Here is a 115,343-nt window from a genome sequence, read left to right as displayed (position 1 = left end):
TCAAGAGAAGTCGGGACAGCGGTAAAATCCGGTAAAACCACACCGTTTTACCGCCAGAGAGCCAGGCACTCCAGTAGAGACGCACGGGCATTCAGGGTTACACTTGCCACATAACTAACCTGTACCCGAGACACCTGATTTGACCGAACTTGTCCGAATTGCACCCGGCGCACTGACCATCGGCCGGCCCCTGCCCTGGAACGTCTACGATGCAGACGGCAACGTCCTTCTGCGCCAGGGCTATGTAATTCAGACCAATTCCCAGCTGGAGCAACTGTTCGAGCGGGGCCGGTTCAAGCCCCGCAAGATCGAACGCCCCCAGGAAGAAGTCGTCGAGGACAACCGGGAGCGCAATCCGTTTGCCGACTACCCGGATCTGCTCCACTCCCTTGAGGCAACTCTGAACGCCATTACCGAATCGGATCCGGCAGCGCAGAAACGCCTGTTGGGACTGGCCCGGATGATCGAGCGTACCTGCACCGAATCCCCGGAAGCCAGCCTGGCGCTGGTCCACCTATACTCCATCGGGCCAGTGATCCACGAGCAGATTCTGTTTTACGCCATTCTGTGTCAGTTCATCGGTCGACAGTTCGGACTGGAAGACAAGCGGGTGGCCGTGCTCACCGCCGCCGCCCTGACTGCCAACCTGGCCCTGGTACCGATTGCCGATAAGCTGAATGCGTCGAATACCGTCCTGAACGATGAGCAGCGGGGGGTGATTCGCAAACACCCGGAACGCAGCATTCAGGCCCTCAAGGCGGCAGGTATCGACAACAAGCTGCTGTTGACCATCATTGCCCAGCATCACGAGCAGGCCGATGGCACCGGTTATCCAAAAGGGCTCAGTGGCACGGAAATACGGCCGGAAGCGGAAATTCTGGCCCTGGCAGAACGCTATGTGGCCATGATCACCAAACGAGCCTACCGACAGCGCATGAACGTGGCCAACGCCCGGAAGCTGATTGCCAATCTGGCCGACGGCAAATTCCGCCCAGCCATACCCAAGGCGTTGCTGCAGGTTCTGGGGGAGTACCCTCCCGGCATTCTGGTACGTCTGGAAAACAATGAGGTAGGCGTGGTTACCCGCCGGCCGGTAAGGGCCCGGGGGCCCTTCGTGAAGGCCATTTTCGGTCCCCGCGGCAACCGCTATACCGGCACCTTCGAGCGGGACACCAGCGAGCCGGACTTCGGCATCCAGTCTCTCGAAGAGCCGGAAATCATGCCCTCCATGGACTTCAGCCTGGTCTGGGGTTTCCGCTCGTAATCCTCTTACAGGCCCAGCGCTTTGGCGTGGTGGTCCAGATGATCATCAATGAACGAGGCAATGAAGAAATAGCTGTGGTCATAGCCCCGATGCATGCGCAAATTGATGTGATGATGAAACTTCTCACAGGCATCCGCCAACACATCCGGGTTCAGTTGGCTATCCAGAAACTCATCCGCAGTTCCCTGATCCACCAATAGCGGCAGGCGCTCCCGGGCAGTCGGAATCAGGAGTGTGGCATCCCATTCTTCCCAACTGCGGGTATTGTCACCGAGATACCCTTTGAACGCTTTCTGGCCCCAGGGGCATTCGGTGGGGTTGGCAATGGGGGCAAATGCCGACACCGACGCATAGCGGCCCGGATTCTTCAGGGCACAGATCAGGGCACCGTGGCCACCCATGGAATGGCCGCTGACCGAGCGCTTATCGGTGACCGGCAATTCGTTCTCGACCAACTGTGGCAGCTCTTTTACCACGTAGTCGTACATCCGGTAATGGGGCGCCCAGGGCTGCTGGGTAGCGTTGATGTAAAAGCCGGCCCCTGTCCCGAAATCGTAGCTTTCATCTTCGCCCGGCAGGTTCAGGCCACGGGGGCTGGTATCCGGACACACAATGGCCATGCCCAGCTTGGCGGCCCGCTTCTGGGCGCCGGCTTTCTGCATGAAGTTCTGGTCTGTACAGGTCAGCCCTGACAGCCAGTAGAGGACCGGCACCTTTTTCGGGTTGGAGCCCACGGCCACTGGCGGCAAATACACCGCAAATTCCATGTCGCATTCGAGGGTAGCGGAGGTGTGCCGGTAACGGCGGTGCTCTCCTTCGAAACTGACGTTCGTGGATAGGAGTTCCATAATGTCCTCGATCTTTGAAAAGGATGTGGATCAGTCTTCGGCGCTGGCGTACTTTGGCAGTTCCAGCCCGCAACCGGTCCGCGCCAGCTCTGCAAGAATGGCAGTACGTGTGACTATACCAATCAGTTTGCCGTGGTCCACCACCGGATACACCTTGGGCTTGCCAGCTCCCAGATTCTGGGCGAGATCCACAACGGACATTTCGGGCGAAATGGTCACCGGCTTCCGGAACATGACATCATCCACGATCGGGTCGCCCTCGCAGTGATAGTTGCTCACCAGCAGGGCGTGAATGCAATCCTGCTCGGAAATGAACCCGAGCACGTGTCGGTGCTCATCAACAACCGGCAGGCCGGTCACGTGATTGTGAAGCAGTGTCTTCACTACCTTGGTGAGCTGGGTGCCACAACGGATTGGCTCAATGTGGTTCCACATGACATCAGACACTTTGAGTGAACGCATGGGCAGAATCCCTCCCCTTGTTGGATGGTCGCCTTTGCTATGAGCATAGGCAATCACACCCGAATCCACCACTTTTCCCGCGCTATCGGTTTACACAGAACAATATCTGACTAAACTCAATCGGTTATACCCAACCCGGGTCAAAAACTTAAACCAATCCATGGCATACAAAGGGAGATCCCATGGAAGCTATTTCTGAATTCGTAGGTCAGATAAACGGACTGGTCTGGGGCCCACCCATGCTGGTGCTGATACTTGGTGTCGGGCTGTTCCTCAGCCTCGGCCTCAAGCTGATGCCGGTGCTGAAGCTGGGCGCCGGCTTCCGGCTTATGTGGAAAGGCCGCAGTGCCGCCGGTGCTGAATCCGAAGGTGAGATTCCACCCTTCCAGGCCTTGATGACGGCGCTGTCCGCCACTGTTGGCACCGGCAACATCGCCGGCGTTGCCACCGCGGTGTTCCTCGGGGGCCCTGGCGCCCTGTTCTGGATGTGGCTCACGGCCCTGGTGGGTATGGCCACCAAGTACTCCGAAGCAGTCCTGGCAGTACGTTACCGGGAAGTGGATGAGCGCGGCGCTCACGTCGGTGGCCCCATGTACTACATCCGCAACGGACTGGGCAGCAAGTGGACCTGGCTCGGGGTCCTGTTTGCCATATTCGCTGCTATTGCCGGTTTCGGTATCGGTAATACCGTTCAGGCCAACTCGGTGGCTGATGTCATGGAAACCAATTTCGGTCTGCCCCACTGGGTAACCGGCCTGATCCTTATGGTTCTGGTGGGCATGGTCCTGATCGGCGGTATCCGCCGGATCGGCCACGTGGCCAGCGCACTGGTGCCCTTGATGGCGGTGTCCTACCTGATCGCAGGGCTTGTAGTGCTCGCCATCAACGCAACCGATATTCCTGCAGCCTTTGCCCTGGTGTTCAAGCACGCGTTCAGTCCCATCGCCGCGGAAGGCGGCTTTGCCGGCGCCGCTGTCTGGGCCGCAATCCGCTTCGGGGTGGCCCGGGGCATCTTCTCCAACGAGGCCGGTCTGGGCTCTGCCCCCATCGCACATGCGGCCGCGCAAACCCGGAACCCGATCAACCAGGGCATGGTTGCGATGCTCGGCACCTTCATCGATACCATCATCATCTGCACCATCACCGGGCTGGTGATTATCACCTCCGGGACCTGGACCTCCGGGGAATCCGGTGCGGCCCTGACGTCCATGGCCTTCCAGGAGGCACTGCCCGGCGTTGGCAACTATCTTGTAGCCATTGCCCTGGCCGTTTTTGCGTTCACAACCATTCTGGGCTGGTCGTTCTATGGTGAGCGCTGTGTCGAGTTCCTGTTTGGCGTAAAAGCCATCGTGCCGTACCGGATTGCGTGGATACTCGCCATCCCCGTGGGCGCCACCCTGAACCTGGGCTTTGTCTGGCTGGTGGCAGATACCCTCAATGCCATGATGGCGCTGCCGAACCTGATCGCTCTGCTGCTGCTCAGCCCGGTGGTGTTCAAGCTCACCCGAGAGCACTTCGAGAAAGAAAAATCGCTGGGGGTCTGACCCCCTTGTAATTGCTTCATCCGGCACAAAGGTTTGTCGTATACACTCAAAACACAGCCCGCGATTTTCGGGCCGGAACAGCAAACGAAATTGTCACAACCATGATCAAAGGAGAGTAAACATGACTTTACGTCTTGGAGACACCGCCCCTGATTTTGAACAGGACTCCAGTGAAGGGAAAATTTCGTTTTACGACTGGCTGGGCGACAGCTGGGGTGTCCTGTTTTCGCACCCGGCGGATTTCACCCCGGTCTGCACCACCGAACTGGGCCTGACTGCCAAGCTGAAGGATGAATTCGCCAAGCGCAGCGTCAAGGCCATCGCCCTGAGCGTCGATCCGGTCGACTCCCACCAGGAGTGGATCAAGGACATCAACGAAACCCAGGGTTGCTCGGTGAACTTCCCGATCATCGCCGACCATGATCGCAAGGTGTCCCAGCTGTACGACATGATTCACCCGAATGCCGACAGCAGCCTCACCGTGCGCTCTCTGTTCGTGATTGATCCGAACAAGAAAGTTCGGTTGATCATCACCTACCCGGCCAGCACCGGCCGCAACTTCAACGAAGTTCTGCGAGTGATCGACTCACTGCAACTGACCGACGAGCACAAGGTTGCCACACCGGGCAACTGGGAGCGCGGCGGTGACGTGGTCATCGTTCCGTCCCTGCAGGATGAGGATGAGATCAAGCAGCGCTTCCCGAAAGGCTACAAGGCCGTGAAATCCTACCTGCGAATGACACCGGACCCGAAAGCCAACTGGAGCGGTGACTGATCACCAGCCTCTGAGCCAAATAAAAAAGGCCGGGCAGCATAGGCTGTCCGGCCTTTTTTGTGAAATTGGGGTCAGATGAACGCGTTCATCTGACCCCGATACTTCAATGATCAGAAGGCGGGAACCACCGCACCCTCATACTTTTCCATGATGAAGTCACGAACCGCATCAGACTTCAGCGCCTCGGCCAGCTTCTGCATGGCTTCGCTGTCCTTGTTGTCCGGGCGGGCAACGAGAATGTTCACGTAGGGTGACTCGGAGCCCTCGATCACCAGCGCGTCTTCAGACGGGTTCAAACCGGCTTCCAGCGCATAGTTGGTGTTGATCAGCGCCAGGTCCACCTGGTTCAGGATGCGGGGCAGGGTGGCTGCTTCCAGTTCCTTGAAATCCAGGTCTTTCGGGTTATCGGCAATATCACGGGGTGTTGCGGTGATTTTGCTTTCGTCCTTCAGGGTGATCAGACCGGCTTTCTGCAGCAACAGCAGTGCACGGCCACCGTTGGTGGGGTCGTTCGGAATGGCAACGACGGCACCTTCTTTCAGCTCGTCCAGCGAATCGATCTTGCTGGAGTAGGCGCCAAACGGTTCAACGTGAACGCCGGTTACGGTTACCAGGTTGGTACCACGGCCGTCGTTGAACTCGTCCAGGTACGGTTGGTGCTGGAAGAAGTTGGCGTCCATCCGCTTCTGGTCCACCTGGATGTTCGGCTGGACATAATCAGTGAATACCTTCACGTCCAGCTCCACGCCCTGCTCCGCCAGCTGAGGCTTCACGAATTCCAGGATCTCTGCGTGGGGAACCGGTGTGGCTGCTACGGAGAGCTCTTCGGCAGCGACTGCGCCGGAGAAAGTGGCTGCTGCAGCCACTGCTGCGAGTGTTTTCTTCAGATTCATAGATCGATACTCCTGTTTGGACATCTTGAACGAATGAATTCGGGTTGGGAGTACGGCCTGCGGTCGGTCGGAACCCCCTTCCGAAAAACGCCCGTGAATACGTCCCTGTAGGGCTCGGTCGCGCCATCCCTGGCGCTCCACGTTTTCGGAAGGGGGTTCCGACCGCCCACCGGCCTATATCCAGCTTTTCTACTTTCTGCTGAAGTACAGAACCAGACGGTCGCCGACCATCTGTAAGACTTGGACAAAAATAACCAGTAGCGCGACTGTAATGACCATCACGTCGGTCTGGAATCGCTGATAGCCAAAGCGGATGGCCAGGTCGCCGAGGCCCCCGCCACCAATAACGCCGGACATGGCCGCGTAAGAAACCAGAGTAATCGCGGTAACCGTGATACCGGCGATGATGCCGGGAAGCGCTTCCGGTAACAGAGCACCGAAGATGATCTGTTTAACGCTGGCGCCCATGGCCTGGGTCGCTTCGATGATGCCCCGGTCCACTTCCCTGAGGGAGGTTTCGACCAGTCTTGCAAAGAACGGCGCACCGCCAGCCACCAGCGGCGGGATTGCACCGGCAACGCCCAGGGATGTGCCGATGAGCATTACGGTGAACGGGATCATGACGATCAGCAGGATGATGAACGGTACGGAACGGAGCACATTCACTACGAACGACAGCACCGCATAAGCCACCGGCTGTTCCAGCAGCTGGCGTTTGCCGAAGAGGAACAGCAGGACACCAATTGGCAGACCGATGAGCACACTGAACAGCAAAGACATACCCACCATCACCAGGGTGTCCCAGCTGGCCCAGCCAATTTCGGTCCAGTCTACATTGCTTAACAGGGCTTCCATCAGCGCAGCACCTCCACGTGAACGTCGGCGGCTTTCAGGGCCTGCATGGCGACATCGAGATCACCGCCCACCAGTGACAGGGTCAGCTGGCCATAGGGCGTATCCTTGATATGGTCGATACGGCCGGAGAGGATGCTGAAATCCACGCCGGATTCACGGGCGACGCTCCCCAGCAAAGGCTTGTAGGTGGATTCGCCTTTGAACGTCAGGCGCAGGATCCGACCGTCGGCTTTGCTCAGGTCTTCCTGAAGCTCCTCACGATCAATGCTTTCGCTCTCGAACACAAAGTCCCGGGTGGTCGGATGCTTCGGGTGCAGGAACACCTCGCTGACCGGACCCATTTCCACTACCTCACCGGCGTCCATTACCGCGACTCGGTCGCAGACACGGCGCACCACGTCCATTTCATGGGTGATCAGGACGATGGTCAGGCCCAGTTCGCGGTTGATGTCCGCCAGCAGCTTCAGCACCGACTGGGTGGTTTGCGGGTCCAGGGCACTGGTAGCCTCGTCGCAGAGCAGGATCGTAGGCCTGCAAGCCAGGGCACGGGCAATGCCTACCCGCTGTTTCTGACCCCCAGAAAGCTGAGACGGATACTTGTTGGCGTGATCGGTGAGGCCGACACGGGCCAGCAGTTCCTCAACCCGGTCCCGGATTTCGGTTTTCGAGTAGATACCCGCCAGTTTCATGGGAAACGCGATGTTGTCGGCCACGGTTTTCGACGACAGCAAATTGAAGTGCTGGAAGATCATTCCGACTTTACGGCGGAAAGCGCGAAGTTCGGCGGCATCGTAGTCGGTGATGTTTTCATCGTCGATCAGAATGCGGCCGCCGGTGGGTGGTTCCAGCAGGTTGATCAGACGTACCAGCGTCGATTTACCCGCGCCGGAATGGCCAACGATGCCGAATACCTCACCGGTTTCAATGGTCATATTGGTGGGATGCAGCGCGGGGATCGCCCGGCCGCCCACCTGATACGACTTCTGTACCTGGTCAAATACAATCACGGTCAGCGCCTTGTGGGTGCAGCGTTAAAACCGGCGATTATAGCCCATACCGCCGCCAAACCCGAATTCCGGAATGATTCTCAGTGTGGGTAGATATCCCTATCCCTACGCGACACAAACAGTTACCTGACACCGTACACCGCCCTGAACTAAACTTGGATGTCAGAAGAACCTTACATTTCCCAGAGGCGCGCTGCCCAGAGATCCACAAACGTGACCAACGAAAAACAACCAACGCCCTCACGGATGAACTCCACCCAGGCATGGGTAACCTATCTCAGCAAAGTCGAGCTGCCGGTACTGGCCAATACTCTGCGACGCATCAATGAGCTGACCGACAGCCAGAACAGCACGGTCAACGAGCTGGCCAACGTGATTCTCAACGATGCCCAGCTCACCTCACAGGTGCTGCGGCTGTCCAATACCGTGTTCTATAACCAGACGCGGACCCAGGTCAGCACAGTAAGCCGCGCGATCACCCTGATCGGCTTCGATGCGGTGAAATCCATGGCGATTTCCTCGCTGATTGTCGACACCTTGCTGAAACGCAACGACCGTCCTCATCTGTTGCGCTGCCTGGCCCGGGCGATTCACGCTGCGGTCCAGGCCCGGTGTCTGATGCCGAAACGCAACGAGACCGCGCTTGAAGAGGTGTTTATCGGGGCGCTGCTGATGAACATCGGCGAGCTGGCCTTCTGGTCCTGTGAAACTGAACAGGCCACGGAGCTGGAAGAGCGCCTGCGGCTTGAAGAGCCACCGGTTGAAGCCCAGAAGGCCGTGCTGCACTCAACCTTTACCGAAATTACCCGGGGTCTGGTGGATGCCTGGTCACTCGGGCCCTTCATCCGGGATGTTGTATCACCAGGGAAGGCCAACTCCATGGCCTCCAGCCTGGTACGTAATTCCGTGGAAATGGCACGACTGTCTGAAAAGGGCTGGAGTGGCCCGGACATGGACAAGGTACTGGAGCGTCTGGGCAAGGACATTGGCGAAAGCCCGGCGGTGGTCCGTGATCAGCTGAAAGTGAACGCCTCAGAAGCCACCCGGGTTGCCGTTTCCCTGGGCATTCCCCAGGTTACCGCCATGATGCCAGGCGCCGAGGGCAGCGCCGGTGACTCCGCCGTCAGGGCGCCTGCCATGGATCCCGAACTGCAGCTGGAAATCCTGCGCGAATTGAGCCACTGCCTGGCAGAAAAACCGGACATCAACGAAGTGTGTCAGTTGGTGATCGAAGGAATCCACAGGGCCATCGGCATGCAAAGGGTGGCGCTGCTGATGGGGGACCGGGCGGGTAACGAACTGGTGCCACGAAAGCTCGGTGGCCGCGGCACCGACGCCTGGCGACAGAGCTTCGTGATCCGTAAGGATGGCACCGGGCCACTGGGTTCGCTTCTGCCCCATGCCCATTGCAGTATCTACGAGCCCAAACCAAACGCCGAAGGCGTACCCTATGATCGATGGCTCGGCAAGGTACCGGCGCTGATTGGACCAATAAAGGCAAATGGCCGGCTGATTGGCCTGTTCTATGCGGATAATGCGGCTGACGCCTATGTGCCCTCCAGGGAACAGCTGTCCGCGTTCGGGCATTTCATCCAGAACGCACAGCTTTGCCTGACGTTGTTATCCACACACTGACAGCCGGAGCGCATTGGTTCCGGCTGTCAGTTACGTCCTAGTGAAGGGCTCGCATCTGCCGAGGATAGAGCGCTGCGCTGACTTCCGGTTCTTCAAGCAGGTCGGCCAACTCACGGTCTACGGTGGTCTCCTCACCTTCTTCCGGCAGAGGCTCGAACAGGGTGCTCAGCCAGGAGGCGACGGAGGGCGCTTCGTCTCGCTTGTAATCGGTGGACAGCGCCTTGATCCGGCGGAAGCCGATGATGCGCTGGTGTTTGGGATCCCGAATCTGCTCGAACCCCCTCCAGTACACATGATCTCGGGTGTGCAACTGCACGAACAGGGTATCGATGGGGCCATCTGAATCGTCAGTACCTTCGGCTTCGTCCGCAACAGTCTCCGGGGCAGCCTCGGCTTCGATCTCTGGCTTCTTGTGACGGATAGTCGTCCAGGCCGGGTAGAGCACGGCCACGGCATCCGCTTCAACATGCTCGCGGGCGGCGCGGAGGATTAAACCCCAGCGGGCCTTGTCGGCATCGGTTTCAAGAGAATTGATGGGCAAGTCGTAGCTTTGTTCGCTGGACAGGACGATGGCCATCATCGGGGCGTCTAATTCCCCCATGGCCTCGGCCTGTGCTACTGATACCAGTTCGTCGATTGCCATCGGTTGGTTCATAATACGCTCGCCTCCTCGATGCCATCAGGGTCGTTCAGGAAGAAGGGGTCTTCCTGCCTAACAGCATAGCCTGTTCCGGCTACAAAGATAAACGTGGAGTTTTACCAGCCGGATCACAACCCCGGACGACTCAGAACGCGTCCTCAAGCTTTTCGTAGTTGCTGAACCAGGGATTGGCCTCTTCCAGTTGCGCAGCCAACTGCAGCAACGTGGCCTCGGCGCCATGAGGCGCCCCGAACTGGACACCGACCGGCAAACCATTGGCGGTCCAGTGCATGGGCACAGACATGGCCGGCGTTCCGGTGAGATTGGCCAGTTGGGTAAACGGCGTCCTCGCCAGGCTTTCGAGCGCCATCTGATCCACCTGACCGGAGCGATGCACCAGCTTGCCGGCCTTGAGCTTCAGCATCAGGCGGGCGGCGAATTTGATGTGGGCGGGTGTTTCCAGCTCCCCGATGGCTGCGGGCAACTGGCCGGTCGTGGGGGTGAGGTAAAGATCGTAGCTTCCGAAGAAGGCGCCCAATGCCCTGGCGAACTCGTTCCATTGCTGGCGACGGCGCACATAGTCGGACAACGGCATGGTTTCACCCAGCATCCCGATCAACCGGGTATCGAGCTCGAAATCACTGTCCGTGGCACCGAACTGCTCTTTCGCCTTCGCCATCAGGGCGGACACTTCGCCGAAATACAGCCCCAGATAACACCGGGCCAGTGCCATGCCATCGAACTCCGGCGCAGCGTATTCAACCTGGTGCCCGAGGTTTTCAAGGACCCGGGCGGTTTCCTCTACGGCAGCAACACACTCCGGCGCCACCTCCGTGTTGTAGGGTGAAGACGTAAACACACCAATCCGCAGAGTACCCGGCGACCGTTGCATGAGCTCGGCGTAGGCCGCCGGCGGGGCAGGAATCACAAACGGATCGCCCGGTGCGGGGCCACTGAGTACATCCAGCATCGCCGCACTGTCTCTGACCGTTCGGCTGACCACATGATCGGTGGAAGCGCCCGTCCAGGCCTCACCCATGAAAGGACCTGAGGAGATGCGACCGCGGGACGGCTTCAGGCCAAACAAACCGTTATAGGCCGCGGGAATCCGGATAGACCCGCCGCCGTCATTGGCGCCAGCCATGGGCACAATCCCGGCTGCCACCGCTGCACCGGACCCACCACTGGAGCCGCCCGGGGTAAGCTGTGTATTCCAGGGGTTGCGCGTTGGCCCCCAGAGTTCCGATTCGGTGACCGCTTTCAGGCCAAACTCGGGAGTCGCGGTTCGCCCCAGGAAAACCAGGCCGCCGTCCCGGGCCCGACGGACAAATTCCGAATCCTGGGGCGCCACATTCTTTGTCATGCCCCGGCTGCCATACGTACAGGGGTGCCCCGCCTGTTCCTGGGCAAGGTCCTTGAGCAACAGAGGAACGCCAGCAAAAACCGCCTGTTCCGGAAAGCGCTGGGCGGGTGCCTCAGAGAACTGGGGATAGCAGATCGCGTTGAGGGTGCCGTTGACACGAGTTGCCCTTTCCACAGCGGCCTCGCACACTTCCCTTGAGGTGACTTCGCCCCGGCGGACAAGATCAGCGAGTGCAGTGGCATCGTAACGAAGGTATTCGGATTGTTTCATGGCAGGTTCCATTTGTTATTCTGTTCTCAGGAAGGTCACGGGTATAACGTCTATGGTCAGATTTCTCAAGAGCTTACGCCAGCTTGCCGTGATTTTCATCCTGGCAGCATCGTTTGCAGTGACGGCCCAGGAGGCTCAGACAGCCACCGATGAAGACAACGACTGGACCCGCATCGTCCGGACGTCACCCTATTGGGTCAGTCAGGGCGTGTTTGAAAACATTCTCACCATAAGACGTTGGGTGCTTAAGGAATCCGGCTACTGTTCCAGTGCCGATCGCCACATCCTTTTCGACATGCGTGGCCAGTTTCTCGCCTGGATCAACGACGGTGAGGACCGCGAGGCTACCCAGAACCGTCTGAACGAAACCCGACAGTCCCTGCACGAGAAAGGCCGGGTTGAAGACTGGGTTGCCGGAGGCTCCGGCCAGACCGGCTATCCGTTCGCGCTATCCTGCGACCAGCCGCACGTGAACGTTGATGAGGCGGTTGCCCGCTATCTTGGCACCTTGCCCGCGGACCGGATCTGGGGCGCCTGGGATGACCTTTCATTTGCCACAAGCGGAGCTCCAGGGAGCCTTCACGATGCGCTGATGTATGTTTACGGTCACCGAAGTAGCCAGAACCGCCTGACTCTGCCCACGGCCCTGCCGCGGTATCTGGCGGGCCAGATCCTGATTGAGAGCGGCGCCCAGGCCCGGGCCCATTCCCGGGCAAATGCCAAGGGAATCCTGCAGCTGTCACCCTCCGCACTGTCCGACTGCGAGATTGCCCCGGGTAATTTCTGGCACCGGCTGGCGCAGATAGACTGTGCCCTGCGTTTGATGAACCAGAACGCCCGCAATCTGGCCCCGGTTTTCCAACAACGTTTTGGCCATCTGCCCGAGGCAAAAAGGGACCGACTGTTCACCCTGCTTCTGGTTCAGGCGTATCATGGCGGCGCCGGACGGGTTCAGGCGTTACTGGACGATCCGGTTCTGGCACAGCCAGCGGAATACTTTGCCGCCAAACACGAACGCTTCAGCGCTGGCGACATTGCCTTTGGCCTGATTTTCCACAATCTGGGCCGGGAACGCCTTGGTCTCGCCTCACTCTACTATGTTGCCGATGTCCAGCTGGCAACCGAGGCCCTGTGCCGCACGGCGAAACTGACCGCAACGGAATTCTGTGAATGGAAGTACTCAACCAACTGATACCCGACAGCCTGAGCCTTCCTGTTGCCGTTTTCCTGCTTGCCAGCTCCACCATTACTTCATTGATCACCGCCAGCCTCGGCGCCGGCGGAGGTGTTCTGCTGCTTGTTCTGATGGCCAGCTGGATGCCGCCGGCAGCCATTATCCCGGTTCATGGCATGATCCAGCTGGGCTCCAATGTTGGTCGGGCAGCACTGACCTGGCGGCATATCGACTGGCGGGTGATCGCGGCGTTCCTGCCCGGGGTCATTGCAGGCGCTGCATTGGGAGCCTGGTTGCTGGTGAATCTCCCGACCCACATCTGGCAACTGACCATCGCCCTGTTCGTTCTTTACCTTTGCTGGGGACCGGCGCTACCAAAGGGCGCATTCGGTGCCCCGGGTGTGTTTCTGGCGTCAGCGCTCACCAGTTTTGTCAGCCTGTTCGTGGGCGCCACCGGGCCGCTGGTCGCCGCGTTTATCAAGCAGATTCACACCGACCGGTTCAAGACCGTCGCCACCTTCGCCACCGCCATGACATTGCAGCACGCACCCAAGGCGCTGGTATTCGGAGCGGCGGGCTTCATGTTCTTCGAGTGGTTGCCGTTTATTCTTGCCATGATTGGTTGTGGCTTTGCCGGCACCTGGCTCGGACTCCATGTGCTCAGAACCCTGAGCAACCGGAAGTTCACACTGATCTTCAACATCGTGCTGACCGCGCTCGCGATCCGCCTGCTATGGCAGGCCAGTCTTTCAGCCGGCTGGTGGTGACGGTACCACGACAACCCTGTTACGACCCCGGGACTTGGCGATATAGCTACCCTCATCCGCCCGGGCCATAACCTCTCTGGGGCCGCTGTCTTCCGGTGTCAGTTCTGTCAGGCCGATACTCGTGGTTACACCGAATAACCGGCCGTCATGTTCAATACGAAGAGCCTCGACATCGGCGCGGATCCGTTCCGCCAATGCCTCGGCCCTGGCCATGCCGCAAGCAGGCAGAATAATGCCAAACTCATCCCCTCCGAGCCTGGCCACGGTATCGGACTGGCGAACCGATTCCTTGAACAATTCTGCCAGCCGTTTGAGCAGATCGTCACCAAGCAGGTGACCGCCCTCATCGTTTACCGGTTTGAAGTAGTCGAGATCAATGAGCATCAGTACCGACCGGACTTCCTGGCGATCGGCCTCTCCCAGACACCGGACCAGCGAGGCATTGAAAGCCCGTCGGTTCAGCAACTGCGTCAGACTGTCGTGGGTTGCTTCCCAGGACAGCCGTTCTTGCTGTCGGCGGCGGTCGCTGTCATCCCGCAGCACAAATACCAGGCGTTCATCCTCACGCCCCTGACGAATGTGGAGCATGGTGAGGTCGATGGGAAACGACACGCCAAGCGAGTTCCGCAGGGTCACATAGACGCTGTCCAGATCGTCTCCGGACAGGAACTCCTGATGCGTGATCTCCCGTTCTTCGGTCTCAATGGTGACCAGTTGGAAAAAGTTCCTGAGGACACATTCGCCTTCGGTTCCCAGCAATCGACAGGCGGCGTCGTTGGCGTAACGGATAACACCCTCGACATCTACCATGAGCACCCCTTCCTGGAGCACGCCGAGAATGGTCTCCGCTCGCTGTTGTTCCGCCCTCAACGCTTCTTCCACTTCCAGCTCATGGGAAATATCCCGAACCACCGTAATGGTACCCAGAGCCTTCTCCGGCGTCTGGATTGCCGCTGTCATGACATCGCCCCAGATAACCTGCTCCGGTGCCGGGGGTTCCAGCCTTAACCGGCCCCGGAAAATACTCTGGTTTCGAATCGCCTGTTTCCAGCCGGCAATTGCACTGGGCCGGTCCACCTTGAGCACGCGATTTGCCAGATAAGTGTGGGTAAGCTCTTCCGCCGGCCGCCCGACGATGGCTTCAAAGGCCGGGTTGGCAAATTCAATTCGACCCAGAACGTCGGTCTGAACAATGCCAATGGGCGCGCTGTGAGTGAGGGAACGGAAAAACGCCTCCCGCTCTGCCAGCGACACCAGAACCTCGTCGCGCTCGTCCATAACCGTATTGAAAATCTCGGCAACCTTTCGGATTTCCTGACCGCCGGACACATCCACCGGGTCCGAACGCATACCCAGATGGCGTTCGCGAATCTGGCCTCCAAGCGTCTTCAGCGGCGCCATCAGACGCCGGAAGCGCCAGAGTGCCAGGGGAGCAATCAACAGAATTACCAGCAACAGAATCCAGACAAAGGCATCAACCGTCCGGGTGATCGGTGCCAAAGCTTCGCGAGCCGGCCAGGCGGCGGAGACAAACCAGGGCACCTGGGTCAGTTGCTGCACCGACATGATGGTCTGTTCTCCCGCACCGTTGCGGGTCTCCACGGTGCCTTCAAACCCCTCCATGGCGTCCCGCAACACCGGGTTGGCCACCCGTACCGGCGCCATGGCCTCTTCATCCCGTTGATTGACAATCACGAAACCGCTTCGTGTGGAAACCCCGAGATAGCCGGTGGTGCCAATCCGGACATTGATGAACTGATCAAGAAAATTATTTCCGTCGAGGGCGATCGCACCGCCGATTACGCCAATGAACCGTCGGCGATGATCAAAGATTGGCGCAGCGACCATGATCGCCGGCTTGTCCTGGTAGTTCGAAATATAGGGTTCGCTGATCACCGGGGTAAGCGTGGAGGAAACCTGCCGAAAGTACTCACGCTCGCTGACATCCAGCCCCGCTTGCTTATAGTCCTCAGGGTACTCGGCAACAACCCGGCCATTTTCATCAATGAGGTAGACCGCATCGAACAGATGCTGCAGGGCCGTTTGCCGCCGAATCAGTAACCGGGCCCGCACATCCAGAACGTGACGAGACATGGTGAGGCTCTGAGCCACGTGATTCAGGGTTTCAAGCCGGAGCGCCAGCTTGTCGTCAAGCTCCCCGGCAATCAGGGTAGCGATGGTTTCCACCTGGTTGCGGGCCTGTTGTTCCAGCTCGGAACGGCTCAACAGGAAACCGGCAATCGTCACCAGCAACGCCGAGACGATGATCACGCCGACCACAAGGGCAACCGCCCGATTCACCAGGCTGCCAAACCATCGCTTGATCAGCACGACATCCTCACTCCCGGGCGGGTTCGACGACCAGTAATGACCAAACCTCCAATCCCACGCTCTGTTTTCGGTTCTTATTTCTGGCTTAAGTCTAACAGAGGGCGATTTAATGTCAGATTACACACTTGCAAATCTAATGATAATCGCTATCATTTAGATCCAATTTTCTTGTTTGAGAGCGTCACATGACGGACATCGCCTCGCCTCTGAGTACCGGCCCGGTCGCCCAGATCATCGAGATGGGCGGGCCAGTGATGGTAGTCCTTCTGGCACTTGCCGTGTTCGGCGTAGTTACCTTCGTCTACCTTATGCTGCTGGGCACACTATACGCACCTCGCCTGCCAGGCAGACTTAAAAAAACCGTAATGGCCTGGCAACAGCAGCCAGGCTCCATCTCCCCATCCGAGGTTCGTGCTCAGGCAGGGCGTTGGGGAAGGCTGAACCCGTTGCTTCATCTGGTCACGAATACCATTGAGGCGTTGCAGAACCGCCAGGATGACCGGCAGATCCGCGAGACTGCAGCGCGGGATGCCCAGCACGCGCTGGAGCCTTTCGAAGCACCCCTGAAGATTATTGAAGTCATTGCTGCTCTGGCACCACTGCTCGGCCTGCTCGGCACAGTGCTGGGCATGATGGAAGCCTTCAGTGCCATGGCGGCCAGCGAGGGGCGCGCCAACGCAACCCAGCTCAGCGGTGGTATCTACGAGGCACTGACAACGACCGCAGCCGGTCTTGTGGTCGCCATACCTTTCGCCGCCCTGGCGGCCTGGGTGGAGTTCCGCCTTCGCCGCATCCACAAAACCATCAACAGCACGCTGGTTTCGATTCTGAACGTCACGCCTGAGACTGGTACCGAGACGCCTGCCGCAACCTCTGAACCGGAAGGAGACTTGCAAAGGAATCAGGTAGCCGAACTGGAGGAGGACACCAAACACAGCTACGCAACAGGCCGAGGCCAGCGATTCGCCCATGCAACTGGTTGAGCCGCGACCGAATCGCCCTATCCCGATCCGCATCACGCCCCTGATTGATGTGGTCTTCATTCTGCTGGTGTTCTTTATGCTCACCAGCCGGCTGTTGCCCGTGGACTACCTCGAGCTGGCCAACAACTCCACCAGTGGAAGCCCGGTGACGGGCGACCCCTTACCGGAATTGACGGTGACCGCCAGCGGCCAGGTTCAATGGCAAGAGCAGACCCTGACACTGGACCAACTCCTGCCGGAACTGGCACAGGCCGGCATCCGTGAGGTCAACCTTGCCACTACCCCAGATACCAGCCTTGGCGCGTTCACGCTGGCCCTCAGCAAATTAACCGGCAATGGTATAGAAGCGCACTGGAAACGGGCAGACGACAAAACACCATGACCGATCTGGTTCCACCACCGTCTACCTCTGGCAAGACCCTCATGGAGCGTGTGGAAGACGCGCTACTGCCGTTGATCAACCTGGTGTTCCTGCTGTTGATGTTTTTTATCGTCGCCGGCCAGCTTGCCGATGACCCCCTGCCCGAGCTGCCTGCCGCAGCACAGGCCAGGGACCAACAATCTCCTCACGCCGATCTGATCGTGAACGCCGAGGGCGACTGGCGAGTGGCGGGAGAGATTCTCGAGGAGGATTCACTGCTCTCACACCTGCCCGAACCCACCGACAAGCAGCCCCTCAGGATCGGGGCGGACGAAACCATAACCATGGCAGACCTTGAAACCCTTCTCCGGCTTCTTGAGGAGGGCGGCTATGAAGACGTCCTGCTACTGACGGAGCCCGGGGCATGAATCCGCAACACCGGTTTGCACGGTTCACCCTTCTGGTTATGGCTGTTGCGATTACCGTCACCGCCCTTGTGGTGGCGGCCCCTGAAGAGACGGTGAAACTGAACACGCTGGGCGAATCCGCAATCAATACAGCCCCGGCCGTACGCATCAAACTTGCAGGCGAACCCACGCCAGAGCCTGAGGCTGCGCCGAAGCCCGAACCACAACCGACGCCAGAGCCAGAGCCAGAGCCAGAGCCAGAGCCAGAGCCAGAGCCAGAGCCAGAGCCAGAGCCAGAGCCAGAGCCAGAGCCAGAGCCAGAGCCAGAGCCAGAGAGTATGGCGGATGCCCCCAAGGAGACGTCAACCCCCGTTGAGCCGGAAGTCAGTCAGCCTGAAACAGAGTCCGATGCCCCATCCGGACAACCGGAAACCGCAGAGAACAACGAAGCGGAATCCCAGGCCACGGTTCCGCTGCAGAACGCCGGTGAGCGCTCGGAAGTCGACACCTATCTGAGCCAGCTCAGCCGCCACCTTGCCCGATTTTATGAATACCCGAGACGGGCCAGGCGGCTCGGCCAGGAGGGCACACCCGTTGTTGTGTTTGAGTTTCGTCGGGACGGATCCCTGGTTGCCCATAGTCTGAGGACCAGCTCTGGCCACCAGCTGCTGGACGACTCCGCCCTTGCTATGCTGGAACAGGCCGCACCACTGCCACCGGTACCCGAAGAGATTTCCGGCCAGCGGTTCAACTACGCACTGCCGGTTCGGTTCAGACTTCGCTGAAAATCCCGCAGCAACTGCGCCAGGGTGCAGCAAAGCGTCCCTGGTGCGCACTGTTGAAGTGCAGAATAGTGGGCAACCGGATCATCGATCGCTTACCCCACCAAAACCTGAAAGCCCCATCACGCTGAAATATCTAGGATTTTATCAAAGCCAGGCACTCTGGCACGGTCTCTGCACCTGCCGGTATTAACAGAACCAGTGTGGGTTCTGTTCACATTGACAGATTCATTCAGACGACGGCGTCTACTTGCACCTGCTCTCAGCAGGGCCGCAGGTAACGCCGTTTTTTTTGGCCGTTCCAAAATCCGGCCACCCGATAGAAGTCAGAGGAAAACACTATGTCTTACATCGTGCCTTCGGAATTCGTGACCAAAATGGTCGACGCGGGCGAATCCAAGATCTACATGTCAACCCGGGATACCCTAATCCGGGCCTTCATGGCCGGCGCCATTCTTGCACTGGCTGCGGTTTTCGCAATTACCGTGGCGGTGCAGACTGGCAGCCTGCTGGTAGGTGCCATTCTGTTTCCGGTGGGTTTCTGCATGCTCTACCTCATGGGCTTTGATCTGCTGACCGGGGTATTCATGCTGACACCGTTGGCTTTGCTGGATAAGCGTCCGGGCGTCACCCCGAGAGGAATCCTGCGGAACTGGGGCTGGGTGTTCCTGGGTAATTTCGGAGGCGCTCTCACGGTCGCCGTCATAATGGCGTTCGTGTTCACCTATGGCTTCAACACCGACCCCGGTGCCGTTGGTGACAAGATTGCCAGTGTTGGCAAGGAACGAACTCTCGGTTATGCCGAGTATGGCGCCGCAGGCTGGATGACGATTTTCCTGCGGGGCATGCTGTGTAACTGGATGGTGTCCATGGGCGTGGTTGGCGCCATGATTTCAACCACGGTCCCTGGCAAGGTTCTGGCCATGTGGATGCCGATCATGCTGTTCTTTTTCATGGGCTTCGAGCACTCCATCGTGAACATGTTCCTGTTCCCCTTTGCGATCATGATGGGCGGTGAGTTCTCGATCATGGATTACTTCATCTGGAATGAGATTCCGACCGTTCTGGGCAATCTGGTAGGGGGACTTTCCTTTACCGGCCTCACCCTCTATGCGACCCACGTGCGCACCGCCCCCAAGCGCAAGATTGCAGCAGCCTACAGCGACGCTGCCCTGGCACGAACCAACTAAGCCGGGTCTTCCTGCAACTCCGGCTGCCGCACCCGCCGGAGTTGCTTTTTCCTTTTCGGAAACTCTGCCTCTCCATGACCAGACCCCTTTCCATCACCGCTGGCCAGTATTCTGACGCTGGCAAAAAGCCCGTAAACCAGGACTTCCACGGTTTATTGGTGCCGACGGGCCATCAGCTGGTTACCAAGGGCATCGCCGTTGCCATCGCCGACGGCATCAGTTCCAGCAATGTCAGTCAGATTGCCAGCGAGTCCGCCGTTGCGAGCTTTCTCAGCGACTACTTTTCCACCCCGGAAAGCTGGTCGGTCAAACAGTCCGCCCAGCGTGTGCTCCGGGCAACCAACGCCTGGCTCCACGCCCAGACCCGGCAAAGCCAATACCGCTATGACCGCGACCGTGGGTATGTCTGTACCCTGAGTGTGATGGTGCTCAGGTCCGCCACCGCGCATCTGTTTCACATTGGCGATGCCCGTATTTACCGGGTTCACCACGACCAGCTGGAACAGCTCAGCACCGATCACCGGCTCTGGCTCTCCCGGGAAGACAGCTGCCTGACCCGCGCCATGGGCATCGGACATCAACTGGACATCGACTATCAAAGCCTGGCGGTACAGCCCGGCGACATCTTCCTCCTGACCACCGATGGCATCCATGAGCATCTGGACGAGCGAACCATGGCCCGCATCGTTCGGGAATCCGGGGATGACCTGAACGCCGCCGCCCGCCAGCTGGCTGGCGCCGCCCTCGAGCGAGGCAGCAGTGACAATCTGACCGCCCAGATCATCCGGGTCGATTCAGTTCCCTCCATTCGGGATAACAGCGAGCTGTTTCAGGAGCTCGCCGAACTACCGTTTGCGCCGGAACTGCAGCCGGGGCAACGCCTGGATGGCTACCGGATTCTGAGACAGATTCACGCCAGCAGCAGAAGCCACGCGTACCTGGCCGTGGATGAGGAAACCGAATCCCGGGTGGTACTGAAGATGCCCTCACTGGAACAGCGGCACGATCCGATCTACCTGGAACAGTTTTCCACTGAGCAGTGGATTGCCCGGCGAATCAACAGCGACCATGTTGTCAGGCCGTTCCGACCAGACAGGAACCCCAGCTTCCTCTACCAGGCCACAGAGTTTGTGGAAGGCTGTACCTTGCAGCAATGGATGCTGGACAACCCGGCGCCGGCACTCGAAACCGTGCGAAATCTCGTCGAGCAGATCGATAAAGGCTTGCGGGCCTTTCACCGGCTTGAAATGGTGCACCAGGATCTGAAACCGGAAAACGTGCTGGTGGGACCTCATGGTACCGTCACGCTGATTGATTTCGGTGCCACCCGGGTCGCCGGCCTGGAGGACTATGACAACAGCGAGCAAACCCTTCCCAGGGGAGCGGCGCTTTACAGTGCCCCGGAGACCTTTCTCGGCGAGCCGGGCAGCTGGTTATCGGACCAGTTCTCCCTGGGCGTGATCACCTACCAGCTGCTCACTGGCCAGCTACCCTATGGTCCGGAAGTGCCAAAAATCCACAGCCGTAATCAGCTTCGAAACCTTAAATATCAACCTGCCCGACAGTTCCGGGAGAATCTGCCTGGCTGGGTCGACGATGCCATCGAAAAAGCGGTTCATCCCCAGGCCCACAGACGCTATCCGGCGCTCTCGGAATACCTGTACAGCCTGCGACACCCTCCCGTCGACTGGCACAAGCGTCATCGGCCGCCATTATTGGAGCGTAATCCCGTGGCCTTCTGGCAGGGTGTTTCCGGGTTATTGCTCCTCGCATTACTGGCCGCCCTCGGCCTGCGCTGAAGCAGGCATTACCCGAGCAAGTTTTTGCCCCGCCAGCAAACCTTCGCCCGGCGTTCGGGCGCAGGATTGCCTGGCCAGATCCAAACGTTACCGCAAGAACCTATAAGCCACTGTTTTACATGATATTAACTATTCTGGCACAAGCTTTGTAATGAGAGTCGGCGTCCAGGGAACACCCCGGGGACACTATTCATTCACAAGTCATGGAGCAGACTATGCCAACTCCTTGTTATATCAGCATCGAAGGCCAGACCCAGGGCAACATCACTGCCGGCGCATTCACTTCCGATTCCGTCGGTAACATCTACGTGGAAGGCCACGAAGACGAAGTGCTGGTTCAGGAATTCAGCCACGTCGTTACCGTACCGACCGACCCCCAGTCCGGTCAGCCTTCCGGCCAGCGCGTGCACAAGCCGTTCAAGTTCACCTCCGCCCTGAACAAGGCCACCCCGCTGATGTACAACGCCCTGGCCTCCGGCGAGATGCTGCCCAAGGTCGAGCTGAAGTGGTACCGCACCTCTGTTGAGGGCAAGCAGGAGCACTTCTTCTCCACCATCCTCGAAGATGCCACCATCATCGACATCAACTGCAACATGCCCCACTGCCAGGACGCCGGCAACGCCGACTTCACCCAGCTGGTCACCGTTTCCCTGTCCTACCGCAAGGTAACCTGGGAGCACGCCGTTGCCGGTACCTCCGGCGCTGACGACTGGCGTTCGCCGATCGAGGCGTAATTCCACTGTCAACTATGGAGAGGGAGCGGCGCTCGCCCTCCCTTTCCGAACTATCAAAAGGAGCTTGATAGTGAGTATCATAAACCTGACCGAAGAAGAGGTTGCTTCGGTGCAAGCAATCGTTACGGCCTTTTACGGTGAACGGTTCGCAAACCGTTATCATTCGGGGAGCATAACCTCTGAGACACTGGAGCTTATGGCACAGCTCATTACCGGAACCGAAGTTTGCAGTAAATGGATTGACGCTGTTCCAAACCCCAAGGACCTTCTGACTCCAACAAATGGTATTCGCAAGTGGGCAATTCGTGTAATCAGAGCTGCTGGCGACCCATTTCTACGTGGTAACATTGAGATCAATTACACCTGCAAGGTTACTCGCGGGCTACAGTATAGAAGCCTGTTAGAAGCTTCATTACGATAAACATGGACGTATCAATACAATGAGATTCGCCGTATCAATTATTTTTGCACTGATCCTGAGCGGGTGCGCCTCTACATCGTCAGTCCAGTTTTCACCGAGCCAGCATTACGCTATATCAGTCCAGTCAAACTTGTTCGATGCTGTCCGCATCGTTAAAAATGACATAACGCTATTTAACGACGGAAAAGCGCTCGGTTTCATTCGCATAGAACCAATTCCTTCTGACGCCCCGTCGACATCTGAGTTAATTAATACCCTCAGGTCGGCGTCAGATTCTGAATCCGTCGAAACTGAAGCACTTGAGCTATATCCCGGTTTTAAAGGGTTTTCAGCTAAGGTTCGTGGTTATCAGACGGGCTATCTCATAAATGAAAAAAACCCGAGTTCCATGCTTATCTTCAGCTTTCCAGAGGGTTATTTTGAGAGTGTGGCGAAGACAATTTCGTCTGGTATCTGAATCGTTCTCGAGATAACTCAGGGTATCAGCTTTGAAACTTCCAATAACGACGGCCATCATTCGCGGAATCTTTCTGGTCAGCCTGGTCTCAGGTTGCGCCTCTCTCGATCAACAACCCATCGAGTTTCGCACTTCCAGTGACATAGTGTTCAAACTCAATAGCAGACAGTATGACACTGTCGATATCCAACATTTTGAAACACAGCTTTGGCGCGACTCGGTATTGGTGGTCTCTGTAATGTCGATGGAAACCAACGCAGCTTTCTCAACTGCAGTAGAAGAGGTCAGACAGGGTTTTAAGGAAGCACAGAAATCCTTTGGTGACGTGATAGAACTGAATGTTGGTAAAGGAATCTAGGGGTTCTCTGCGTCCGTCGACGGCTACACCACTGCATTTATCGCCACGTCGAACCACCCGTCATCATGGGTTACGATTAGCACCGCTGATGACGTTTTCTACGAAGTCTTATCCACATTAGCGGTTCACTAGAGGCACCAATAATATTTGCCGTTAGTGGACACCACTGGCATTGTCCTGATTGAGCGGCTTATTGGCGGCCTCTGCCTGCAAACGTTCAACCAGCCAGACCTTGATGATGGATTGACGGGTAACGCCAATACGCGCGGCCTCACGGTCCAGAGACTCCACGACCCAGGCCGGAAAATCTACGTTGATTCGCTTTTGCTCCTGATTCACACGCCGGGCGGAAGACAGATCAAGATCCTCCAAAATGTCTTCCCGGCCCTCGTCAAATTTCTTGTCAAAATCTTTAGCTTTCATAAAGCTCTACCTCTTTCTTGCGGGAACGCCTGACCGAGATCAAGCGAATACGCCCTTTCCGGTAGGTGACAACTGCCGACCAGTGCTTGCCACCGATCTTGCCAATTAGTAAATATCGGGGCTCATCCGTGGAATCTGCCCTTATTTCCATCAGGTACGGGTCTTGCCACAACTGCTGGGCCGCCACGAAATCAATGCCATGCTTTTCCAGATTGGCTTTGCTCTTGGTTCCATCAAATTCAAAGACATCCATGAGTATAAACTATTCTTTTTTTACTCATTCGACAAGGGATCACCGCCAGGTCTTCGCTAGACTTTTCCCAGAGATCGATGATCAGTACCGCTGCATAATATTGCCGAGCCGAACCATAGCAAACCGCAAATTCGAACGTTAAGCTTGTCAGGTCTGACGCATCCATGAAGTTGACCAGGTACCCAAGTTTGCAGCAAACGCTCCTACCAACCCAGACCGCCATCAGCCTCGGCGAGCTCATGTGCGCCGTCACCCGGGACTGGCTCTGGCAACCGGCGGAGCCGTGGGTCCGGGAACGCAATCCGGGCAGCGTCCTGCATTGCCGGGTTGGGTCTGGCCAGGCCACCTACCACCGTTACGATTCTCGCGACCGGCAACATCTGATCACCTACGGTGCCCGCATGATTGCCGCCAAGCACCAGCCGGAGACGGCGAGCGGCTGGCTGTCGGGCCGGGAGATCCGGAAACGGGGGTACTTTGGAGGGGAGCTGAGCACTCTGAATCTGTTGGCACACACCTGCTGCCATGAATTTGCCCATCTCCTGCAGCAAAGTGCCGGACAGCGGTACCGGGGTTCTGTGCACAACCGCCATTTCTACACCATTCTGGATGAGTTACACGAGAGCGGGGCGGCGCAAGCGACCCGTAAGGCCCTGGCAGATGAGGCCCGGGAACAGGGCCTGGCGCTACCGGATACGCCCTTCGAGCCTGTAGACACAAGGCAACAGATGGCCCACTGGCAGGTGGGCGATACCGTGCGTTTCGGTGCAGGCCGGCGGGAGCTGCACGGGCAGATCATCCGGGTCAATCGCAAGACCTGCACCGTGGATGGTATCGGCCCGTCGAAAGGGGTGCGCTACCGGGTTCCTGTGCAGATGCTGAGCCGGCTTGGTCAGCGCTAGTGACTTTGCTTACCTGAGTACATCTGCCATCGAAATAAGTGACCGGGCAACCTCTGGGAGTTTCCTGCCCTGATCCATCGCCAACTTCCGGAGCAAGCGGTGGGCTTCGTCGTTACTGATTTTTCGATGCTCCATCAGCAGGAGCACCGCTTTTTCCTGGGTTTTCCGGTCTTCCAATGCTTCCTTCGCACTCCGGAGTTCGTCAGTCATCTGCTGCAAGCGGCGAGTCTGCTCCTGCACCAGCTCAAAGATTGAACGGCCGAACTGCTGCCCCATCCCTTCACTTGAAAACGCCTCGCCCGTTGAGCCTTCGCTTCCGGAATTGCACAAAACCAGCAGGGGTTGATTGGCGGCCCCACCGGCATCAAGCGATGCAATCAATGTCTCCTGATGGGCCAATGACTCTTTGGCAGCGGCAAAGCGCTCGATACACCGGGTGTGAAAGCAGCCTTCGACAGAATCCTCAACCTGTTTCAGAGCATCGATACGCTCGGTCATCAGCCTGAACCACTGATCGGCAAGCTCTGGATCCAGATCTTTATAACGCCCGACAGACGATGCCAGACCTCTCATTCGTTCGATGTCACCCTCGCGATCGTGAGCGCGGGTCTCTTGCCAGAGCGACAATGAATCAGCATCTGCAAAACTGGCAAACACCTCGAAACAGCGTTCCTGCGCCTCAATAAGGTGCGCCATGCGCTGCGAAAGGGCACGATCAAACGCGCCGCTCGAAAAGCCTGCGGAGCCCACGGCCCGTTCCTGTCCGCACAATTCCTTGCCATTCATCAGGTGAACCATCGCCACCAGCAATCCGGCAATCGTGGGGTCTGCGGCGGTGTCGGCGGCTTCGAATACAACGGCTATCAGATTGTGAATCAGACTGCTGTAGTCCTCAGTCGCCGATTCCGCAGTAATTTTCCGTGCCACAACGCACCGCCTCAGCTCGCCAAGGCCATCGAGGCTATGAAGGGCGCTGGCAATCTGGTTTAGCAAACGGCTACTGACCGGGTGACCCGTCAGCTCTTCGTGAATCTCTGCCAGCGCATGCTCAAAGGATTTTTTGAGCCGGTCGGATTCCTCGGCCAGCGACTGTCTTTCTTCCTGAAATTTCTGTCCCGAAGAACCGAGAAACACGTTAGACGCGCCGCGTTCCCTTTGCAGACCATGCACCAGACTGCTAATGCATTGAACAAGCCTGCCCATCTGCAAAAAATACTGGAGGCTCATCAGCTCGCAGGTCTTCGACGCAATCAGATAGTCGCCTGCACCGGGAATTTCCGGAGCGGTATTGCGCTTGGTATTCATCACTACACTCCCGGGCGCTCTCACCCTTACCCCCGCCGGGGGATTATCTGCAATTCGCAGAGACAGTGGAGCAATTACCGCGCCATACGAAACAGGCGCCAAAGCCGTGCAGTCTGCCCTGCGACAGGGCAGTTTTTCGGCCCGAAACCGCCCCGAAAACTTATCAAAACTCCCAACTTGTTGTTTTTACTGTATTTAAAAAACTGGCATGAAGATAGCAACACTTTCAGCAAGGACGAACGTCCCGGCCACGGATCAGGCCGGACCATCAGATCATTGTTGTTGGCATTGGCGCCGGACCATCGATTTCCCTCCCTCGGGAATAGATGCTCCGGCTTTTTTTGTTGTGTGGGAGGCAGAACCGGAATGAGCAAGAAAACCCTGATCGTGATTGGCAACGGCATGGTCGGCCATCACTTCCTGGAACAATTCTGCGCCAGCCCGGCCGCTGCCGATTTCGAGATCATCGTGTTCGGCGAGGAAAAACAGCTGGCCTATGACCGGGTCCACCTGTCCGAGTATTTCGGCGGCTCCAGCCATGCGGATCTCGCCATGGGCACGCTGGAGTGGTACAGCGAGCAGGGCATTCAACTGCACCTGAACGAACAGGTAACCGGCATCAACCGGGAACATCGCACCCTGGAAACGCCCCGTGGCAGCTACCGGTACGACGAACTGGTGCTGGCCACCGGCTCCTATCCGTTCGTACCACCGATCAAGGGCAATGATCGCCCGCACTGCCTGGTTTACCGGACCCTGGATGACCTGGATGCCATTCGCGCCAGCTCGGAAGGTGCCCGCACAGGCGTGGTGGTAGGCGGCGGTCTGCTGGGTCTTGAAGCGGCCAATGCGCTCAAGAGCCTGGGACTGGAAGCCCACGTGGTGGAATTTGCCCCCCGACTGATGCCGGTTCAGCTGGATGCCGATGGCGGCGCCCTGCTGCGCCACAAGATCGAGGAGCTGGGCGTTCAGGTGCACACCGAGAAGGCGACCACAGCGATTACCGAGGGCGAGGATGCCCGTCTGCGCATGAGTTTCAGCGACCAATCCTTCCTCGAGACAGATCTGATCGTCTTCTCAGCCGGTATCCGCCCCCAGGACGCCCTGGCCCGGGCCAGTGGACTGGAGATCGGCGAGCGCGGCGGCATCGTGATCGATAACCACTGCACCACGTCGGACCCCCATGTGCACGCCATTGGCGAGTGCGCGCTCTGGGAACAGAAAATTTTCGGTCTGGTGGCACCCGGCTACACCATGGCCCGCACTTTATCTGCGGCCCTGAACGGTGATCAAGAGACTGCCTTTACCGGGGCCGACATGAGCACCAAGCTCAAACTGCTGGGCGTGGACGTGGGTTCCATCGGTGACGCCCACGCCCAGACCCCGGGCGCTCGCAACATCCGCTTCAACGATGAGCAGGCCGGCCACTATCGCCGCATGGTGATCAGTGAAGACGGCAAGACACTGCTGGGCGCCATTCTGGTAGGTGACAACAGCCACTATGACACCCTTTTACAATACGCCCTCAACGGCATCACTCTGCCGGAGAATCCGGAAACCCTGATCCTGCCGGAAAGCCAGGGCGGGGCGCCGGCCCTGGGCCCCGATGCCCTGCCGGAAACCGCCTCCATCTGCTCCTGCCACAACGTGACCAAGGGGGATATCTGTGGCGCCATCGATGCCGGCTGTTCCGACCTCGGCAGCGTCAAGGCCGAAACCAAGGCCAGCACCGGCTGTGGCGGCTGCACAGCCCTGCTCAAGAACGTGGTGGACAGCGAGCTGGAAAAGCGCGGTGTGGAAGTCAGCAAGGATCTGTGCGAGCACTTCCCGTACAGCCGCCAGGAACTATTCCATATCGTGAAGGTGAACGGCATCCGCACCTTCCGGACCCTGATCAGTCAGCACGGCAAGGGTCATGGCTGCGACATCTGCAAACCGGCGGTGGCCTCGATCCTGGCCACCTGCTGGAACGAGCACATCCTGGCCACGGATCACGTGCCGCTGCAGGACACCAACGACACTTTCATGGCCAACATGCAGAAGAACGGCACCTACTCCATCGTGCCGCGCATCCCCGGTGGCGAGATCACCCCGGACAAACTGATTACGCTGGGTGAGGTGGCCAAGGAATACGATCTCTACACCAAGATCACCGGCGGCCAGCGAGTGGATCTGTTCGGCGCCACCCTGAGCCAGTTACCGGAGATCTGGGAAAAGCTGATCGCCGCCGGCTTCGAGACCGGCCACGCCTACGGCAAATCCCTGCGCACCGTGAAATCCTGCGTCGGCAATACCTGGTGCCGTTACGGTGTGCAGGACAGCGTGGGCATGGCGATTCGCCTGGAAGACCGCTACAAGGGTCTGCGGGCGCCTCACAAAGTGAAGATGGCGGTCTCGGGCTGCACCCGGGAATGTGCCGAAGCCCAGAGCAAGGACTTTGGTGTGATCGCCACGGAGAACGGCTGGAACCTGTATGTCTGCGGCAACGGCGGCATGCGGCCACGCCACGCCGATCTGTTTGCCACGGATCTGTCTGATGAAGAACTGATCCGCACCATTGACCGGGTGGTGATGTTTTACGTGCGCACCGCCGACCGGCTACAGCGCACCAGTGTCTGGATGGAAAACCTGGAAGGCGGCCTGGAGTACCTGAAGCAGGTGGTGCTGGAGGACAGTCTGGGAATCGGCGCAGAACTGGAGGAGCACATGGAGGGGATCGTCGGCACCTACCAGTGCGAGTGGAAGACGGCTGTCGAGGATCCGGAGAAGCGGAAGCGCTTCCGGGAGTTTGTGAATGCGCCTTCGCAACGCGATCCGGTTCAGGAGTGGACGGTTGAGCGGGGGCAGCGGCGGCCTGTTTTGGAGTCTGCGTAGACTTTAGGTTCTGGTGAAGAGCAAGGCGCCATGGGGGTGCTTTTCTTCTGGGAAAAACAACTCGCTTCGCTCAGACATCTTTTTCCCGCCAGAAAAGCACCCCCATACCACCTCGCGCACCAGGCTTCCGTGGTATCGCTTGTAACGCATAGTTGAAATAAACGCAGAAGGAATAGGAGAAACACGATGAAACCACGCACACGTTGGGAAGCCGTCTGTACCGTAGAAGATCTGGTACCGGAATCGGGCATTGCGGTATGGACCGAAGAAGGACCGGTGGCGGTGTTTTATCTGCCGCATCGGCTGCCGGCGTTGTTTGCCATCAGTCACACAGATCCGTTCAGCGGCTCGAATGTGCTGGCCCGGGGGATTACCGGGGATTTGAAGGGTGAGCCGGTGGTGGCGTCGCCGTTGTACAAGCAGCATTTCAGTCTGCGCACCGGCGTTTGTCTGGAAGACGATATCGTACGGGTCAAAACCTATCCGGTGCTGCTGGATGGCAATCAGATCCGACTTGAAGTCCGGGCCAATCAGCGAGAGTCAATCGCTGCCTGAAGCCGGCAAGAGCCGGCGCGTGGTATGGGAGGTCTTTGTGCAGGGGAAAAGATGTCTGAGCGAAGCGAGTTGCTTTTCCCCGGAACAAAGGCCTCCCATGGCGTGTGACGGCGATACTCCCAGCTCAGACCTCCCCAGTACGGCGCAACCGCCAACGCTCCCGCCAGCCAAGAACAAAGATGGTCAGTGACGGCAAGAAGGTCACCGTCACGATGGCTGCCCCCAGCAGGCCGAAGAGGACGATGGCTCCGACACCGCGATAAAGCTCGGTACCTTCGCCCGGCAGGAACACCAGGGGCGAGAGACCGCAAATGGTGGTCAGCGTGGTCATGGCAATGGGTCGCAGGCGGGTCTGGACGGCGCCGGTGACGGCTTGCACCACGGTAACGCCCTTCTGACGCAGGTTCTGCCGGGCCTGATCCACCACCAGGATCGGGTTGTTCACCACCGTTCCCATCAGGATCAGGAAGCCCAGCATGGTGATCATGTCAAAGGGCTGTGTCAGGGGCTGGAGGCCGATCATGGGCAGCAGGCCACCCACCAGGTTCATCAGGGCCAGGCCCACGATGCCGCCAGCAACGCCCAGGGGGATCGCAGTCATAATCAGCAACGGGAATCCCCAGTGGGCGAATATGGCCACCAGCAGCAGGTAGACAATCGCGATGGCAATGATGAAATTACCAGTCAGTGCGTCCCGCGTGGCATTCAGCTGGTCGCTGGCGCCGGAGATGTCCACGTTGACATTGGCCGGCAAGTCACCGCTGTCACGCATGGACTGCAGTAATTCCGTGCGCACCCGCTCAACTCCGGCTTCCAGAGGCACGTCGGCCGGGGGTATCACGTTCAGGGTCACGGTGCGGCGGCCATCGACGCGGCGTACGGTGCTGGTATCCACGGTCTCCTCGATGGTGGCCAGGCTCGACAGGGGCAACGTGGCCCCCTGGGGCGTATGCACCATGACATCCGGCAGATCATCCAGGGCCGGGTTACGGCCTTCACTGCCATAGACGTAGATATCGATCTTCTCGTCATCCAGGAAGAAATCGTCAACATAGCTGCCCTCGGTAAGCGAAGCCACGGTAAAACCAATCCCCTCGGCGCCCAGGCCAAGTTCGGCAGCACGATCCCAGTCGGGCATGATCTGGATCAGCGGTTGCGCCAGGGATAGCGTGGAAGGCTGGCTCTGAATGCGGGGATTGTCGAAGATTTCCTCGGCCCGCCGGTAAGCGGCATTGGCAGCACGGTACACCGAGACCAGGTCCGGACCGGAGACATCCAGGTTGATGCTGCGGGTGCCGCCATCATTGCTGGAAATAATGGACCCCTTCGCGGCAAAGGCGCGCATGCCCGGGAACTGCTCATAGAAACGGGTAATCTCATCCATCAAGGCTTCAATATGCCGCGGGTTCAGTGTTTCCGCGATGATCCGCACCCGGGTCGGGGTTACCTGCATGTTGAGATAGGCCATGGGCGGCACGCTGGTTTCGCCGGCGGCGTAGGCCTCACCATCAGCGTTGACGTGGGGCAGGAAGTGGTCTTCGACCTGGCGGGCAATGGCTTCCATTTCAGACAGGTTATAACCGGGCGGCGCCGACATGGCGGCAAAGGTCTTGGGTTCCTCGCCCTCGGGCAGGTACTCCGCGGGCGGGGTCAGCACGAGGATCACCCAGAGGCTGAAGCCAACGGTCGCAGCCATGACCAGAACCCTGCGCACCGTGCCGTTTACAAGCCACTTTACCGCGGCCATGACAGCTCCACTCCAGCGTCCGGAAGTTTCATTACCATACTGATCGGTTTTCACGCCCCGCCGGCCGAAATCCAGCCGCGCACAGAGCGTGGGAATAATGGTGGTTGCCACCAGCATTGACGCCAGAATGGCAGCGGAGATCGCTATCGCCACATCCGAGTACAACTGACCGGCTTCTTCCTCGATAAACAGGATCGGCAGGAAAACCAGGATGGTTGTGGTGGTTGACGCCAACACGGCAGGCCAGACTTCGCGAACACCCTTGAGGGCGGATTCAAATCGGTCCAGCCCCAGCCGCCGGTGTCGCTCGATGTTTTCCAGCACCACGATACTGTTATCCACCGTCATGCCGATGGCAAAGGCAATACCGGCCAGGGAAATCACGTTGATGGTGCGGCCGGTGATCAGTAAGCCGATAAACGCCGCTATCGCGCACAGCGGAATGCCCACCACGCCGGCAAACGTCGCCCGGCCAGACCTCAGAAACAGAAACATCACCAGAGTTGCGAAGGCAGCACCAATCCCCAGGTTGGTCCAGACATTGGCCACGGAGGCTTCCACGTAGCGAGCATCATCCGCCGTGAGGCCCAGGCTCATGCCCGCAGGCTCCAGCACTTCCCGGTTGATAGCCGCCACTTCCCCCATCATGGCGTGCTTGATATCAATCACGTTGGAACCGCTTTCCCGGCGGACCTGAAGTCCGATCACCCGCTGGCCGTTGATGATGGACAGTTCACGTATCCGGGAGTGGCCCTGCTGCACCTGAGCCACTTCACCCAGCCGCACCACACTGTCCCCCTGCCTGCGAACCACCAGCTGCTCCAGGGATTCAACATCGTCAAAGCGCCCCACAGTACGCAGAAGATAGCGGCGCTTTCCCGAATCGATCTCGCCACCGGAAATATCCTGGTTGCGGGCCACGATGGCATCGCGCAGATCCACCAGACTCAGGCCACGCTGGGCCAGGGCCGCTTCGTCGACAATGATCTGCATCTGCCGGTCGGCGCCGCCGCCGACAGTTACCTCGGAGACTCCGGGCACACTCTCCATCCTGGGTCGCACGCGATCTTCAATGAAATCGCGCATCAGCTCGATATCCAGCTCCCGGGGGTTCCCCTCGAGGGTGGCTATCCGGAAGTACATGAATGCATTCGACGAAAATGACGCGGCAACAATCCTCGGCTCGTCCACGTTGCGGGGATAGTCGGAAACCTGACTCAGGGCGTTGTTGATCTGGATAAGGGTCTCGGTAATATCCACGCCGAACGGAAACTCCAGCTCGATTTCCGCCGAGCCACTGGAGGCGGTAGCGGTCATCCGGCTGAGATTCGGGACATTGCGCAGGAAACGTTCCTGCTCAATCAGGATCTCTTTCTCAATGTCCTGGGGCGTGGCGCCAGGCCAGCTGGTTTCGACCGTGACAGTGCGCACCTCCAGGTCCGGAATCATCTGGACCGGAATCCGGAGCGCGGCGGCCGCACCCAGAATGGCAACAATCAGGGCAATAACGGTCACCAGGGTGCCGTGGCGGATAATACCGGCGAACATCAGCGGCTCTCCCGTTCGGCAACCTGCACGCTGATACCCTCGCTAAGGGATTCATTGCCACGGACCACGACCCGCTGGTCTGATTCGAGACCGCTGGTCACTTGTACCCGGCCCTCGAAGCTTGTACCCAGGCGCACCCGTTTCTCCCGCACAGTCCAGGTATCTTCATCCTCCGGCTCAGCGATCCATACCGTGGTCCGCCCCTCGGGATAGCGATTGATGGCATCCCGTGAAACAGTCAGCCCGCGTTCGCCGGTGGTTACCCGCAAGACCGCCTGGGTCGCCATGCCCGGAAGCAGCTTTACGGAGTCAGGCTTTACGGCTCGAAGGAGAAAGGTTCGGGACTGGGGATCGTTGATCGGCACCAGGACATCGATAACCGCTCTGCTCCGATCCTCTCCGTTCTGGATCAGCAGCTGGCTGTTATCGTCGATGCGTTTGAAGAAGGTTTGAGGTACCTGGAAGTCCAGGCGCAGATTATCGGTATCCACCAGTGTCAGCAGCTGGTCACCCGGGGTTACCCATTCCCCGAGATCCCTCGAGCGCTGGCTGACCACGCCGTCGAAGGGTGCTGCCACACGGTGGCGCCCGGCCCGAACGTCAACCTGTCGACGGACCGCCTCCAGGCGAGCAAGGGTAGCCTCGCGGGCGGCAACTTCACTTTCCCGGGCACTCACCTCCGTGGCCGCAATGTTACGCCCTGCGCCGACGGACCGGGCCTCGCGCAGCCGGCGCTCGGCTTCCTCCAGACGACTGCGCGCCTCTTCCGCCTCAGCCCGGGCGGAGGCCAACTCCCAGGTCACCATTTCATCGTCCAGTTTCACCAGCACATCGCCCTGCGAGACACGATCTCCGGTTTCCACACGAACCTCGTCCAGCAGTCCTGCAACGGAAACGGATATGCCGGATACTCGAAGAGCGTTCACGGTGCCGTTCAGGGTCACTTCCTGGACGATATCTTCCGAAGACACGGTTTCCAGCTGGACACTTGGCAAGTCCTGGGCAGCGATAAACGGCGGAAACAGACTGCCCACAAGTAATAAAGCACCTTGCAGGCTCCTCATGAGGGTAGCCACATCCTTTTCTCCAAAAATCGTTCGATGGATGCAATTGCTAACGTTAGTTTATGGCTTACGACGAAAAACCCTGTCCGGACCTTGCGGGCCGTTTGGCCCGGCCGGTAAAAGGAATCCGCATAGGGGCCAATCCCGTTGCCATTTATCTGCGCTACTATTGTCACAGTACCGACAACAAGGACGCCCTGTGAAACCCCTCAGCCCTACGGATCAGCTTTTTCTCTGGCTAGAAAAGCGGCAGCAGCCCATGCACGTTGGCGGGCTTCAGCTGTTCTCCTTCCCGGACGACGCACCGGATGATTACGTGGCCCGGCTGGCCGATCGGCTCAGGCAGTACACGAAGGTGACTCCTCCATTTAATCAGCGCCTGGATTACCGTTTCGGCCAGCCGGTCTGGGTGGAAGACGAGCACCTGGATCTGGAGCACCATTTCCGGTTCGAAGCACTGCCGACCCCGGGACGGGTCAGGGAATTGTTGTCGTTTGTCTCGGCGGAACACTCCCACCTGATGGACCGGGAGCGACCGCTGTGGGAGTTTCATCTGATTGAGGGATTGGGCGAGCGGCAGTTTGCGGTGTATATCAAGGTGCACCATGCACTGGTGGACGGTGTATCGGCCATGCGGATGGTCACCCAGATGCTGTGCCAGGATACCGGCGAGCGGGACATGCCGCCGATCTGGGCCATGCCACCCCGCCCATCCCGTGAAAAGGATGATGGCGGCCCCTCCCTGTGGCGAATTGTCGGCCATCTGCTGGGGGAATCCGGCAAGCAACTGGGCACGGTGCCCACCGTGGCCCGGGAACTGCTGAGAACCATCAACGACGCCCGCAAAGACCCGGCTTACTCTTCCATTTTCCACGCGCCCCGCAGCATCCTGAACCAGAAGATCACCGGTTCCCGGCGCTTCGCCGCGCAATCCTACTGCCTGAGCCGGATAAAGGGTGTGTGCAAGGCCTATGGAACCACGGTCAATGATGTGGTGATGGCCATGTGCGCCACGGCGCTGCGCAGCTACCTGATGAACCTGGACGCCCTGCCGGAAAAGCCGCTGATCGCCATGGTGCCAGTGTCCCTACGCAAGGATGACAGTTCCGGCGGCAATCAGGTCGGCGTTATCCTCGCCTCGCTGCATACCGATGTCACCAGTCCGGTGACCCGGCTGATGCAGATCCACGAGGATGTGAAAGCCGCCAAGGACCGCTATGCCCACATGTCCCCGGAAGAAATCATCAACTACACCGCCCTGACCCTGGCGCCGGCTGCGTTCAATCTGCTCACCGGCATGGCACCAAAATGGCAGACCTTCAACGTGGTGATTTCGAACGTCCCCGGACCGCGAGAGACTTGCTACTGGAACGGTGCCACGATGGACGGCATGTACCCGGTCTCCATCGCCATGGACCGCCTGGCCCTGAACATGACCCTGACCAGCTACGGCGACCAGGTGGAATTCGGCCTCATCGGTTGCCGCCGCACGCTACCCAGCCTGCAGCGAATGCTCGACTATCTGGAAGAGGCCCTGATCGAACTGGAAACCGCCGCCGGCCTCTAAACCTCACACGAGCCAGCTTTTCCGTTCTGCTTGTTACGGTACATGGCTGCGTCAGCGAGCGAGAACAGGCGTTCCAGATCCCGGGTATCGTCCGGATACAGGGCTATCCCTATGCTCAACCCGACACGGACATCAGTGCCACAACTCAATGGAATCGGCGAATCACCAATTCTGGCGAGATGTGTTTCAATGCGGTCGAGATCGTCCTGGCCATGGATCCCTTCCAGCAGAAGAACAAACTCGTCACCACCGATTCGGGCGACGGTATCCGAGCCTCTGGGGACCGCTCCCAACCGGTTACCAATCGCAATCAGCACTTCATCACCGGCTACATGACCAAAGGTATCGTTGATCTGTTTGAACTTGTTGAGATCCACGACCACCAGGGCAAAACTCTCCCCCGAACGCCGGGCCCGAGCCTTGGCGCCCATGATCCTATCCTGCAATAGCTTCCGGTTCGCCAGGCCGGTGAGCGTATCGTGATTGGCCTGCTTCTCCAGCAAATGCTGGCTTTCCCGCAACTGAAGGTTGACCGCCTCCAACTCCCGCGTGCGTTCGGCGACCCGGCTTTCCAGCTGTCGTTCGTTTTCCTTAACAACCTCCAGTACTTTCTGTCGGCTCCGCAACGCCTGCTTCTGGGCACGCACCCGGGCCCTTTGCAATTCGTTGATCCGGTCCGCCAGGGCCAGGGACAGCAGCAACATCTCCATGGCCGAACCAATCAGCATTGCATTGGTGGTAAAGCTGTTCGAGGGCAGTATGCCCACGTTGTGAAGGGTGATAACCAGGACACCCAGGAGGAAGCACACCCAGGCCAGTACGAAGAACCGGGCTCCGGGCTCCCCTCGCAACAGACTGACCGCACCAAGGAAAAGAGCCCCGGCTACCAGAACCATGGAAATGAGGTTTACTGAAATCGCCGCCAGATGATAGGAACCCAGAATCGCAGTCAGGAAGGTGACGCCGTAAGCGATGCTGAGGCCAGGCATGAGCCATCCAAGTTTCAGCCGAGCCGGCGTGCCGGCGAGGAACCTGTGTACGAACAATGCCCCAAAGACGCCGGCGGCGGCGACTCCGGCGGTTGGCGACAGGTGGACCAACCAGGGCGTTTCAGGCCAAAGGAACTGCCCCGTCAGGCCTGACAAGCCAGCTTGCCCCACGCCCAGGCAGGCTATAAATCCCACATACGTCAGATAGAGTGGGTCACGCAGGGAAAAGAACAGGAACAGGTTGTATACCAGTAGCGCAACGAGAACACCGTAGTAAAGACTTAAAGCTGAGTATGTCTGCTGGTCACTTGCCCACAAGCTGTCTTCCTGCCACAGGGTCACCGGCACTGTGAGTGTGCCGGCGGAACGAACACTCAGGAACAGCTGATAATGGCGGTCGGGAGACAGGCGGGCGGGAAACACGTGGTTTCGGTGGCGGACGGGTTTTTCATGAAACGGTTCGCGGTCACCCGAGCGAAAATGAGCCAACTGTTCGCCATCTTCCAGCAGATAGAAGTCCACATAATCGAGCGAGGCGTGTGCCACCTCAAAAAACCATCGCTCTGAAATTTCAGCCTTCGTCGAGAACTCCAGGGCAAGCCATATCTGATCGGAGGTCAGGCCAAAATTGGTGCGGGAGGGATCAACTGTGGCCGGCTGTTCAAATGCACCGGCTTGGTAAAGCCTGACAGCATCGGTAAAAGGTAGGTCCGATGTCTCATCGCGGTATACCGACATCCACCCCGACAGGGTGTAGGCAGTCTCTTCTCCAACCACAACGGGCGCCAAGGCCGAAGAAGCCAAACTCTGCGGCAGCCACAGTGACAAAAGTATCGCCACCTGACAGAAGGAAAAAACAGACTTCAGCACACGATCTCCGGGAACCTCAACGCAGATGCCCATTGTCCAACGAAAACTTTCCGTTTAAAACGAAAGTCCCGGAAAATGGAGCGCCACTTGATTAACGTCAAGCCCCCGAAGCAGAACTCCTGGTTTAGGTGAACCGGCGTTCCTCGTTCCGGATGGAAATCTGGTTGTTCAGGGTCCAGAAGTCATACAGCACACCGATCAGGAACAGGCCGCCGGTGAACAGGTAGATGATTCCGGTAATCCACTTGCCCATGTACATCCGGTGAATACCGAAAATCCCCAGGAAGGTCAGCAGGATCCAGCCGATGTTGTAGCTGACCTCACCTTCCCGGAACCGAAGGTCCGCCTCCCGGTCCATGGCCGGAATCAGGAACAGGTCAATAATCCAGCCGATAAACAGCAGCCCCAGGGTAAAGAACCAGATGGTGCCGGTAACGGGTTTGCCGTAGTAAAACCGGTGCGAACCCAGGAATCCGAAGATCCATAGCAGGTAGCCGATCAGTTTGCTGTGGGTGTTTGGGCGATCTGTCATGGTTTCTGGGTCCTGTTTTCGGTCTCGTCGGTGGATTCTACTTTGGTTCCCAGCCGGGATGGTTTGGGGGCTGGCCGGGGGGACGGATTATTTTCCCTTGGGAAAAACAACTCGCTTCGCTCAGACATCTTTTTCCTGGCGGGAAAATAATCCGCCCCCCCGTCCGTCAAACTATTGTGGCATAGGAAATAAAAACAAATTAAAACACTTAAATGAATTTCCCGGACGGGCCTCACCTTTGTTCACAGGGCGTGGGGTGGGGCATAAATTTTCAGGGGAAAAAGATGTCTGAGCGAAGCGAGTTGCTTTTTACCCTGAAAATTTATGCCCTGCCCTGCGACCACGCTCCAAACCAGGAGGCCCCAAAAATCAGGGACCAACCTCCGGAGCCGGATCCGGCCCACCCTCGCGAAACTCGCTGGCCGACTTGCCGGTCCACTTCCGGAACGCCCGGCTAAAGTTGGACAGGTCGGCATAGCCCAGCTCGTAGGCAATCTCGCTGACTGATTGGTTGGTATACCGGAGCAACTGGATCGCCCGGTCTTTCAACACCGATTCGACAATTTCCCGATAGCTGGTATCCCGGTCCGCCAGCCGGCGCTTGAGTGTTCGGGACGAGACGCAGAATCGTTCCGCCATGGCTTCCAGTGACGGCAGCGGACCCGGCATCATCCGAAGCATATTGCGAATGGCCATGACGATGTCACCCTGTTCCTTCAGGGCCTTCTGCAGCTCGAACTCGCACTGGTCGCGAGCCATTCGGGAGGCTTCCGCATCGGCCAGGCGCATGCGCACGTTCAAAAGCTCCCGGGGGAACACCATCATTTCGTCGGGCTGGCCGTATTCGAATCGCACAGGAAGCTGATCAGCAAACGGCCGGTACCAGGGTGGCTCGGGCGCGCTGAGGCGAACCGTGACACCCGGCAGCTTGCCGTCCTCCAGGGCGAAGCCGCGCTTTGCGGCATCGTCACGATCCAGCAGTTGCTCGGTCAGCAGAATCAGGGTGGCGCTGACGGTCTCGGCCAGAAACGGATAGAGGCCGGGCACTTCGAATTCGGTGCAGAGTTTTACCAGCACCTGATCATCGGCCTCGGACTGGCTCATACCCAGAAACGGCACCCGCAGATGGAGGTATCGGCGTACGGAATCAAGGGCATCGGCGAAGGTGGGGCTGGTAAGTGCCGCGAAACCCAGGGTGCCATGGATCGTCAGCCGTAGCTCCCGGGCCAGCACAAAGCTCAGACCGTCCTTGCCAGCGAGGTTCAGGGCCCGTTGGGCCATGATGATGGCATCGGTGACAAACACCCGGCTGTCGTTGGACTTGAGATCGTCCGGGGCGACATCCAGGCCTTCATAGAGCAACCGGTCGTTATAGCCCAGTTGACGGACGGTCTCGGCCAGAACCCGCAGATAAGCGCCCGGCACCAGGAACAATCCCAGCATCTGCCGTTCTCTATCCGAACCGGTTGCGCTCATTGGCATTCCTTATTATTGAATTGGCTGAAGCACGTCATTGGACTTTACCAGATGCCTTACACCGCGACAGTGGGGCCCGGCGCACCCTGGTCGCTGTCAGCATAGCCAATCATTTTCCGGGCGGTGTCCCAACCTGATCGACGGCCGTCCTCTTTGCGCATTCCTGCCGGACATTGACTGCCCCACACTGGAGCCATGACATCAGCCAGAGTGAGGAGTACACACATGCTGAGCAGCAAAACCGCAGAAAAGAAGACGGCTCCGGTTACCAGGGCCTCCAACACACCCGACAACGTCACCATCACAGCCCAGCGCATGGGGTTTGAGTTCGGTGAGCAGGTACCCCGTTACTGGGTCGACAACAGCTACACCATCAGTCACATCATGAACGGGCTTTCGGTACTGTTTCCCCAGGGCGAGCAGTTCTTCGTTGATTCGGTAAGAGCGTTCCGGGACAAGATCTCCGATCCCAAACTGAAAGAGGAGATACGCGGGTTCATCGGCCAGGAGGCCATGCATTCCCTGGAGCACATCGCCATGAACCAACACGTTCGCGACCAGGGCATGCCGGTGGAAGAGCTGGAAAAACACCTGGAAGTCGTTCTGGGCATCGCCAAGAAGCTGCCCAAGCGCCACCAGTTGGCCATTACCTGTGCGCTGGAGCACCTTACCGCGATGATGGCCGACATGCTGCTGGAGCGCGACGATGTGCGCCAGGACATGGATGAATCCATGCGTCCGCTGTGGGTCTGGCATGCGATTGAAGAAACCGAGCACAAGGCGGTTGCCTACGATGTGTTCCAGGCTGCCGGCGGGACCTACGCCGAAAGGGCCTTTTATCTCATGTTCAGCACCGCCGCCCTGGGTGTGATGAGCACCTATTTTACCAGCCGGATGATGCTGAACGACCGCAAGAACTTCTCTCTGAAAGACACCGCCACCGGTCTCTGGCGCCTGTGGGGCATAAACGGGACCTTCTCAAGCCTGATTCCCACATGGCTGGAGTACTTCAAACCCGGCTTCCACCCCTGGGATCACGACAACAGCGACCTGATCGCCCGTTTCAAGGAAGAGATCCAGTCACACATTGCACCGCAGTATCAGAAGGGTAATCGCCGCACCCTTCAGTAATCCCGGAAGCAACTCAACTCCCCACCCTGAAGGGAAGCGGGTGGGGAGGTCTTTGTGGAGGGAAAATGATGTCTGAGCGCAGCGAGTTGCCTTTTCCCGGAAGAAAGACCTCCCCACCCGATTCCACACTCCCGGGTCACGCATTCGGCTCAGCGACGCCAGAGCGAATAACCTCTCCCTTCCGCCAAAGCCGCCATTCACCCGGCTGGTAAACATCCCACTTTTCATCGGTGGTCAGAGGTTCAGTAACGATCACGCTGACGATATCGTTGGGCGTAGTCTCCGATTCAAAGTCCACCGTCACGTCCGCGTCTTTCAGACGAGCGGGACCAAACGGAGCCCGTCGGGTAATGCTGGCCATTTTGGTGGTGCAATAGGTAAACAGCCAGTCGCCGTTGCTGAGCAGGAGGTTGAACACGCCCTGGCTGGCGTAAGCCATCGACAGGCGCACCAGTCGGTCAATGATATGGTCGGTGGAAGTGCTTCGGTCACAATGGCTGCGCAAGTGGTTGAGGATGTCGCAGAACAGGGCTTCGCTGTCGGTGGTGCCGACCGGCTCATAGAATCCCGGAGTCGAACGGAAGCCGGAGAGCTGGCCGTTGTGGGCGAAGACCCAGTAACGGCCCCAGAGCTCACGCATGAACGGATGGGTGTTGGCCAGGCAGATGTCGCCAACGTTGGCCTGGCGAATGTGGCAGATGGCCACTTCACTCTTGATCGGGTGAGTCTGGACCACTTCAGCAATGCGGGAATTGGCGCTGGCGTCGGCATCATGGAAGGCCCGGACGCCTTTACCCTCGTAAAATGCGACACCCCAACCGTCTTTATGGGGGCCGGTTTCTCCGCCCCGCCGGGTCAGCCCGGTGAAGCTGAAACACAGGTCGGTGGGTGTATTGGCGCTCATGGCCAGCAGTTCACACATGGGCTACTTCAATCTTGCAGGAGAATGATAGCCCCAAGAATACCGGAATCAGCCCGCTTCGACAGTCAGAATCTCAAGCTGACGGGGGTTATGACCGGCGCCGACCACACGATTCCGCCCTGCTCGCTTGCCCCTGTAAAGCCATCGATCTGCAACCCGGAACAGACTCTCGGCTTCGCGACCATGGTCTGGCCACTGGGCAATCCCGAAGGACGCAGTCACCCGAATGCGGGCGTCGCCATAAGGCAGTTCGCGCTCAGAGATTCGCTGGCGCAGCTCGTCCATCAGGACAAACGCATCTGCCGGCTTCACATCCCTCAGAATCAGGCCGAACTCCTCGCCACCGAGGCGGCCGACAAAGTCCGTGCTTCTCAGGCGCTCGGTCAGGCATCGGCTGATGTTCTTGAGCACGTAGTCGCCGGCCTCATGGCCCAGGGTGTCGTTGACAACCTTGAAATGGTCAATATCCATTACCACCAGCGCAAATCCGGAACCACTGCGGTCACACTCGGCGATCGTACGGTTCAGGGTACCCTGGAAGTTGCTGCGGTTGGCGAGGCCGGTCAGCGCGTCCGTCTGGGCCATATCCACCAGACGCTGTTCGGCCTCTTCACGGCGCACCTCGTACAGGTGGATGAAGGCCAGCATCAGCCCGCCGCACAAGACCATGTTAAGCAGATCGATCATGGCGTGGGGATTGCCCACATGGCCAAGGTGGATGTAATAGATCACGCCGCCGGCCAGCATGAAGGGCGCGCTGAGAACCATGCCTTCGTGCTTGCCCAGCAGCAAATAGGCCAGTACCGGCATCATCAACACCCAGACAAACGCGGCCACCGAGGCTTCCGGCAACAGCATGATCACGAGGAAGAAGGCGAACAGTGTTACCAGATAGGCGTAGATCCAACGCTGCAGGTAGGGTGTGGATTTCAGGCGCCAGACGCCGAAATAGAGCAACGCACTGGCACAAAGCTCCCCGACACCCACCCAGAGATGATCATTGAGAATCTGCAGGCACGCGAAAACCACCAGCGCCGAGCCGGTAACCAGAAAAAGCAGCCGCATCAGTGAGCGGCGATGACTGTCGCGCAGACCCGAGCGGCTCTGTTCCAGAGTGGCCCCCAGGTCGGAATGGTGAGGCGTATTCATGCTGACTCTTCCTTGGATCAGCTTCCGAGTATAGCCACGAAAAACTGTTTGTAAAATGTACAGCAGACTCCGGCAATCACCGGAGTCCACAACAGACACAATTATTTATCAGATATACAGGTTCTTCCGGGAGAATCGCTCTACCAGAGGTTGGTATGCGGAGCCCAGCAGGCGGTTGATTACATCGATACCCCAGGCATCCGGGCCAACCAGAATGCGGGATTCATTCCTCAGAATACCTTTTACAATCGTCTCAGCCGCCTTCTCTGGCGTGGTCATGGCCAGCTTGTCGAAGCCCTTGCGCTGGGCATCGGCGTTCTCGGACTTGCCCATGCGCGCCGCATTGGCAATGTTGGTCCGAATGCCTCCCGGATGCACACAACTCACTGCCACCGGCTGGTTCTCCAGTTTCATTTCCTGGCGCAGTGCTTCGGTGAATCCGCGAACCGCGAACTTGGCGGCGTTATAAGCGCTTTGTTTGGGCACGCCGATCAGGCCAAATACGCTGGAGACGTTCACCACGTGACCATCGCCCGAGGCAATCAGGTGGGGCAGGAAGGCCCGGGTACCATGGGCAACACCCCAGAAATCAATATCCATGACCCATTTGAAGTCCTCGTCGGTCATCTCGCGTACCGTAGCCGAAAGCGCAACGCCGGCATTGTTGATGACCAGATTGACCTGACCAAAGTCTTTCACAACTTGCTCTGCATGGGCAAAGATGGCATCGCGATCCGAGACATCCAGCCGATAGGTCTTCAGATCAGCGCCTTTCAGCGCTTCTGCGGTTTCCGCGAGGCCTGCCTCGTTGACATCCGACAGCGCCAGCCTGCAGCCCCGGTCCGCCAGGGATCTGGCGAGCGCACGACCGATACCCGAGCCGGCACCGGTAACAACGGCAACTTTGTTCTTGAGATTTTTCATGGTCACAGACCTCTTGTTGTGTGCTCTGGCAATTAAAGCAGATACTCTAACAGCTGCCTGCACGCGGGATATGGCTTTAGTGAACCAGGCCACAAGGCATTCCGGCCACTCTCTGACTCAGCACCCGGTTTCCGGTACAATCCACCACCGTCAGCCGGCGGGTAACATAGGCCGGCCCACCGTCCCCCGACCCTGTGGATTTTCTGTATGGAATGGAGTCTCACACATTTCTGGCTGATTCTGGCTCTGGTGCTGAGCCTGACGGAACTGGCCTCTGGTGTCCTGTTGCTTCTGGCCCTGGGCATTGCCGCCGCTTTGACCGCCCTGCTGGCTTTTCTGGGCGTTTCCTTTGAGTGGCAGCTCGCCGGCATGGGCATTTTCTCCGGCATCCTGGTGCCTGTCGCCATTCGCTGGATCAGGCCTCGCTTCTCACCCAGGGGCGTGGCGTATGGAACCACGGGCACGGGGGTAGAGCAGGGCCGGCGTTACCAGACCCTGAAGCGGGATTTCGATGGTGCTACCGGCATCAAGGTCAATGGTGATTTCTATCGCCTGCGAGTCGCGGATACCGGGGAAACCGATCTTCCGGAAGGAACCAGCGTCATTTTCAGACATTTCGACGGCACAACTGCCGTTGTTCAGACGATCACACACAAGGAGCAGTAAGCATGGATCCGTACATTTCACCCGGGCTGATTATCAGCCTGATCGTTGTCGTTATCGGTATTTTCATCATTGCCAAGGGCCTGGTGATTGTTCGCCAGTCGGAGGTCATGGTTATTGAGCGTCTGGGCTCTTTCAACCGCATCCTCGAGAGTGGGGTGAACATCATCATTCCCTTTATCGAGCGGCCACGGCCGATCACCATGATTCGCTACGTTCGCATGGGCGAGGATTATCACCCGGTGATGAGTGACGAGGTCCGGATTGACCGCCGGGAAACCGTCATGGACTTCCCGGGACAGCCGGTCGTGACCACGGATAACGTCACCGTGAAGATCAACGGCGCCCTGTATTACCAGATTATTGATCCCCGCCGTGCCGTTTACGAAGTCGCCAACATGAGCCAGGCGGTGGAAGTTCTTGCCAAGACGACGCTGCGTTCGGTGGTGGGCAAAATGGAACTGGACAAGCTGTTTGAATCCCGCAGCGAGGTGAATAACGCCATCCAGGCCGAGATGGAAGAAGCCGCATCCAAGTGGGGGGTTAAACTCACCCGGGTCGAGGTCCAGGACATCAGCATGCCTGAAGAAGTGGAAGAGGCCATGCGACTACAGATGGCCGCAGAGCGGAAACGTCGGGCCACGGTTACCGAAGCCGAAGGTGAAAAGTCCGCAGCCATCGCGATGGCCCAGGGCCAGCGCGAGTCTTCAATTCTGAATGCCCAGGGCGATAAGGAATCCGCCATTCTCCGGGCCCAGGGCGAGCAGGAGTCCATCCGGTTGGTACTCAGCGCCATGGGTGACTCCGAGGAGAACAAACAGACGGTTATTGGCTACCTGCTGGGCCAGAGTTACATCAAGGTCCTGCCGAATATGGCGAAGGACGGGGAACGAGTGTTCGTGCCCTATGAATCCTCAGCGCTGCTGGGTTCCATGGGCATGTTCCGTGAGCTGGCAGGCAGCCCCGAGGACGCTGTTCGGCAGCATTTGCAGCGTGATGGTCTGCGTGGCGGGCTCGTTGGCTCTGCAGGTAACAGTTAAGCCCTGACGGCTTTCACCCCAGCAAATTGTCCAGGGGTTGCTCGTAGCTGGGGGCAAACACCTTCAGGAAGTAGGCAACCTCTGGCAGTCCGTCTGCGTCCAGTCGCTGGCGGATCTGTCGGGCGGCCGGCTCGAATTCCTTGTTGCCGGCCCGGATCTCCGCCTGGCACTTCAGCCACGCCGATAACCGGTCGGCGGCCTTGATCAGTTCCCTGTCTTCTGCCGGCAACCGGGATTCGCGAACGTAGGGTGAAAAATCGTCACGCAGATCCTCCGGCAACAACGCCAGCAGTTCGGCCTCTGCCTTGTGCTCGATATCTCCGAAAGCTTCCCTCATAACGCGGGAATGGTATTTCACCGGCGTGGGCATATCACCGGTAATCACTTCCGTCGCATCGTGATAAAGCGCTGCCGCCGCAATTCGGTCGGCATTCACCTGGCCACCAAAATGCCGGTTGCGGATGATGGCAAGCGCATGGGCGAGGGTCGCCACCTCCCAGGAATGGGTCGCCACATTTTCCTCAATGGCATTTCGCATCAGCCCCCAACGTTTGATCCAGCGCAGGCGGGAGACGTAGGCGAAAAAATGGCTGGCAACGTTACCCATCACACACACCTGTTTTGCATAAGTTCATAATGTTTTGCTTCAGATGCACAAAATGCCCGTGCTATTCTGAACGCGTATTCAATTGTTACATACCGGGGAACAACGTGCCCTCTCAAGCGCACATTCGAAACTTACTGGCCGCGCTTCTGGTTTATATTATGCTGGCAGCGGCCCCGGTTTTTGCAAATGAAACCGAAATTACCGTGGGTGTCTATCACTTCCCACCCATCGCGAGCATCGGGGCCGATGGCAAAGCAGAAGGCCTCCTTGGGGATCTGTTGCGGGAAATTGAGCAGACTCATCCCGGGGTTTCCTTCCGCGTTTTTCATACCTCACCCAAACGCCGCTACCTGGATTTCGATGCCGGCCTCTACGACGTCATCTTCTTCGAGAGTTCGGACTGGGGCTGGGCAGACAAGGAAGTGGACATCACCCGGCCCATCCTGGCGGATGAAGAACTCTACGTTGCCCTCCGGAAGCCGGGGCGGGATTCCTCGTTCTTCGATGACCTGAAAAACCGCTCCATCGTCGCGATATCCGGGTACCACTACGGTTTCACAGGTTACGAAACCGACAATTCCGTGCTGGAGCGGACATTCGACATCGAGTTTTCGGACAGCCACACTCGCAACATAAAGCTGATCAAGGCAGACCGGCCGTCGGTCGCTGAAGTCGCCATCGTCAGCTATTCGTACCTCCAGAGGCATCTGCACAGGCATCCGGAGGACTGGGATAAGCTGTTGATCTCCGATGAACCGGATCAGCGCTATCAGCTCAGTATCGTCGCCCGACAAGGCGGAGCCGCAAGCGCCAGCGAGATGCTGAGCTTACTGGCACCACTGGTGGAAAACGGCCAATACCGGCGCCTTGTTGAAGAATGGGGGCTGACGTTGCCTGCCGGCTTTCTGACCGGTTTCGAGGCGCCCTGAGTTCAGCGAACATCCAGATTGAACGCAACGATCACATTGCCTTCGCTACCTACATCGGCATTGCGGGCCGGATCAAGCAGGAAGAGCTGGTCAGCCGGGACTTCATGGGTTTGCCGCAGCACATTGCGAAGGGTCACACCCCGCGAGGATGCCAGCTTGCTCAGGGCCTCCGACGCCAGTGAGCGCTCACCGGCAAGATATTCTTCCCGGGCCGCCTGCCAGGCCTCCTCTGACAGCTCCTGCTGACCGCCGGCGGTCAGCTCGTCACGTAGCAGGGCCAGACCATCAGCCTGAGGATCCACGTTACCCCGGATATTCAGCAGCAGGTTGGGACGTTCCAGCAGCGCGTCCGCCAGGGCCGCCAACTTCTCCGCCTCGCCGTCAGCAAGCTCAATACTGCCCGGGACGAAGCTCACTTTGCCGAGCTCCTCGCCGCTCAGACCAGCCAGTTCCGCAATCGAGCCCAGCATACTGAACGGGGACGCCGCCGCTTTCGCCAGAAGGTTCACAAACGCCCGCATTACCACCTTGCCGACACTGAAGTCCGGATCGGAAAGATCACCGCTGATAGGCAGGTCCACTTCAATCACGCCCTTTCGGTCCCGCAGCAGGGCAAGACCCAGCTTGATCGGCGCGCTGACAGCCAGTTCGCTGGGCACCGAGGAGCCCAGCTCAAGGCGATCCATTACCACCACATTGGAGGCGTCGATTCTGGTGCCGGCAATTTCGTAGTCGAGATTCAGGTTGAGCTTGCCACTGTCCACACCGTAGCCCAGATAACGGCCAAAATAGGGCGAGAGCGCGGGCAGGGAGAGATCCTTCATCGTCAGCCGCAGATCGCTGACATCTTCAGTGCCGAGCGTACCAATGGTGCCTTCAAAATCCATATCCGCGACGCCACCCACACGCCCCCGGATGGACACCTTGCCCTCTTGCGGCGAAATGTTACTGAGCCCCGTAACGCTGCCGTTCAGCTCATCGAACGAAGTCGTGAAGGCCGGCTCAAGGGTCCGGTCCGTGTAGGCCAGTTCGCCATTTTCAAGCATCAACTGGCCGATCCGGAAAATGAACTGCGGTTCGGAATCCTCCGCTTCGCTGGCATCGGAAGCCGGTTCCCTCTGGTCACCTGAGTCAGAGTTTCTGGCGATCCGTTCTACGTTATGAATATTGTCCTGACTGCGGACGAGATTTATCACCGGCTGCGACAGGGTCACCGTACCGATTTCAAGGCGGGCAGGGTGGACGTTGTATTCGATGGGCGCCAGCCGCAAGGTTTGCCAGGACACCAGCGGGTCGGAGCTGCCCGGCAATTGCAGGTCCAGTCCAGCAACCTCCGCGGTACCACTGAACGTACCGGTAAGAGGGTCCTGCTGACCATCAAGATCAAGATTGCCATCCACCCCCAGGGTACCGTTGGCGATCGCAAGATTGGCGCCTTCCTGAAGGTAGGGCTCGAACGCTGCCAGAGCAACACCGCTGCCGGAAATGGCGGCCTCCAGCGTAAAAGGCGCGGGCGTGACCTGGCCATTAACCGACAACTGCCCACCGCTGGCCAGGGCCCCCTGGATCTTGTAGTTCACCGGCTCCTCTAGCTCATCGCTGATTCGCCCGGTTGTAACCGAGAGCTGCGCCAGATCGATTTCAGCCGCGGTTTCAGGCTGGTTGTCCTGCCAGAGGATCCGACCCCCGGAAAGGCTCACACCCGCCACCGACCAACGGAACGGCTGCGCACCGGAGGCAGGCTCGTTGCTGCCGCCAGGGGCATCCTCACTGGAAGCCAGTGGTGCCAGCCAGTCAAGCTCGCCGGTCGCGCTTCGCGCCACCGTCAGATCCAGGCCTTCGAGGGATACCTCGCCAACACGGACTTCCCGCCGAAGCAGGTCAAAGCCTATGGCATCCACAGCCAGCATGCCATTGCTCAGGCTGACCTGTTCACTTTCTTTATCCAGGGCGACGGCAAGGTTCTCAAGATTCAACTTGCCATTGGTCGTTTCCAGGTAGAGAGGCTCACCGGCCTGGATATCGTAGTCTGAACGCAGGGTAACGCTGCCACCACGCAGATCGTAGGGGAAAAACGGCTTCAGGAAGTGGGCCAGGGTCTCATGGTCTACCGATGACACCCGGAAGGACCCGTTGGAGTAGAAAGGAGCGACACTCAGGTCACCCTGCCATTCGATGGTCTGGCTACCCAGGGCCGCCAGCAGCGAATAGTCGCTGTCCTGTCCCTCACGGCGCCAGGTTGCGAGGTCATTCAGCGTCAGATCCAGCGGTGTGATCCGGAACTCGGCCATGTCCTGTTGGGTAAAGTCCCGAAACAGCATTTCGCCGCCGTTGAGCTCAATCTGCCCGAAATAGAGCCTCGGAGGCCCGGACGAGTCACTGGTTTGTTGTGTTTCCTGCTCTGACTGGGCCGGCTCCGGGTTCGCCCTCTGCCAGTCCTGCGCATAATTGACGCTGTAATCCTCCAGCAGGTCCACCCGGATATAAGGCTCGTCCAGCCGAATCGCCTCAAAGCCGGCAATGCCACGAACCAGCTGGAAAAAATTCATATCCACGAAAAATCTGTCGAAACCGACCACCGGTTCGCCGTCGACGTCTGTCGCCGAGAGGTCCAGCGCCTCGACAGTCAGTGTGAAGGGATTGGTTCGGATATCGCCGATTTCAGCCTGCCAGCCCATGCGCTGATCCAACTGCTCCGGCACCAGCCGCTCCAGCCACCAGGGAAGAAGCAGGAACCCTGCCAGGGTGTACAGAATCAGAAGTGCCAGAAATCCGATCAACAGATTCCTGGGCATATGACTGCGTTTACGGCTCTGGGCCACGGACATCTCCTTATAAACGGCGGATTCCCGGGGCAATCTTGCCCACCTGCCTGTTCACAAGGATAGTCGGCCTGGTGCCGGTTTGTCAGCTTCAGCTGTGTCGGTTATGGCCTGGTAACACCAGTTCCGGTCCTGGGGCCATGTTCCTGAAATGGCCGATTTCATTGAGATCTCTCGGTACCATGGCTGCCAGTACCAGCTTACGGGTTGAATTACCCGTTACCGGGTACGTGGACTGACCAGCGCGCCAGGTAACCGGCATTGCCGACGTGCCGATCCGCTGATCAATCTGCCGCAGCCGCTTGTACATGAAGGCGTGCTGACTATCCTCGGGATCCGGTACCAGGGCGAAGAAGGCGCTGGCCGAATACCGGGCCAGAAACGTCTGGTCGGACATCTGATCCCGAAGCGCCGCGCTGATTTCCCTGATCACCGCATTCAACGATTCATCGCCCATGCCGGTAGAAAGCTCGCGAAAATTCGCGATATCCAGGTAAATCAGGGCAAACGGGTTACCGCCTGCATTGTCCCGGGCAAGGATATCGAGCAACCGTTGTTCCAGAGCTGAACGGTTCGGCAGCCCCGTGACAGCATCGGTGAACGCGAGCTCCGCCACACGCTTGTCCTCTTCCTCCTTGAATGAAGCAAGCTCTCGCTGATGTTTGACGTCCACGACGGTCACAACCAACGCAACAGCAAGCAGGGCAATACAGAAAACGGCAAGGGGAATGCCCATCCACTCGCCTCGCAAACCGTTGTCTGCAGCAGGCACGGCTCCTTCGGGGAAGATCATCGCCATCATGCCGGTATAGTGCATGCCACAGATCGCCCCGGCCATCACGAGGGCCGCGACGAATTGAATAGCCAGGGATCCGGGTCCGTTCATATGCTGCAGTTTGCGGCACAGGGCAAGTGCGGCTCCGGATGCGACCACGGCAATCGCGACTGAACCGATCAGAAACCCGATATTGAATGTCGGTGGCGCGGACATGCGCATGGCGTACATGCCAAGGTAGTGCATAACCACAATACCACCTGCCATCGAGAGCGTAGCCCCGCCAAACAACAGCATACCCAACCGATTGCGACCAATGATGTGCAGTGCAACGCCAGAGGCAAGGACCGCCGCAAACCAGGATATGGCTGTCATGAGGACATCAAACGTCATTGCAACGTCCATGGGCATCGCCCGCATACCCACAAAATGCATGGTCCAGACACCGGTCCCCATCAAAAGAGCGCCGGAAGCCAGCCAACGACGCCGCGCACCACCATTGGCATTCGCCAACCTGGCACCGAAATATAACGCCGCATAGGCCGCCAGCACAGCGACCAGAAAGGAAGAAATTACCAGGGGCAGATCGTACTCTGACATCATTCTACTCGAGCCTTTTATCGGTGAGAGTGCGCGCAGACCAGCTCTGCCGGTCACAGACGGCTGGCCTCCGGAAGCGTCCGAATAAATACGAGCTGAACGTGAACCGGGTCTCACTCTATTGTTGGATTTATGTAAACGGGTTGGACATAAGCAGCGCTGACACCCGGGTCTGAACCCGATATGCTTCGCAGTCGTAGTTATCCCGTGTCAGTTACACGTGAGCGAGAGGATGGTTTATGGACATTGGCGACATGCGCCGTGATTTCGAGAGTGAAGGTCTGGATCGAGACGCACTGGACAGCAGTCCGGTGAGGCAGTTCCAGATCTGGTTTGAAGATGCCCGGGAGGCAGGCATTCTCGAACCCAACGCCATGTCGCTTGCAACAACGGGGCAGGATGGCATGCCGGACCTGCGCACGGTGCTGTTGAAGTACTTCGACGAGCACGGCTTCGTGTTTTACACCAATTACGGCAGCCGAAAGGCCCGGGAAATGGATGAAAACCCGCAGGCGGCCCTTCTGTTTCCCTGGATCGGACTCAATCGACAGGTCCGGATTCAGGGCGCTGTTGAGAAAGTGAGCAAGTCGGAGTCACTGCGCTACTTTGCCTCTCGGCCGAGGGGTAGCCAGATCGGTGCCTGGGTCTCCGAGCAGAGCAAAGCCATTACATCCCGGGGATTGCTTGAGCAGAAGGTGGCTGAGATCAAGCGCAAATTCAGTGATGGTGAGGTGCCCCTGCCCAGTTTCTGGGGTGGCTACCGGGTGGTCCCCGAGCGCATTGAATTCTGGCAGGGCCGTCCGAGCCGGCTTCACGACCGCTTCGAATATGTAAGGGAAGGCGATGGCTGGCTCATCCAACGACTCCAGCCCTGATGCCCGCCCATCGGTCTGGCTTTGCCACCAGACGGATGGGCCCGGGATCGTCCTCCCGGACTGGCTGACAGACTATGAACGTCAGACGGTGAGCAAATTCAGTGGCCCCCGTGAACGGGAGTACCTGTCCAGTCGCTGGCTGATTCGCCAGGCCATCGGCAAATCGGCCTTGGTTCCACCAGACATTTGCTACCCAGTGGCAGGCCGCCCCAATGCATCCGGCATGCCCGAAGGCTGGCGGCTGTCCCTCAGCCACAGCCAGGGTCTGTCGGCCTGCGCCACTCGCGCAAACTCACCTGTTGGGCTGGATCTCGAGCCCTGTCAGCGCCACCCGCAATGGCAGAAAGTGGCGAAGCGCTGGTTCTCCCCCGTCGAACAGGAATGGCTGTTCCGGGAGGACGACTCCAACACGTTCCTCAAAGTCTGGACCCTCAAAGAAGCCTGGCTGAAAGCAACCGGTCGGGGCATAGCCGGCAACCTGCAGACACTGGAGGTACGGAAGAATTTCGAGATCTACGGCGACCAGCCGGAACGAGACTGGCAGGCCACCTGCTGCTACATTGAAGGGTATCTGGTGACGGTGGTCTTTCGGGGAAACCGGCCAGCCTGGCCCGACATTACATTACTCGAGCCGCCTCCACTGGATTTTTCCCTGGTGGACGCCGAGCCTCTGGAGGCCTCCTGGGAACCGCTTTTTCAACGCACTATCCGTCCAAAGAACCCGTAGTTCAAACCGGACAGAAATAACAGAGGCCGATGCATGGATAACCCTGAACGCTGCCCCTGGTGTGGCGACGATCCACTTTACGTGCACTATCACGATACCGTTTGGGGCCGCCCCGAATACAACAGCCTCGCGCTGTTCGAAAAGCTCTGTCTGGACGGCCAGCAGGCCGGTCTGAGCTGGATAACCATACTGCGAAAACAGGAGAGCTACCGGGCCGCCTACGACCACTTCGATCCGGAAAAGATCGTGCATTACGATGATGCCCGGATCGAGCAACTGCTTGCCGACCCGGGCATCATCCGCAACCGCCTGAAGGTACAGTCCATCATCAAGAACGCGCGGGGCTATCTGGAATTGCGGGAGAAGGGCATTGGTTTCAGCGACTTTCTCTGGTCCTTTGTCGAAAACCAGCCAATTCAGAACCGCTGGCGCTCCTTATCCGAGGTTCCCACCGCCACGGCGGAATCCGAGGCCATGTCAAAAGCCCTGAAGCGCTCGGGCTTTACCTTTGTAGGCCCGACCATCGTCTACGCCTTTATGCAGGCGACCGGTATGGTGAACGATCACCTTGTGCAATGCCCGCAACACCGGGAATGCTATTTACTGGACCAATGATCTCAATAGACGCAGAGGTCGTAAGTTCTGGAGTGTTTCAAACCCCGGAGCTCCACTGTGCGAATCACCCTCGACCAACTCAGAAGCCTGCAGAGTCCTGTCATTGATCTGCTTGAAATTCTGTCCCTTGAAGGCCAACACTACATGGCCCGTCTGAGCATGGACGGTCAACCGCTTCTGCTATCTGAAAAAAACGGCACCACCAGCCTGTTTCGGAGTGCCTGGCAGATTCAGGACACCCTTGCCTCTTTCAACATCCGGGAAACCCAGATTGTGCACCCCTCGGCCTATCATGAAATGGTCGGCATGGAACCCGCAGAGATAGAACCGATGCGAATCAGGGTGCAGAGGCAAAAAACGTGATTGCAGTAGCAAGACTCGCCATCCTCGTTGGCATCGCCGGGCTGATCCCTTTTATCGGCATCCTGGCAGGGCTATTTTTCATGCCCCCATACAGCATTGCCCTGCTCGGGTACTTCTATCTGTACAGCGCCGGCATACTGGCATTCATGGCCGGGGTTTACTGGCCCATTGCCATGCAACTGGACAACTGCTGCTACCCGTTGTCGCCCCTGGTCACCATGCTGCTCAGCCAGGTATTTTTTGTCGCTGCCGGTATTGGTCTCCTGCTGCCCGTAACCGGACAGATCCTGCTCTATACCAGCGCCTATCTGGCCCTTTACCTGGTAGATGCGCGTTGGATGAGGGTGTACTGGCCGGCCTGGTATTTGCGGCTTCGACTTCTTCTTACCTCGGTGGTACTGGTCTGCCAACTGACGGCCGCCACATGGTTTTTCCTTCTGCACGCGGCTCACTGATACTTTCCGGGAGTGTGCGGCGGAGCCTGGTCGCTGGTCAGGCTCCGAACGCATCTTCGGGGGTTTCAAAGCGGCTCTGCAACTTCCTCAATGCCGTTTTCTCGATTTGCCGCACCCGTTCACGACTGATACCGAGATCGTCGGAAATAACCTGCAAAGTCTCTGGTTCTGGTAAACCAAGTCCATAACGACGCGACAGAATATACTTCTCTCGATCACTGAGTTCGCTGAGCATCGACCTCAGGGTCCGCCGGCGATCCCTGTCCGACATCGGGTGGTCCGGCGCCATCTGATCGCCTGCATCAAGGCTGTCGCCAAGTGTGACTGAACCATCTTCCACCAGCGGTACATCGGTGGACAGTTCTCTGCTCGCCAGTGCCCTGAGTTCGCCAATCCTGGAAGGGCTCGCCTCCATCTCGCGGGCGAGCTCGGACTGCGAGGGCGTGCGACCGAGACTCTGATGCATCCTCAGGGACACCTTGTGCAGCTGACGGATCTCGTCCACCACATTCTCCGGCGTGTGAACCAGACGTGTCCCGCGCTGAAGACAGCGCTTCACTTCCTCGCTGATCCACCAGTAGGCATAAGTTGAAAACCGGAAACCCTTGGTGGGATCGAAACGCTCTACAGCCTTGATCAAGCCGACGTTGGCATCCTGAATCAGGTCCGACATGGGAATACCGTGCTGGCCGTAACGACGGGCAATGTGCACCGCCAGCCGCAGGTTGCTCTGGATCAGCTTGCGACGACAGGCGGTGGCCAGATGGAAAGCCCGGCGACATCGAGAGGAAAACGCACAAGCGTCTCCAAGGCTGCCAATCACTTCCCGGAATGTCTGCGGAGTCTCCTCCGGCAATGCCAGTTCGGTACTGATGATTCGGTAGCAACGCGTGAGTTTGCGGGAGAGGCGGCGTTCGGCCTCATCTGTCAGCAGTTCATACCGGGACGCATCCCTGAAGTACAGCCCGACCAGGGAATCCCTTTCACCATCGTTGGGCGTTGTCGGAGACGGTCCCAGCCTTTCGGTCGTTTGCATGGCTAAGGTACCGGTCAGAATTTACATGAAATAGTACGACGTGCTGAAGCTGATGGATTTACCGGGGGAGGGTCCGTAAAAACCCACAGGCGACACGAGCGGTCGGCCTGTGGGCATTACTTGCGAGGCTGCAGCGACTCAGGCTGCGACAATGGCGTACTCGTGATTGTGGGGCTCGATCAGAACGCCGTGCAGAGCAACGATCGCCTTCTCGTAGTCGTCTTCGTCCACCACAAACTGGATATCTACCTGGCGCATGCACTGGTGCAGGGCCAGAACGCTGATCTCTTCATCGGCCAACGCCTTTACGGAGCGAGCCAGAATGCCCGGCACCTTCATATCGCTGCCGATGGCGGACACCACTGCCACCTTCCGGGTATTGATCTCGGCGTTGGGGAACTCTTCCTTCAGTGCCTTGACCACCCGCTTGACGTGCTTCAGTGTACTGCCCACATAATGAGTGATGGTATTGGCGTTGGTGTCCTTCGACATGAAGCGCACCTTGAAACGGCTCAGAACGTCCAGAATGCGACGGTCGGATCCCGGCTCGCCCTGCATGTCCTGATCGAACACTTCAACGGCAAAGACACCCTTGGCACCGGCAATGATCTCCACCTGAGGCTTCTCACTGACATAGTCTCCGGTGATCAGGGTCCCCGTATGTTCCGGCTCGAAGGTGTTCATCACCCGCAATGGGATTTCGTTCTGGCGCAGGCCCTTACCGGCACGGGGATGGATCGCCTCCATACCGAGGTTGGCCAACTGGTCCGCCACGTCGTAATTGGTGCGCCCCAGGGGTACCACCTTGTCGGCACCCACGATGTTGGGATCTGCAGAGCTCAGGTGGTATTCCTTGTGGATAATCGCTTCCCGAGCCTCGGTGATCACCGCTACCCGGCTGAAGGTCATCTCGCTGTAGCCCCGGTCGAAGGTGCGCATCAGGCCTTCCTTGCACTGGGCGTACCCCGTCACGATGGGCAATTCCCGGCTCAGATCCACCGCATCAAAGGCCTGCTTGAGCTTTTCGTCCAGCGGTAGCAGTTCGTTATCACGCCAGCCGGTCAGATCCACAAAGCGGGCATTGATGCCTTCCTGCTGAAGCTTCAGGGCGGTGTTGAAGGCGCTGTGGGCCTCACCGATACCGGCCAGCATTTCACGTACGGTCAACAGATGTTCTTCCAGCTGGAACTGGCCATAGGAACACAGCCGCTGCAGATCGATCAGGCAGCCCCGCACGCCTTCAACACGGTCGGTAATGAACTGGTCCGCCTGCTGCTTGAGCATCGGATCTTCGAACAGTTCACCGTTGATGTCGGTCAGGAACTTGACCAACTTGGTGAGATCATCACCCCAGGCCCAGTCCGACTCGGCGTCTGCGAACAGGGCATACACGCCCGGCTCACCGGTCTTCTTGTGCTCCAGCAGTTCGTTGGTCACTCCGCCATAGGCGGACACCACGTAAATACGCTGGTAAAGGTCGTCCTTGCTGCGATTTCCGATAATGATGTTATCGCGGACGGCCTCGTAGTTACTCATCGACGTACCGCCGATTTTTTCAACGGTATGTTGTTGGCTGGTCATAGTTTTGCCTTTGCTATCCTGCAGCATGAATGTCCGGAGGTGCGGGCGTCTTACGACGCCTCGCTGAGCCCTTCCTGCATGATTTCGTCCACACTTTTCGCCAGCAGGGCAGCCCCTTTCTTCAGGTCTTCCTCACTGGTCGTCAGCGGCATCAGGCACTTGATAACTTCATCGTTCGGACCACTGGTCTCGATGATCAGGCCGTGCTCGAACGCACGTTTGGTAATCGGGCCTGTGATATCCGCGTGGGTTGCTTCAATACCACGCATCAAACCGCGCCCCTTCATTTTGAACTGACCGGGGTACTTGTCGCAAATCGCCTGCAGGGCATCGCCCAACACCCTGGTCTTGGCCTTCACTTCGTTGGCAAACGCGTCGTCTTTCCAGTAGGTCTCCACCGCGGTGCGCGCGGTGATAAACGCCATGTTATTACCACGGAAGGTACCGTTGTGCTCGCCCGGATCCCACACATCCAGTTCCGGCTTGAACAGCACCAGCGCCATCGGCAGACCATAACCGCTGAGGGACTTGGAAACGGTCACGATATCGGGTTTGATACCGGCGAATTCAAAGCTGAAGAACTCGCCGGTGCGGCCATTACCCGCCTGGATATCATCCAGAATCAGCAGGATGTCGTGCTTCTTGCACAGCTCGGACAGTCCTTTCAGCCATTCCGCACGGCAGGCGTTCAGGCCACCTTCGCCCTGAACCGCTTCCACAATCACCGCCGCCGGCAACTCAAAGCCGGAAGAGCCGTCACTGAGCAGTTTGTCCATGATTGCCAGAGTGTCGACATCATCGCCCAGGTAGCCGTCGTAGAACATGAAATCGACGTTACCCAACGGCGTGCCAACACCGCCCCGGTGGTGCTTGTTACCGGTGGTGGCAACGGCACCCATGGTGACGCCGTGGAAACCGTTGGTGAACGAGATAATGCCACTGCGGCCTTTCACCTTGCGGGCCAGCTTCAGGGCCGCTTCTACACAGTTGGTGCCGGTGGGGCCGGTGAACTGCATTTTGTAGTCCAGGCCACGGGGATCCAGAATGTGCTTCTTGTAGGCTTCGATGAAATCGTGCTTGGCCGTGGTAAACATGTCCAGGCCCTGGCTTACGCCATCGGCTTCAATATACTCAATCAGTGCTTTTTTCAGGATGTCGTTGTTGTGGCCGTAGTTCAGGGACCCGGCGCCAGCGAGAAAATCCAGGTATTCCTTGCCATCTTCAGTGTAGAGGTGCGCGTTCTTGGCGCGGTTGAAGATAACCGGAAACGCACGGCTGTATACACGTACTTCGGATTCGGTCGACTTGAAAATTTCCATCGTCTTGCCTCTTAGCATGTCAGGTTCGAGGTAGATGCGCGGTGGCTTATCAAAAAATGCGGGTGCGGTCGCGATAGGCCTACCGTGCGTTGATTAAAGCCTTGTGACAGACCTACCTCAGTGGTCCGCCGGCTAATTCAAATCACAGCTTTACAGTCGTTCACAGCCCCGCAATTACATGACAGGGCCGATCCTGGACCGCGGCTCTCAGACTGGCTTCGTGAAAGGCCCGATGCGCAGCAGAAACTCGGAATCATGCTGCCCGCCGAAATGGGTCTCTTTCTCGAAATGCTCGTGGTAGGTGAGCTCGGCTCCCATATCACGGGCGAATGAACGGAACAGCGCCCATGAGGCTTCGTTGTCTTCGGTGATGGTCGTCTCCATGTGGGTGACGTTCTTGCATGCATCACGGCCAACGATTTCTTTCAGCATCCGCTTGGCGAGGCCCTGTCCACGACCTTTTTCGTGAACCGCCACCTGCCAGACAAACACGGTTTCGGGCTGTTGGGGAGGGATGTATCCGGAGATAAAGCCGACCAGATCGCCTTCCTTCTCCGCCGCCACGCCGGTTTCGGCAAAGTGGCTGCACTGCAACAGGTTGCAGTAAATCGAGTTGGGGTCCAGCGGCGGGCACTCTGCCACCAGCTGGTGGAGCCTGAAGCCATCATCCTTCACGGGTGTGCGAAGCGTGATGGCGGTGGTATTCGATCCTTCTGATGTCATAGCGTGATCAGTTCGTGGCAAAAAGTTAGTGTTGAATTATATAGACCACAAAATATATTTCAAGTACAGCTCAAACCCGTCTACGGCGAGGCCCCAGCTCTCTCTTTCAGAATAGACCGGATTGAAGCATTCGCCAGTGACAAAATGGTTAAATGAGTGAAGGGAAAATCACATCGTCCGCACTCAGTGAGGTGCCAGACAGAATCCGGTTCCGATAGGAAACAGCTGCGGGCGAGCCGGCCGGCCATAACCGGTCAAACTCCGGCAGCCAGGCTTCCAGTGGGAAAGATACGGGCATCAGAGAGACATGCAGGCCCTGGCGCTGAATTCCGGCAACAGGCTCAATGACGGGGCTGGAGAGGCCGATTCGGGTAATCAGCCCGCGCGGGTCCGATTGCAGGTTGCCCATCCCCGCAGAACCGTTGTTAACCACCACCCGACTCTGCTCACCCACCAGACCCGACCAGAGTACCGGCAGGCAGGTGTGGGTGCAGGCAATCACGTCCGCCCCCGATGCCAGAAACCATTCCGAGAGCTTGCTATCGTTACCCGCAGTAAACGCTTCATGGGCCAACCCCCAGCCCGCCAGGGACTCTGGATCCCCATGCACCACCAAAACCTTTAGGCCTCCAAAGATCAAGCATCGGTATCGGGGCAGTAAAGACAGTCGGCGCTGGATATCCGGGTGTTCTGAGGCAAAAGCCTGCAGTCGCTCCATGATCCGGTTCGACCGCTCCACTACCCCCTGATCGACAAAATCCGGGTAGGCGCATCCGCAGCCAGCTCCGGCACTGGGGTTCGCCAGTTCGTAGTCCACATTCCCCAGACTGACGGTATGGTCCAGAACCCGGTTATTTATGCTCCGGAACAGACTGTCGCTGGCGTTGAACCAGTTGAAGTCGCCATTGAACACCAGTTTTACCCGGTGCCCCTGAGTCTCCTCAGTCAGCGCCATCTGTTCGATTTCATCCAGCGCCCAGGGATTCCCATAAAGCCCGCCGATGATGTACAGCACATCCTCCGAGACTGGGCGTGGCTCCTGGCACAGGGACTCTGCAGAGTATCGGTACGCCAGCGGACAACTACGGCCTTCGGTCATGGCTTCAGGCCTCACCGGCAGCCAGCGAGCGCCCGGCCAGACGCCGGAGCAGCAACGGCGCAAAGAAACCGGCCGTGCAGATCAGGAAGCCGTAGGCGTTCACACCCAGCAACATGGCGTATTGGCCATCACCAATAGCCCAGCTGGACGGAATCAACCCAACTGCCAGCAAAACCCCGAGCCCCAGGCCGGTCCAGAAACTCAGATGGAAACTCCAGGGCGACCACCTGGTAAACCCATAGAACAGGAACACCGGCGCCAGCCCCATCACCATGGTGCCGGAGATGGTAGTGGCCTTGAGGATATCGGTACCGGCAAACATGGGCAGGTTGCCCAGAAACGCGAAAATGATCATCACAATCGCACCCACTCGCATGCTCGGCAGTTTGTCAGACGCGCGCTTTGCGAGCCGAGGCAGATCCACCGCCAATGACTTCGCTAAAGAGGTAAATGTGGAATCGAGGGTGGAACCGGCCGATGTCATCATCACCACGCTCATGAAGAACAACGCCGCCAGCCCCAGGGACTGACCAACTGCCGCAGGCGCATTACCCATGGCCTCGATACCGTTAAGCCGGGCGTGGACACCGACCAGACTGAAGATAAACACCGCCACAAAGCCCAACAGCCCGGCGACCACAAAGCTCTTGAGCATGGTCTTTTCTTTGTTCACAAAGCCCCGGTCGGTCAGCACCGGATCGTGGAACGGATAGCTGAACAGCTGCAGCAAAGCCACCAGCAAGAGATCAAAGCCGGCATTGAGCCGGAACTCGCCATTGGTCAGCAGGGCGCTGGTGTCGTTGGCAGGAATAATCAGGAGCAGCACCGCCCCCACGAAGAACACGAACACGAACGCCTGAATCACATCTGTGAAGATGGACGACCGCAGCCCGCCCTTCAGGCTGTAGGCCAGAGTAAACACCGTAAACAGCATCGCCGCCGCGTAATACTCCCACTCACCGGGCAGCCCGAAATAACCGCCCACCACCGCGGTATTACTCCAGACCTCGTTATAAAGCCGGATCAGAATCGCCGCCGCAAACGCCAGACTCGCCAACCGACCAAACCTCGAGGTCAGAAAATCCTGCAGACTCTTGGCCCCGGTCTGTGTTCGGATCAGGTATATGACATACCCCGCCACCGGAATCGACAGCCAGTAACTGGCATAGGCCAGACCGCCCACCACACCATAAGCCGCACCCAGGTTCGCCGCATTGGTCACTGACTTGGCAAAGATCCAACTGATAAAAATACTCGCCGTCAGCGACCACTGGCCCACCGGGTTACCCTGGTCATCGGCGCCCTTATAGAACGAATTCGCGTTCTTGCTCCTGGGCGACAGCCAGTACATCACCACGCCGTAGACCAGCAGGAATCCCCAGAACAGGGAGGCCTCTGTGAAGTTCATGTTCTCGTACCTTTGTTCTTTGTTTCTTTATTCCGGGACTGTCCCGGTGTTTTCTGGCTTGGGCGCTTGTCGGGGCAAGCCGGTAGGGGGGTCAAAAAAACGCCCGTGAACCCATCCATGGGGGGCTTGGTCGCGCCGTCCCTGGCGCTCCACATTTTTTGACCCCCCTACCGGCCTGCCCCTTGTCCAACCTGAGTTTTGGCTTCCCCGGCGAAGGAGTTAGCCATCAGCTATCCCCCTGGCTCGCTTTATCACTTTTCTGATTCTGTATTTCTTTCCCACTCAGCAACCGAATAGCAGAACCGTACCCGCGGTCTGGGTGGTGAGGATAATTTATCCGCCGGAAAAAGATGTCTGAGCGAAGCGAGTTGTTTTTCCAAGGAGAAATTATCCTCACCTCCCAGGCCGCCAACTCCCAGCTATCAGTCCTGCAATCGACAATGCCCAAGCCTAGGCAGGCGCCGAACAACTGGCCCCAAAGCGGTAACAGGAAAAACACCGGTGATGCCGCAACATAATGCGCTCATCCATGCTCTCGGCCAGCGTACCGCCGAGGTCATACTGCGGATCATCATCCACCAGCGTGCAGGCATACACCCGGACCTGGTCGCCCTTCTTCACCAGCATCCGCGTATAGGTGCACATGAAGTGAGACCGCGCCTCCTTCGTCGGATACTTCTCCATACACGTTTCAGTGATCTCCGGACTGCCGTCTTCCGAGCCGGGGGTACCCAGATCCGGAAACGCAGTAAACGCCAGGTTCTCCGGAATATTCCATTCCCGGAAGATGTCACGGAAAGCCGCCTCGACATTCGCAGGGATTTCCTCCGGATCGGTCTGGCGGGCAATGGACACCTTGAAGCCCTGTTCGATCAGCCAGTGGATACCCTCCAGAGCCTGCTCGAAGCTGCCGTCACCGCGATCCTTGTCGTGCCGGGCTCTATCGGGGAAATCCAGGCTGACCCGGAAGTGGATCGGGTAGGGGTTGTCCAGCAATGGCAGCACCTGGTGCCGGCGTTTGAGCAGCGGCTCGGTGGCGTTGGTGAGCACGAAGCAGGGCCGGTGCTGGCTGGCGTAATCTAGGATATTGACGAAATCGCGGATCACGAAGGGCTCACCACCGGTGAACGAAAACTGCTCCACGCCCATGTCGATGGCTTCGTGGATAAACGGTTTTACATCACTAAGCTTCATGCCCGGAATGCGGCCATCACCGGGATGGGAACCTTCCAGGCAGAAGGGGCAAGCCAGATTGCAGGCGGTGCCGGTGTGGATCCACAGTTCTTTCAGCTTGTCAGCGTCGATGTAGCCCCGGGGGTCACCGTTGCGGGTATGGGTCCAGCTGTCGCGGGCCCGGGGTTCCAGGACTTCCACGGCAGGAATACGTGTACTGCGGACCGGTCTGGTTTCAGTCAGGGGCATGGATGCTCCTCGGTTGATCAAAACTTGGAGCCACAGACAGGGGCGAGGCTGTTTTGTTACAGCCATCGCCCGATTTTTTTCAGCCTGTGGTCACTTCTTTCTGTTTTAGCGGCTGGTTTGCACCCTTGCCACGGCGCCAGCCATGGAGCTTCTCCAGCAGCTTCAGGATACCTTCGGGCGCATGGGCCCGTTTCCATTCACCGGCGGCGTATTTGGCCGATTCGTTCCAGGTCGGGTACGGATGAATGGTGCCCAGGATCTTGTTCAGGCCCAGACCATGCTTCATGGCCAGGGTGAACTCGGCGAGGATTTCCCCGGCGTGACTGCCAACAACAACAGCGCCCAGAATCTTGTCCTTGCCCGGCGGGGTCAGCACCTTGATAAAGCCATGATCCTCACTCTCGGCAATGGCCCGGTCCAGGTCATCCAGGCCGTAGCGGGTGACCTCGTAGGCCACGCCCTGCGCTTTCGCCTCGGCTTCACTGAGCCCCACCCGCGCCACTTCCGGGGAGGTAAAGGTCACCCACGGCATCACCCGGTAGTCCACCCTGAATCGCTTGAACTGGCCGAACAGGCCGTTTACCGCTGCGTACCAGGCCTGGTGCGCAGCCGCGTGGGTGAACTGGTATGGGCCCGCCACATCACCGCAGGCAAATACGTTCGGATAACGCAGGCTCATATCCTCTTCCACCGGCACGGTTCCGTTCGGCAGGGTATCCACGCCAATCCGGTCCAGGTTCAGGCCGGCGGTATTCGCCCGGCGACCGACAGCAACTACCACTTCGTCGAAAGGTATGCGAACCCGCTCACCGTCGTGCTCACAGTAGGCAACTTTCTCACCTTCTTCGATACGGAACTCCACCGCAGAATGTTTCAGCCGGACATCCACACCGTCTGCCTGGAACTGTTTCAGAATCAGTTCGGAGACATCCTCATCTTCCTTGGCGAGCAGGCGTTCGCCCATTTCCACCTGGGTCACTTTACTACCCAGACGGGCGAAGGCGTGGGCCAGCTCTGAGCCAATCGGGCCGCCGCCCAGCACCAGCAGGCGTTCCGGCTGCTCCTGCAGATCCCAGAGATTATCGGAAGTTAACGGCTGCATGTCTTTCAGGCCGGGAATCGGTGGAACCGCCGGTTTGCCGCCGGTGGCAACAATGATGCTGCGGGCGGTCAGGCGTTCGGTGCGGCCATCATTGTGCCGGACCTCCAGCTCCCAGGGCGAGACGAAGCTGGCTTCGCCGGCAATGCAGTCCACACCCAACTTGCGGTAACGCTCCGGGGAATCGTGGGGCTCCACTTTCGCGATAACATCCCTGACCCGGTTCATGATGTTCTTGAATGAGCCTTTAACGGGCACCGATTCCAGTCCGTAACGGTTGGCATGACGCATAGTGTCCACTGCCTTGGCACTGCGGATCAGGGCCTTGGAAGGGACGCAGCCGGTATTCAGGCAGTCGCCACCCATCTTGTGCTTTTCAATCAGCGCCACTTTGGCTTTCACTGCTGCGGCAATGTAGGCGGAGACCAGACCGGCAGAGCCACCGCCGATGACCAGCAGGTTGTAATCAAAGTGCTCTGGCTTCTGCCAGCCGGCATACACTTTGCGGCGGCGAATAAAGCCGACCACGAACTTGGCAATCAACGGGAACAGACCCAACAGGGCAAAGGACAGAAGCAGATCGGCGGAGACGATGTCGCCGGTAGACTGGATCTGGCCCAGCTGGGTACCGGCGTTCACATAAACAAAGGTGCCGGGCAGCATGGCAATCCAACTCACCAGGGCATAGGTGCGCAGCTTCATGGCCGTCAAGCCCATGGCCAGGTTGATCAGGAAGAAGGGGAACACCGGTACCAGGCGCAGGGTTGCAAGGTAGAAAGCACCGTCTTTTTCAATGCCCCGGTCCATTTTGGCCACCGTCTCCCCGTACCGCCTGCGCAGAGTATCCCGCATCAGGAACCGGGCCACGAGGAACGCCAGGGATGCGCCGATCGTTGAGGCAATGGAGACGGCTGCCAGACCATAAAGATTGCCGAAAAAGGCACCACCGGCCAGCGTCATGATGGTAGCGCCCGGCAGCGAAAGCGCCGTCACCACGACATAAATCGCGGCATAGCCACCCACCGCCAGGACCAGATTCTGGTCAATCCATTGCCCGATGGACGCTTGATGGGACTGCAGGTTTTCCAGGGTGAGAAGTTTATGGCCGTCGAAACCGAGGAAAGCTCCCACGATGGCGGCAATAATCAGAATGAGTAAAAGCTTGTTGCGATTCATATCCATGCCTGTGTGTAGTGTATAAACCAATACGCTGTTATAGCCAAGACACGATCACCTGCTGGATGTTACATCGCTCCTGAACTAAAATTCTTGAACAATTGCTACAGAATACCGGAACTTTTATCGATTCCGAAACACAATACAGAGACAGCCAGCCAATCGAGACTGACAAGGGACGGAAACCCCATGAACAGTGCGGTACAACCGGAATCTGAAGCATCACTGATCGAAGAGCTCAAACGGGGCGATCCAGTCGCCTATCAGAAGGCAGTGCGCGAGTACTCGCCCGGCATGCTGGCTGTTGCCCGATTTTACCTTGACCACTCAAGCGCCGAAGAGATCGTCCAGGACTGCTGGGTGACGGTGATTGATGCTGTCCAGAAGTTCGAGGGCCGCTCTGGTCTAAAGACCTGGCTGCACCGCATTGTCGCCAATCGCTGCAAGAACCGGCTTCGTACGGCCAACCGGGAAGTGGCAACGGATTTCTCCGAGACCCTGGAGCCAGAACTGGCTAACCGCTTCAATTCTACAGGACGCTGGAATCTGCCACCCAAGCTGCAATTCCATGAGTCCGCGGACACCCTGATGGAAAATGGCGCCCTCAGCGATTGCCTGGACAAGCACCTCTCTGCGCTGCCGGAAACCCAGCGTTCTGCCCTGATGCTTTACGTAGCTCACCAGCATAAATCCGATGACGTCTGTAACATTCTGGATGTCAGCGCCTCTAACCTTCGTGTACTTTTACACCGTGCGAGGCAAAAGATCTTTCTCATGGTGGAGACTTTCCAGGAGACGGGCGAATGCTGATGTGCAAGGATCTGGCCGTCATTGCCAGTGATTACATTGATGGCGAACTGCCTGTTCTCCAGAACATGTCAGTCAGGATGCACCTGATGATGTGCAGGCACTGCCGGACGTTCATCGGAAACCTTCGCGCGAGCACCAACCTCTTGCAAGCGCATTCCTCCGGGCAGCCAGACGAAGAGCTTATCCGCAAGATTGACGAACGCGTGGCCAGGGCGCTAAAAGAAAGGCCCCGCAACCCTACGAAACGAGATCCTTAGTGACATTCCGAACTTCACCAACGTTCAGCCAACGGTCCAGATCAGCGAAGTGATCGAATAATCCTCAAACTCGGACTGATACGCCGAACATCAAGGATTTCCTATGGCCGCTAACATCCCGCAAGATAGAAGAGCCGCCATCACCGCTGCCCTGGCAGGCGGCTGGGTCGCCGACGCCGCAAGCCTGGGTCTGCACTGGCTCTATAGCAGCGAACGCATCGCGGAGGTCGGTGGCCAGACACCCGAGTTCCTGCCTCCACGGGCCGACTACTACACCAGGGGATTTGGCTATTTTGCCCATGAGGGCAAACAGGTTGGTGATGTGAGTCACTACGGCGCCGCAACCGGTGTGCTCACGGATAGTCTGTTGGCCAACAACGGCAGTCTGAACATCCGCGACTACCAGCGGCGGTTCCGTTCTTTTTTTGGACCCGGCGGACGCTGGCAGGGCTTCATAGATAACCCGACGCGGATCACACTTGAGAATTTCAATGCGATCGAGCGCAGGGCGGTCGAAGAAGCACAATCCAGCATGCCGGATGGTCTTACCGACAAGCAGAAGCGGGTGCTGGTACAAAAGGTGATGCCCTACACCCGCCGGCTGAGTGGCGACCAACTGGCCCAACCGGTACGCGAGGCCATCAGCCTCACCTATAAAGAAGCGGAAGTTCAGGATGCCGGTGTCCACCTGGCAGAAACCATTGACCGCCATATGGTGCGGGAAAGCGGCGCCGACGACATGCAGCTGCCGGCGGTGTCCAAACTGCCGCCACTGGTGGCCTCCCATTACGGAACCAGCAACCTCCTGGAAGTCGTGGAATCGGCGGTGCGGGTAACCAACCACAACGACGATGCCGTCGCCTGGGCGAAGTGCGCAGCGGTACTTCTGGACAGGCTATTCAGGGGCGAGAGTCTTGCTAGTGCAATGAATGAGGCCATTACCGAAGCACCGGATCAGGAGTCCCTCAAGCGCGCCCTGGAAGCCTCGAAGCTGAGCGGCGTTGCTGCCGGTGACACTTTTGGCCGCACCTGCTACCTGCAGGAAGCCATGCCGGTCAGCTTCCACATTCTGAACACCGCCCGGAGCTACACCGAAGCCATTCGCGCCAACATTCATTGTGGCGGTGACTCTTGCGGCCGCGCCTGGATCATTGGGCCCGCCATGGCAGCTATGCACGGCGTTGGCGGTGAGACCGGTATTCCCCTGAGCTGGCTGGCCCGGGTAACCGATGCCGCGACTGTCTATCGGGATATTGAATCCCTTTTGAGCGCCTGAGCATTCGAAACAGCAATCAAACCCGCTCATCCAGCTGCAGCCATCGGGAGAGCCGTGAGTGCGGGCGCCGCTTCAGGTACAGGGGCAATGTACTCATCACCAACAATACCGTGGCGGCAGCCACAACGGTCAGAATGGGATTCAGCTCGAAGGTATGGCCCAGGCCTGCAAACACAAAGGTCATGGGCAGCATGCCCAGGGCAGTGGCCAGGGCGTAACGCCACAGATGGATGGCCGTCACGCCAGCGGCATAGCTGATCAGGGCAAACGAGAACAGGGGAATGAGCCGGGTCAGGAAAACCGCAATGAACAGGAAGCGCTGCGAACCGCGAGCCGAGAATATCGGGTTATTTTCAAGCTTCTGCTGAACGGCATCTCGCCCCAGCACCCGCGCGAGATAGAACGCAATCAAAGAACCGGCCAGGGCTCCAATCACCGCGATCATGGTTCCGTTGAACATGCCGTACACCAGGCCGGAAGCGGCACTGATCGGTAAAGTGGGTATCGGCCCAACCACGACGGCCAGAATCATCAGGAGCATCAGTAATACCGGTCCAAGTGCACCCTGGCTGGAAAACCAGTCGGACAACACCGACGGCGCAAAGCTGGCAGGCATGCCCAGTTGCCGCAGCAACAGCCAGATCGCCGCCATCAGCAGCGCGACAGTGGCCAGGAAGGAGAGACGGAAAACCAACTGCGAACGGGTCATGTGGCTATTCTACGCGCTATCCCCGAAACAGTAAGTATTGCCGGTGCCCGAGGAAAACCAAAAGGGCCGAATGCCATACCGGCATTCGGCCCCTGGAACCGCACTAAGTCAAGGCTGATTTCTGATCAGTGCCAAGGGATGGCAATCAACGCCAGCCTGCCCGATCAAAGATTTTGACCGCTTCCGGGTTGTTGGTTCCCAGCACGTTGACATTGATGTCATCAATATTCAGGTTACCCCAGGAATCCAGTACCGGGTTTTTCAGTACACCCTCTACCGCCGGGAACTCGTGGTTGCTTTCAGCGAAAATCTGCTGAGCGGTGTCGGAGGCCAGGAATTCCAGGAACCGGACAGCGTTGTCTTTGTTGGGCGCCGTTGCGACCACACCGGCACCACCGATATTGGCGTGAACACCCCGACCGTCCTGGTTCGGGAAGATAATGCCAACGTCACGCGCCACATCACGGTCCGCAACATCGTCGGAGTTCAGCAGGCGGGCATAGTAGTAATGGTTGCCAACGGCCAGGTTACATTCGCCGGCGGCGACTGCGCGAATCTGGTCGGTATCGCCACCCTGGGGATCACGGGCCATGTTGTCGACAACACCCTGGGCCCACTCTTGTGCACCGTCTTCGCCGTGGTACTCAACCAGGCTGGCCAGCAGCGACTGGTTGTAGATGTTGCTGGAAGAGCGGATGCAGATCTCGCCCTTGAACTCGGGCTTTGCCAGATCTTCGTACTGACTGATCCGGGACGGATCGAAATCAGAGCGATCGTAGTAAATTACGCGCAGACGCTGGCTGAAGCCGAACCAGTGCCCTTCCGGATGGCGCAGAGAATCCGGCAAACGGCTATTCAGCGTTTCCGAGTCCACCGGCTGGAAAATGCCCTCCTGGTCCGCACGCCAGAGATTGCCCGCATCGACCGTGATCAAAATATCTGCCGGGCTGGCGACACCCTCACGCTTGATCCGCTGGATCAATGCGTCGGACTTGCCTTCGATCAGGTTCACTTTGATGCCGGTTTCCTCTGTGAAAGCGTTGTAAATGGCCTGATCGGAATCGTAGTGCCGTGCGGAGTACAGGTTCACTTCACTCGCAGATACACTGGTCGCGGCCAGGGTTGTTGCCAGTATAGAAGCCGCCAATTTCACTTTGTGAGATACCACGGGATCAATCTCCTTGGTTGTTGAGCGTTATTAATGGTGATAACGATTTGTATTTACCAGTGATTAGAACCAACCTTGGTGAATAAGTCAATAAATAGGAATCAGTCGCTTTTACGTATTCAATACACAATCAGACGCAACAAGATTACAATCGGAATTCCACTGGAGTTTGTACCGGAAGGTTGGATCGGCAAAATGAGCATTTATCAGCAAAGCCCCGCCTACAATGACCAACTCGAGAACGGTCTGTCAGGCCCCTCTCTCATGCTTGACCGTGTGCATTGCCAATTCCACGGCGATAGCGTTGTCAGGGACATCAACCTGCACCTGGAGGCCGGTGAGGTAGTGTGCCTGCTTGGACCTTCGGGCTGTGGCAAAACGACCCTGCTACGCATCGCAGCTGGGCTTCAGACGCCTTCCAGTGGCAAGGTATTTCTGGGCCGATCGCTGGTCTCGGCACCCGGTGGCGTCCAGGTGCCCCCGGAAAAACGCAACGTCGGCCTGGCATTCCAGGAGTCTGCGCTTTTCCCACACCTGACCGTGCTCGAAAATGTCTGTTTTGGCATCAGTGCTCTGCCCAAAAAGCAGAAACAATCGAGGGCACTGGATCTGTTGGAACGCCTGGGCATGGCCGACTCCGCCGATGTCTACCCACACACCCTGTCAGGTGGTCAGCAGCAACGGGTAGCCCTTGCCAGAGCCCTCGCCCCATCACCAAGGGTCATGTTGCTGGATGAGCCTTTTTCCAGTCTTGACGCGCGTCTGCGTGATCAAATCCGCGACGACACACTGCATGTGCTCAAGGAGCTGAACACGGCGACTTTGCTGGTCACTCATGATCCCGAGGAAGCCATGTTCATGGCGGATCGCATCGCCTTGATGCGAAAAGGTGAGATTGTGCAGACAGGCACCCCCACAGACCTCTATTGCAACCCTGCCGAGCCATTCGTGGTCAACTTTTTCGGTCAGGTGAACGAACACCAGGGCATCGTGCATGGTGGCCTGGTAGCAACACCACTCGGCCGGCTGGACGCCTCACGATTCAGCGAAGGCAGTACTGTAAGGGTTCTGATACGCCCTGAGGCCGTCAAAGTGACGTTGCTGGAAGGCAAAGCGGGGGACGATCGCACCAGCCATGTTCTGATGTCGCGCCTGCTGGGACCCACCAGCCTGTTGCACATTTGCGCCCACGGACCGGATGGTCAGGAGATGCATCTGCATGCCAAGGTGCCAGGGGTGTTCCTGCCAGAGGAAGGCCAGGCGGTGTCGCTTGAACTGGATATGTCCCAGGTCTTCCTGTTCGAGGCGTAAACCGGAAATTAACCGCGATCGCTCCCCGGACGGGAGCGGCGCATCGCCAGGCTGAGAATGACCACCGGAATGATGCCCACCACAACAATGGCCAGAGAGGACATGGCGGATTCCGCCAATCGTTCGTCGGAAGCCAGACTGTAGGCGCGGACCGCCAGCGTATCAAAGTTGAACGGCCTGAGTATGATGGTGGCCGGTAACTCCTTCATGACATCCACGAACACCAGAATACCAGCCGCCAACAGACTGCTACGCATGATGGGCGTGTGCACCTTGCGCAGGGTGCCACCGGCCGTTTGTCCAAGGGTTCGGGCCGCTGCATCCATCGAAGGCGTTACTTTCCCCAGGCTCGCCTCAACGGTGTTGAACGACACCGCCAGAAAACGCACGGTGTAGGCATAGATCAGGACAAAGGCACTGCCACTGAGCACCAATCCCACCATGAAACCAAAGTTGTCCCGAAGAAAAAGGTTTAGCTGCTGGTCCAGCCAGGCCAGGGGGATCATGATGCCCACCGCAATAACCGAACCCGGGATGGCATAACCCATGGCCGCGACCCGGTTCGCACCCCTCACCCAGGAGCTGGGATTCAGGCGCGCGCCATAACTCAGCATCACGGCAAGAACAACGGCAACCAGCGCCGCGCCCGACGCAAGGATGAGGCTATTGAACGCAAATTCCAGAAAACGGGTACCGAAAAGCGCATCTCCGGTCGTAATCGCCATCTCCAGAAGAATCAGGGCAGGAACAATGAAACCGATAAGAATGGGCAGGAAACAGACCGCAAAGGCCAGCGCAGACTGCCCTGAATTGAGCGAATACTCCGGCAAGGCCTGGTAGCGCGCCGAACTATGGTATTGCTTGCCGCCACGGGACACTCTTTCCAGAACCACAACCAGAACCACGAACACAAGCAGACAAGCCGCCAGCTGGGCCGCCGCGACCGGCTCCCCCAGACCAAACCAGGTTCGGTAAATACCGGTGGTAAAGGTATCCACACCAAAGAACTGGACAGCGCCAAACTCGTTCAGTGTTTCCATCAATACCAGCGAGACTCCGCCGATGATCGCCGGTCGGGATAGCGGCAGGGCAATGCGCTTGAACATCCGCCACGGCCCCAGGCCAAGGGTACGCCCGACGTCCAGTGCGCTGACCGACTGCTCCATGAAAGACGCACGGGCAAGCAGGTAAACATAGGGGTAGAGCACCATGGTTATCAGCAGGGACGCGCCACCCAGTGACCGCACATCCGGGAAGTAGTAGTCGCCATACTGCCAGCCGAACCAGTCACGCAGAGTGCTCTGCAAGGGCCCCGCGAACTGCAGGAAATCCGTGTAGGCATAGGCAATCACATAGGTTGGTACTGCAAGAGGCAACAAAAGCGCCCACTCGAACAGGCGTCTGCCGGGAAACCGGCACATCACCACCAGCCAGGCGCAGGCAGTGCCGATCAAGGTGGTACCGACAGCCACCGAAAGGCTCAGGACCACGGTGTTGCTCAGATATCTTCCAAGCACTGTGCTGACCAGATGTTGCCAGACATCACCGGAGGGAAAAAACACGTGAGCAAGGATGACCAGAACCGGCAAGGCCACCAGCAACGCGATCAGGAAGGTGCTGGCAGCCCAGGCGCTGGGCCAACGTGCACGATAACGGCCCGGAGCCACTTCGTCACTGGACGCGGGCAACCCGTTTGTCTGTGGTGTGGTGTGTTCAGCCATAAAGCCTATACAGGGCGGGTGGGGGACCGAAGTATAAGGGATACGTCAGCGTAATGAAAAATGGTCATCAGGAAACTACGGACCTGATCCCACCAATTCTGCACCTGTAAGCAAAAAATGGGGCAAGGCACTTGCCCGTAACGAGCTCGCGTCAGTTAACTGGCCAACCGGTTAACCTGCTCCACGAACGCGGTTGGCAGGGTATCGATCACCGGCCGGGCATCCCCGCATACATCCGGATTCGGAGTGTCCGGCTCTTTTGCCAGCACCACCGGAGACTCCGACCAGTGCAGCAGCTCCAGCCTGCCGTTCTCCTGCTCCACCAGGGCCGTACAGTGCTCCACCCAGTCGCCGTCGTTGCAGTAAAGCCCGTCTTCGCTGCGCAGGAAACCGGCGGAGTGTATGTGGCCACAGATAAAGCCGTCGTAGTTGCCCTTTTCGGCAACGGTCAGGGCTGCCAGCTCGAACCGGCGAATGAAGGTGCGGGCTTTGCCAATGCGGCTTTTCACCCAGGCTGCCAGCGACCAGTAAGGCTTGCCCTTGAGCCGACGCCAGGCGTTGAACCAGCGGTTCAGGCGCAGCAGGAGCCCGTGGGCACGATCCCCCACCAGAAGCATCAGGGGGCTGCAACGCACCACCTGATCGAACTGGTCACCATGACAGACCATGAACCGACGACCGTCAGCCGTGGTGTGCACGGCCTTGTATTGAAGCTCAATGCCGGCAATGGTCTGGCCGCAGAACCGGCGCAGGAAATCGTCGTGGTTACCGGGCACGTAGATCACCCGGGTTCCGCTGGCCGCCAGCTCGATCAGTTTGTGAATAACGGCCTGATGGGAATCCGGGAAGTGCACCCGTCGCTGCATCGCGATCAGGTCGATGATGTCACCCACCAGATAGAGGGTTTCGCAGCGGACATGGCCCAGGAAGTCCAGCAGATACTCCGCCTGGCAGTCTGCCGTGCCCAGGTGTACATCGGAAATGAAAACGCTCCGGTAGTTCCGCATGTCGTCTCCCGTCTCTCAACCAGTCCGGATGCTGACACCTTGGCAAGACCGGGTGACGGGGAAATGACAAGGAGGAGACAGTTCTGTGACTTTCACGGGGGGAGTCGCTGGGAAGGAAGTCGGGGCGATCCGGTAACCCGCGGGTTACCGGTACATCGCTGGCTGGTGTACGTTATCCGTCAACGCAGGTCCGGATTCAGGGTATAGGTACCCGTGACACGAGCACTGGCCAACACGTGGCCTGCCATGGCCTCGCGAACGTCGTTGCCGTCAAACTCGCCATCAAGGGCGAGCGTATCCACGTCCAGGGCGTGCACCTCGAAGTGGTAGTGATGGATGATCTCATCGTTCCAGGGCGGACAGGGGCCGTCGTATCCGGCGTAGGTGCCGTTCATGTCGGGATTGCCTGCCAGGAACTGGGTGTAGTTGTTCACGCCACGGATACCGATGGGACCGGGACCCGGCTCCTTGCCCTTGGGAATCACGCCATCGCTGTCCTCGCCTTCCGGGATCCGGCTGGTCCCGGCTGGTACATCCACCAGCAGCCAGTGGAAGAAATCGACCCGTGGAATGTCCTTTGAAACGGTCTTGCCTTCCTGGTTCACGTCGTCTGCGACGCTGGGGACGTCCGGATCGAACATCATCACCACAAAGCTCTTGGTGCCCTCGGGCGCCTCGTCCCAGACAACTTCGGGGTTCCGGTTGGGACCGAAGCTCATATGGTCCTCTTCGCTGTAGACCCCGAATGCGAATTTCTCGGGAATCGGCTGGCCTTCGTCTATGCCTTGAACCTGTAGTTTCACGGCGTTGCCTCCTGTCGTTTTGGCCTTTGGCTCATTGACTGTGTCTGGGACAGTCTCATTCTGTGATAATACGTTTTTAACACAAAACCGATTGAACTGACCACGGAGCCCCGATGAGCCAACAGAAGCCCGGCAAGCCACAACAGCCCGCGAACCGGAAAGACGAGGATGCGGTTGCCTTCGCCCAGGGTATTTTCGAACTGGCCCGCAACGGCGGTGCCGGGCCTCTCAGCGTGATGCTTGATGCCGGCGTCCCGGTGAACATGCGCACCAGCGAGGGCGAGACCCTGCTGATCCTGGCCAGCAAACACGGCCACGCTGAAACGGTACGTCTGTTGCTCGAAAAAGGCGCCGATCGCGACGCTCAGGACAGCAACGGCAATACCGCATTGTCGCTGGCAAAAACCGACAGCGTACGGCGCCTGTTCGACGAACACAGCCGGTAAGCCGGCATGTTCAACAAGGGCGAGATTATTCATCACACCCGGGATGCCCTGGGCAGCATCCTGGTGGTCGACTACCGCAAGCACCGGGTGCTCACCTTCAATTCGGTGTTCGAACAGAGCAAGATCGACCGACGCCACCCCTACCTGCCAGTGCACGAGTACAACCGGGCCATGATGCTGCCGGCGGTGTTTGCCAACCCCCGCCACGTCACCATTCTGGGCCTGGGCGGCGGCGTCATGGCCGGCGCATTTCACCATCTCTATCCCGAATGCCGGATACACGCGGTCGAACTCCGTCAGGCGGTACTGGACACGGCAAGAGAGTTTTTCGACCTTCCGGACAGTGAGCGCCTGGAGGTCACCGTTGCCGATGCCCGGGATGCCCTGGAAAAGCTGCCGGAGGCGAGCACGGACATGATCCTGGCCGACCTGTATAACGCAGACCGGATGAGCCCTGCCCAGGCCCAGAAGCAGTTCGTGGATGAATGCGCGCGGGTGTTGACCAATGACGGCTGGCTTGTGCTGAACTACCACAGAACCCCGGATGTCGAAGGGCCCTACTTCCGTCGGCTCAAGCGGCACTTTGCGGTGCTTCTGGGTTTCCGGAGCAAGAGCAACAACACCGTGGTTTACGCCAGCAAACAGCACTTCCAGTCTGTTCACCCCAAAGACCCGGTGTTGGCGGAACTGGAGAACCGGCTACCAATAGACTGGCGTCGTTTGATGGCGAAAGTCAGCCGGATGGAGTGACGTCGCTCACACCCATTTTTCTCCGGGGCCCTGATAGTCCCGAAAAGCCCGGTGAAGTGTCTCGGGCTGGTCGGTCTGGATCATCATGTCGATGTATTGTTGCTGCAAAAACCCGGCACGCTCCATGTTCTCCGCCATCGCCAGCAACGGGTCAAAAAACCCGTTGACGTTGTAAATGGCACAGGGCTTCTGGTGCAGCCCCAATTGGCCCCAGGTCCAGGCCTCGAACAGCTCTTCCAGGGTGCCAATGCCACCCGGCAACGCGACAAAACCATCGGCCAGATCGGCCATCAGGGCCTTGCGCTCGTGCATGTTCTTGACCACATGCAATTCGGTCAGGCCTGAATGGGCCAGCTCACGGTCCCGAAGATGCTCGGGTATGACCCCATGGACTCGGCCGCCTGCAGCCAGGACCGCATCGGCCACAACACCCATCAGGCCAACGTGGCCACCGCCGAACACCAGCTCGATGCCATGGCGACCGAAGTAATCACCCAGCTCCCGGGCCTTGTCCGCGTAGAGCGGATCGTTGCCTGACCGGGAGCCGCAATAGACCGCGACTTTCATTCACCGTCCCCGATCTTGTCCTGGGTCCGGGTCTCGAAATCGCTGGCGTCGTGACGCTCGTGCAGCTGGCTGCTCGGCTCTCCCCAGGCCCGGTTGACCATCCGGCCACGCCTGACCGCCGGGCGCTGGGCAATCTCGTCGGCCCAGCGAATGACGTTAGTGTAGGTGTGGGCTTCAAGGAATTCGGCCGCGTCGTAAACCTTGTTTTTCACCAGGGCGCCGTACCAGGGCCAGATGGCCATATCGGCAATGGTGTATTCGTCGCCGGCGATGTATCGGTTGTTCGCCAACTGGCGGTCGAGCACATCCAGCTGGCGCTTGACCTCCATGGTGTACCGGTTGATCGGGTACTCATAGTATTCCGGCGCGTAGGCGTAGAAATGGCCGAAGCCGCCACCCAGCATGGGCGCACTGCCCATCTGCCAGAACAACCAGTTCATGGTCTCGGCCCGCCCTGCTGTGTCCCTGGGCAGGAAAGCCCCGAATTTTTCCGCCAGGTAGAGCAGGATGGAGCCAGACTCGAACAGCCGGATGGGTGGATTCACGCTGTGGTCCATCATGGCCGGAATCTTGGAGTTCGGGTTCACCTCCACAAAGCCGCTACCAAACTGGTCGCCCTCGGTAATCTGGACGAGCCAGGCGTCGTACTCGGCTTCTTTAATACCCAGCTCCAGCAGCTCCTCCAGCATCACCGTTACCTTTACGCCATTGGGCGTCGCCAGCGAGTAAAGCTGCAGAGGATGCTTGCCGACCGGCAGCGCTTTGTCATGGGTCGGACCAGCGATCGGGCGGTTGATACTGGCAAATCGACCCCCGCTTTCGGAGTCCCATTTCCAGACTTTGGGTGGTGTGTAGGTAGCGTCGGTCATGGCATTTCTCCTCACAAAGTAGCAGTCAGCTGGCTCCGAGGTCGCATTGAGCCCGGGGCCGAAAACTCTAGCATGGAAGATCAAACAAAAAGAACCACAGGAGTACCCCATGGCAGGGCGCATTGTGCTCCTTCTTGCCTGTCTGTTTTTAATGCCCCAGGTTCAGGCCGAGCTGTCAGACAGCAAGCGGGCGCTGATCCAGGAGTTATTCCCGTCGGCAACGGTCATTGAAGACAGGTTGCCGGATTTCCCCGTGTATCCGGTGTATCAGCTTCAGGAGCTGCTCGGCTATGCCTACGAATCCATAGATCACAGCCGCCTTCAGGGCTTTGCCGGCAAGCCGATCAATATGCTTATTGGCCTGGATACCAAAGGCCGTTTCACCGGGGTCAAGGTATTGAACCACCATGAACCGGTATTTCTGCATGGCCTGGGCGAGGCCCCCCTTTTCGAATTCGTAGATCAATACGAAAGCCGATCGCTTCGCGAGCAAATCATTGTCAGCACCTCTAATTCCAGCCGTTCCGGTAAAACCAGTGACGGCAACGTGGTTCACTTTGACGGCGTCAGCAAGGCGACCGTCTCGGTGCTCATCATTAACGACACCGTGTTGTCCTCGGCCCTGAAAGTGGCGCGCAAAAAGCTCGAGGGTTTCGGCCAGAGTGCTCCGACCCGGGCCAAACCGGATTTCTACGAGCCACTTTCCTGGCAACAGCTGGTGGATCGTGGCTATATCGGACACTGGCGGATCGACACTGAATCCATCGAGGCTGAGCTGGGCCGTCCTCTGTCCGACTACCCGATGGACATTGAGCCGGCGGGGGACGAACCATTCACCGAGCTGTTCTTCGCCTATATCAACTCGCCCATGGTGGGGCGCAACCTGCTGGGAGACGACGGCTACCAACGCCTGATGCAACGATTTGACGACGGCGCACAGGTGCTTGCCGTGATGTCCCGGGGCACATTTCCCCATGTATCCGGCGAATTCGTGCCTGGCAGCTCCCCCGACCGGATTGGCCTGTCCCAAAACAGCCTGGCGGTGGAAATGCGGGACCTGAACCTGCTGGATCAGAATCTCGATTTCCGGGCCGCCGGCATCCCTTCGTTCGAAGCTCGCAACCTGTTTCGGGTGGGTGGCAACGCAGGCTTCAATCCCGGTGCCGAGGCCAGTCTCAGACTCAACGTCGAGCTGGCCCGCAACCACCTGATGGTGGACCGGACATCCCTGGATATTCCGGTTCAATTCAACGAAGCGCTGTTTGAAACCGTCGAGGTTACGCCCAACCCGGAGGACACCCGTCAACCGGTCTGGATCGGGCTCTGGAAAGAACGCTGGTGGCAGATTTCCCTGCTGCTTCTCGGCCTGACCGTTCTGACCGTGTTTTTCGCCCGTCAGAAAACCCTGAGCCGCAATCCGAAGCTGGTGCACCGGTTCCGTTGGGGGTTCCTGTTTTTCACCCTGTTCTTCATCGGCTTCTACGCCCAGGGCCAGCTTTCAGTCGTTAACATCTACACCCTGTTCCTGGCGATCTGGGACGGCTTCTCCCTCAATGTCTTTCTGCTGGACCCGATCATCTTCATACTCTGGGTCTATACCTTCGTGACCCTGTTTATCTGGGGCCGGGGCCTGTTCTGTGGCTGGCTCTGCCCATTCGGTGCCCTGCAGGAAATGGCCGCCTGGCTTGGCGAGAAACTGAAATTCCGCCAGATCAAGGTGCCCGAGCACTGGCACCGGCGTCTGATCCTGCTCAAATACCCCATACTGGTCGGCCTGGTGGGCACGGCGTTCTACTCTCTGACCATTGCCGAGAAGCTGGCGGAAGTGGAGCCTTTCAAAACCAGTATTACCCTGTTCTTCGTTCGCTCCTGGCCCTTCTTAGTCTATGCCGTGGGCCTGCTGGTCATCGGCATGTTCATCCACAAGTTCTATTGCCGCTATGTGTGTCCATTAGGCGCAGGCCTTGCGGTGCTGGGCCGGTTCCGGCTGTTCAGCTGGCTGGACAGGGTCGAGCTCTGCGGCAACCCCTGCCAGCACTGCAAAAACGAATGCGGCATCAATGCCATTCGCAAGGATGGACGGATTGACTACGACGAGTGCATTCAGTGCCTGGAGTGCGTCGTTATTCTCGAAGATGACAGCCAGTGCGTCGACAAACGGCTCAAGAACAAAAAACGCTCAAGGCAAGCAAACATACTGGCAACGGATGCGGGCTGAACCGCACTCGTTGCCAGCAGGATCTGAGATTATTGCTTTTTCTGCCACTCAAACTTCTTGAACGGCTCATCAACCGGTGTTTCAGCAATGTGGTTGATGTAGTTGCTCAGGGTTTTCTGGGACAGCACCAGAATTACCTCCAGCACCTGACGGTGTTTGTAGCCCGCCTTGTAGAAGGCGTCCAGGTCCTCTTTGCTGACATTGCCATCTTTGCGCATCACGGCGAGGGTGAAGGTCCGTAGTGCCTCCAGCTTGTCGCTTGGCAGTGGGGCTTCGTCCCGCAGCGCATCAATAATGTCGTCCGAGACTTCCATCATCTTGGCAATCCCGGTATGCGCCGGAACACAGTAGTGGCAGGCGTTTTCCACGTTGATCGTCTGCCAGACCACGGTTTTCTCGTCATTGTCGAAACTGCTGTCCAGCACCAGCTGGTGCAACTTCTGATACGCCTCAAGTACTCCCGGCGCTTCGGCCATCACGGCGTGAAGGCCAGGAATCATGCCAAAGCCCTTGAGGGAATTCTCAAGCAGGGGCTTGGATTTTTCCGGGGCGGATTCGACATCATGCATTGGAAAGTCAGTCATCACGATCTCCTTTTTGAACGATTGCTCAATTACGACCTCAGGCTAACTGTTATTGAGTGGGCATTCAAGTTATAATTGAGCAGTCATTCAAATCACAGCAATGGTGAATCGTTGGTATGGCCAGACACGCACGCTATGACAGAAAAACCGCGCTCGAGAAAGCCGTGGGTCTGTTTTGGGAGAAGGGATATCACGGTAGCTCCATGAAGCAGATCGAGCAGGCCCTGGACATGCGCCCGGGCAGTATCTACGCCACCTTCGGCAGCAAGGATGGTCTGTTTTCAGAAGCACTGGCCGCCTACGCTGAACAGGGAGGCCGGGAGCTGGCCGTACACCTCAAGAATTTTGACTCTATTGTTGAAGGTCTCCAGGACTATCTCCGCAGCATCGCCTGCAGTTGCGGGGACGAACACGCAGCGCCCTCCCGGGCCTGTATGATTGTGAAAACGCTGCTCGAATCCAGCAATACCCACCCGGCCCTGGCCGCCCAGGCCAACAGTATCCTCGCGGCCATCGAGCACTCCATCGCGGAACTGCTGGAGCAAGCCAGGGCAAGGGGCGAACTGGTTCAGTCAGCAGACAGCCGGCGGCTTGCCCGGCTTCTTCAAGCCCAGATCATGGGGCTGAGATCGATGGGTGAGCGCAATCTGGATCCCGAAGCCATGCAGGACCTCGGTGACGACATGGCAGCGATACTGGACCGCTATCGCACCCAACACTAAGCCTGGCATCTGTTCAGCAGCCCCGGCAATCCTCGAACCGGGGCTTGTGGTAGCAGTACGTCAGTAGAATTGTGCCCGTATAGGCCTCCGCGTTACCATAAACACCACCCAGTCAGCCCCGCCTTCCCATGGTTTCCAGTGAGGACAGCCAAGCGTTCTTGCCAGAGAGCGCTTGGCTCTCTTCACTTACAGGTCTGATTGTTATGGACAACCTTCATCATATTGTTGTGGTTGGCGGTGGCGCCGGCGGTCTCGAACTCGTTACCAGTCTTGGCAACAAACTGGGAAAAAAGAAAAAAGCCAGGATCACCCTGGTCGACGCCGGCCTGACCCACGTCTGGAAGCCCCTCCTGCACGAAGTGGCCTCCGGCTCCCTGGATGCCAGCGCCAATGAGATTAACTACCGCGCCCACGCCCGGAAGCATCATTACGAGTTCCAGCTCGGGAAAATGAGCGGCCTGGACCGAGGAAACAAGCAACTGGTGATCGCTGCGTTTCACGATGAAGAAGGCAACGAGGTCGTACCCGAACGCCGCATCAGCTACGACACCCTGGTCATCGCCGTTGGCAGCACCGCCAATGATTTCGGAACACCCGGTGCCCAGGAGAACTGCCTGTTTCTGGATAGCCTCAAGCAGGCACGGAAATTTCACAACCTCATGCTCAATGCCTTCCTGAGAAAGAATCACGAAGCCTTGCAGGGGGCAGAACACACCCTGAACATCAGCATTATCGGGGCAGGCGCCACCGGCGTGGAACTGGCAGCCGAACTCAGGCTCGCCTCCCGGGAACTGCCGGTTTACGGCATGAATCATCTGCAGCCTTCGGATGTGTCAATCAGTGTCATTGAAGCGGCCGACCGCATCCTCCCTGCATTGCCCGGGCGCCTCTCGGCCGCAGCCACCCGTGAACTGGAGCATCAAAGGGTCAAGGTCCTGACCGGCCAACCCGTCAGCGAAGTCCGCCCCAACAGTGTGATCATGCAGGACGGTACCGAACTGCCTTCGGAGATGACCATCTGGGCAGCGGGCATCAAGGCACCCGCCTTCCTCGCGGAGCTGGACGGGCTGGAGGTCAACAAGGGCAATCAGTTGGCGGTGGAGCAGACCCTGCAAACCACCCAGGATGCCGACATCTATGCCTTCGGCGATTGCGCTGCCTGCCCTCAACCGGATTCCGACCGTCCAGTGCCTCCCCGGGCCCAGGCGGCCCATCAACAGGCGGATACGTTGTTCAAAACATTGTGCAACCGCCTGGAGGGCCGCGAAGCTGTTCCCTTCGTCTACAACGACCACGGCTCTCTGATCAACTTCAGCCGCTATACCACCGTGGGCAATCTCATGGGCAACCTGTCGGGGCGAAGCATGTACATCGAAGGCAAGGTGGCGAGGTTATTCTACGTCTCTCTCTACCGCATGCATCAGGTGGCACTGCATGGCTTCCTGCGCACGGGCATTATCTGGCTGATGGACAAAATCACCCGTGCCATGCATCCGCGTCTCAAACTACACTAGATGGAAAGCCGGTCGGCGAGGCAATGGAGCGGGTGAAGGGAATCGAACCCTCGTATGCAGCTTGGGAAGCTGCCGTTCTACCATTGAACTACACCCGCATGCATGATCACTGCGAGAGCAATATAAGCGCTCTGCCCGCCCCGGGGCAAGCGTTCTGTCTGGAGCGTAAATGGACCCCACTCTGACTCTGATTGGCGCCCTGATGCTGGTCATCAGTATCGTGCTCAGCCCGCTTTCCAGTCGGGTGGGCATGCCAGTGCTGCTGATCTTCCTGGTGGTTGGCATGATGATGGGGGAGGACGGCCCGGGTGGTATCCAGTTCGACGATTTCGAGCTGGCCTTCGTAATCGCTAATCTGGCACTGGGTGTGATTCTGCTGGACGGTGGCATGCGCACCCGTGCGGAAACCTTCCGCGTGGGCCTGAAACCTGCTCTGATACTGGCCACCGTTGGCGTCGCGATGACCGCAGCAGGTTCTGCGGTTGTGGCCTGGTGGGTGTTTGACCTCCACTGGCTCACGGCACTGCTGATTGGCGCCATCATTTCCTCCACCGATGCCGCCGCCGTGTTTTCCCTGCTTCAGGGTCGCGGTCTACACCTGAACGAGCGGGTCAGCGCGACGCTGGAAATCGAATCCGGTAGCAACGATCCCATGGCGATCTTCCTGACCCTGATGTTGGTCACGCTGATTGGGAACGACAGCGACCACGCCGGTTGGGCCGCTCTGACCATGCTGATGAAACAGTTCGGAATTGGCGCTGTGGCCGGCATCATTGGCGGCTTTGCCCTGGTGGAGCTTGCCAATCGTATTCGCCTGACGCCTTCCCTGTATCCATTGCTGGTGGCTGCTGCGGGTATCTCGGTGTTTTCCGCCACCAACGCCCTCGGGGGCAGCGGCTTTCTGGCCATTTATCTCACCGGTGTGGTGATCGGCAACCGTCATGTCCGGATGATGCCGATGATCCTGCAGGTCCACGATGGCCTGGCCTGGCTCGCCCAGCTTTGCCTGTTCCTGATGCTGGGCCTGCTGGTTACCCCGTCAGACCTGATTCCGCTGGCCGGCGGGGGTCTGGTGCTGGCCCTGGCACTGATTTTCATTATCCGCCCGCTTACGGTCATGCTCACCCTCTGGCCGTTCGCCTTTAACCGTCGCGAGCTTGGCTTTATCAGCTGGGTAGGTCTGCGGGGCGCTGTTCCCATCGTCCTTGCCCTGTTCCCCATCATTGCGGATCTCCCGGAAGCGCAGCTGGTGTTTCACGCCGCCTTCTTTATCGTGCTGGTCTCGCTTCTGGTCCAGGGCACCACCATGGCCCCCCTCGCCCGAAAACTGAGATTGGAGGTTCCAGCCGGAGAAGACCCTTACCGCCGGCTACCCCTGGATGCCCCGGCTGCGGGCGACCACGAATTGATGCTCTTTCCCCTGCGTGGTGAAATCTGGGAGACGCCCCGGCGTCTCGGCCAGTTACGTTTTCCGGAAAACACCGCTGTGGCCGGAGTGTTCCGCAACCGGGTCTGCCTGCAACCGAAAGCGGATCTGGAAGTGTCCAGTGGTGATATGGTGGCAATGTTCGCAACGCCCGGGGTATTGCCGGAACTCGGCAAGGCCCTCAGCGGCAGGCACGCGCCCAAATATCTTGCCGAGCGGGCGTTCTTTGGTGACTTCGTACTGAACGGCGACGCCCTGCTGGGCGATGTTGAACAGGTCTACGGTATCGAATTTGACGACCTGCCCCCGGAACTGTCTTTGGCCGAGTGCTTTGCCAGGCGGACCAAAGGCCATCCGGTTGTTGGCGATGTAGTTACCCTCGGACCGGTCACGCTGGTTGCCCGGGCGACCAGTGCCGACAAGGTGACCAAGGTGGGTCTGAAGATGGACAGTTCACAAAATAACTGACCAGCAAACCAGATAACCAAAAAAGTTAACAAAACCCCTTAACAGATGGCTTGCGGGCTATGGTATAAAACGCCTGTACAAAGATTAATCATTGGTAAGTTAAGAACATGAGCCTTTTCCGCGCCATTTTGTCGATCATCGCCCTGTTCTCCCTGGCACTCGCTCCGGGCGCCTTCGCCACTGAGCTGCTGGCCAAAGCAGACACCCGGATGCCGGCTGCCGCCATGTATGAACCTGCGGATATTGATAGCGTCAGCAAGGTGGTCGTCCGCAAGGCAGAGCGCCGGCTGTATCTGATGGACGGCGAGGAGGTGGTTCGCAGCTACCGCATTTCCCTGGGCGACAACCCGGTAGGTCACAAGTTGTACGAGGGTGACCAACGCACCCCTGAAGGCGACTACACGCTGGACTGGCGCAATGCCGAAAGCGATTTCTACAAATCCATCCACATTTCCTACCCCAGCGAGCGGGACCGTGAGCTGGCGTCGGCCTGGGGTCTGGATCCCGGTGGCAGCATCATGATTCACGGCCTTCCCAATGGCGCCGGCGATCTGGCCTTCGCTTACGTCGGCCTGGATTGGACCGAAGGCTGCATTGCCGTAACGAACGAAGAGATGGACGAAATCTGGCAACTGGTTTCAAACGGAACCCCTATCAGCATTCGCCCCTGAAAAGCCCGAGCGCAGCATTAATTTGTTGTTATATGCTTAGGAAATTTACCTATCCGCAGTTAACATTCTTGCATACAGTGTTTTACACTGTTTGACGACTCCGGTAGTCAATGCCTGGTACGCCTATCGAGCGCAGGTTGACAGGAAGTCGTCTATACTGACTTTCGGATCACAGGAAATAACTCGACCAATAAGGGGATTTACAATGCGTAAACTGACGATCGCCGGGATTGCTCTGGCCACTGCTCTGACTGCAGGTTGTGCCACTACTGATCAGGGCGCCATCGACGAAGCGAATGCAACCGCCAGCTCCGCTGAGCGCACCGCTGACAATGCACTGAACACCGCTAACAGCGCTGCCAGCTCTGCCCGCACTGCCCAGCAGACTGCGGAAGAAGCTCTGGCCGCTGCCAAGGCAGCCCAGAAAGCTGCTGACGAAGCAAACGAGCGTGCCAAGCGTATGCTCGAGCGTGCCAGCCAGAAGTAAGGCTGATACGTAACAGAAAAGGCCGGCAATGCCGGCCTTTTTTTATGCCTCGGGTTCGGGTTTGTCCGGATCGGGCTTATCAGGCGTAAAGGGTTTGTTTTCCTTCAGGAACGTGGTCATCAGCTCCATTGGCAGCGGGAATACGATGGTGGATGAGTTGGTGTTGCTCATATCCGCCAAAGTCTGCAGGTAACGCAATTGCATGGAGCCGGAGTTGGTGGACATGACATCCGCCGCTTCCACCAGCTTCTTCGACGCCTGCAGTTCGCCCTCGGCGTGGATAACCTTGGCCCGACGTTCGCGCTCGGCCTCCGCCTGACGGGCAATAGCGCGAATCATGGACTCATTGAGATCCACGTGCTTGATCTCCACGTTCGCCACCTTGATGCCCCATTCCTCGGTCTGGGCATCAATGATTTCCTGAATATCGGAATTGAGCTTGTCCCGCTCCGACAGCATTTCGTCAAGATCATGTTTACCCAGCACCGACCTTAGCGTGGTCTGAGCCAGTTGGCTGGTTGCAGAATTGTAGTCCTCCACCCGGATAATCGCTCGTTCTGGATCCACCACACGGAAGTAGAGTACGGCATTCACCCGCACCGTCACGTTGTCGCGGGAGATCACGTCCTGGCTGGGGACGTCCAGGGTGATCACCCGCAGGTCAACCCGGACGATCTGCTGGATGCCGGGAATAACAATGATCAGACCCGGGCCTTTAACCCCCTGAAAACGACCGAGAAAGAACACCACGCCACGCTCATATTCCGGCAGGATCTTGATGGCCGAACCAAGAATCAGCAGTAACACCACCGTGGGTGCCAGATAGGGAATCAGATCACCAATCATACGGCCTCCTTGTATTGCCGTTGCTTTGTCTGCCCGGTCAGCCGTTGTCCGGAATGACCCTGACAGTTACTGTTAAACCTTCTATTGCCGTCACTTGAACCCGGTCGCCCTCGTTGACGGGCTCTTCACTGATCGCATTCCAACGCTCACCACTGAGCCGGACATGGCCGCGATAGTGGCCATGCTCTTCCGAGAATTCATCCAGCGCCTCGCCCTCCTCATGGGTGAGCTGCTCGGTCCCACTGACTGGGGGCCGTCGTCTCAGACCGATAAAACGGGTCACTGTCCACAGGATAAACCCGGCAGCCACGACGGCGGTGCCTCCGATCGTTGGCAGGGAAATATCCCGGTGACTGCCATCCATCAGGATGACGGACCCGGTGACAAAAGCGACAATGCCGCCAACCCCCAAAATCCCGAAACTGGGTACAAAGGCCTCCCCCACGATGAACGCCAACCCGAGGATGATCAATGCCAGACCGGCGTAATTTACCGACAGAACCTGAAAGGCGAAGAGTGCGAGAATCAGGCAGATAGCGCCGATCACGCCCGGCACCACCGCACCGGGGTTGGCGAGTTCGAAGATGATGCCGTAGAAGCCGATAATCATCAGGAAATAGGCGACGTTCGGATCGGTAATCACTGACAGCAGGCGGGTCCGCCAGTCAGGCTGGGATCTGACGACTTCCAGGTTGGCGGTTTTGAGGGTCATGTCACCCGAAGCCATGCGCACCGTTCGGCCATCCAACTGCTGGAGCAGATCCCGGATATTGGGTGACACCACGTCGACGACGTTCTTTTCAAGCGCCTCATCGGCCCCAAGATTCACCGCTTCCCGGACTGCTTCCTCCGCCCAGTCGGCGTTCCGGCCGTGGCGCTCCGCCAGGCCCCGAATGTAGCTGACGGCGTCTTCCAGAACCTTGCGCTCCATGGCGGTTCCACCGCGACGTTTGCTGTCATCATCGCTGGCTTGCTGTTCGGCGTCCGATCCTTCCTCAGTCTGTGGCTCACCGGAGGCCGGATCGCTCTCCGGTTCCGGGCTGCCTGGCAGACCGCCCATCTGAACCGGCGTCGCTGAACCCAGGTTTGTCGCCGGGGCCATGGCGGCAATGTGACTACCGTAAAGAATGAAAGTGCCGGCGCTGGCCGCCCGGGCGCCCTGGGGTGAAACATAGGTAGCGACAGGTACTTCGGAAGCAAGAATCGTTTTGATGATACCCCGCATGGAATCCATCAGGCCGCCCGGGGTGTCCATTTCAATGATCACCAGGCCAGCGCCCTCAGACTCTGCCCTGCGAATGCCGCGGGTGACGTAGTCCATGGTTGCAGGGCCAATGGCACCTTCAACGGTAAGAACCAGAGCGGTCTCTGAGGACTTCTGCTGGGCAAAGACCTGATGGGCCAGAGAACCCAGGGCAAGCACCACGCCAGTCAGCAGCACCAGGGCCCAAAGCCGAAGACGGGCGGGATTCTGTGATCGCATGGGATGGTGTGCCTGCATAACGCCTCCCCGGATCCGGAATTAATTCGGTTAAATAGCAATACGATGACACTCTGACCGCGGTTCTGTCTCACCCGGGACAGTGCTCATGCGCAGACTACTGTGTCAGAAGTATAGCCGCTGCTCCGGCTCGCTCGCCGATTCCGACGATTTCTCCTCGACACTCTTGTCTGCGGCCACCCGAGTCAGCCGCTCTCCAATCATGGTTGGCATGCCGTCAGCCTGGTCGACCGCCAGCTCAATGGCACCGCGTTTGACCTCAACACCCGGATGCCGGGAGCGGAAGGCCTCGACTTCGGCGAATACCTGCTGCCACAGTCGCTCGCGATCCTCGCTGGAATAGTCCTCATGGGGTCGATGCACCTCAAGCCAGACCTCACCGTCCGAGAAGCCGATCTTGACGGCATCATGCACCACCTGTACCGGCGTGCCTTTTTCAACCTGGTAGACAAACCGGGAGATGTCCTCGTTATACATTCGGAAGCAACCATGGCTGACCGGCATGCCGACACCAAACTTCTTGTTGGTTCCGTGGATCAGGTAGCCTTTCTCACTCAGCATCAGGGCGTGGGTGCCAAGCGGATTGCCTGGGCCGGGCGGAATCATGCGGGGCAGGTACTCACCGGACGCCTCGTACTCCGCCCGAATGCTTGCCGGTGGATACCACGCCGGGGATTCCAGTGGCATGGTGACTTCTGCATCGGTCAGCGGGGAGGGGTTCTCTGCGGTACCGACCCCAACGGGGTAAACCTGCACACCCTCATCGGTAAAGTAGTACAGGCGATACTCCGCCAGGTTGATGACGATACCCTCACGCCGGGAGTCGGGCAGCACATACTGACGCGGCAGCGTAATGGTAGTGCCTTCCCCGGGTAGCCACGGATCCACTCCGGGGTTGGCCTTCACCAGCTCCAGATAGCCCATGGCCAGACGGTTGCCGATACCCGCAAAGGTGTCCTCGTAGCGGGTTTCGAAAACACCGAGCTCGCCGGCCAGGTCACCCCGGATCGGGAACGTCGGCACACGAGGGCTTTTGTCCTGCTTTGCCGGGGTGTCCGGATTGCTGGCAGCAGCCACAGGCTCCGCCACGGCAGGGGTCAGAAACACCAGAACCTGTGCCAGAGAAAACACCGCTAAGAATCTGAACCACATAGAAAACATTCCGAAAGCATCAGACAACCGGATACAGTGACAGCAAGTATCCTCAGGAGTTCATATAAGTCGCCCACACTGTGACGACGGCAAGCGCCACAAAGAGAACGCTCGCACCAATCCGTGCCGTGGCAAGGGGCAACCTTTCCATCAGCCACCGCCCTGCCATGATAACCGGTATATTCGCCAGCAGCATCCCCACTGTCGTGCCCAGAATCACCCAAAAGGTCTCCGTATAGCGGGCAGCGAGAACAACGGTTGCAACCTGAGTCTTGTCACCGATTTCCGCAAGGAAAAACATGATGGTGGTGGCCATGAAGGCGCCCATTCCCAGAAATTTCGAATCGTCGCTGTCATCCTTGTCCGGCACCAACAACCACAGCGCAATCGCGATGAAACTCAAGGCCAGAATCCACGGTAGCCAGGCTTCAGGAATATACGAAGCCACCCAGGCACCAAACCAGGCGGACAGAGCGTGATTGAGAACCGTAGCGACAAAAATGCCGAGGATAATGGGCAGGCGGGTGGCGTACCGGGCAACGAGGAAAAGCGATAACAGCTGGGTCTTGTCACCAATTTCCGCTATGGCGACGGCGACCGTTGAAGCGAGGAATGCGTCCATGAAAAACTCCAGGGCGGATAACCAGACATGAGGCAGCCCACCTTCCGCCCTATGGAGGTGAAACCGCCTCAGGTCTTGCCAGTTTCACCGGTGTCGCGGTGAGACATGGTAGCCATGGGGATTTGGCCCCAAGTATGTTGACTACCATCCGACCGGCAGTTCCGGTGCGGAGGCTACTCCCCTGAAGAGTTGCAGGCATATTAATGAATTCGGAACAGGGCCGCAACCAGGCGAGAGGCTAGACCCGCATCTTCCATACCGGAATTGCGGCGACCGCCACGAATGCCGCCACCAGCCACCAGGCCGAATGAAACGCGTTGATCGTTGGCATGCCCGCACTGTGCTCACCGAACTCGATGGTCAGCGCCACAAGGTTGACACCAAAAGCACCGCCAAGCTGGCGCATGAAATTCAGGGTGCTTGAGCCGGCTCCCAACTCCTGCGCGTCCAGTGGATTCAACGCGCCCGTCGAAAGGGCAGGAAGCATGAAGCCTATTCCGATACGCCCGAAAACGGTCCACAGGGCCAGCCAGCCAAAGGCCAGGTTGAGGTCCGACACGGCAAACAGCACCGCTGACAGAGCAAAGACGGCAATGCCAAAAAGAACCAGGCCTCGTGCGCTCTGCCTGTCCGCCAGCCGACCAGCCAACGGGAACGTCATGCCCAGAACAATGCCGGCCGGGAGCATCAGCAATCCGGCCTCCATCGCGGTGAACCCAAGGGTCGTTTGCACGAACAAGGGGATCAGGTAGGTGGATCCGAACAGGGCGAGGCCGAGTGCCATGGCTCCGAGACAGGCATATAAGAACGCCGGTTTACGCAACAGGCCTATGTTGACCAACGGATGCAAGGCATGTCGCTCCCGCAGGACGAACAGCACCAGACCGACAAGGGCCAGCAAGGCTTCGGCAATCATCCAGCTCTTCTGTCCCGCCGCATGCTGCAATCTGTTCAGGGCATCCAGCGACAGCGCAATAGTAAGCCCCAGCAACAACAATCCGGGGAGGTCAAAACGGTAGGGCGCAGGTCGGGAGACTGGCAGCGGCAGAAAGCGCCAGGCCATAAGGACACCCACCAGGGTCACCGGGGCCGGCGCAAACATGACGTAACGCCAATCAAGCTGATCAACCAGGAAACCACCCAACACCGGTCCCAATGCCGGGGCAAGAATCACCCCCATGCCATAGATTCCCATGGCCTGGCCTCGCCGATGGCGGGGAAAAATCCGGAACACCAGGTACATGCCCATGGGCTGCATCAAGCCGGCCATGGCACCCTGGCCTATTCGCGCGGCAATGAGCTGCCCCGGCGTTTCCGCAAAACCGCCGGCAATTGAAATCAGGGTGAACAGAAACATGGCGACGGCGAGGGTTTTACGAACCCCGAAGTGGTCCAGCAGCCAGGAGGAGGCGAGCATGGTGGTGGTCATGGCGGCGATAAACCCCGTCGCCAGCCAGTGAACCTGGCCCTGGCGAATCCCGAACTCCACCATGATGTCGTGCAGCGCTACGTTAACCACGGTGGCGCTGAGCACCGTGGCCATGGTACCTATCATCACCGTAGCCACTGCCAGCCAGCGCCAGCGATCTCCGTAGCGGGCTTTCAGGCCCTCGACTGAGTTATCAGCCAAGGATCATTTCTGCTTTTCAGCGTTTTCCAGGATTTTGTGGAAAACCTTCACAGTACACTCGATCTCTTTGTCGCTGATGCCTTCCAGCATTTCTTCGCGCAGCACCTCGGCACGCTCCGACAGGTCATCCATAAACGCCCGTCCGGCGCTTGTCAGATGCAGGCGGCGGGCCCGGCGATCATTCGGACAGGGCCGCCGTTCGATCAGGCCCTGCTGCTCCAGGCTGTCCAGCAGTCGAACCAGGGTCGGATTCTCAATCGCCATGAGGCTGGCCAGTTCACGCTGAGTCAGGCCCTCACCGCCTTTCTCCAGATACACCATGGTGCTCCAGCGCGCCTGGGTGACGCCCAGATCCTTCAGGCGCTCATCGAGCATTTTTCTCCAGCGCCGGGTAACCCGGGCCACCGCAAAAGGAAACTGGTCTCTCATCTGTCGTCACTCCATTCAAAAAAAGGGGCTTGGCCCGGGCCTCGCGCGGTGCCGCACTCGGCCAGCAACTCACATTATCGGAAAGTCACCAATAGTATGCTAACCATTGAAATAAAAACAGATATGGAAGTAAAAACAAAATCGGGGAAAACCGAAAGCAACGTCAGCCAGCCTGACGCTGCTCCTCATGCATCTCCTCAACTTCAGGAGACTCATGAAAGTCTGTATTCCGGGGATCCAGCTCAGCCAGCACCGGTGAAGCCTCCGGCATAGCAGGTACGAAGTGTTCCTGATCCGCCACGGCAACATCTTCGGTATGACTGATCCGGTAGCTGGTGATAACCGCCAGCAGCAACAGGAAGCCTGCATTGCCGAAAAACAGGCCTTTCGGACCCAGCAGGTTGATCAGCTCCGCCATGGCGACCGGGCCGATCACACTGCCAACACCATAACTGAGCAGCAGCGTAGCGCTGGCTGCGACAATACGGGAACTTTCCATACGGTCATTGGTGATCGCAACGGCAATCGGATACAAAGTGGCCGACAGACCGGTGAACAGCCCGACCAGCAACGTCAGCAGCCACAGGTTGGAGGCGCCCAGTACTCCGACGCCGCCTGCAGAAGAAGCGGCAAACAGAGCCACCCAGAACATCACCCGACGCCGGTCAAAACGGTCGCAGAGGCGACCCAGCGGCCAGGCCAGAATCATGGCCGCAACGATGGCACTGGCCATGAAGGTGGAAGTCCTGGCAACGTCCAGCCCGACCAGCGTCGCATACACCGGCCCCAACGCGTAAAAACCGCCGATCATGATGCCGCAGATCAAGGCGCCGGCAACACCGGTAAAGGACTCACGGGCAAGGGTGAAAATGGAAATACGCTGCACCTGTTCGATCACCGGCGCTTCCATCCGGGTCATCGAGAGCGGTACCAGGGCCAAGGTCAGCAGAATTGCGGCAATCGAGAACGGCATGAAATTGGACGGATCGCCAATATTCACAATTAACTGGCCGCCGGCGGCAGATAGGTAGAACACAATCTGGTAGACAGCAAACAGGGCCCCTCGGTTGGCGTTGGTAGCCCGGCTGGAGAACCAGCTTTCGATAACCACAAGCACACCGGCAATGCTGAAGCCGGAGAGCACCCGGAGTGCCGCCCAGAAAATCTCGGAAACTGCCATCGGATAAAGCAATGAGGTGACAGCGGCAATGGCCGCAAACACGGCAAAGGCACGAATGTGACCAACACGACCTATAATGCGGTGAACATACAGCGTACCCAACACAAAACCGATGGAGTAGCAGACCAGAATCCAGCCGATAATATCCGGCGATATCGCCTCGATGCTGAGACGAATGCCCAGCAAGGTCATCAGGAACGCATTACCGCTGACCAGCAGAATGATGCTCAGAATCAGGGCAGAAAGGGAGGTGACCATTCGGGTCATTACAGCGACTCCGGGCGTTACAGGATGTTTTCGGATGATTGACAGACAAAATAGCAGTAAGCGCCGGAACTTGCCGGGCGCGTATTAAATCAGGACCGGCGAGGGAAACCACTAGGCACTTCCCGAAACCTGTTAACTGCGTCACAAAAAGCTCCAAAGGCCGCTGTGGAGCGGTTTAACACCGTTTTACATTAATGTGCCGTAACAGACCCTGCGTGCCGGAGCAGGTAACATGAAAGTGAGCTATTCATTGGACCGTGAGCGCCTGGTTATGAAAAAAACGGACTGGCCCATCCGCTGGGATCTGCTGCTTCGCTACCGACTGATTGAAACCATTGCCCTGTGGGAAGGTCGTCTGACGACTAACCACATCTGCCACAGTTTTGGCATCGGTCGTCAGCAGGCGTCCAAGGACATCAACACCTACCTGCGCGAGCTGGCGCCGGGCAACCTGGTTTACGACCGCCATCTGAAAGGCTATGTGCCGGCCGAGAAATTTCGTCCGGTGGTTACGCGGGGGCTGGTCAATGAGTATCTGGACCTGCTGGCCCGCCAGCAGAATCTCAGCAATACCTTTGAATCCCTGAACATTGGCTTGCCGGACAGCACCGTGGTGCAAGGTCCGAACCGTGTGATTGCGCCGGCGACCATGCGTGCCGTGGTAACGGCAACCCGCCAGGGCAGGCAGTTGCGTGCCAGCTACGCCTCACTGAGCAGACCGGAAGCGGTGGAGAGCATCCTTGAACCTCACACGCTGGTTTGTGCCGGTAACAGTTGGCACCTGAGGGCCTGGTGTGACTCCAACCGGGAATTCCGAGATTTTGCCCTGAGCCGTTTCCGGGCCTCTCCCGAAGCGCTCAGGCAGCGGGCAAAACACAGCCGGCAGCAGGACGACGACTGGAACCGGGAGGTTACCCTGGTGGTTACCCCGGACCGGCGTCTGACCGAAGCACAGCAACAGATTATCGCCCGGGACTATGGCATGGAGCATGGCAGGCTGGAGGTTGACACCCGCGCCGCCCTTGCACCCTATGTGCTGTCACGTCTCGGCATTACCTTCGACAACCAGCACCCGGACCCGCTGGTACAGCAACTTGAGCTCGCCAATCCGGACCAGCTGGGCTTCGGCAGCAAGCGTGAACAGGCCCTTAAAGCCGTTGCCGGCCTCAGCTAAATCGATGGCGTGAATCCTGAAACCCGGTTGTATTCTTTTCTCTGCTTCCTGATTCTGTCGCTATTGCCCATTGGGGCAACGGCGGAATCAGACTGTGGCGACCCCGCAACTCCCATATCCGCAGTCCAGGGCAAAGGCCCTACCTCGCCAATGGTGGGAAAAGCCGTGACGGTGGAAGGAATACTGACCCAGGATTCCCGGTCAGCCAGCGGTTTTGGTGGCTTCTACCTGCAGCAGGCTGACCATCAGACCGACGGGGATCCGGCCACATCCGAAGCACTTTTCGTCTATACCGATCGCGATACCGGCGAACCCGGTGCGCGCCTTCGGGTAACCGGCAAGGTCAAGGAATACCATGGACTGACTGAACTGGTAGCAGTGCGGCACCTTCATGTTTGCGGAAGGGAAGCGTTGCCGGCCCCCGTCCCCCTGGCGCTGCCCTGGACCGTGAACCCGGAGCAACTGGAGAACATGAGGGTGACGTTCCGTCACCCCCTGACTGTGGTGGACAATTACAATCTCGGCCGCTATGGCGAGCTGGTACTGGCCGCCTCGGACCAGGTTCAGCCAACCGAGTATCTCCCCCCCGGCGCCCAGGCCTATGAAGAATCCATCCAGAACCAGAAGAACAGGGTGCTGCTTGACGACAACCAGTCCCGCAGGAACCCCCGGCCCGTGCCCTGGCCACCTGCGGGACTGTCTTCGGCAACCGTGCGGGCCGGCGACCAGATCGAAGGGCTCGTCGGTGTGCTGGATTTCCGGTTTGACGCCTGGCGGGTCCAGCCGGACCGGGAGCCCCGCTTCCTCGCTTCTAACCCTCGAGAACCGGCGCCACCTAAGCCAACCAATGATTCGATCCGCATCGTGGCATTGAATCTCGGCAATTACTTTAACGGTAATGGCCTGGGAGGCGCCTTCCCCACTCCGCGAGGCGCAGCAACGAAGGCTGAGTTCCAGCGCCAGCAGCAACGTTTAATCCGTACGCTTCAGGCTCCGGATCCAGACATTCTCGCGGTCACCGAGCTGGAGAACGATGGCTACGGCCCCGACAGTGCAATCGCAGCACTGTCTTCCGCCCTGGGCGGCCAGTGGCGGTTTGTCAGCACGCCAGGCCAGGACGGCACAGACCAGATCCGGACCGGACTGCTGTATCGCAGTGACCGGGTGATCACCACTGGACCGCCAGAACGTCTGGACAACGGTCCGTTCAGAGCCGGCGGTCGTCCGCCCCTGGCCCAGGATTTCCGTCGTGTCGACGGTGAAGAGTCCATCAGGGTCGTGGTTCCCCACCTTAAATCCAAATCCTGCCGGGGCGCCAAAGGCGACGACCAGGATCAATCCGATGGCCAGGGCTGTTACGCCCACCGACGGGCCTCCGAAGCCAGAGCGCTGGCCAATTGGCCCGGCACTGTCTCGAAAGACAGGCGCTCGATGGGGACCCTGATTGCCGGCGACCTCAACAGTTACACGCAGGAGCATTCAATTGCCTTGCTGGCTGAAGCCGGTTTCACCAGCATGGTCCACCAGTTTCACCCCTGCACCCCGAACAACTGCGATCATTACACCTATCGCTACCAGGGCGAGAAAGGCACGCTGGATTACGCCCTGGCGTCGGAAACACTCAGGCCCCATGTCATTGACGCCCGAAGCTGGCTGGTGAATAGCGATGAACCGAGGGTTCTCGGCTACCAGGGTGATCCGGGTTCGACCGGGAACGGCCCCTGGCGATCCTCAGATCACAACCCGGTTATTGTCGACGTCAAGCTTCGATAGTCGGGACTGGCGGCATTTAATCGCAGCGATTGCCCATTCGCCGGCCCGGGCAGGCATTATGGCCAAGGCTCCGGGGGCTGGGAGCGGTAGACTGGCGGACAGACCCATAACCGGTGATCGCTGATAACCATGAGAATTCCCACACCCAACCTCTGGCCTGCCGCCCGCACCGGCCAACGACTGCTGCTGCAAGCCCGGCGCCGGGAAACCCGGCTGGATGGCCACAAACTGGTGTATCTGGAACGGGGAACCCCGGGCGCCGGAAAACCGACCGTTGTGCTGATCCACGGCTTTGCCGCCATGAAGGAAAACTGGGGCTTCTGGTTACAGCGACTCCCCAGGCACTGGCACCTGCTGGCACCGGATCTGCCAGGCTTTGGGGAAAGCGATTACCTGCCCGGGGCCTGTTACCGCTACGAAACTCAGGCCCGGCGGCTAGGCCAGTGGCTCGCAGGCTTTGACACGGACAATGTCCACCTGGCCGGCAGTTCCATGGGCGGTGCCATTGCGGCGGTGCTGGCCCACACGCTCGACCCTGCACCACGGTCAGTGACCTTGCTGAACAGTGCCGGGATACCGGAACATGCCCGGGTGGACATTCATGCCCCCTTCGAATCCGATCGGGACGGCATCCTCATTCCCCGTGACTGGAAAGGGGTCTACCGGATGTTCAACAGTGTCGGCACCGGCAAACCCACTGTCTCCGGACTGGCCATGACCGGCCTTCTGGGGCCAGACCTTCTGGGCCGCACCGACGCGCTCAGGCACATTTTTCGCGACATGGTGGCGGACGCCCTGGCACCGGCACGTTACCTGGGCCCTGAGACACCGCCACTGCAGGTCCAATGGGGTGACCGGGATGTGATTACCCCGACCCGCTGCGTTGACTGGTTTGGTTCGGCCACGCCCCACGCCGAGATTCATATGTTCCGGGGCGTCGGGCATCTTCCCATGCTGGAAACTCCCGTGCGCTCCGCGGCCGTTCTGGAAAGCTTTGTTCGCCGCCACGGACGGTAGCCGGCTCGGCCAACCCGGAATACAACCGACGATTGGCCTTTCGGGCCATTTATTGCGTCAGTCAAGTCATGGGGGAATGCAACGGGAGGCGCCATAATCTCTGACACTACGCGTTCTGCGACATAACAAGAACAGAATAAGACGAGGAAACCCCATGCGCGCCTCAGTTTCAACGGCACAGGACCTCGGCATGCCGGCCATTTACCTGCACCTTCTGGCCGAGCTGCTGAATACCATCGGTGTTGACGAACAGGACCTTTTGCTCCGGGTCGGTCTCGACCCGGCTCGCCTGCAATCCACCGATCTCCGGGTCAGCCAGACCCAGGCCAGCGAATTTGTAACCCGGGCCATTATCGAGAGCGGTGAGCCGGGGCTCGGCATCATGCTCGCCCGGGAACTGAAGCTTCCGCTTCACGGCGCCCTCGGTACGGCAGTCATGAGCAGCCGAACCCTTGGCGATGCCATGGAGCTGATGACCCGGTACCTGACCCTGCGGGTGCCCCACCTGCAGGTCAGCAAGCGGGAGAGCGGCAGCCTCGTCTGGTACATCGTGACCTGTGACATCGATCTCGGGCCCCTGCACGGATTCATCATGGACGCCATGCTGTTTGGTTGCGTTTCCATGGGGGCGCAACTGACGGGCTCGGTGGTTGACGGTTTGCGAATCGTTCGCCGGGGACCGGAGCCGGCCTACTTTCACCGGTTCCGGCAACAGATCCCGGTGCCAGTGGAGTTCAGCGCCACGGAGAATGCCCTCGTGATCCCCGCGGCCCGGCTAAGTCTGCCCGTACGCTTCAGCGACGACCAACTGGCTGCCTCTTCCCGGGCCCAGTGCGAGGAAGCGCTTCGGCAACTGACCGAAGACGCCGGATTTGCCTGCCGGGTCCGGCGGGTGATTGAAACCAGTCATCCCTTCCCTCCGAAACTGGCCCGGGTTGCGGGCACATTGTTTGTCTCCGAAAGGACACTCAAACGCCGGCTACAGGAAGAAGCGGCGAGTTTCCAGCATCTGGTGGACCAGGTCAGACTGGAACGGGCAGGCGATCTGCTCCGAAACACCACCATGAACCTGAGCCAGATTGCCGATGCCCTGGGTTACGCCGATGCGGCGAATTTTACCCGGGCTTTCAAACGCTGGACCGGCACCAGCCCGAGCCAATTCCGGAGCAATTCTTCGACCTCAGCTTCGACGCCCCAAGGCCCTGCGCTGGCTACCGGGTGATCAGTCGATGCCAATGATCTTGTGCATCTGCAGAGTCAGCCGCCATTGGGGGTGCCTCAGACAGTAGTCGGTAGCGCGTTGGGTATTGCTTTGTTTAATCTCATCCACGGCCGTTTCGGGTATTGAAGGAGAGGCCATCGGCGACAGGAAATAATGGCGCGCGCGGATGCCCAGGAATCGGTCCGGCATCGCCAGGGGCTGCGGATACACCAGTTTCAGCTCGTCACAGGCCTCAATCACCACCGGCGCGTCGGCCTTGGGACTGACGCAAAGCCAATCAATGCCATCAGGAGCAGGCAGGGTGCCGTTGGTCTCCACGCCAACTTCAAAGCCCTCCCGATGGAACGCCTCGATCAGAGCGGTATCCAACTGCAACAGGGGCTCACCGCCGGTGCAGACCACGTAGGGCTTGCCTGGCGCGTCCGGCCAGAGGTTGCGTATGTGACGGACCAGGGCTTCCGGTGTTTCAAAACGGCCACCATTCTGACCGTCCGTGCCGACGAAGTCGGTATCACAGAAATTGCACACGGCAGTGGCACGGTCTTTCTCACGGCCGGTCCACAGGTTGCATTTACTGAAACGACAGAACACGGCCGCCCGGCCGGCCTGGGCGCCTTCGCCCTGGAGGGTGTAGAAGGCTTCCTTGACCCGATACATCAGCCTGCGCCCTCGTATTCAAGAGGATCGGTCACACCATTGACGGCAAACGCTTCAAGGCGTTCAACGCACGAGCCGCAACGGCCACAAGCCTGCGCCCGGCCGTTATAACAGGTCCAGGTCTGCGAATAATCCAGCCCCAGGCGGAGGCCTTCGGCCAGGATCTGGCCCTTGTCCATAGCCATGAAAGGTGCCTCGATGCCCACCGGCTCATAATTGGCCACACGGCAAACGGCATCCATTTTTTCCACAAATTCCGGACGGCAGTCCGGGTAGATGGCATGGTCGCCACCGTGAGCCCCGTACCATACAGCACCAGCGCCTGAGGTAACGGCGTAACCCGTCGCCAGCGACAGCAGGATCATGTTGCGGTTTGGCACTACCGTCGCTTTCATACTGTCTTCTTCATAATGACCTTCCGGCACATCCAGATCCGAGGTCAACGATGAGCCGGTCATCACCTCACTCATGGCCCGGATATCAATCACCTTGTGCGGAATACCATGGGCCTCGCACACCGAGCGCGCGCACTCAAGCTCCCGGACGTGGCGCTGACCGTAGTTGAAGGACAGTGCATGCACCTGATACCCCTTTTCCCTGGCCAGGTGCAGCAGGGTATAGGAGTCCATGCCTCCGGAATAGATTACAACCACGGTGTCTGTCATTCGGGCTCCCCGTATGGTGCGATTGGGTATGGTCTGGTTTACTGTCGCGCCCGAGGCCTGTTGCTGTCATCGGGCTTTTACAATGAATGGACATATTGTAACAGTGCAGGCACAGGTTGGGTTCGCGTCTCGGGTTCGGGGCGGGTAAACTCGGCTAAAAACAACTCATCAGCTACACTGACCCCATGACCACTATCCGCCCGGCATTCATCGATTTCGAGGCCTCCAGTCTTGATCTGATCGCGAGCTACCCGATTGAGGTGGGGATTTGCATGCCGGATGGCACCCTCCACAGCTGGCTGATCTGCCCCCATGTCCTGTGGCAGGACTGGTCGGAAAGCGCTGAACAGATACACGGCATTTCCCGCCAGACTCTGGAAGCGGAGGGTATTGCCGTCAGTGAAGTGGCCGGGGCCCTGAATGAACTGCTGCCAGAGCAGGTGTTTTGCGATGCCTGGACATTCGACAGTTTCTGGCTGCACCGGTTGTTCAGGGCCGCGCGTATCAGCCCGACCTTTCAGCTGGAGTCCATTTCAGCGCTGCTCGACACCCGACAGGTTCGCCAATGGTCGGCGCTTCGCCAGCAGGTGATTACAGAACTTGGCCTGCCAGTGCATCGGGCGGCAAATGACGCGCTCATCCTCCATAAAACCTGGGAACGAATCGCTCTGGACGAAGATGCATTGATGCCAGTGGCAGGCCAGAGCCGTCAGGCCTGATCCGGTATCGGGCATTCAGTGCCTGATGTGGCGAACCCGCAACGCGATGACTTCAAGACCATCCCGAAGGGTATTGAGTGTCCAGTAGGTCACCAGTGCCATCAACCCGGCACCAGCCACGGTAAACACCAGATTTTCGCCCACGACCTGTTCCTGAGCGGCCAGCAGATAAAGGCCAAGGGCAACGATCAGAGCGAGTTCAATGAGTGCGTGGGAACGGAACTTTCTACTGGCAGATCCGGCGTCGTCGGACATTTTCCTGAGTTTCAACCTCTGTCTGTGGCAATAAATGAAAAGTTAGTGTGCAAATTATCGCCAGGACAGTCCGGGAAATCTGTACGAAGTAGTGGCTACGGAAATTCCACTATGCAAAAAAAAACGCAGCCATAGAGGCTGCGTAGAAAGGAGAGATCCATAGACGGCCTGGCGCGGCAGGCCGTCAGGATTGCACAACGTAAAACACGTGACGCTGCAAAGTATGCCAAGTGCCCCCGGGGCCGTCTGTAGGGGTTTGCCGAAGAGACTGACCTATTGCAAACCGGGCATTAGCCTATACACTGGTATTCGAACCGAAACAAAAGAGCCGGTATGACCCGAATGATTACACAGTTCATTGCTTACACAGCCGCAGGTTGCCATGCAGGGCAGTCTGTTCGTGCAATGGTGAAAGACATCTAACGGCTTTCGGTCAGTCCCGGGAGCCTTTGTAGCGACCGGGTCAGCTTCTCCGCAGAACCCCGGTCGCCCCCAGGCAACCGGGGTTTTTGTTTTTGCAGCCGCAAAACGACAAGGAGAACATCATGAAAAGACATCCGACAACTCGTGCAGCAAACCAGCCCATCACCAATCGCCAGGGCCCGATCAAACGCCCGGAAAAGCTGCCGCTGCTGGATGCGATCTGTAAAAAACTGAATCAGCGCGTCAACCTGGATGACGAACAGCGGGTGCTGGGTGTGTACGAACGGGGCTGGATCTTCAAAGGGGTTCTGGGCAACCTGAACGATGCAGAGGCCAGGTACGTGAGGGCTTTGGCAACCCGCTACAATTCCTGGATTGCACGTCAGGTCGCCTGATCTTCCTGCTGTGTGTCTGAACCGGTCAGTGGCGCCGGTTCAGTCCCTGCATCATAGCCATGTCGCCACCGTGAACCATGGCGTAATTGTTGACCACATCGTGGATCTTTTCCTGGGAATAAGGCTTGACCACGTAACCATTGGCGCCGGCGCTGATTGCCCGCTGAATGCTCTCGATGGAATCATCGGCCGTCACCAGCACAATGTGCTGCTCCTCCCGGGCATCCTTGAATTCCAGCATCAATTCATGGCCATTGCCATCTGGCAGGCCAAGATCCAGCAGGATGATGTGGAACTCACTGGCCTTGAACGTCGCCCTGGCGGAGGCAGCATCCACACACTCCTCCACCCGGGTTGCGCCAGCCTTGTAGAGCATGTCCACCAACCGCTCGCGCATCACCGGCTCATCTTCCACTACCAGCACTCTCAGATCCGTCATCGGGGTTGCTCCTGTCAAGCTGTTGGGTCGTTGCCTGTGCGCCGGGGCAGATCCAGCGGGGCCGGGCGGGGCTCGCCCGTTTCGCTGTGAATCGGCCCTGGCGATGCATTCTTCTGTGCCGTTGCCGGCTCTTCCATGCCAAATCGTGTGAGTATATTGCTGATGCTCACGGCCGTTGTGTACAGGGAAATGGCAATGATCAGGAGAATCGGCTGAACAAAGGTTACGAAGCCAGGCACATCCGCGCTCCCCAGTATACTCAATATCAGAATGATTGCCGGGCCCAGAACCACAAACAGGGTCAACGCGATGAAGAAAACAATCCGCTCCTTGTAACGCCCAAGGTCCCGATTGGTCACCAGACCGAGCACGAACTTGCCGATGGCAAGGCCGGCGAGGATGGCAGCCGCGATACTCAGATCCGGTCGCAACAGGGTTTCGTAGAGCCGCCCCTCCCACAATCGCTGCATCCCGATGATCAGAAAGGGAAACAACACGAACAGGATGTCCGCATAGGTTCCGTACATCATGCTCAGGGAATGGTGTTCTCGACGTTCCGGCAGCTCACTCATCGGGTTTTTCCTGTTGGTTGTTCTCGGGACACATCAGCCCGGGTTTTGCGCAGCAGCGAGGGCACGGTCTATCATTTCACCGAGCCCCCGGAGTTCGCTGCGAACCCGGTCCCAGTCCGGTTCGGTGACTTTCAGAAGATCTTCCAGTAGACCCGCCTGGCGAGTCATCAGAGGATAGCCCATGGCCCCGGCAGTACCCTTGATCTGGTGGGCCTCGGTTTTGATTGTTTCGCGATCAGCGCTTGCCAACGCCACTTCCATCCTTTCCCGACGCCCGGACAGGCCATCAAGAAACTGCGCGATCAGATGGGCGATTTCGGCGTCTTCGTCCGAATCCGTCATCACGGCTGGACCACCACCAAGCAAGCGGTCCAGCATGGACCTCAGGTGGGACTGATCAATTGGTTTGTTCAGAACGCCGTCACAACCCGCTTCGAGAAGTGCATCGGTTTCCTGCTGGTCGCCCGCGGTAAAGGCGATTACGGGCCGCCGGAACCCAGCCTGGCGCAGTAGCAAAGTGGCAGCAACACCATCCATCCCGGGCATATGACGGTCCATAAGCACCAGGTGAACGGTATCTGACAGCGCTGCCCGCACCGCTTCGTCGCCACTGGTGACGGCCACCACATCCAGCCCCTCACGTCGCAACATGCGCTCTACCAGCTGACGGTTCTCAGCGTTGTCTTCGGCAACCAGAACCTTGCCCTGGTAGCGCCGCTGAGCCCCCTGAAAATCGTCCGGACTGACCGCAAGATACCGTGCCAGTGTCTCGTAGAACCGCTGCTTGTCGATCGGCTTGGCCAGATGCTCATTGCAGCCCGCCAGTTGGTAATCGGCAATGTCTTCAGACATGACATTGGCGGTAAGCGCGATCACCGGTGTATTCACCCCGGCTTCCCGCAGTGCCGCCGTCGCATCCCGGCCATTCATGACCGGCATCTGGATGTCCATGAGAATCAGATCAAAGGGCTCACGAATCGCCAGCTCCAGCGCCTCCGCGCCATTGCTCACATGCACCAGCTCTGCACCGGTTCGCGCCACCAGCAAGGACACTAGGCGGCGGTTCACCTCGTTGTCCTCGGCGCACAGGATTCGACCAGACAGTCTCGGTGCCACCACCATGGGAATGGCCCGGCGGCGCTGGCTCAGCTCAGAGGCATCGCGCAGGAAATGCACCTGATCCAGGGGGCCGGTGCGGATAGACAGCTCAAATTCGCTGCCCTCGCCATAGGTGCTATTGACTCGAATACTGCCGCCGAGCAGTTCCGCCAGACGCAGTGAGATACTGAGACCCAGACCGGTGCCACCGTATTGCCTCGAAATGGCGGCACTGCCCTGGGCAAAGGGATCAAACAGACGCCCCAGCTGTTCCGGCTTCATGCCAATGCCGGTATCCACCACCCGGGCCACCAGCAATTCCTGGCCGCGGTCGCATCGGACCACCAGGGAAATGGAGCCTTTTTCAGTGAACTTCAGGGCATTGCCGCACAGATTAATGATGATCTGTCGTAGCCGGGTCGGGTCCGTTCGAATCTGCTCGGGCAACGGATACTCGCAAATGATGCTGAAATCCAGCCCTTTTTCCCGGGCCCGGGGTTCAAAGAAGGCACGAATCTCATCCAGCAGTTCCGGCAGGTTGACCGAAACGATATCAACATCCAGTTTGTTGGCGTCGATCTTCGAGTGATCAAGAATATCATTGACCAGGTCGAGCAGGTGTCGGCCGCTGCGCACGACTGTCTCGGCGCTGCTTCTTTTTTCCCGTTCATTGAGGTCTGGATCAAGCAAGGTTTCGCCATACCCTATGATCGCTGCCAGCGGCGTTCGGATTTCATGGCTCATATTGGCCAGAAACTGGCTTTTCGCCTCGGCCGAATTACGGGCCAGTTCTTTTTCCAGCCGTTCCTGCTCCCGTTCCCGTTCGATCCTCTGGCGGTTGTGACTTTCCGTGGCGTCGATGCAGGTGCCTTCCAGATGGGTCGGCTCGCCCTCCGTATCATAGACCGTGTGCAGTGAGATAGTCGCCCAGCGCTCATCACCATCCCGGGTCAGGTAACGGGCCTCAATGCCCTTGACCGTTCCCCGGGCCTCCAGTTGCTCGACCACCAGCCGGCGCAGGCGATCATCGGCGATACAGGTTTCCAGCACGTCCGGATTCCGTTTCAGCAGTTCCCGGCTGCTGTTGTAACCCAACAGCCTGGCCATGGCCGGGTTGGCGGTGACAAAACGCCTGTCCGGTGACATCTGGAAGACTCCCTCGATGGCATTATCGAACAGCGACTGATATCGCTGAAGATTCGACAACGCGCGCTGGCTCCAGCTGAGGGCCTCGCCCTGAACCTGCTTGATCCGGTCCGCCAGTGCAAACGAGAACAGAATGATCTGGGCCGTCAGGCCAAACTGCGGCGAATAGGCGGTGAACGTATTCAGAGGCAATATACCCATTACCGTCAGGGCGTAGATTCCGAAACCGACCAGAGCGAGGGTCCAGGCGAAAAAGTAGGAGCGTGCTGCGGGATTGTAATAGCGCCAGGACAGGTAACTGACCACGATCATGATCATGCTCAAAAGGATCGAGCCAACCACAATCCATTCCATGGCCACATGGTAGGGCAGGAACAGGGAGAGCACGAAGGTTGCAACCACCGAGTACAGACAGAGCCGGATGACCTGATCAAGGTCAGTCGACCGCTCCCGGGTCTCCAGCAATGACCTGGCCATCAACAGCCCCCAGAACCAGGTCAGGATGATCTGGAAGTGAAGAAACTGCTTGTCAAAGATGGCGGGCCGGTCCTCCAGCAACTGGATACCGTGGACCTGTTCGGTAAATATGAAGACACTGGCGAACACCAGATAGAGCACGTAATAGATGTTACTGCGCTCGCGTACCGATACCGCCACAAACAGGTTGTAGGCCAGGATGGCGAGCACCGCGCCGAGCAGTATGCCCCGCACCAGTTCATCCACCGAGACTTTTTCAATATAGCTGTCCGGGTGCCACAGGCTGATCGGCAAACGGAAGGTGTTGGTGTTGACCACCCGCAGATAGACATGGTTCAGCGTATCCGGCGCCAGGGCAAGGCGGAATGTGGGATTGGGGACCGCCAGGTCGCGTTCAGCCCAGTTATCCTCGTAACCGGCCTGCCGCTGCTCGACCAGAGCCCCGTCACGGACCATGAACAGGGCCACTTCATCCACCAGCGGCAGGGCAAGTTCCAGAATCCAGCCATTCTGATCCAGGCGAGCGCCGGAATGCAGGTCCAGGCGAACCCAGTAGGCGGACTCGGTGTAGCCAAAGTTCAGAACCCCCCCCTGGTGACGGGTAAAGGCGTCGGGGTTAAGTTTGCGGACCTCATCCAGCGTCAGCGACTGCTCGGGATCTTCGAGATACCAGATACAGCCGCCCAGATCGCGGATACTTTCGACGCCGCGGTCCAGTACGATCTCGCCATCGCGGCAGGGTCCGGCTGCACTGGCCGACGCCGGCATCATGACCGTGGCCAGTACCAGCAGGGCCATCATCGAAGACGTCACCGCTGTGAGCGCCAATTTTAGCCGTTGCCGCAAAATGTGATCTCCCCGAGGGTAGATACCTGTTTTTTGTTTTACTGTCAGGAGCCTGACCGGAGCTGCATCGCCCCGGTGGTTCACTTTAGCCGTTTACACTGATTTTCGCATCCCGGGGCCTTCTGAAATGAGACATTCCTGCATTTTCGCCGCTGTTTCCATGACCGCTCTTGTTCTGAGTGGCTGCGGACTCGAGGACACCGGCCCATCGGCGTTCAATCCCGCCACCAACGTTGACCTGACCTTCTCGAGTTTTGATCTCGAAAATACGGATGCGGCCCCGGACAACCTCAGCCACACCCGATTCTGGGACTTCTACCAGGGCTTACAGCCAGCAGGAGAGGATTCAGACCACCTTGAAACCATTGGCGAAATACGCAGCCACATCGGGATTTTTATTCGCGCAACGCCAACCGACTCCGGCACCAGCTATGACAGCGTGCGCAATCCTCTCGACCTGATGAATCAGGTGCTCGCCTCGGGCGAGGTGACCAATTTCCAGGAGGGCAAACGGTACATCAGCCAGCGTATTGCTGATGGCGTCGCAGGAACCTACAACACCCGGGGCAACGGCGCACAAATCCGGTTCACAGACCAGTCGGCCGTGATCGCCGACCGGCCATTGAACGACCGGCTCTGGATCTACCCCACGCTGGACTGGCGTTACCTGCCGGATGGCCCGGAAGGGTCGGATCTCGAAAACAAGGTGTATCGCACCATCCAGTACGTCAGCCGCAGCGTGGAGGAAGAGGAGCAGGGGGGCCAGCCGGAACTTGTCAGCGTGCTGGCGGGCAGCCGGTTTGACGCCAACAGCTTCGTCACGCTGGGCTACAGTCCCACCGAGTTCGCGACGGCCGACTACCTCAGCCGGAACCACGGCAGCCTGGAATTGCGCCAGGATTTCATTGACGAAAACACCGATACGCTGTTTATCAAGAACGGCGAATCCGAGGTTATCAAACTCGATCGTTACCCCGGATATAGCCTCGAGGATAACAGTCCGGACTGCCTCAGAATCGAGCTGGATTACGACATGGAACGGGTCAGGATTTTCGCATCGGACGGGGAGCCGGCCCGCATTGACGATCCTGATTCAGCCGACGAGCAGGACACCATTGCCAATCCGGCCAACTGCACCAATCAGGAAGACGCGGAGGCCGTTACCAGCTGGGCAACGGTCGCTACCTCAGGTCGTTAGTTAACGCCACCATCCCTGAGATCCCAGTTTTGCAAAAAGCCTTTCTTGCGGTCGATCATGCGTTCATAGGTGGAGATCATGATGGCCGCATGGGGGGCTTTGACAAGACGGAGGGTCTCGATACGCCGTTCAAGCCGCTCGACTTCCGAGCGCACCTGCTGGTGCACGTGATTGCGAACACTGTCGTGGTGGTCCAGCTTAACCTCACGGGAGGCTGACTGGTGGCTGGGGGGTGTGGGCTTGTCCATTCGGCTTCTCGTCCATTGAGTCGTGATAGATCCTTTTCCCATCACGCAAGTCTGCACAACTGTCCGACAAAGTGCAATTAAAATGAATAGAGTTTCATTTTTATTTGCTGCCTTGCGGATCCCGTTAGCCATTCACACGACAGAAGCCCTGCTATAGTTCCCTGTAGACATGACATTTGCCACCGACAGGAGCTCCCATGACCCAGACATCCGTGGCGGATACCCTCCGTGAATATCTGTCGCTGCTGGAACTGCTGGACGATGCCTACTGGGAAGCCAGCAGTATTCACCACAAGGACATGCTTTACGACATCATCAGCATCTTCAGCCAGGAAGTCGCCGAGATAAACAAGCTCAGCATCCAGGATCACCACTACCCCTACGAGGTGATCACGGAGGGCATCCGGAGGGTTGTCCCCAAGCTGGAACGACTGGATGAAAACCGGGAGGATGTGATCCAGCGAACCCAGACACTGACCGATTTTCGCGACATACTGTCGTCAGTACTGGGCATTCTGGAGGCTCAGCTCAGGACCCTTTAATACCCTCCTCTCAGGCGGCGATCATGGGCCGCCGGTGCTCCGGGATCAGCGGGAACCGATTGCCCACGGTATACACAAACTTCGCCAATGCCGGCAGGTGGTGACCCACAATCGGAATGCCGGTGTTCAGCAGGCTGACCGAAATATCCCGGGCAGCATCCGCCCAACACAGCTTGTTGATCAGACCAACGTGACCAAAGGCAAACCGGCTGTTCTGGCCCCAGAGGCCCACCGGATTGCCGCCCAGCATCATCCCGGCACTGAAACGCATGGGCACCATCATGGTCCGGTCTATCTGGAGGGAGCCGAATTGCTGGATAGCACGGCGAATGGTGATTTCGCTACAGATTCGCCGGCCATTCCAGACGCCGCCATTCAGCATCATCTGGAAGAAGCGGCTCATTTCCTCGGCGGTGCCGCACAGGTTACCCGCCGGAATGACCGCTTCCTGAAACCGGGGGTCGTTGGTGACCCGCTCAACCGTCCGGATATCGCCACCCAGGGCCCGATTAACCACCCAGGACACCGGGAACCGGGGCGTTGGCCCGGTGGCATAGTTACTGGCCAGCTCATTGAGGTGCTCAGGCGCAATACCGTAAGTAAACCACTTCATACCCATGGGCCGACGAAGGTGCCGGTCAATATAGTTTTCGATGGTATCTCCGGTGACGCTCTCCAGCACCCGCTGCAGCACAAAACCGCCGGTAATGGCATGATAGGCCACCTTGGCGCCATCAACTTCCACAGGCCGTGCGGCGCAAAGCAGTCGCCAGATTTCGTCATTGTCCCAAAGCACATCAATCGGCGTTTCCCGCGGAATGGCTGGAATACCGCCCCGGTGGGACAGAATCTGGTGAACGGTGATCGTGCGCTTGCCATTAACACCGAATTCCGGACAGTAGTAGGACACGGGGTCCATCAGATTCACCAGCCCCTGCTCCGCCAGCATGTGCATCAGCAGCGCAGTCACCGCTTTGGACGCCGAAAAATAGCAAATCGGCGTATCGGTGGTCATGGGAACCTTGACCGCATCCCTGGGGTCGTGTGGTCCATTGCCACTGGCATGGCCGATCGCTCTGTGCAGTACCTGTTCGCCGCGATGACGTATGGAAATCTGGATACCCGGGTGCACGCCGGTCCGGTAGAGGCTCTGGACGCTGCGCCACAGTGCGTCAACAGTTTCCCGGCTGACGCCAACGGCGTCGGGGTTTTCGCCGGAGGAGTCCCGGAAGGTGACGGTTTCGAGATCGCCGGGGATCTGGCAGGTATGGAACGCACGGCGGGCAAGTCGGTTCATCAGTTCAAACCTTTTTTCAGAACAATTGTTGTTTTTCTATCATCCATTGAACCGGTCCGTTCCGCATTGGCCGGGCCGCAATCCTGCGGACGTCACCGCTTCCAACTGGCCCGGAACTCGGGGCGCATCACTGATTATGGACCTGGTCGTGCAGGTGTGCCATGGCGACACAGTTGCGACCGCGCTCCTTGGCCAGATACATGGCCTTGTCGGCGGCCGCGCAAAGCGTGGACGCGCTCTGTCCGTGATCGGGATAGACCGCAACGCCAACACTGATGGTCAGCGGCACCGCCTCGCCGTTCCCCAGCGGTTGAGGCTCTTCGGCGACCTTGCGCCTGAGCCGCTCGGCCGTATCCTGGGCTTCGTCAAGATCCATTTCCGGCAGAACAATAACGAACTCTTCACCGCCAAACCGGCCGATGGAATCGACGCTACGCACACTGGCCAGCAGCAGACGACTGATGGACCGAAGCACCGAATCGCCAGCGGCATGGCCAAAAGTGTCGTTAACGTCTTTGAAATGGTCGAAGTCGATCCAGAGCAGGGCCATGGGACGCTGATACCGCCTGGCCCGTTCCAGCTCCTCCTCCAGGACTTTCGACATTTCCCGGCGGTTGAACAGTCCGGTCAGCGGATCCCGCGTGGCCATTTCCTCAAGTTCATTCTCCAGGGCCTTGCGGTCTGAAATGTCCAGAACAATCCCTTCAAGCAGCACCGACCCGTCCTCTTCTTCTACCCCCCGGCCACGCTCCCAAACCCAGATCCTGCTACCATCCCGGCGGGTAAGACCGTACTCGAGCGAAAACGATCTGTCGTTGGCCAGAGCCTCCTGCACCTCACCGTAAATCCGCTCACTATCCTCATCATCCATCAGGCTGGCGTAGCTGGTAACCCGGTTATCAATCAGCGCCTCCGGCTCGTAACCGGTCAGGCGGGCACATCCCTGGGAAACGAACAGCATGGTCCAGTGGGGATCGTACTTGCACCGATATGCCATGCCCGGGAGATTATCCATCAGCACCTGAAGCTGACGCTCCCGTCTACGCAGGGCCTGGCGCTGATTATGCTGCAGGGTCAACAGTGCCCGGTCCTTGGTAAGTTGACGGAAAAGTACGACAAACAACACAAGCCCTGTGGTGAGCACGAAAAAAAAGCCTTTCCAGGTCTGCACCAGGGAAAAGGTCTGGGGGTTTGGGAACCAGGCCTCCGCAGCGCTATCGGAAAAGGCAATCCAGGCAAAGCCGGCGATCAGATAGACCAATGCAGCCCAGCCAGCCCGCCGCAGAGGCGTCCGGTTATCTTTCAATCGTTCCATTCCCTGAGATTTCAGCCGCGAAGGCTCCATGGACATACAGCCATCGGTAATAGACATTTATAATGTACGAAAAATAGTCATAACGGGACGTTAAGTCGAGCATCAAATGTCATGCCCCGTAAAATCAACCTGTCACTATACCGGCCCGCCGTCCCCGAATAGTTGTTGCAGTACGTCGTAGCTGCTTTAATTCCCGGTTTCTGTCGCCATTCAGGAGCCGAGCATGACGCCTGGGATTAACGCTGCCCGCAGGGCCGCTGTGCCCCACACAATTCACGAGTATGACCACGATCCGGCCAGCGAGAGCTATGGCACCGAGGCCGCCGAGAAAACGGGCGTGGATCCGGCCCGGGTGTTCAAGACTCTGATTGTCGCCATTGATGGCAAGGAGCTGGTCGTGGGTATCGTACCGGTGAACACCATGCTCAACATGAAACTGATTGCCCGGGCAGCTGGCGGCAAAAAAGCCGCCATGGCTGACAAACAGGCGGTTGAACGCACCACTGGCTACGTTCTCGGTGGTGTGAGCCCCCTGGGACAGAAGAAAACGCTGAAAACTTTCATCGACGAGTCAGCTCTGGGCTTCGATACTATGTTTGTAAGCGCCGGACGACGCGGCCTGGAGATTGAGCTCGCGCCACGGGACCTGGCAGAACTGGTAAACGGTGGTTTTTTCCCACTCCACCAGGAGTAAGCCTTGAACCACGCAACGGACCTGCTATTAATCGGCGGCACCATGCTGCTGGCCCTGGCTGCACACGGCATCGGCCAACGCATACACGTACCCAGGGTCACCCTGTTGCTCTTGCTTGGCGCGCTTGCCGGCCCGGAACTGCTGAATCTTCTGCCAACAGGTGCCGACGACCACTTCGGATTCATTACCCAGTTAACCCTGGCCATGGTCGGCTTCCTGCTGGGCGAACGCATGGCAGTGAAGAACCTGGCGGAAGGTCGGGAAGCCGTGATCGTGAGCCTTGCCGTCACCCTGGTAACGGCGGCATTTGTCGCCGTCGCGGTCTGGCTGGTTACCCGGAACCTTCCTGCTGCGCTGCTGCTGGGTTCCATCGCAACGGCAACAGCGCCGGCTGCGACACTGGATACGCTGAAAGAATCGGGCGCCAACGGTCCGCTCACTCGTCTCGTATTCCAGGTCGTCGCCATTGACGATGCCTGGGGTGCCATCCTGTTCAGTATCTGTCTCGTCGGTGCACAACTCTTGCTAGGCGACAGCGGTACCGGGCTTTCCACCCTTGGAATCGGTCTTCTGGATGTCGGGGGGGCGGTTCTGCTGGGCATTGTCCTGGGCCTGCCCATGGCCTGGCTCACTGGCCGGCTGCGGCCCGGCGAGCCGATGTTGCTCGAGTCCGCCGGGTTTGTCTTTGTGGCCGCCGGGATAGCGTCGTTTCTTGGCCTCTCCTATCTGCTGACCTGCATGACCCTGGGCATCGTAGTCGCCAACCGGGCAAGGCATCATGTGCGCCCGTTCCGCTCAATAGAAGGCGTTTCCGAGCCGTTCCTGGCCCTGTTCTTTTTCATGGCCGGCTACCAGCTTGACTGGGCCATGCTGCCAGCCCTCGGCGCGCTGGGCCTCGCCTATGTGGCCGCCCGGATTGCCGGCAGGTTGGCCGGCGGACGGTTCGGCGGCTATCTGGCCGGTTCCGCGCCTCATACCCGGAAACGGATCGGCGCCTGCCTGATGCCCCAGGCCGGCGTTGCCCTCGGCCTGGCACTGCTGGCGACTGAACGGCTGCCGGAGCTGACGTATATTCTGCCTCTGGTCATTGGCGCAACGGTGATCTTTGAACTGGTGGGGCCACCACTCACCCTGATTCAGCTCAGACGAGCCGGCGAAACCGGCAAAGGCTATCAGGACGAACCGGACGAGGACTGATTGCCCGGTACACGGCCATAAAAAAACCGGAGAACCCGCCAGGGTTGTCCGGTTTTTTTGGTGACATCCGGGCGTGGGCCCGGATGCTGTAGTGCTGAACTTACTTCACGGATGCACGGGCATCCTCAAGGATTCTGTTCAGCGTGGCACTGGGCTGCATGATTTCGCAGACCTTCTCCATCGGCGGGTGGTAGTAACCACCGATATCCGCCGGATGACCCTGAACCACTGTCATTTCCTCGAGGATCTTGTCCTTGTTCTCTTCCAGCTGTGCAGACAGCTTGGTGAAGAACTCCTTCAGTTCCTTGTCGCTGTCCTGGTTGGCCAGCTCTTCTGCCCAGTAACGGGCCAGGTGGAAGTGAGAACCACGGTTGTCCAGCTCACCGGTCACCCGGGAAGGAGACTGGTTGTTTTCCAGCAGACGCTCGGTGGCCTTGTCCAGGGTCTGGCCCAGCAAGCGCGCACGCTCGTTGTTCTGCTTTTCACCCAGCTCGTCCAGGGACACCGCTGTGGCCAGGAATTCACCGAGGGAATCCCAGCGCAGGTGGTTCTCCTGAATCAGCTGCTGCACGTGCTTGGGCGCGGAACCGCCGGCGCCAGTCTCGTACAGGCCACCACCGTTCAGCAGCGGAACAATCGACAGCATCTTGGCGCTGGTGCCCAGTTCCAGAATCGGGAACAGATCCGTCAGGTAATCGCGCAGAACGTTGCCGGTTACAGAAATGGTGTCGAGGCCGCGAATCAGCCGCTCCATGGTCCAGCGAATTGCCCGAACCGGAGACATGATGCGAATATCCAGACCTTCGGTGTCGTGATCCTTCAGGTAGGTGTTCACCTTCTTGATCAGCTGAGCGTCATGGGCACGCTCGTCGTCCAGCCAGAACACCGCCGGCATGCCGGTGGCACGGGCGCGGTTGACCGCCAGCTTGACCCAGTCGCGAATCGGCAGGTCCTTGGTCTGGCAGGCGCGCCAGATGTCGCCCTTCTCGACGTTATGCTCGGTCAGCACGGTGCCGTCTTCGGCTACGACGCGGATAATACCGTCTTCCTTGATTTCAAAGGTCTTGTCGTGGGAGCCGTACTCTTCGGCCTTCTGGGCCATCAGACCAACGTTCGGTACGGTACCCATGGTGGTGGGATCGAAAGCACCGTGGGTCTTACAGAAGTTGATCACTTCCTGATAGATGGTGGCGTAGGTGGACTCCGGCATAACCGCCTTGGTGTCCTTAAGCTTGTTGTCACGGGCCCACATCTTGCCGGAGTTACGGATCATCGCCGGCATGGAGGCATCAACAATAACGTCACTGGGAACGTGAAGGTTGGTGATGCCTTTGACCGAATCCACCATGGCGATTTCCGGCCGGTGCTCATAGCACGCATGCAGGTCTTCCTGGATCTGCTCCTGCTTGGATTCCGGCAGCTGCTTGATCTTCTCGACCACACTGGACAGGCCGTTGTTCGGGTTCACACCGATCTCGTCGAACAGATCGCCGTACTTGTCGAACAAGTCCTTGTAGAAAACCTTCACCGCGTGACCGAACACGATCGGGTGGGAGATTTTCATCATGGTGGCTTTCACGTGCAGGGAGAACATGACACCGGTCTTCTCACAGTCTTCGATGGCATCCTCGAAGAACTTCACCAGCGCTTTCTTGCTCATGAACATGCCGTCCAGCACTTCGCCTTCCTGCAGAGGCAGGTCGGATTTCAGAACCGTCTGCTTACCCTGTTTGTTTTCAAACACGATGTTGGCGTTGGTCGCCTTGTCCAGGGTCACGGACTGCTCGCTGGAGTAGAAGTCGCCACCACGCATGTGCGCCACGTGGGTGCGTGAAGCCGGGCTCCATTCCCCCATGGAATGCGGGTACTTGCGTGCAAAGGCTTTAACAGCAGCCGGGGCGCGCCGGTCGGAGTTGCCTTCACGGAGTACCGGGTTGACGGCACTGCCCAGAACCTTGGCGTAGCGGGACTGAATCTCTTTTTCTTCGTCTGTTTCGGGGTTCTCTTTGTACTCGGGAACCTTATAGCCCTGTTCGTTCAGCTCCTTGATGGCAGCCCGAAGCTGCGGAATGGACGCTGAGATGTTCGGCAGCTTGATGATGTTTGCGTCAGGGTCTTTGGTGTATTCGCCCAGTTCGGCCAGGGCATCCGGAACCCGCTGATCTTCTTCGAGGTAATCCGGAAAGTTCGCCAGAATACGCGCCGCAAGAGAGATGTCACTGGTTTCAAATTCAATACCAGCCGGCTTGGCGTAGGTTTCCAGGATGGGAAGAAGTGACCGTGTCGCGAGGGCTGGAGCCTCGTCGGTCAGTGTGTAGACAATCTTGGCTTTGGATGATGTCATTTTCGTCCTCAGGCTAATGGGTGGGTTCAGGACGGTCATGGCGGGGTCAGGCGTCTTTTGAACGTCCGACCTGAGCAATGACTGATTAGGAACTTTTGATAGACCTACTAAGATACCATTTTTTCGTTAATTTTGGTTACGATCTTAGTATAAGAACGGACTAAAAATGCCTGATCTTCGGTTACAAGACGATGAAATGGCGGGAATTTACGAAACTTTCTAACATCGACTCGGCGGTAACGCGGAGCGGGTGAGGCCTTCCAAAACACGCTCCTGGCGGCACATCCCTGTGTCGCTTGGGCTCCGCCATCCCTGGCTCCGCACAGTTTTGGAAAGGGGTTCCTCTGCCGCTCACCGGGCTTCTCGGTGTGCCTCCACGCAGTTAATCGCGCTGCTTTCGAAAGCATATTGTCGACAAAACCAGAAGAGTAGGTCGGATTAGCCAACGGCGTAATCCGACAACCACCCTCAGATTTCAATCCTTCATTCGGGCAACAACCCAACTTGAGCCAACCGCTCCCGAATATGATCCAACGCCTCGGGATTCCCGAGAGCATCCCGGTTGTCGGCCTTTTTCGAACCGTTGATCAACCGGGCCACCGCCAGTTCCACCTTCTTGCCGCTGCGGGTGTACGGAATGTCGTTCACCTCCACGATGTGCCTGGGCACGTGGCGCGGGCTGGCGCCTTCGCGGATTCGGCTCTTGAGCTGTTTCAGCAGGTCATCGGTAACGGCCTGGCCTTCAGCCGGAACCACCAGCAGAACCACTTCCACGTCGCCGTCGATCTGGCGCCCGACCACGAGGCTGTCTTTGACCTCGGCCACGGTTTCTACCTGACGGTAGATTTCAGCGGTGCCGATCCTGACTCCGCCCGGGTTCAGGGTGGCGTCGGAGCGACCATAGATGATGGCACCGCCATGCTCGGTGAATTCGATGAAATCGCCGTGGGCCCACACGCCCGGGAAGGTGCTGAAGTAGGCGTCCTTGTAGCGCTCATCTCCGGGATCCTGCCAGAAGCTGACGGGCATGGATGGCAGGGGCTGACGGCAGACCAGTTCCCCCCGACCTTCGCTGACCCGTTGGCCGTCGTCGCCGTAGGCGACAGCATCAACGCCCAGGAAGCGGCACTGGATTTCGCCGCGACGAACAGGCAGCAGCGGCGTAGAGCCGACGAAGCAACCGCAGATATCGGTACCACCGGCAATGGAGCCGAGCAGGGCGCCGGGGGCACCATCGCTGTAGACCCAGTCGTAGTCTTCCGGCAGCAGCGGTGAGCCGGTGGAGAACACAACCCGCAGTTTGCTCTGGTCCAGGGTTTTCGCAGGCTGGAGCT

Annotated in this window: 106 protein-coding genes, 1 tRNA gene and 1 riboswitch (1 of these 108 only partly in view); of the genes, 50 read left to right on the top strand and 57 right to left on the bottom strand. The window is 58.5% G+C overall.

The annotated features are described in order from the left end of the window. The first annotated feature begins 139 nt into the window (after positions 1-139). Positions 140-1,264, top strand: a complete 1,125-nt coding sequence (locus ACESMK_RS02220) for an HD-GYP domain-containing protein (RefSeq protein WP_372994824.1) — start codon at positions 140-142, stop codon at positions 1,262-1,264. A 5-nt stretch (positions 1,265-1,269) separates the two neighbouring features. Here the strand turns inward: ACESMK_RS02220 and fghA are convergent, their stop codons facing one another. Continuing rightward, positions 1,270-2,112, bottom strand: a complete 843-nt coding sequence (fghA, locus tag ACESMK_RS02215; protein ID WP_372994822.1) for an S-formylglutathione hydrolase — start codon at positions 2,110-2,112, stop codon at positions 1,270-1,272. Between the two features lie 30 nt (positions 2,113-2,142). Then, positions 2,143-2,574 (bottom strand): CBS domain-containing protein, encoded by a 432-nt coding sequence (locus ACESMK_RS02210; RefSeq protein WP_372994820.1) that lies wholly within the window; start codon positions 2,572-2,574, stop codon positions 2,143-2,145. Positions 2,575-2,756: 182 nt separating this feature from the next. Here ACESMK_RS02210 and ACESMK_RS02205 point away from each other — a divergent pair, with 182 nt between their 5' ends. Both ACESMK_RS02205 and ACESMK_RS02200 read left to right on the top strand, forming a co-directional pair. Next, positions 2,757-4,118: an alanine/glycine:cation symporter family protein gene (locus tag ACESMK_RS02205; RefSeq protein ID WP_372994818.1), complete on the top strand. Its 1,362-nt coding sequence runs from the start codon at positions 2,757-2,759 to the stop codon at positions 4,116-4,118. A gap of 121 nt (positions 4,119-4,239) precedes the next feature. Then, positions 4,240-4,893, top strand: a complete 654-nt coding sequence (locus ACESMK_RS02200) for a peroxiredoxin (RefSeq protein WP_372994816.1) — start codon at positions 4,240-4,242, stop codon at positions 4,891-4,893. Positions 4,894-5,003: 110 nt separating this feature from the next. Here the strand turns inward: ACESMK_RS02200 and ACESMK_RS02195 are convergent, their stop codons facing one another. From ACESMK_RS02195 to ACESMK_RS02185, 3 genes are all read right to left on the bottom strand, one after another. Continuing rightward, the gene (locus ACESMK_RS02195) at positions 5,004-5,786 is read right to left on the bottom strand and encodes a MetQ/NlpA family ABC transporter substrate-binding protein (protein WP_372994814.1); all 783 of its coding nucleotides are present in this window, start codon (positions 5,784-5,786) and stop codon (positions 5,004-5,006) included. Between the two features lie 189 nt (positions 5,787-5,975). Beyond that, positions 5,976-6,641: a methionine ABC transporter permease gene (locus ACESMK_RS02190; protein ID WP_104320885.1), complete on the bottom strand. Its 666-nt coding sequence runs from the start codon at positions 6,639-6,641 to the stop codon at positions 5,976-5,978. Further along, a complete protein-coding gene (locus tag ACESMK_RS02185; RefSeq protein WP_372994812.1) occupies positions 6,641-7,648 on the bottom strand; it encodes a methionine ABC transporter ATP-binding protein in 1,008 nt (335 codons plus the stop codon). Before ACESMK_RS02185 ends, ACESMK_RS02190 begins: the two co-directional genes overlap by 1 nt. A gap of 213 nt (positions 7,649-7,861) precedes the next feature. Between ACESMK_RS02185 and ACESMK_RS02180 the strand changes: the two genes are divergently transcribed. After that, positions 7,862-9,283, top strand: a complete 1,422-nt coding sequence (locus tag ACESMK_RS02180) for an HDOD domain-containing protein (protein ID WP_372994810.1) — start codon at positions 7,862-7,864, stop codon at positions 9,281-9,283. 37 nt (positions 9,284-9,320) lie between these two features. Here ACESMK_RS02180 and ACESMK_RS02175 read toward each other — a convergent pair whose 3' ends face one another. Together ACESMK_RS02175 and ACESMK_RS02170 are read right to left on the bottom strand one after the other, a co-directional pair. Beyond that, complete coding sequence (locus ACESMK_RS02175) at positions 9,321-9,938, bottom strand: hypothetical protein (protein ID WP_372994808.1); 618 nt, start codon at positions 9,936-9,938, stop codon at positions 9,321-9,323. A 130-nt stretch (positions 9,939-10,068) separates the two neighbouring features. Continuing rightward, the gene (locus tag ACESMK_RS02170) at positions 10,069-11,556 is read right to left on the bottom strand and encodes an amidase (protein ID WP_372994806.1); all 1,488 of its coding nucleotides are present in this window, start codon (positions 11,554-11,556) and stop codon (positions 10,069-10,071) included. Between the two features lie 52 nt (positions 11,557-11,608). Here ACESMK_RS02170 and ACESMK_RS02165 point away from each other — a divergent pair, with 52 nt between their 5' ends. Both ACESMK_RS02165 and ACESMK_RS02160 read left to right on the top strand, forming a co-directional pair. Next, the gene (locus ACESMK_RS02165; protein ID WP_372994804.1) at positions 11,609-12,748 is read left to right on the top strand and encodes a hypothetical protein; all 1,140 of its coding nucleotides are present in this window, start codon (positions 11,609-11,611) and stop codon (positions 12,746-12,748) included. After that, a complete protein-coding gene (locus tag ACESMK_RS02160) occupies positions 12,727-13,497 on the top strand; it encodes a sulfite exporter TauE/SafE family protein (RefSeq protein ID WP_372994802.1) in 771 nt (256 codons plus the stop codon). Before ACESMK_RS02165 ends, ACESMK_RS02160 begins: the two co-directional genes overlap by 22 nt. On the opposite strand, the gene ACESMK_RS02155 is transcribed toward ACESMK_RS02160, so the two are convergent. Further along, positions 13,480-15,828, bottom strand: a complete 2,349-nt coding sequence (locus tag ACESMK_RS02155; RefSeq protein ID WP_372994800.1) for a GGDEF domain-containing protein — start codon at positions 15,826-15,828, stop codon at positions 13,480-13,482. The two genes, ACESMK_RS02160 and ACESMK_RS02155, sit on opposite strands and share 18 nt — an antisense overlap. 185 nt (positions 15,829-16,013) lie before the next feature. Here ACESMK_RS02155 and ACESMK_RS02150 point away from each other — a divergent pair, with 185 nt between their 5' ends. From ACESMK_RS02150 to ACESMK_RS02110, 9 genes are all read left to right on the top strand, one after another. Next, complete coding sequence (locus tag ACESMK_RS02150) at positions 16,014-16,811, top strand: MotA/TolQ/ExbB proton channel family protein (protein WP_372994798.1); 798 nt, start codon at positions 16,014-16,016, stop codon at positions 16,809-16,811. Continuing rightward, a complete protein-coding gene (locus ACESMK_RS02145; RefSeq protein WP_372994796.1) occupies positions 16,798-17,193 on the top strand; it encodes an ExbD/TolR family protein in 396 nt (131 codons plus the stop codon). Before ACESMK_RS02150 ends, ACESMK_RS02145 begins: the two co-directional genes overlap by 14 nt. Continuing rightward, positions 17,190-17,600 carry an ExbD/TolR family protein gene (locus ACESMK_RS02140; protein ID WP_372994794.1) on the top strand — a complete coding sequence of 137 codons (411 nt, stop codon included), beginning with the start codon at positions 17,190-17,192 and terminating at the stop codon, positions 17,598-17,600. Before ACESMK_RS02145 ends, ACESMK_RS02140 begins: the two co-directional genes overlap by 4 nt. Next, positions 17,597-18,364, top strand: coding sequence for an energy transducer TonB (locus ACESMK_RS02135; protein ID WP_372994792.1), 768 nt, complete (start codon positions 17,597-17,599; stop codon positions 18,362-18,364). Before ACESMK_RS02140 ends, ACESMK_RS02135 begins: the two co-directional genes overlap by 4 nt. Positions 18,365-18,702: 338 nt before the next feature. Next, entirely contained in the window at positions 18,703-19,551 is an 849-nt protein-coding gene (locus tag ACESMK_RS02130; RefSeq protein ID WP_372994790.1) for a formate/nitrite transporter family protein, read from the top strand. Between the two features lie 74 nt (positions 19,552-19,625). After that, complete coding sequence (locus tag ACESMK_RS02125; RefSeq protein WP_372994788.1) at positions 19,626-21,350, top strand: protein kinase domain-containing protein; 1,725 nt, start codon at positions 19,626-19,628, stop codon at positions 21,348-21,350. A gap of 215 nt (positions 21,351-21,565) precedes the next feature. Beyond that, positions 21,566-22,084 carry an Hcp family type VI secretion system effector gene (locus tag ACESMK_RS02120; protein WP_008176957.1) on the top strand — a complete coding sequence of 173 codons (519 nt, stop codon included), beginning with the start codon at positions 21,566-21,568 and terminating at the stop codon, positions 22,082-22,084. 440 nt (positions 22,085-22,524) lie between these two features. Further along, positions 22,525-22,962: a hypothetical protein gene (locus ACESMK_RS02115; RefSeq protein ID WP_372994786.1), complete on the top strand. Its 438-nt coding sequence runs from the start codon at positions 22,525-22,527 to the stop codon at positions 22,960-22,962. A 31-nt stretch (positions 22,963-22,993) separates the two neighbouring features. Further along, entirely contained in the window at positions 22,994-23,320 is a 327-nt protein-coding gene (locus ACESMK_RS02110) for a hypothetical protein (protein WP_372994784.1), read from the top strand. Positions 23,321-23,473: 153 nt separating this feature from the next. Here the strand turns inward: ACESMK_RS02110 and brnA are convergent, their stop codons facing one another. Both brnA and ACESMK_RS02100 read right to left on the bottom strand, forming a co-directional pair. Further along, complete coding sequence (brnA, locus tag ACESMK_RS02105) at positions 23,474-23,743, bottom strand: type II toxin-antitoxin system BrnA family antitoxin (protein ID WP_372994782.1); 270 nt, start codon at positions 23,741-23,743, stop codon at positions 23,474-23,476. Continuing rightward, a complete protein-coding gene (locus ACESMK_RS02100; protein ID WP_372994780.1) occupies positions 23,733-23,996 on the bottom strand; it encodes a BrnT family toxin in 264 nt (87 codons plus the stop codon). The genes brnA and ACESMK_RS02100 overlap by 11 nt, the downstream gene beginning before the upstream one ends. Positions 23,997-24,235: 239 nt before the next feature. Here ACESMK_RS02100 and ACESMK_RS02095 point away from each other — a divergent pair, with 239 nt between their 5' ends. After that, the gene (locus ACESMK_RS02095) at positions 24,236-24,898 is read left to right on the top strand and encodes a hypothetical protein (RefSeq protein ID WP_372995429.1); all 663 of its coding nucleotides are present in this window, start codon (positions 24,236-24,238) and stop codon (positions 24,896-24,898) included. Between the two features lie 9 nt (positions 24,899-24,907). Here the strand turns inward: ACESMK_RS02095 and ACESMK_RS02090 are convergent, their stop codons facing one another. Continuing rightward, on the bottom strand, positions 24,908-26,203 hold the full coding sequence (locus tag ACESMK_RS02090; protein WP_372994778.1) for a nitrate- and nitrite sensing domain-containing protein: 1,296 nt from the start codon (positions 26,201-26,203) through the stop codon (positions 24,908-24,910). Between the two features lie 366 nt (positions 26,204-26,569). Between ACESMK_RS02090 and nirB the strand changes: the two genes are divergently transcribed. Beyond that, positions 26,570-29,077: a nitrite reductase large subunit NirB gene (nirB, locus tag ACESMK_RS02085; RefSeq protein ID WP_372994776.1), complete on the top strand. Its 2,508-nt coding sequence runs from the start codon at positions 26,570-26,572 to the stop codon at positions 29,075-29,077. A 186-nt stretch (positions 29,078-29,263) separates the two neighbouring features. Then, positions 29,264-29,632, top strand: coding sequence for a nitrite reductase small subunit NirD (nirD, locus tag ACESMK_RS02080; RefSeq protein WP_372994774.1), 369 nt, complete (start codon positions 29,264-29,266; stop codon positions 29,630-29,632). Positions 29,633-29,756: 124 nt separating this feature from the next. On the opposite strand, the gene ACESMK_RS02075 is transcribed toward nirD, so the two are convergent. Then, on the bottom strand, positions 29,757-32,927 hold the full coding sequence (locus ACESMK_RS02075; RefSeq protein WP_372994772.1) for an efflux RND transporter permease subunit: 3,171 nt from the start codon (positions 32,925-32,927) through the stop codon (positions 29,757-29,759). Further along, positions 32,927-33,991: an efflux RND transporter periplasmic adaptor subunit gene (locus ACESMK_RS02070; RefSeq protein WP_372994770.1), complete on the bottom strand. Its 1,065-nt coding sequence runs from the start codon at positions 33,989-33,991 to the stop codon at positions 32,927-32,929. Before ACESMK_RS02070 ends, ACESMK_RS02075 begins: the two co-directional genes overlap by 1 nt. A 199-nt stretch (positions 33,992-34,190) precedes the next feature. On the opposite strand from ACESMK_RS02070, the gene ACESMK_RS02065 reads away from it, so the two are divergent. Beyond that, entirely contained in the window at positions 34,191-35,558 is a 1,368-nt protein-coding gene (locus ACESMK_RS02065) for a WS/DGAT/MGAT family O-acyltransferase (protein WP_372994768.1), read from the top strand. Here ACESMK_RS02065 and ACESMK_RS02060 read toward each other — a convergent pair. From ACESMK_RS02060 to ACESMK_RS02050, 3 genes are all read right to left on the bottom strand, one after another. Continuing rightward, complete coding sequence (locus tag ACESMK_RS02060; RefSeq protein WP_372994767.1) at positions 35,555-37,417, bottom strand: 7TM diverse intracellular signaling domain-containing protein; 1,863 nt, start codon at positions 37,415-37,417, stop codon at positions 35,555-35,557. The genes ACESMK_RS02065 and ACESMK_RS02060 overlap by 4 nt on opposite strands. 124 nt (positions 37,418-37,541) lie before the next feature. Beyond that, positions 37,542-37,949, bottom strand: a complete 408-nt coding sequence (locus ACESMK_RS02055) for an NINE protein (protein WP_372994765.1) — start codon at positions 37,947-37,949, stop codon at positions 37,542-37,544. Between the two features lie 369 nt (positions 37,950-38,318). Beyond that, on the bottom strand, positions 38,319-39,425 hold the full coding sequence (locus ACESMK_RS02050) for a helix-turn-helix domain-containing protein (RefSeq protein WP_372994763.1): 1,107 nt from the start codon (positions 39,423-39,425) through the stop codon (positions 38,319-38,321). Between the two features lie 225 nt (positions 39,426-39,650). Here ACESMK_RS02050 and ACESMK_RS02045 point away from each other — a divergent pair, with 225 nt between their 5' ends. Beyond that, entirely contained in the window at positions 39,651-40,556 is a 906-nt protein-coding gene (locus tag ACESMK_RS02045) for a metal-dependent hydrolase (RefSeq protein WP_372994761.1), read from the top strand. A 136-nt stretch (positions 40,557-40,692) separates the two neighbouring features. Here the strand turns inward: ACESMK_RS02045 and ACESMK_RS02040 are convergent, their stop codons facing one another. The 3 genes from ACESMK_RS02040 to ACESMK_RS02030 all read right to left on the bottom strand — a co-directional run bounded on the left by ACESMK_RS02040 (position 40,693) and on the right by ACESMK_RS02030 (position 43,551). Then, complete coding sequence (locus ACESMK_RS02040) at positions 40,693-41,478, bottom strand: class II glutamine amidotransferase (protein ID WP_372994759.1); 786 nt, start codon at positions 41,476-41,478, stop codon at positions 40,693-40,695. Positions 41,479-41,526: 48 nt separating this feature from the next. Beyond that, the gene (locus tag ACESMK_RS02035; RefSeq protein WP_372994757.1) at positions 41,527-42,627 is read right to left on the bottom strand and encodes a GGDEF domain-containing protein; all 1,101 of its coding nucleotides are present in this window, start codon (positions 42,625-42,627) and stop codon (positions 41,527-41,529) included. A gap of 108 nt (positions 42,628-42,735) precedes the next feature. Next, positions 42,736-43,551 (bottom strand): SDR family NAD(P)-dependent oxidoreductase, encoded by an 816-nt coding sequence (locus ACESMK_RS02030; RefSeq protein WP_372994755.1) that lies wholly within the window; start codon positions 43,549-43,551, stop codon positions 42,736-42,738. A gap of 207 nt (positions 43,552-43,758) precedes the next feature. Here ACESMK_RS02030 and ACESMK_RS02025 point away from each other — a divergent pair, with 207 nt between their 5' ends. Both ACESMK_RS02025 and ACESMK_RS02020 read left to right on the top strand, forming a co-directional pair. After that, entirely contained in the window at positions 43,759-44,217 is a 459-nt protein-coding gene (locus tag ACESMK_RS02025; protein WP_372994753.1) for an NfeD family protein, read from the top strand. Positions 44,218-44,219: 2 nt separating this feature from the next. Beyond that, a complete protein-coding gene (locus ACESMK_RS02020) occupies positions 44,220-45,254 on the top strand; it encodes an SPFH domain-containing protein (RefSeq protein ID WP_372994751.1) in 1,035 nt (344 codons plus the stop codon). Between the two features lie 13 nt (positions 45,255-45,267). Here the strand turns inward: ACESMK_RS02020 and yfbR are convergent, their stop codons facing one another. Beyond that, the gene (yfbR, locus tag ACESMK_RS02015; RefSeq protein WP_372994749.1) at positions 45,268-45,861 is read right to left on the bottom strand and encodes a 5'-deoxynucleotidase; all 594 of its coding nucleotides are present in this window, start codon (positions 45,859-45,861) and stop codon (positions 45,268-45,270) included. A 104-nt stretch (positions 45,862-45,965) separates the two neighbouring features. Here yfbR and ACESMK_RS02010 point away from each other — a divergent pair, with 104 nt between their 5' ends. After that, positions 45,966-46,790: a substrate-binding periplasmic protein gene (locus ACESMK_RS02010; protein WP_372994747.1), complete on the top strand. Its 825-nt coding sequence runs from the start codon at positions 45,966-45,968 to the stop codon at positions 46,788-46,790. A 2-nt stretch (positions 46,791-46,792) separates the two neighbouring features. Here ACESMK_RS02010 and ACESMK_RS02005 read toward each other — a convergent pair whose 3' ends face one another. Both ACESMK_RS02005 and ACESMK_RS02000 read right to left on the bottom strand, forming a co-directional pair. Then, entirely contained in the window at positions 46,793-49,618 is a 2,826-nt protein-coding gene (locus ACESMK_RS02005) for a DUF748 domain-containing protein (RefSeq protein WP_372995427.1), read from the bottom strand. Between the two features lie 85 nt (positions 49,619-49,703). Continuing rightward, positions 49,704-50,990 carry an MHYT domain-containing protein gene (locus ACESMK_RS02000; protein ID WP_372994745.1) on the bottom strand — a complete coding sequence of 429 codons (1,287 nt, stop codon included), beginning with the start codon at positions 50,988-50,990 and terminating at the stop codon, positions 49,704-49,706. A gap of 236 nt (positions 50,991-51,226) precedes the next feature. On the opposite strand from ACESMK_RS02000, the gene pdxH reads away from it, so the two are divergent. From pdxH to ACESMK_RS01975, 5 genes are read left to right on the top strand one after another with little or no spacing between them, the layout of a single operon-like run. Then, complete coding sequence (gene pdxH, locus ACESMK_RS01995; RefSeq protein WP_372994743.1) at positions 51,227-51,862, top strand: pyridoxamine 5'-phosphate oxidase; 636 nt, start codon at positions 51,227-51,229, stop codon at positions 51,860-51,862. Beyond that, positions 51,831-52,589, top strand: a complete 759-nt coding sequence (locus tag ACESMK_RS01990; protein ID WP_372994741.1) for a 4'-phosphopantetheinyl transferase family protein — start codon at positions 51,831-51,833, stop codon at positions 52,587-52,589. The genes pdxH and ACESMK_RS01990 overlap by 32 nt, the downstream gene beginning before the upstream one ends. A gap of 33 nt (positions 52,590-52,622) precedes the next feature. After that, entirely contained in the window at positions 52,623-53,204 is a 582-nt protein-coding gene (locus ACESMK_RS01985) for a DNA-3-methyladenine glycosylase I (protein WP_372994739.1), read from the top strand. A 57-nt stretch (positions 53,205-53,261) separates the two neighbouring features. Next, the gene (locus tag ACESMK_RS01980) at positions 53,262-53,567 is read left to right on the top strand and encodes a DUF6482 family protein (RefSeq protein WP_372994737.1); all 306 of its coding nucleotides are present in this window, start codon (positions 53,262-53,264) and stop codon (positions 53,565-53,567) included. Next, positions 53,564-54,022: a DUF3429 domain-containing protein gene (locus tag ACESMK_RS01975; RefSeq protein WP_372994735.1), complete on the top strand. Its 459-nt coding sequence runs from the start codon at positions 53,564-53,566 to the stop codon at positions 54,020-54,022. The genes ACESMK_RS01980 and ACESMK_RS01975 overlap by 4 nt, the downstream gene beginning before the upstream one ends. A 37-nt stretch (positions 54,023-54,059) precedes the next feature. On the opposite strand, the gene ACESMK_RS01970 is transcribed toward ACESMK_RS01975, so the two are convergent. The 8 genes from ACESMK_RS01970 to ACESMK_RS01935 all read right to left on the bottom strand — a co-directional run bounded on the left by ACESMK_RS01970 (position 54,060) and on the right by ACESMK_RS01935 (position 64,885). Then, positions 54,060-55,058, bottom strand: coding sequence for an RNA polymerase sigma factor RpoD/SigA (locus ACESMK_RS01970; protein WP_372994733.1), 999 nt, complete (start codon positions 55,056-55,058; stop codon positions 54,060-54,062). A gap of 138 nt (positions 55,059-55,196) precedes the next feature. After that, entirely contained in the window at positions 55,197-56,639 is a 1,443-nt protein-coding gene (locus tag ACESMK_RS01965) for an aspartate kinase (protein ID WP_372994731.1), read from the bottom strand. Positions 56,640-56,689: 50 nt separating this feature from the next. After that, positions 56,690-57,958, bottom strand: coding sequence for a diaminobutyrate--2-oxoglutarate transaminase (gene ectB / locus ACESMK_RS01960; protein ID WP_372994729.1), 1,269 nt, complete (start codon positions 57,956-57,958; stop codon positions 56,690-56,692). 207 nt (positions 57,959-58,165) lie between these two features. Further along, complete coding sequence (ectA, locus tag ACESMK_RS01955) at positions 58,166-58,681, bottom strand: diaminobutyrate acetyltransferase (RefSeq protein WP_372994727.1); 516 nt, start codon at positions 58,679-58,681, stop codon at positions 58,166-58,168. A 148-nt stretch (positions 58,682-58,829) separates the two neighbouring features. Beyond that, positions 58,830-59,780 (bottom strand): hypothetical protein, encoded by a 951-nt coding sequence (locus tag ACESMK_RS01950; RefSeq protein ID WP_372994725.1) that lies wholly within the window; start codon positions 59,778-59,780, stop codon positions 58,830-58,832. A 4-nt stretch (positions 59,781-59,784) separates the two neighbouring features. After that, a complete protein-coding gene (locus ACESMK_RS01945) occupies positions 59,785-61,188 on the bottom strand; it encodes a sodium:solute symporter family transporter (RefSeq protein WP_372994723.1) in 1,404 nt (467 codons plus the stop codon). Between the two features lie 450 nt (positions 61,189-61,638). Then, on the bottom strand, positions 61,639-62,610 hold the full coding sequence (locus tag ACESMK_RS01940) for a radical SAM protein (RefSeq protein WP_372994721.1): 972 nt from the start codon (positions 62,608-62,610) through the stop codon (positions 61,639-61,641). A 79-nt stretch (positions 62,611-62,689) separates the two neighbouring features. Next, entirely contained in the window at positions 62,690-64,885 is a 2,196-nt protein-coding gene (locus ACESMK_RS01935) for an FAD-dependent oxidoreductase (protein WP_372994719.1), read from the bottom strand. Positions 64,886-65,074: 189 nt separating this feature from the next. On the opposite strand from ACESMK_RS01935, the gene ACESMK_RS01930 reads away from it, so the two are divergent. The 3 genes from ACESMK_RS01930 (at position 65,075) to ACESMK_RS01920 (ending at position 67,228) form a co-directional block, all read left to right on the top strand. Next, positions 65,075-65,695, top strand: a complete 621-nt coding sequence (locus ACESMK_RS01930) for an RNA polymerase sigma factor (RefSeq protein WP_372994717.1) — start codon at positions 65,075-65,077, stop codon at positions 65,693-65,695. After that, complete coding sequence (locus ACESMK_RS01925) at positions 65,689-65,952, top strand: anti-sigma factor family protein (RefSeq protein ID WP_372994715.1); 264 nt, start codon at positions 65,689-65,691, stop codon at positions 65,950-65,952. The genes ACESMK_RS01930 and ACESMK_RS01925 overlap by 7 nt, the downstream gene beginning before the upstream one ends. 103 nt (positions 65,953-66,055) lie before the next feature. Next, entirely contained in the window at positions 66,056-67,228 is a 1,173-nt protein-coding gene (locus tag ACESMK_RS01920; RefSeq protein WP_372994713.1) for an ADP-ribosylglycohydrolase family protein, read from the top strand. Positions 67,229-67,244: 16 nt separating this feature from the next. Here the strand turns inward: ACESMK_RS01920 and ACESMK_RS01915 are convergent, their stop codons facing one another. Beyond that, on the bottom strand, positions 67,245-67,937 hold the full coding sequence (locus ACESMK_RS01915; RefSeq protein ID WP_372994711.1) for a TVP38/TMEM64 family protein: 693 nt from the start codon (positions 67,935-67,937) through the stop codon (positions 67,245-67,247). A gap of 145 nt (positions 67,938-68,082) precedes the next feature. Then, the gene (locus ACESMK_RS01910; protein WP_372994709.1) at positions 68,083-69,105 is read right to left on the bottom strand and encodes a Fe(3+) ABC transporter substrate-binding protein; all 1,023 of its coding nucleotides are present in this window, start codon (positions 69,103-69,105) and stop codon (positions 68,083-68,085) included. A 195-nt stretch (positions 69,106-69,300) separates the two neighbouring features. Here ACESMK_RS01910 and ACESMK_RS01905 point away from each other — a divergent pair, with 195 nt between their 5' ends. Beyond that, positions 69,301-70,416, top strand: coding sequence for an ABC transporter ATP-binding protein (locus ACESMK_RS01905; RefSeq protein ID WP_372994707.1), 1,116 nt, complete (start codon positions 69,301-69,303; stop codon positions 70,414-70,416). A gap of 8 nt (positions 70,417-70,424) precedes the next feature. Here ACESMK_RS01905 and ACESMK_RS01900 read toward each other — a convergent pair whose 3' ends face one another. From ACESMK_RS01900 to ACESMK_RS01890, 3 genes are all read right to left on the bottom strand, one after another. Next, positions 70,425-72,137 carry an ABC transporter permease gene (locus ACESMK_RS01900; protein WP_372994705.1) on the bottom strand — a complete coding sequence of 571 codons (1,713 nt, stop codon included), beginning with the start codon at positions 72,135-72,137 and terminating at the stop codon, positions 70,425-70,427. A 155-nt stretch (positions 72,138-72,292) separates the two neighbouring features. Then, on the bottom strand, positions 72,293-73,144 hold the full coding sequence (locus ACESMK_RS01895; protein ID WP_372994703.1) for a UDP-2,3-diacylglucosamine diphosphatase: 852 nt from the start codon (positions 73,142-73,144) through the stop codon (positions 72,293-72,295). A gap of 179 nt (positions 73,145-73,323) precedes the next feature. Continuing rightward, positions 73,324-73,947, bottom strand: a complete 624-nt coding sequence (locus ACESMK_RS01890; RefSeq protein WP_372994701.1) for a YbhB/YbcL family Raf kinase inhibitor-like protein — start codon at positions 73,945-73,947, stop codon at positions 73,324-73,326. Positions 73,948-74,060: 113 nt separating this feature from the next. Between ACESMK_RS01890 and ACESMK_RS01885 the strand changes: the two genes are divergently transcribed. After that, positions 74,061-74,393: an ankyrin repeat domain-containing protein gene (locus tag ACESMK_RS01885; protein WP_372994699.1), complete on the top strand. Its 333-nt coding sequence runs from the start codon at positions 74,061-74,063 to the stop codon at positions 74,391-74,393. Positions 74,394-74,399: 6 nt separating this feature from the next. Beyond that, positions 74,400-75,143 (top strand): spermidine synthase, encoded by a 744-nt coding sequence (locus tag ACESMK_RS01880; RefSeq protein ID WP_372994697.1) that lies wholly within the window; start codon positions 74,400-74,402, stop codon positions 75,141-75,143. A 6-nt stretch (positions 75,144-75,149) separates the two neighbouring features. On the opposite strand, the gene ACESMK_RS01875 is transcribed toward ACESMK_RS01880, so the two are convergent. Both ACESMK_RS01875 and yghU read right to left on the bottom strand, forming a co-directional pair. Then, the gene (locus tag ACESMK_RS01875) at positions 75,150-75,710 is read right to left on the bottom strand and encodes a TIGR00730 family Rossman fold protein (protein ID WP_372994695.1); all 561 of its coding nucleotides are present in this window, start codon (positions 75,708-75,710) and stop codon (positions 75,150-75,152) included. Beyond that, the gene (gene yghU, locus ACESMK_RS01870) at positions 75,707-76,579 is read right to left on the bottom strand and encodes a glutathione-dependent disulfide-bond oxidoreductase (RefSeq protein WP_372994693.1); all 873 of its coding nucleotides are present in this window, start codon (positions 76,577-76,579) and stop codon (positions 75,707-75,709) included. The genes ACESMK_RS01875 and yghU overlap by 4 nt, the downstream gene beginning before the upstream one ends. A gap of 109 nt (positions 76,580-76,688) precedes the next feature. Between yghU and ACESMK_RS01865 the strand changes: the two genes are divergently transcribed. Beyond that, positions 76,689-78,797 (top strand): 4Fe-4S binding protein, encoded by a 2,109-nt coding sequence (locus tag ACESMK_RS01865; RefSeq protein WP_372994691.1) that lies wholly within the window; start codon positions 76,689-76,691, stop codon positions 78,795-78,797. 29 nt (positions 78,798-78,826) lie between these two features. On the opposite strand, the gene ACESMK_RS01860 is transcribed toward ACESMK_RS01865, so the two are convergent. Next, positions 78,827-79,381, bottom strand: a complete 555-nt coding sequence (locus ACESMK_RS01860) for a carboxymuconolactone decarboxylase family protein (RefSeq protein WP_372994689.1) — start codon at positions 79,379-79,381, stop codon at positions 78,827-78,829. A 116-nt stretch (positions 79,382-79,497) separates the two neighbouring features. Between ACESMK_RS01860 and ACESMK_RS01855 the strand changes: the two genes are divergently transcribed. Together ACESMK_RS01855 and ACESMK_RS01850 are read left to right on the top strand one after the other, a co-directional pair. After that, a complete protein-coding gene (locus ACESMK_RS01855; protein WP_372994687.1) occupies positions 79,498-80,103 on the top strand; it encodes a TetR/AcrR family transcriptional regulator in 606 nt (201 codons plus the stop codon). A 203-nt stretch (positions 80,104-80,306) separates the two neighbouring features. Then, positions 80,307-81,617 carry an NAD(P)/FAD-dependent oxidoreductase gene (locus tag ACESMK_RS01850; protein ID WP_372994685.1) on the top strand — a complete coding sequence of 437 codons (1,311 nt, stop codon included), beginning with the start codon at positions 80,307-80,309 and terminating at the stop codon, positions 81,615-81,617. 24 nt (positions 81,618-81,641) lie between these two features. On the opposite strand, the gene ACESMK_RS01845 is transcribed toward ACESMK_RS01850, so the two are convergent. Further along, positions 81,642-81,715, bottom strand: a tRNA-Gly gene (locus tag ACESMK_RS01845). 71 nt (positions 81,716-81,786) lie between these two features. Here ACESMK_RS01845 and ACESMK_RS01840 point away from each other — a divergent pair. The 3 genes from ACESMK_RS01840 to ACESMK_RS01830 all read left to right on the top strand — a co-directional run bounded on the left by ACESMK_RS01840 (position 81,787) and on the right by ACESMK_RS01830 (position 84,669). Next, a complete protein-coding gene (locus tag ACESMK_RS01840) occupies positions 81,787-83,511 on the top strand; it encodes a potassium/proton antiporter (protein ID WP_372994683.1) in 1,725 nt (574 codons plus the stop codon). Between the two features lie 107 nt (positions 83,512-83,618). Then, positions 83,619-84,182, top strand: coding sequence for a murein L,D-transpeptidase family protein (locus ACESMK_RS01835; RefSeq protein WP_372994681.1), 564 nt, complete (start codon positions 83,619-83,621; stop codon positions 84,180-84,182). Between the two features lie 205 nt (positions 84,183-84,387). Beyond that, positions 84,388-84,669 (top strand): Lpp/OprI family alanine-zipper lipoprotein, encoded by a 282-nt coding sequence (locus tag ACESMK_RS01830; protein WP_372994679.1) that lies wholly within the window; start codon positions 84,388-84,390, stop codon positions 84,667-84,669. Between the two features lie 42 nt (positions 84,670-84,711). Here the strand turns inward: ACESMK_RS01830 and ACESMK_RS01825 are convergent, their stop codons facing one another. The 7 genes from ACESMK_RS01825 to ACESMK_RS01795 all read right to left on the bottom strand — a co-directional run bounded on the left by ACESMK_RS01825 (position 84,712) and on the right by ACESMK_RS01795 (position 92,296). Further along, entirely contained in the window at positions 84,712-85,515 is an 804-nt protein-coding gene (locus ACESMK_RS01825) for a slipin family protein (protein WP_372994677.1), read from the bottom strand. A 37-nt stretch (positions 85,516-85,552) separates the two neighbouring features. Further along, positions 85,553-87,016, bottom strand: coding sequence for an NfeD family protein (locus tag ACESMK_RS01820; RefSeq protein ID WP_372994675.1), 1,464 nt, complete (start codon positions 87,014-87,016; stop codon positions 85,553-85,555). A 105-nt stretch (positions 87,017-87,121) separates the two neighbouring features. Next, a complete protein-coding gene (locus tag ACESMK_RS01815; protein ID WP_372994673.1) occupies positions 87,122-88,168 on the bottom strand; it encodes a L,D-transpeptidase family protein in 1,047 nt (348 codons plus the stop codon). 52 nt (positions 88,169-88,220) lie between these two features. Then, positions 88,221-88,790, bottom strand: a complete 570-nt coding sequence (locus ACESMK_RS01810) for a TMEM165/GDT1 family protein (RefSeq protein WP_372994671.1) — start codon at positions 88,788-88,790, stop codon at positions 88,221-88,223. Positions 88,791-88,794: 4 nt separating this feature from the next. Beyond that, a riboswitch (yybP-ykoY riboswitch) is annotated at positions 88,795-88,982 on the bottom strand. 46 nt (positions 88,983-89,028) lie between these two features. Further along, on the bottom strand, positions 89,029-90,420 hold the full coding sequence (locus tag ACESMK_RS01805; protein WP_372994669.1) for an MDR family MFS transporter: 1,392 nt from the start codon (positions 90,418-90,420) through the stop codon (positions 89,029-89,031). 3 nt (positions 90,421-90,423) lie between these two features. After that, positions 90,424-90,849, bottom strand: a complete 426-nt coding sequence (locus ACESMK_RS01800) for a MarR family transcriptional regulator (protein WP_222465802.1) — start codon at positions 90,847-90,849, stop codon at positions 90,424-90,426. Positions 90,850-91,012: 163 nt separating this feature from the next. Then, the gene (locus ACESMK_RS01795) at positions 91,013-92,296 is read right to left on the bottom strand and encodes an MFS transporter (RefSeq protein WP_372994666.1); all 1,284 of its coding nucleotides are present in this window, start codon (positions 92,294-92,296) and stop codon (positions 91,013-91,015) included. A gap of 271 nt (positions 92,297-92,567) precedes the next feature. Between ACESMK_RS01795 and ACESMK_RS01790 the strand changes: the two genes are divergently transcribed. The 4 genes from ACESMK_RS01790 (at position 92,568) to ACESMK_RS01775 (ending at position 97,482) form a co-directional block, all read left to right on the top strand. Then, a complete protein-coding gene (locus ACESMK_RS01790) occupies positions 92,568-93,470 on the top strand; it encodes a helix-turn-helix transcriptional regulator (RefSeq protein WP_372995425.1) in 903 nt (300 codons plus the stop codon). Between the two features lie 165 nt (positions 93,471-93,635). Beyond that, positions 93,636-95,243 carry an ExeM/NucH family extracellular endonuclease gene (locus ACESMK_RS01785; protein ID WP_372994664.1) on the top strand — a complete coding sequence of 536 codons (1,608 nt, stop codon included), beginning with the start codon at positions 93,636-93,638 and terminating at the stop codon, positions 95,241-95,243. A 129-nt stretch (positions 95,244-95,372) separates the two neighbouring features. Continuing rightward, a complete protein-coding gene (locus tag ACESMK_RS01780; RefSeq protein ID WP_372994662.1) occupies positions 95,373-96,260 on the top strand; it encodes an alpha/beta fold hydrolase in 888 nt (295 codons plus the stop codon). 154 nt (positions 96,261-96,414) lie between these two features. Continuing rightward, on the top strand, positions 96,415-97,482 hold the full coding sequence (locus tag ACESMK_RS01775; RefSeq protein WP_372994660.1) for an AraC family transcriptional regulator: 1,068 nt from the start codon (positions 96,415-96,417) through the stop codon (positions 97,480-97,482). Here ACESMK_RS01775 and queE read toward each other — a convergent pair whose 3' ends face one another. Together queE and queC are read right to left on the bottom strand one after the other, a co-directional pair. Next, entirely contained in the window at positions 97,483-98,139 is a 657-nt protein-coding gene (gene queE, locus ACESMK_RS01770; RefSeq protein WP_372994658.1) for a 7-carboxy-7-deazaguanine synthase, read from the bottom strand. After that, the gene (gene queC, locus ACESMK_RS01765) at positions 98,139-98,804 is read right to left on the bottom strand and encodes a 7-cyano-7-deazaguanine synthase QueC (RefSeq protein ID WP_372994656.1); all 666 of its coding nucleotides are present in this window, start codon (positions 98,802-98,804) and stop codon (positions 98,139-98,141) included. Before queC ends, queE begins: the two co-directional genes overlap by 1 nt. Positions 98,805-98,989: 185 nt before the next feature. On the opposite strand from queC, the gene ACESMK_RS01760 reads away from it, so the two are divergent. Then, complete coding sequence (locus ACESMK_RS01760; protein ID WP_372994654.1) at positions 98,990-99,523, top strand: hypothetical protein; 534 nt, start codon at positions 98,990-98,992, stop codon at positions 99,521-99,523. Between the two features lie 15 nt (positions 99,524-99,538). Here ACESMK_RS01760 and ACESMK_RS01755 read toward each other — a convergent pair whose 3' ends face one another. After that, positions 99,539-99,793: a hypothetical protein gene (locus ACESMK_RS01755; protein WP_372994652.1), complete on the bottom strand. Its 255-nt coding sequence runs from the start codon at positions 99,791-99,793 to the stop codon at positions 99,539-99,541. Positions 99,794-100,323: 530 nt separating this feature from the next. On the opposite strand from ACESMK_RS01755, the gene ACESMK_RS01750 reads away from it, so the two are divergent. Continuing rightward, complete coding sequence (locus ACESMK_RS01750; protein WP_372994650.1) at positions 100,324-100,596, top strand: hypothetical protein; 273 nt, start codon at positions 100,324-100,326, stop codon at positions 100,594-100,596. Positions 100,597-100,621: 25 nt separating this feature from the next. Here ACESMK_RS01750 and ACESMK_RS01745 read toward each other — a convergent pair whose 3' ends face one another. The 3 genes from ACESMK_RS01745 to ACESMK_RS01735 are packed head-to-tail and all read right to left on the bottom strand — an operon-like array spanning position 100,622 to position 105,129. Beyond that, positions 100,622-101,035 carry a response regulator gene (locus ACESMK_RS01745; protein WP_372994649.1) on the bottom strand — a complete coding sequence of 138 codons (414 nt, stop codon included), beginning with the start codon at positions 101,033-101,035 and terminating at the stop codon, positions 100,622-100,624. Between the two features lie 14 nt (positions 101,036-101,049). Continuing rightward, positions 101,050-101,607 carry a hypothetical protein gene (locus tag ACESMK_RS01740; protein WP_372994647.1) on the bottom strand — a complete coding sequence of 186 codons (558 nt, stop codon included), beginning with the start codon at positions 101,605-101,607 and terminating at the stop codon, positions 101,050-101,052. Between the two features lie 33 nt (positions 101,608-101,640). Continuing rightward, on the bottom strand, positions 101,641-105,129 hold the full coding sequence (locus ACESMK_RS01735; protein WP_372995423.1) for a response regulator: 3,489 nt from the start codon (positions 105,127-105,129) through the stop codon (positions 101,641-101,643). A gap of 172 nt (positions 105,130-105,301) precedes the next feature. Here ACESMK_RS01735 and ACESMK_RS01730 point away from each other — a divergent pair, with 172 nt between their 5' ends. Next, positions 105,302-106,372: a hypothetical protein gene (locus tag ACESMK_RS01730; protein WP_372994645.1), complete on the top strand. Its 1,071-nt coding sequence runs from the start codon at positions 105,302-105,304 to the stop codon at positions 106,370-106,372. Here the strand turns inward: ACESMK_RS01730 and ACESMK_RS01725 are convergent. Further along, entirely contained in the window at positions 106,369-106,620 is a 252-nt protein-coding gene (locus ACESMK_RS01725) for a hypothetical protein (RefSeq protein ID WP_372994643.1), read from the bottom strand. The two genes, ACESMK_RS01730 and ACESMK_RS01725, sit on opposite strands and share 4 nt — an antisense overlap. A 197-nt stretch (positions 106,621-106,817) precedes the next feature. On the opposite strand from ACESMK_RS01725, the gene ACESMK_RS01720 reads away from it, so the two are divergent. Beyond that, positions 106,818-107,162, top strand: coding sequence for a hypothetical protein (locus ACESMK_RS01720; RefSeq protein ID WP_008176786.1), 345 nt, complete (start codon positions 106,818-106,820; stop codon positions 107,160-107,162). 10 nt (positions 107,163-107,172) lie between these two features. Here the strand turns inward: ACESMK_RS01720 and ACESMK_RS01715 are convergent, their stop codons facing one another. Continuing rightward, positions 107,173-108,459: a serine hydrolase domain-containing protein gene (locus ACESMK_RS01715; RefSeq protein ID WP_372994641.1), complete on the bottom strand. Its 1,287-nt coding sequence runs from the start codon at positions 108,457-108,459 to the stop codon at positions 107,173-107,175. Positions 108,460-108,586: 127 nt separating this feature from the next. Continuing rightward, a complete protein-coding gene (locus ACESMK_RS01710; protein WP_372994639.1) occupies positions 108,587-109,774 on the bottom strand; it encodes a diguanylate cyclase in 1,188 nt (395 codons plus the stop codon). A gap of 223 nt (positions 109,775-109,997) precedes the next feature. Here ACESMK_RS01710 and ybaK point away from each other — a divergent pair, with 223 nt between their 5' ends. Together ybaK and ACESMK_RS01700 are read left to right on the top strand one after the other, a co-directional pair. Then, positions 109,998-110,468, top strand: a complete 471-nt coding sequence (gene ybaK, locus ACESMK_RS01705) for a Cys-tRNA(Pro) deacylase (protein WP_372994637.1) — start codon at positions 109,998-110,000, stop codon at positions 110,466-110,468. A 3-nt stretch (positions 110,469-110,471) separates the two neighbouring features. Next, positions 110,472-111,665, top strand: coding sequence for a cation:proton antiporter (locus ACESMK_RS01700; protein ID WP_372994635.1), 1,194 nt, complete (start codon positions 110,472-110,474; stop codon positions 111,663-111,665). A 100-nt stretch (positions 111,666-111,765) separates the two neighbouring features. Here the strand turns inward: ACESMK_RS01700 and ACESMK_RS01695 are convergent, their stop codons facing one another. Both ACESMK_RS01695 and ACESMK_RS01690 read right to left on the bottom strand, forming a co-directional pair. Then, positions 111,766-114,009, bottom strand: a complete 2,244-nt coding sequence (locus ACESMK_RS01695) for an NADP-dependent isocitrate dehydrogenase (protein ID WP_372994634.1) — start codon at positions 114,007-114,009, stop codon at positions 111,766-111,768. A 483-nt stretch (positions 114,010-114,492) separates the two neighbouring features. Continuing rightward, positions 114,493-115,343: the 3' end of an acetoacetate--CoA ligase gene (locus tag ACESMK_RS01690; protein ID WP_372994632.1), read on the bottom strand. It continues 1,138 nt past the right edge of the window; 851 of the gene's 1,989 nt are visible here — the last part of the coding sequence; its start codon lies off the right edge, out of view — the gene reads right to left on this strand; the stop codon is at positions 114,493-114,495.

This window comes from Marinobacter sp., from assembly GCF_041687235.1.
In the GTDB taxonomy this organism is placed as follows: domain Bacteria; phylum Pseudomonadota; class Gammaproteobacteria; order Pseudomonadales; family Oleiphilaceae; genus Marinobacter.
This window is presented reverse-complemented; position numbering and strand designations above follow the sequence as displayed.

Bases quoted from the DNA above. Each gene is read 5' to 3' on its own strand.
- fghA (WP_372994822.1), bottom strand. From the start codon at position 2,112: ATGGAACTCCTATCCACGAACGTCAGTTTCGAAGGAGAGCACCGCCGT.
- ACESMK_RS02210 (WP_372994820.1), bottom strand. From the start codon at position 2,574: ATGCGTTCACTCAAAGTGTCTGATGTCATGTGGAACCACATTGAGCCA.
- ACESMK_RS02205 (WP_372994818.1), top strand. From the start codon at position 2,757: ATGGAAGCTATTTCTGAATTCGTAGGTCAGATAAACGGACTGGTCTGG.
- ACESMK_RS02200 (WP_372994816.1), top strand. From the start codon at position 4,240: ATGACTTTACGTCTTGGAGACACCGCCCCTGATTTTGAACAGGACTCC.
- ACESMK_RS02195 (WP_372994814.1), bottom strand. From the start codon at position 5,786: ATGAATCTGAAGAAAACACTCGCAGCAGTGGCTGCAGCAGCCACTTTC.
- ACESMK_RS02190 (WP_104320885.1), bottom strand. From the start codon at position 6,641: ATGGAAGCCCTGTTAAGCAATGTAGACTGGACCGAAATTGGCTGGGCC.
- ACESMK_RS02175 (WP_372994808.1), bottom strand. From the start codon at position 9,938: ATGAACCAACCGATGGCAATCGACGAACTGGTATCAGTAGCACAGGCC.
- ACESMK_RS02170 (WP_372994806.1), bottom strand. From the start codon at position 11,556: ATGAAACAATCCGAATACCTTCGTTACGATGCCACTGCACTCGCTGAT.
- ACESMK_RS02165 (WP_372994804.1), top strand. From the start codon at position 11,609: ATGGTCAGATTTCTCAAGAGCTTACGCCAGCTTGCCGTGATTTTCATC.
- ACESMK_RS02160 (WP_372994802.1), top strand. From the start codon at position 12,727: ATGGAAGTACTCAACCAACTGATACCCGACAGCCTGAGCCTTCCTGTT.
- ACESMK_RS02150 (WP_372994798.1), top strand. From the start codon at position 16,014: ATGACGGACATCGCCTCGCCTCTGAGTACCGGCCCGGTCGCCCAGATC.
- ACESMK_RS02145 (WP_372994796.1), top strand. From the start codon at position 16,798: ATGCAACTGGTTGAGCCGCGACCGAATCGCCCTATCCCGATCCGCATC.
- ACESMK_RS02140 (WP_372994794.1), top strand. From the start codon at position 17,190: ATGACCGATCTGGTTCCACCACCGTCTACCTCTGGCAAGACCCTCATG.
- ACESMK_RS02135 (WP_372994792.1), top strand. From the start codon at position 17,597: ATGAATCCGCAACACCGGTTTGCACGGTTCACCCTTCTGGTTATGGCT.
- ACESMK_RS02130 (WP_372994790.1), top strand. From the start codon at position 18,703: ATGTCTTACATCGTGCCTTCGGAATTCGTGACCAAAATGGTCGACGCG.
- ACESMK_RS02125 (WP_372994788.1), top strand. From the start codon at position 19,626: ATGACCAGACCCCTTTCCATCACCGCTGGCCAGTATTCTGACGCTGGC.
- ACESMK_RS02120 (WP_008176957.1), top strand. From the start codon at position 21,566: ATGCCAACTCCTTGTTATATCAGCATCGAAGGCCAGACCCAGGGCAAC.
- ACESMK_RS02115 (WP_372994786.1), top strand. From the start codon at position 22,525: ATGAGATTCGCCGTATCAATTATTTTTGCACTGATCCTGAGCGGGTGC.
- brnA (WP_372994782.1), bottom strand. From the start codon at position 23,743: ATGAAAGCTAAAGATTTTGACAAGAAATTTGACGAGGGCCGGGAAGAC.
- ACESMK_RS02100 (WP_372994780.1), bottom strand. From the start codon at position 23,996: ATGGATGTCTTTGAATTTGATGGAACCAAGAGCAAAGCCAATCTGGAA.
- ACESMK_RS02095 (WP_372995429.1), top strand. From the start codon at position 24,236: ATGTGCGCCGTCACCCGGGACTGGCTCTGGCAACCGGCGGAGCCGTGG.
- ACESMK_RS02090 (WP_372994778.1), bottom strand. From the start codon at position 26,203: ATGAATACCAAGCGCAATACCGCTCCGGAAATTCCCGGTGCAGGCGAC.
- nirB (WP_372994776.1), top strand. From the start codon at position 26,570: ATGAGCAAGAAAACCCTGATCGTGATTGGCAACGGCATGGTCGGCCAT.
- nirD (WP_372994774.1), top strand. From the start codon at position 29,264: ATGAAACCACGCACACGTTGGGAAGCCGTCTGTACCGTAGAAGATCTG.
- ACESMK_RS02075 (WP_372994772.1), bottom strand. From the start codon at position 32,927: ATGTTCGCCGGTATTATCCGCCACGGCACCCTGGTGACCGTTATTGCC.
- ACESMK_RS02070 (WP_372994770.1), bottom strand. From the start codon at position 33,991: ATGAGGAGCCTGCAAGGTGCTTTATTACTTGTGGGCAGTCTGTTTCCG.
- ACESMK_RS02055 (WP_372994765.1), bottom strand. From the start codon at position 37,949: ATGACAGATCGCCCAAACACCCACAGCAAACTGATCGGCTACCTGCTA.
- ACESMK_RS02050 (WP_372994763.1), bottom strand. From the start codon at position 39,425: ATGAGCGCAACCGGTTCGGATAGAGAACGGCAGATGCTGGGATTGTTC.
- ACESMK_RS02045 (WP_372994761.1), top strand. From the start codon at position 39,651: ATGCTGAGCAGCAAAACCGCAGAAAAGAAGACGGCTCCGGTTACCAGG.
- ACESMK_RS02040 (WP_372994759.1), bottom strand. From the start codon at position 41,478: ATGTGTGAACTGCTGGCCATGAGCGCCAATACACCCACCGACCTGTGT.
- ACESMK_RS02035 (WP_372994757.1), bottom strand. From the start codon at position 42,627: ATGAATACGCCTCACCATTCCGACCTGGGGGCCACTCTGGAACAGAGC.
- ACESMK_RS02030 (WP_372994755.1), bottom strand. From the start codon at position 43,551: ATGAAAAATCTCAAGAACAAAGTTGCCGTTGTTACCGGTGCCGGCTCG.
- ACESMK_RS02025 (WP_372994753.1), top strand. From the start codon at position 43,759: ATGGAATGGAGTCTCACACATTTCTGGCTGATTCTGGCTCTGGTGCTG.
- ACESMK_RS02020 (WP_372994751.1), top strand. From the start codon at position 44,220: ATGGATCCGTACATTTCACCCGGGCTGATTATCAGCCTGATCGTTGTC.
- yfbR (WP_372994749.1), bottom strand. From the start codon at position 45,861: ATGGGTAACGTTGCCAGCCATTTTTTCGCCTACGTCTCCCGCCTGCGC.
- ACESMK_RS02005 (WP_372995427.1), bottom strand. From the start codon at position 49,618: ATGTCCGTGGCCCAGAGCCGTAAACGCAGTCATATGCCCAGGAATCTG.
- ACESMK_RS02000 (WP_372994745.1), bottom strand. From the start codon at position 50,990: ATGATGTCAGAGTACGATCTGCCCCTGGTAATTTCTTCCTTTCTGGTC.
- pdxH (WP_372994743.1), top strand. From the start codon at position 51,227: ATGGACATTGGCGACATGCGCCGTGATTTCGAGAGTGAAGGTCTGGAT.
- ACESMK_RS01990 (WP_372994741.1), top strand. From the start codon at position 51,831: ATGGCTGGCTCATCCAACGACTCCAGCCCTGATGCCCGCCCATCGGTC.
- ACESMK_RS01985 (WP_372994739.1), top strand. From the start codon at position 52,623: ATGGATAACCCTGAACGCTGCCCCTGGTGTGGCGACGATCCACTTTAC.
- ACESMK_RS01970 (WP_372994733.1), bottom strand. From the start codon at position 55,058: ATGCAAACGACCGAAAGGCTGGGACCGTCTCCGACAACGCCCAACGAT.
- ACESMK_RS01965 (WP_372994731.1), bottom strand. From the start codon at position 56,639: ATGACCAGCCAACAACATACCGTTGAAAAAATCGGCGGTACGTCGATG.
- ectB (WP_372994729.1), bottom strand. From the start codon at position 57,958: ATGGAAATTTTCAAGTCGACCGAATCCGAAGTACGTGTATACAGCCGT.
- ectA (WP_372994727.1), bottom strand. From the start codon at position 58,681: ATGACATCAGAAGGATCGAATACCACCGCCATCACGCTTCGCACACCC.
- ACESMK_RS01950 (WP_372994725.1), bottom strand. From the start codon at position 59,780: ATGACCGAAGGCCGTAGTTGTCCGCTGGCGTACCGATACTCTGCAGAG.
- ACESMK_RS01945 (WP_372994723.1), bottom strand. From the start codon at position 61,188: ATGAACTTCACAGAGGCCTCCCTGTTCTGGGGATTCCTGCTGGTCTAC.
- ACESMK_RS01940 (WP_372994721.1), bottom strand. From the start codon at position 62,610: ATGCCCCTGACTGAAACCAGACCGGTCCGCAGTACACGTATTCCTGCC.
- ACESMK_RS01935 (WP_372994719.1), bottom strand. From the start codon at position 64,885: ATGAATCGCAACAAGCTTTTACTCATTCTGATTATTGCCGCCATCGTG.
- ACESMK_RS01930 (WP_372994717.1), top strand. From the start codon at position 65,075: ATGAACAGTGCGGTACAACCGGAATCTGAAGCATCACTGATCGAAGAG.
- ACESMK_RS01925 (WP_372994715.1), top strand. From the start codon at position 65,689: ATGCTGATGTGCAAGGATCTGGCCGTCATTGCCAGTGATTACATTGAT.
- ACESMK_RS01920 (WP_372994713.1), top strand. From the start codon at position 66,056: ATGGCCGCTAACATCCCGCAAGATAGAAGAGCCGCCATCACCGCTGCC.
- ACESMK_RS01915 (WP_372994711.1), bottom strand. From the start codon at position 67,937: ATGACCCGTTCGCAGTTGGTTTTCCGTCTCTCCTTCCTGGCCACTGTC.
- ACESMK_RS01905 (WP_372994707.1), top strand. From the start codon at position 69,301: ATGAGCATTTATCAGCAAAGCCCCGCCTACAATGACCAACTCGAGAAC.
- ACESMK_RS01900 (WP_372994705.1), bottom strand. From the start codon at position 72,137: ATGGCTGAACACACCACACCACAGACAAACGGGTTGCCCGCGTCCAGT.
- ACESMK_RS01895 (WP_372994703.1), bottom strand. From the start codon at position 73,144: ATGCGGAACTACCGGAGCGTTTTCATTTCCGATGTACACCTGGGCACG.
- ACESMK_RS01885 (WP_372994699.1), top strand. From the start codon at position 74,061: ATGAGCCAACAGAAGCCCGGCAAGCCACAACAGCCCGCGAACCGGAAA.
- ACESMK_RS01880 (WP_372994697.1), top strand. From the start codon at position 74,400: ATGTTCAACAAGGGCGAGATTATTCATCACACCCGGGATGCCCTGGGC.
- ACESMK_RS01875 (WP_372994695.1), bottom strand. From the start codon at position 75,710: ATGAAAGTCGCGGTCTATTGCGGCTCCCGGTCAGGCAACGATCCGCTC.
- yghU (WP_372994693.1), bottom strand. From the start codon at position 76,579: ATGACCGACGCTACCTACACACCACCCAAAGTCTGGAAATGGGACTCC.
- ACESMK_RS01865 (WP_372994691.1), top strand. From the start codon at position 76,689: ATGGCAGGGCGCATTGTGCTCCTTCTTGCCTGTCTGTTTTTAATGCCC.
- ACESMK_RS01860 (WP_372994689.1), bottom strand. From the start codon at position 79,381: ATGACTGACTTTCCAATGCATGATGTCGAATCCGCCCCGGAAAAATCC.
- ACESMK_RS01855 (WP_372994687.1), top strand. From the start codon at position 79,498: ATGGCCAGACACGCACGCTATGACAGAAAAACCGCGCTCGAGAAAGCC.
- ACESMK_RS01850 (WP_372994685.1), top strand. From the start codon at position 80,307: ATGGACAACCTTCATCATATTGTTGTGGTTGGCGGTGGCGCCGGCGGT.
- ACESMK_RS01840 (WP_372994683.1), top strand. From the start codon at position 81,787: ATGGACCCCACTCTGACTCTGATTGGCGCCCTGATGCTGGTCATCAGT.
- ACESMK_RS01835 (WP_372994681.1), top strand. From the start codon at position 83,619: ATGAGCCTTTTCCGCGCCATTTTGTCGATCATCGCCCTGTTCTCCCTG.
- ACESMK_RS01830 (WP_372994679.1), top strand. From the start codon at position 84,388: ATGCGTAAACTGACGATCGCCGGGATTGCTCTGGCCACTGCTCTGACT.
- ACESMK_RS01825 (WP_372994677.1), bottom strand. From the start codon at position 85,515: ATGATTGGTGATCTGATTCCCTATCTGGCACCCACGGTGGTGTTACTG.
- ACESMK_RS01820 (WP_372994675.1), bottom strand. From the start codon at position 87,016: ATGCAGGCACACCATCCCATGCGATCACAGAATCCCGCCCGTCTTCGG.
- ACESMK_RS01815 (WP_372994673.1), bottom strand. From the start codon at position 88,168: ATGTGGTTCAGATTCTTAGCGGTGTTTTCTCTGGCACAGGTTCTGGTG.
- ACESMK_RS01810 (WP_372994671.1), bottom strand. From the start codon at position 88,790: ATGGACGCATTCCTCGCTTCAACGGTCGCCGTCGCCATAGCGGAAATT.
- ACESMK_RS01800 (WP_222465802.1), bottom strand. From the start codon at position 90,849: ATGAGAGACCAGTTTCCTTTTGCGGTGGCCCGGGTTACCCGGCGCTGG.
- ACESMK_RS01795 (WP_372994666.1), bottom strand. From the start codon at position 92,296: ATGACCCGAATGGTCACCTCCCTTTCTGCCCTGATTCTGAGCATCATT.
- ACESMK_RS01790 (WP_372995425.1), top strand. From the start codon at position 92,568: ATGAAAAAAACGGACTGGCCCATCCGCTGGGATCTGCTGCTTCGCTAC.
- ACESMK_RS01780 (WP_372994662.1), top strand. From the start codon at position 95,373: ATGAGAATTCCCACACCCAACCTCTGGCCTGCCGCCCGCACCGGCCAA.
- ACESMK_RS01775 (WP_372994660.1), top strand. From the start codon at position 96,415: ATGCGCGCCTCAGTTTCAACGGCACAGGACCTCGGCATGCCGGCCATT.
- queE (WP_372994658.1), bottom strand. From the start codon at position 98,139: ATGTATCGGGTCAAGGAAGCCTTCTACACCCTCCAGGGCGAAGGCGCC.
- queC (WP_372994656.1), bottom strand. From the start codon at position 98,804: ATGACAGACACCGTGGTTGTAATCTATTCCGGAGGCATGGACTCCTAT.
- ACESMK_RS01760 (WP_372994654.1), top strand. From the start codon at position 98,990: ATGACCACTATCCGCCCGGCATTCATCGATTTCGAGGCCTCCAGTCTT.
- ACESMK_RS01750 (WP_372994650.1), top strand. From the start codon at position 100,324: ATGAAAAGACATCCGACAACTCGTGCAGCAAACCAGCCCATCACCAAT.
- ACESMK_RS01745 (WP_372994649.1), bottom strand. From the start codon at position 101,035: ATGACGGATCTGAGAGTGCTGGTAGTGGAAGATGAGCCGGTGATGCGC.
- ACESMK_RS01740 (WP_372994647.1), bottom strand. From the start codon at position 101,607: ATGAGTGAGCTGCCGGAACGTCGAGAACACCATTCCCTGAGCATGATG.
- ACESMK_RS01735 (WP_372995423.1), bottom strand. From the start codon at position 105,129: ATGATGGCCCTGCTGGTACTGGCCACGGTCATGATGCCGGCGTCGGCC.
- ACESMK_RS01730 (WP_372994645.1), top strand. From the start codon at position 105,302: ATGAGACATTCCTGCATTTTCGCCGCTGTTTCCATGACCGCTCTTGTT.
- ACESMK_RS01725 (WP_372994643.1), bottom strand. From the start codon at position 106,620: ATGGACAAGCCCACACCCCCCAGCCACCAGTCAGCCTCCCGTGAGGTT.
- ACESMK_RS01720 (WP_008176786.1), top strand. From the start codon at position 106,818: ATGACCCAGACATCCGTGGCGGATACCCTCCGTGAATATCTGTCGCTG.
- ACESMK_RS01715 (WP_372994641.1), bottom strand. From the start codon at position 108,459: ATGAACCGACTTGCCCGCCGTGCGTTCCATACCTGCCAGATCCCCGGC.
- ACESMK_RS01710 (WP_372994639.1), bottom strand. From the start codon at position 109,774: ATGGAACGATTGAAAGATAACCGGACGCCTCTGCGGCGGGCTGGCTGG.
- ybaK (WP_372994637.1), top strand. From the start codon at position 109,998: ATGACGCCTGGGATTAACGCTGCCCGCAGGGCCGCTGTGCCCCACACA.
- ACESMK_RS01695 (WP_372994634.1), bottom strand. From the start codon at position 114,009: ATGACATCATCCAAAGCCAAGATTGTCTACACACTGACCGACGAGGCT.